The sequence below is a fragment of the Chryseobacterium sp. JM1 genome, from assembly GCF_000737715.1.
Lineage (GTDB): Bacteria > Bacteroidota > Bacteroidia > Flavobacteriales > Weeksellaceae > Chryseobacterium.
This window is the reverse complement of sequence record NZ_JPRN01000010.1, coordinates 115,343-196,468: the sequence shown is the minus strand read 5'-3', so window position 1 is coordinate 196,468 and position 81,126 is coordinate 115,343. Positions and strand designations below refer to the sequence as shown.

The 81,126-nt window shown below is 38.7% G+C and carries 82 protein-coding genes, 1 pseudogene and 1 riboswitch (1 of these 84 running past the window's edge); of the genes and pseudogenes, 26 read left to right on the top strand and 57 right to left on the bottom strand.

Annotated features, from left to right (window positions below; translation table 11 throughout):
- Positions 1–405 precede the first annotated feature (405 nt).
- The 18 genes from IW22_RS16835 to IW22_RS16750 form a co-directional block, all read right to left on the bottom strand.
- On the bottom strand, positions 406–1,353 hold the full coding sequence (locus tag IW22_RS16835; RefSeq protein ID WP_034728673.1) for a transketolase family protein: 948 nt from the start codon (positions 1,351–1,353) through the stop codon (positions 406–408).
- A gap of 84 nt (positions 1,354–1,437) precedes the next feature.
- Complete coding sequence (locus tag IW22_RS16830; RefSeq protein ID WP_262483636.1) at positions 1,438–2,292, bottom strand: transketolase; 855 nt, start codon at positions 2,290–2,292, stop codon at positions 1,438–1,440.
- Between the two features lie 262 nt (positions 2,293–2,554).
- Complete coding sequence (locus tag IW22_RS16825) at positions 2,555–3,244, bottom strand: SGNH/GDSL hydrolase family protein (protein WP_034728671.1); 690 nt, start codon at positions 3,242–3,244, stop codon at positions 2,555–2,557.
- 30 nt (positions 3,245–3,274) lie between these two features.
- Entirely contained in the window at positions 3,275–4,714 is a 1,440-nt protein-coding gene (locus tag IW22_RS16820; RefSeq protein ID WP_034728669.1) for a sodium:solute symporter, read from the bottom strand.
- A gap of 95 nt (positions 4,715–4,809) precedes the next feature.
- On the bottom strand, positions 4,810–5,172 hold the full coding sequence (locus IW22_RS16815; protein ID WP_034728666.1) for a hypothetical protein: 363 nt from the start codon (positions 5,170–5,172) through the stop codon (positions 4,810–4,812).
- Between the two features lie 171 nt (positions 5,173–5,343).
- The gene (locus IW22_RS16810) at positions 5,344–5,625 is read right to left on the bottom strand and encodes a GNAT family N-acetyltransferase (protein ID WP_185113368.1); all 282 of its coding nucleotides are present in this window, start codon (positions 5,623–5,625) and stop codon (positions 5,344–5,346) included.
- A 1-nt stretch (position 5,626) separates the two neighbouring features.
- Positions 5,627–6,022: an OsmC family protein gene (locus IW22_RS16805; RefSeq protein ID WP_034728664.1), complete on the bottom strand. Its 396-nt coding sequence runs from the start codon at positions 6,020–6,022 to the stop codon at positions 5,627–5,629.
- On the bottom strand, positions 6,022–6,240 hold the full coding sequence (locus tag IW22_RS16800; protein WP_034728662.1) for a (4Fe-4S)-binding protein: 219 nt from the start codon (positions 6,238–6,240) through the stop codon (positions 6,022–6,024). The genes IW22_RS16805 and IW22_RS16800 overlap by 1 nt, the downstream gene beginning before the upstream one ends.
- Before the next feature lies 1 nt (position 6,241).
- Complete coding sequence (locus IW22_RS16795; RefSeq protein ID WP_034728660.1) at positions 6,242–6,820, bottom strand: TMEM175 family protein; 579 nt, start codon at positions 6,818–6,820, stop codon at positions 6,242–6,244.
- A complete protein-coding gene (locus IW22_RS16790) occupies positions 6,813–7,352 on the bottom strand; it encodes an NADPH-dependent FMN reductase (RefSeq protein ID WP_034728657.1) in 540 nt (179 codons plus the stop codon). The genes IW22_RS16795 and IW22_RS16790 overlap by 8 nt, the downstream gene beginning before the upstream one ends.
- A 23-nt stretch (positions 7,353–7,375) precedes the next feature.
- On the bottom strand, positions 7,376–8,275 hold the full coding sequence (locus IW22_RS16785; RefSeq protein WP_034728656.1) for a pirin family protein: 900 nt from the start codon (positions 8,273–8,275) through the stop codon (positions 7,376–7,378).
- 60 nt (positions 8,276–8,335) lie between these two features.
- Positions 8,336–8,647, bottom strand: coding sequence for a GNAT family N-acetyltransferase (locus tag IW22_RS16780; protein WP_034728655.1), 312 nt, complete (start codon positions 8,645–8,647; stop codon positions 8,336–8,338).
- A gap of 227 nt (positions 8,648–8,874) precedes the next feature.
- Positions 8,875–9,750 (bottom strand): pirin family protein, encoded by an 876-nt coding sequence (locus IW22_RS16775; protein WP_034728653.1) that lies wholly within the window; start codon positions 9,748–9,750, stop codon positions 8,875–8,877.
- A gap of 89 nt (positions 9,751–9,839) precedes the next feature.
- Entirely contained in the window at positions 9,840–11,243 is a 1,404-nt protein-coding gene (locus IW22_RS16770) for an MFS transporter (protein ID WP_034728651.1), read from the bottom strand.
- A 139-nt stretch (positions 11,244–11,382) separates the two neighbouring features.
- The gene (locus tag IW22_RS16765) at positions 11,383–12,195 is read right to left on the bottom strand and encodes a hypothetical protein (RefSeq protein WP_034728649.1); all 813 of its coding nucleotides are present in this window, start codon (positions 12,193–12,195) and stop codon (positions 11,383–11,385) included.
- Between the two features lie 426 nt (positions 12,196–12,621).
- The gene (asnB, locus tag IW22_RS16760; protein WP_034728647.1) at positions 12,622–14,295 is read right to left on the bottom strand and encodes an asparagine synthase B; all 1,674 of its coding nucleotides are present in this window, start codon (positions 14,293–14,295) and stop codon (positions 12,622–12,624) included.
- 319 nt (positions 14,296–14,614) lie between these two features.
- Positions 14,615–16,282 (bottom strand): GLPGLI family protein, encoded by a 1,668-nt coding sequence (locus IW22_RS16755; protein WP_034728645.1) that lies wholly within the window; start codon positions 16,280–16,282, stop codon positions 14,615–14,617.
- 199 nt (positions 16,283–16,481) lie between these two features.
- Complete coding sequence (locus IW22_RS16750) at positions 16,482–17,687, bottom strand: RsmB/NOP family class I SAM-dependent RNA methyltransferase (protein ID WP_034728643.1); 1,206 nt, start codon at positions 17,685–17,687, stop codon at positions 16,482–16,484.
- A gap of 395 nt (positions 17,688–18,082) precedes the next feature.
- Here IW22_RS16750 and IW22_RS16745 point away from each other — a divergent pair, with 395 nt between their 5' ends.
- On the top strand, positions 18,083–18,427 hold the full coding sequence (locus IW22_RS16745) for a zinc ribbon domain-containing protein YjdM (RefSeq protein ID WP_034728707.1): 345 nt from the start codon (positions 18,083–18,085) through the stop codon (positions 18,425–18,427).
- Between the two features lie 304 nt (positions 18,428–18,731).
- Here IW22_RS16745 and IW22_RS16740 read toward each other — a convergent pair whose 3' ends face one another.
- Entirely contained in the window at positions 18,732–19,667 is a 936-nt protein-coding gene (locus tag IW22_RS16740) for a sulfate/molybdate ABC transporter ATP-binding protein (protein WP_034728640.1), read from the bottom strand.
- Between the two features lie 75 nt (positions 19,668–19,742).
- Here IW22_RS16740 and IW22_RS16735 point away from each other — a divergent pair, with 75 nt between their 5' ends.
- The 3 genes from IW22_RS16735 to IW22_RS16725 all read left to right on the top strand — a co-directional run bounded on the left by IW22_RS16735 (position 19,743) and on the right by IW22_RS16725 (position 22,467).
- A complete protein-coding gene (locus tag IW22_RS16735; protein WP_034728637.1) occupies positions 19,743–20,402 on the top strand; it encodes a YceI family protein in 660 nt (219 codons plus the stop codon).
- Between the two features lie 126 nt (positions 20,403–20,528).
- Complete coding sequence (gene pheS, locus IW22_RS16730; RefSeq protein ID WP_034728634.1) at positions 20,529–21,539, top strand: phenylalanine--tRNA ligase subunit alpha; 1,011 nt, start codon at positions 20,529–20,531, stop codon at positions 21,537–21,539.
- Between the two features lie 379 nt (positions 21,540–21,918).
- Complete coding sequence (locus IW22_RS16725; RefSeq protein WP_034728631.1) at positions 21,919–22,467, top strand: hypothetical protein; 549 nt, start codon at positions 21,919–21,921, stop codon at positions 22,465–22,467.
- Between the two features lie 273 nt (positions 22,468–22,740).
- On the opposite strand, the gene IW22_RS16720 is transcribed toward IW22_RS16725, so the two are convergent.
- Positions 22,741–23,511 (bottom strand): DUF3108 domain-containing protein, encoded by a 771-nt coding sequence (locus IW22_RS16720; RefSeq protein WP_034728629.1) that lies wholly within the window; start codon positions 23,509–23,511, stop codon positions 22,741–22,743.
- Between the two features lie 157 nt (positions 23,512–23,668).
- Here IW22_RS16720 and IW22_RS16715 point away from each other — a divergent pair, with 157 nt between their 5' ends.
- Positions 23,669–24,724 carry an NAD(P)/FAD-dependent oxidoreductase gene (locus tag IW22_RS16715; protein WP_034728627.1) on the top strand — a complete coding sequence of 352 codons (1,056 nt, stop codon included), beginning with the start codon at positions 23,669–23,671 and terminating at the stop codon, positions 24,722–24,724.
- Between the two features lie 12 nt (positions 24,725–24,736).
- Complete coding sequence (locus IW22_RS16710; protein ID WP_034728625.1) at positions 24,737–25,066, top strand: 2Fe-2S iron-sulfur cluster-binding protein; 330 nt, start codon at positions 24,737–24,739, stop codon at positions 25,064–25,066.
- Between the two features lie 89 nt (positions 25,067–25,155).
- Here IW22_RS16710 and IW22_RS16705 read toward each other — a convergent pair whose 3' ends face one another.
- From IW22_RS16705 to IW22_RS16690, 4 genes are all read right to left on the bottom strand, one after another.
- On the bottom strand, positions 25,156–25,737 hold the full coding sequence (locus tag IW22_RS16705; RefSeq protein WP_034728623.1) for a TIGR00730 family Rossman fold protein: 582 nt from the start codon (positions 25,735–25,737) through the stop codon (positions 25,156–25,158).
- Positions 25,738–25,945: 208 nt separating this feature from the next.
- The gene (locus IW22_RS16700; protein ID WP_034728621.1) at positions 25,946–27,388 is read right to left on the bottom strand and encodes an aminoacyl-histidine dipeptidase; all 1,443 of its coding nucleotides are present in this window, start codon (positions 27,386–27,388) and stop codon (positions 25,946–25,948) included.
- Positions 27,389–27,497: 109 nt separating this feature from the next.
- Positions 27,498–27,989 carry a hypothetical protein gene (locus IW22_RS16695; protein ID WP_034728618.1) on the bottom strand — a complete coding sequence of 164 codons (492 nt, stop codon included), beginning with the start codon at positions 27,987–27,989 and terminating at the stop codon, positions 27,498–27,500.
- Between the two features lie 21 nt (positions 27,990–28,010).
- Positions 28,011–28,616: a hypothetical protein gene (locus IW22_RS16690; protein WP_034728616.1), complete on the bottom strand. Its 606-nt coding sequence runs from the start codon at positions 28,614–28,616 to the stop codon at positions 28,011–28,013.
- A 301-nt stretch (positions 28,617–28,917) separates the two neighbouring features.
- Between IW22_RS16690 and recR the strand changes: the two genes are divergently transcribed.
- The gene (recR, locus tag IW22_RS16685; protein ID WP_034728614.1) at positions 28,918–29,529 is read left to right on the top strand and encodes a recombination mediator RecR; all 612 of its coding nucleotides are present in this window, start codon (positions 28,918–28,920) and stop codon (positions 29,527–29,529) included.
- Between the two features lie 2 nt (positions 29,530–29,531).
- A complete protein-coding gene (locus IW22_RS16680) occupies positions 29,532–30,365 on the top strand; it encodes a glycosyltransferase family 2 protein (RefSeq protein ID WP_034728612.1) in 834 nt (277 codons plus the stop codon).
- A gap of 51 nt (positions 30,366–30,416) precedes the next feature.
- On the opposite strand, the gene secG is transcribed toward IW22_RS16680, so the two are convergent.
- From secG to IW22_RS16665, 3 genes are all read right to left on the bottom strand, one after another.
- Positions 30,417–30,770 carry a preprotein translocase subunit SecG gene (gene secG, locus IW22_RS16675; protein WP_034728610.1) on the bottom strand — a complete coding sequence of 118 codons (354 nt, stop codon included), beginning with the start codon at positions 30,768–30,770 and terminating at the stop codon, positions 30,417–30,419.
- 133 nt (positions 30,771–30,903) lie between these two features.
- A complete protein-coding gene (locus IW22_RS16670; RefSeq protein ID WP_034728608.1) occupies positions 30,904–32,934 on the bottom strand; it encodes a M16 family metallopeptidase in 2,031 nt (676 codons plus the stop codon).
- Positions 32,935–32,988: 54 nt separating this feature from the next.
- Positions 32,989–34,302, bottom strand: coding sequence for a M16 family metallopeptidase (locus IW22_RS16665; RefSeq protein WP_034728606.1), 1,314 nt, complete (start codon positions 34,300–34,302; stop codon positions 32,989–32,991).
- A gap of 232 nt (positions 34,303–34,534) precedes the next feature.
- Here IW22_RS16665 and IW22_RS24655 point away from each other — a divergent pair.
- From IW22_RS24655 to IW22_RS16650, 3 genes and pseudogenes are all read left to right on the top strand, one after another.
- Positions 34,535–34,789, top strand: a pseudogene (locus IW22_RS24655) (thrombospondin type 3 repeat-containing protein); the annotation flags it as partial.
- 824 nt (positions 34,790–35,613) lie between these two features.
- A complete protein-coding gene (locus IW22_RS16655; RefSeq protein ID WP_034728602.1) occupies positions 35,614–37,944 on the top strand; it encodes an ATP-dependent helicase in 2,331 nt (776 codons plus the stop codon).
- 454 nt (positions 37,945–38,398) lie between these two features.
- A complete protein-coding gene (locus IW22_RS16650) occupies positions 38,399–41,125 on the top strand; it encodes a TonB-dependent receptor plug domain-containing protein (RefSeq protein WP_034728600.1) in 2,727 nt (908 codons plus the stop codon).
- Positions 41,126–41,483: 358 nt separating this feature from the next.
- On the opposite strand, the gene tenA is transcribed toward IW22_RS16650, so the two are convergent.
- From tenA to IW22_RS16605, 8 genes are all read right to left on the bottom strand, one after another.
- Positions 41,484–42,134, bottom strand: coding sequence for a thiaminase II (gene tenA, locus IW22_RS16645; protein ID WP_034728598.1), 651 nt, complete (start codon positions 42,132–42,134; stop codon positions 41,484–41,486).
- A complete protein-coding gene (gene thiD, locus IW22_RS16640; RefSeq protein ID WP_034728596.1) occupies positions 42,121–42,954 on the bottom strand; it encodes a bifunctional hydroxymethylpyrimidine kinase/phosphomethylpyrimidine kinase in 834 nt (277 codons plus the stop codon). The genes tenA and thiD overlap by 14 nt, the downstream gene beginning before the upstream one ends.
- Positions 42,951–43,586 (bottom strand): thiamine phosphate synthase, encoded by a 636-nt coding sequence (thiE, locus tag IW22_RS16635; RefSeq protein WP_034728595.1) that lies wholly within the window; start codon positions 43,584–43,586, stop codon positions 42,951–42,953. The genes thiD and thiE overlap by 4 nt, the downstream gene beginning before the upstream one ends.
- Complete coding sequence (gene thiM / locus IW22_RS16630; protein WP_185113583.1) at positions 43,583–44,380, bottom strand: hydroxyethylthiazole kinase; 798 nt, start codon at positions 44,378–44,380, stop codon at positions 43,583–43,585. The genes thiE and thiM overlap by 4 nt, the downstream gene beginning before the upstream one ends.
- 62 nt (positions 44,381–44,442) lie before the next feature.
- A riboswitch (TPP riboswitch) is annotated at positions 44,443–44,536 on the bottom strand.
- A gap of 54 nt (positions 44,537–44,590) precedes the next feature.
- On the bottom strand, positions 44,591–46,432 hold the full coding sequence (locus IW22_RS16625; RefSeq protein WP_034728593.1) for a carbon starvation protein A: 1,842 nt from the start codon (positions 46,430–46,432) through the stop codon (positions 44,591–44,593).
- Positions 46,433–46,988: 556 nt separating this feature from the next.
- Positions 46,989–48,011, bottom strand: a complete 1,023-nt coding sequence (locus tag IW22_RS16615; RefSeq protein ID WP_034728591.1) for an alpha/beta hydrolase — start codon at positions 48,009–48,011, stop codon at positions 46,989–46,991.
- Between the two features lie 23 nt (positions 48,012–48,034).
- Entirely contained in the window at positions 48,035–48,418 is a 384-nt protein-coding gene (locus tag IW22_RS16610) for a DUF3037 domain-containing protein (RefSeq protein WP_034728590.1), read from the bottom strand.
- Positions 48,405–49,178 carry a HipA family kinase gene (locus IW22_RS16605; RefSeq protein ID WP_034728589.1) on the bottom strand — a complete coding sequence of 258 codons (774 nt, stop codon included), beginning with the start codon at positions 49,176–49,178 and terminating at the stop codon, positions 48,405–48,407. The genes IW22_RS16610 and IW22_RS16605 overlap by 14 nt, the downstream gene beginning before the upstream one ends.
- Before the next feature lie 145 nt (positions 49,179–49,323).
- On the opposite strand from IW22_RS16605, the gene IW22_RS16600 reads away from it, so the two are divergent.
- Positions 49,324–50,166 carry an alpha/beta hydrolase family protein gene (locus tag IW22_RS16600; RefSeq protein WP_034728587.1) on the top strand — a complete coding sequence of 281 codons (843 nt, stop codon included), beginning with the start codon at positions 49,324–49,326 and terminating at the stop codon, positions 50,164–50,166.
- 64 nt (positions 50,167–50,230) lie between these two features.
- The gene (locus IW22_RS16595; protein ID WP_034728586.1) at positions 50,231–50,743 is read left to right on the top strand and encodes a hypothetical protein; all 513 of its coding nucleotides are present in this window, start codon (positions 50,231–50,233) and stop codon (positions 50,741–50,743) included.
- A gap of 274 nt (positions 50,744–51,017) precedes the next feature.
- Here the strand turns inward: IW22_RS16595 and IW22_RS16590 are convergent, their stop codons facing one another.
- The 9 genes from IW22_RS16590 to IW22_RS16555 all read right to left on the bottom strand — a co-directional run bounded on the left by IW22_RS16590 (position 51,018) and on the right by IW22_RS16555 (position 58,978).
- Complete coding sequence (locus tag IW22_RS16590) at positions 51,018–51,842, bottom strand: flavin reductase family protein (protein ID WP_034728584.1); 825 nt, start codon at positions 51,840–51,842, stop codon at positions 51,018–51,020.
- 61 nt (positions 51,843–51,903) lie between these two features.
- Positions 51,904–52,155, bottom strand: coding sequence for a GxxExxY protein (locus tag IW22_RS24735; RefSeq protein WP_262483634.1), 252 nt, complete (start codon positions 52,153–52,155; stop codon positions 51,904–51,906).
- Entirely contained in the window at positions 52,133–52,312 is a 180-nt protein-coding gene (locus IW22_RS24730) for a GxxExxY protein (RefSeq protein ID WP_262483633.1), read from the bottom strand. The genes IW22_RS24735 and IW22_RS24730 overlap by 23 nt, the downstream gene beginning before the upstream one ends.
- Before the next feature lie 32 nt (positions 52,313–52,344).
- A complete protein-coding gene (fahA, locus tag IW22_RS16580; protein ID WP_034728583.1) occupies positions 52,345–53,592 on the bottom strand; it encodes a fumarylacetoacetase in 1,248 nt (415 codons plus the stop codon).
- Positions 53,593–53,659: 67 nt separating this feature from the next.
- Positions 53,660–54,118 carry a hypothetical protein gene (locus IW22_RS16575; RefSeq protein WP_034728582.1) on the bottom strand — a complete coding sequence of 153 codons (459 nt, stop codon included), beginning with the start codon at positions 54,116–54,118 and terminating at the stop codon, positions 53,660–53,662.
- Between the two features lie 71 nt (positions 54,119–54,189).
- Positions 54,190–55,320, bottom strand: coding sequence for a 4-hydroxyphenylpyruvate dioxygenase (hppD, locus tag IW22_RS16570; RefSeq protein WP_034728580.1), 1,131 nt, complete (start codon positions 55,318–55,320; stop codon positions 54,190–54,192).
- A 234-nt stretch (positions 55,321–55,554) separates the two neighbouring features.
- On the bottom strand, positions 55,555–56,349 hold the full coding sequence (locus IW22_RS16565; protein ID WP_034728579.1) for a hypothetical protein: 795 nt from the start codon (positions 56,347–56,349) through the stop codon (positions 55,555–55,557).
- 139 nt (positions 56,350–56,488) lie between these two features.
- Positions 56,489–57,763 (bottom strand): acetyl-CoA hydrolase/transferase family protein, encoded by a 1,275-nt coding sequence (locus IW22_RS16560; protein ID WP_034728578.1) that lies wholly within the window; start codon positions 57,761–57,763, stop codon positions 56,489–56,491.
- A gap of 27 nt (positions 57,764–57,790) precedes the next feature.
- Positions 57,791–58,978 (bottom strand): homogentisate 1,2-dioxygenase, encoded by a 1,188-nt coding sequence (locus IW22_RS16555; RefSeq protein ID WP_034728577.1) that lies wholly within the window; start codon positions 58,976–58,978, stop codon positions 57,791–57,793.
- Positions 58,979–59,099: 121 nt separating this feature from the next.
- Here IW22_RS16555 and IW22_RS16550 point away from each other — a divergent pair, with 121 nt between their 5' ends.
- Together IW22_RS16550 and IW22_RS16545 are read left to right on the top strand one after the other, a co-directional pair.
- The gene (locus IW22_RS16550) at positions 59,100–61,169 is read left to right on the top strand and encodes a TonB-dependent receptor plug domain-containing protein (RefSeq protein ID WP_034728576.1); all 2,070 of its coding nucleotides are present in this window, start codon (positions 59,100–59,102) and stop codon (positions 61,167–61,169) included.
- A gap of 50 nt (positions 61,170–61,219) precedes the next feature.
- Entirely contained in the window at positions 61,220–61,627 is a 408-nt protein-coding gene (locus tag IW22_RS16545) for a thioredoxin family protein (RefSeq protein ID WP_228384058.1), read from the top strand.
- Between the two features lie 179 nt (positions 61,628–61,806).
- Here IW22_RS16545 and IW22_RS16540 read toward each other — a convergent pair whose 3' ends face one another.
- Together IW22_RS16540 and IW22_RS16535 are read right to left on the bottom strand one after the other, a co-directional pair.
- Positions 61,807–62,277: a cupin domain-containing protein gene (locus IW22_RS16540; RefSeq protein WP_034728574.1), complete on the bottom strand. Its 471-nt coding sequence runs from the start codon at positions 62,275–62,277 to the stop codon at positions 61,807–61,809.
- 3 nt (positions 62,278–62,280) lie between these two features.
- Positions 62,281–63,270 carry an NADP-dependent oxidoreductase gene (locus tag IW22_RS16535; RefSeq protein ID WP_034728573.1) on the bottom strand — a complete coding sequence of 330 codons (990 nt, stop codon included), beginning with the start codon at positions 63,268–63,270 and terminating at the stop codon, positions 62,281–62,283.
- 91 nt (positions 63,271–63,361) lie between these two features.
- Between IW22_RS16535 and IW22_RS16530 the strand changes: the two genes are divergently transcribed.
- Positions 63,362–63,739, top strand: a complete 378-nt coding sequence (locus IW22_RS16530) for a winged helix-turn-helix transcriptional regulator (RefSeq protein WP_034728572.1) — start codon at positions 63,362–63,364, stop codon at positions 63,737–63,739.
- Positions 63,740–63,953: 214 nt separating this feature from the next.
- Here IW22_RS16530 and IW22_RS16525 read toward each other — a convergent pair whose 3' ends face one another.
- Complete coding sequence (locus tag IW22_RS16525; RefSeq protein ID WP_034728570.1) at positions 63,954–64,343, bottom strand: DUF1304 domain-containing protein; 390 nt, start codon at positions 64,341–64,343, stop codon at positions 63,954–63,956.
- Between the two features lie 65 nt (positions 64,344–64,408).
- Between IW22_RS16525 and IW22_RS16520 the strand changes: the two genes are divergently transcribed.
- The 3 genes from IW22_RS16520 to IW22_RS16510 all read left to right on the top strand — a co-directional run bounded on the left by IW22_RS16520 (position 64,409) and on the right by IW22_RS16510 (position 65,927).
- The gene (locus tag IW22_RS16520; RefSeq protein ID WP_034728567.1) at positions 64,409–64,981 is read left to right on the top strand and encodes a Crp/Fnr family transcriptional regulator; all 573 of its coding nucleotides are present in this window, start codon (positions 64,409–64,411) and stop codon (positions 64,979–64,981) included.
- A gap of 63 nt (positions 64,982–65,044) precedes the next feature.
- Complete coding sequence (locus tag IW22_RS16515; RefSeq protein ID WP_034728704.1) at positions 65,045–65,479, top strand: DoxX family protein; 435 nt, start codon at positions 65,045–65,047, stop codon at positions 65,477–65,479.
- Positions 65,480–65,483: 4 nt separating this feature from the next.
- Positions 65,484–65,927, top strand: coding sequence for a carboxymuconolactone decarboxylase family protein (locus IW22_RS16510; RefSeq protein ID WP_034728565.1), 444 nt, complete (start codon positions 65,484–65,486; stop codon positions 65,925–65,927).
- An 84-nt stretch (positions 65,928–66,011) separates the two neighbouring features.
- Here the strand turns inward: IW22_RS16510 and IW22_RS16505 are convergent, their stop codons facing one another.
- The 6 genes from IW22_RS16505 to IW22_RS16480 all read right to left on the bottom strand — a co-directional run bounded on the left by IW22_RS16505 (position 66,012) and on the right by IW22_RS16480 (position 71,118).
- Positions 66,012–66,983: a cyclase family protein gene (locus tag IW22_RS16505; RefSeq protein WP_034728563.1), complete on the bottom strand. Its 972-nt coding sequence runs from the start codon at positions 66,981–66,983 to the stop codon at positions 66,012–66,014.
- Positions 66,984–67,060: 77 nt separating this feature from the next.
- Positions 67,061–68,044 (bottom strand): aldo/keto reductase, encoded by a 984-nt coding sequence (locus IW22_RS16500; protein ID WP_034728561.1) that lies wholly within the window; start codon positions 68,042–68,044, stop codon positions 67,061–67,063.
- 529 nt (positions 68,045–68,573) lie between these two features.
- Positions 68,574–69,248 carry a type 1 glutamine amidotransferase domain-containing protein gene (locus IW22_RS16495; protein ID WP_034728702.1) on the bottom strand — a complete coding sequence of 225 codons (675 nt, stop codon included), beginning with the start codon at positions 69,246–69,248 and terminating at the stop codon, positions 68,574–68,576.
- Positions 69,249–69,327: 79 nt separating this feature from the next.
- Positions 69,328–69,615: a putative quinol monooxygenase gene (locus tag IW22_RS16490; protein WP_034728559.1), complete on the bottom strand. Its 288-nt coding sequence runs from the start codon at positions 69,613–69,615 to the stop codon at positions 69,328–69,330.
- Between the two features lie 2 nt (positions 69,616–69,617).
- Positions 69,618–70,502, bottom strand: coding sequence for an NAD-dependent epimerase/dehydratase family protein (locus IW22_RS16485; RefSeq protein WP_034728557.1), 885 nt, complete (start codon positions 70,500–70,502; stop codon positions 69,618–69,620).
- Position 70,503: 1 nt separating this feature from the next.
- Entirely contained in the window at positions 70,504–71,118 is a 615-nt protein-coding gene (locus tag IW22_RS16480) for an NAD(P)H-dependent oxidoreductase (protein WP_034728555.1), read from the bottom strand.
- Between the two features lie 191 nt (positions 71,119–71,309).
- Here IW22_RS16480 and IW22_RS16475 point away from each other — a divergent pair, with 191 nt between their 5' ends.
- From IW22_RS16475 to IW22_RS16460, 4 genes are all read left to right on the top strand, one after another.
- Positions 71,310–72,056 (top strand): metallophosphoesterase family protein, encoded by a 747-nt coding sequence (locus IW22_RS16475; protein WP_034728701.1) that lies wholly within the window; start codon positions 71,310–71,312, stop codon positions 72,054–72,056.
- 178 nt (positions 72,057–72,234) lie between these two features.
- Entirely contained in the window at positions 72,235–73,167 is a 933-nt protein-coding gene (locus tag IW22_RS16470) for an alpha/beta fold hydrolase (RefSeq protein ID WP_081873969.1), read from the top strand.
- 23 nt (positions 73,168–73,190) lie between these two features.
- The gene (locus IW22_RS16465; protein ID WP_034728551.1) at positions 73,191–74,312 is read left to right on the top strand and encodes a serine hydrolase domain-containing protein; all 1,122 of its coding nucleotides are present in this window, start codon (positions 73,191–73,193) and stop codon (positions 74,310–74,312) included.
- 44 nt (positions 74,313–74,356) lie between these two features.
- Positions 74,357–75,280: a LysR family transcriptional regulator gene (locus IW22_RS16460; RefSeq protein WP_034728549.1), complete on the top strand. Its 924-nt coding sequence runs from the start codon at positions 74,357–74,359 to the stop codon at positions 75,278–75,280.
- Here the strand turns inward: IW22_RS16460 and IW22_RS16455 are convergent.
- Both IW22_RS16455 and IW22_RS16450 read right to left on the bottom strand, forming a co-directional pair.
- Positions 75,233–75,700 (bottom strand): GNAT family N-acetyltransferase, encoded by a 468-nt coding sequence (locus IW22_RS16455; RefSeq protein ID WP_034728547.1) that lies wholly within the window; start codon positions 75,698–75,700, stop codon positions 75,233–75,235. The genes IW22_RS16460 and IW22_RS16455 overlap by 48 nt on opposite strands.
- A gap of 1 nt (position 75,701) precedes the next feature.
- Complete coding sequence (locus tag IW22_RS16450) at positions 75,702–76,136, bottom strand: GNAT family N-acetyltransferase (protein ID WP_034728545.1); 435 nt, start codon at positions 76,134–76,136, stop codon at positions 75,702–75,704.
- Between the two features lie 264 nt (positions 76,137–76,400).
- Between IW22_RS16450 and IW22_RS16445 the strand changes: the two genes are divergently transcribed.
- From IW22_RS16445 to IW22_RS16435, 3 genes are all read left to right on the top strand, one after another.
- Entirely contained in the window at positions 76,401–77,276 is an 876-nt protein-coding gene (locus IW22_RS16445) for an aldo/keto reductase (RefSeq protein WP_034728544.1), read from the top strand.
- A 113-nt stretch (positions 77,277–77,389) separates the two neighbouring features.
- Complete coding sequence (locus IW22_RS16440) at positions 77,390–78,097, top strand: DNA alkylation repair protein (protein WP_034728542.1); 708 nt, start codon at positions 77,390–77,392, stop codon at positions 78,095–78,097.
- A 116-nt stretch (positions 78,098–78,213) separates the two neighbouring features.
- Positions 78,214–79,272 carry an NAD(P)H-dependent flavin oxidoreductase gene (locus IW22_RS16435; protein ID WP_034728541.1) on the top strand — a complete coding sequence of 353 codons (1,059 nt, stop codon included), beginning with the start codon at positions 78,214–78,216 and terminating at the stop codon, positions 79,270–79,272.
- 381 nt (positions 79,273–79,653) lie between these two features.
- Here the strand turns inward: IW22_RS16435 and IW22_RS16430 are convergent, their stop codons facing one another.
- A complete protein-coding gene (locus IW22_RS16430) occupies positions 79,654–80,991 on the bottom strand; it encodes a UDP-N-acetylmuramate--L-alanine ligase (protein WP_034728539.1) in 1,338 nt (445 codons plus the stop codon).
- 6 nt (positions 80,992–80,997) lie between these two features.
- A protein-coding gene (locus IW22_RS16425) for a hypothetical protein (protein ID WP_034728537.1) crosses the window boundary here: on the bottom strand, positions 80,998–81,126 show its 3' end. 309 nt of this gene lie beyond the right edge of the window; 129 of the gene's 438 nt are visible here — the last part of the coding sequence; its start codon lies beyond the right edge, outside the window; its stop codon occupies positions 80,998–81,000.

Below are 81,126 nucleotides of genomic sequence, written 5' to 3'. Positions count from 1 at the left end.
AAAATACTGTTGCTAATGGTAAAAAAATCTTTTTTTGAGTCTTCTTTTTTGCAGATGTCCAAGGTTGTTGCACTGATATCAATGCCAATTATTACTTTTTCCATAACTTTGGGTTTAGGTTAAAAAAGGGAAAAGAGATTTTCATTTTCACTCAACTCCTTATAATGGGCTTTAATCCCGTATTTCTATTTGAGTTTTAAATGAATAAAGCATTTAATTCTTTATCAGCCCATGAATCTTATTCGGAGGCACTCTTAGTTTAATTAAATGCTTTCTCTTTCTCTAAAGTTAATAACTTTTATCCTCTGCTAATCTAAAGGAGGTACTCGAAGCCACCAGCCATATAAAAAAGCTCGGGCTGTTTCGAAGAAACAGCCCGAGCCTGTATATCATAGTCTATTCAGACTAGTTAGCTAAAATTCTCTTCACAGCTTCTTTTACAGCTTCTGCATCGATTTTATATTTCTTCATAAGTTCAGCAGGCGTTGCAGACTCTCCGAATGTATCGTTTACCGCTACAAATTCCTGTCTTGTAGGTCTCTTTCTTGCAAGCATACCCGCAACAGATTCTCCTAAACCACCAAGATAGTTGTGCTCTTCAGCCGTAACAATCTTACCTGTTTTTTCAACAGATTTTAAGATGATTTCATCGTCTAGAGGTTTGATCGTGTGGATATTGATCACTTCACAAGAGATTCCTTCTTTTTCAAGCTCGTCAGCAGCTACAAGAGACTCCCATACAAGGTGTCCTGTTGCCACAATCGTTACATCAGTACCTTCCTGAAGAAGAATTCCTTTTCCAATCTCGAAAGGCATATCTTCCGGGATGAATACAGGAACCGTAGGTCTTCCGAATCTTAAATATACAGGACCTTCGAAATCAGCGATAGCAATAGTCGCTGCCTTAGTCTGGTTGTAGTCACAAGGGTTAATTACCGTCATACCCGGAAGCATTTTCATCATCCCGATATCTTCCAGAACCTGGTGAGTAGCACCGTCTTCACCTAAAGTAAGACCCGCGTGAGATGCACAGATCTTTACATTTTTTCCTGAATAAGCGATAGACTGACGGATCTGGTCATACACTCTTGAAGTAGAGAAGTTCGCGAAAGTTCCGGTAAACGGAATTTTTCCTGTGATGCTTAAACCTGCAGCAATTCCCATCATATTAGCCTCTGCGATACCTATCTGAAAGAATCTTTCCGGTGCTTTTTCAATGAATTTCTCCATTTTCAAAGAACCGATAAGGTCTGCACAAAGTGCCACTACGTTAGGGTTTTTGTCGGCAAGTTCTGCTAATCCGGCTCCGAATCCTGAACGCGTATCCTTTTTTTCTGTATATGTATATTTCATTTTTTTTTACTAAAGTTTTAATAATGGATAAATGATATTTCTAAGGATGTAAAAACATCATCACTTATCATGGATTATTGATGATTAATAATCAGCGGGAGCTTCCAGATATAATTGTTTGAATGCTGCTTCAAGCTGCTCATCATTAGGAGCTTTTCCATGCCAAGCATGAGAACCCATCATATAATCTACACCGTAACCCATTTCTGTATGAAGAATGATCACTACTGGTTTTCCTTTTCCTGTTTCAGTTTTTGCTTTCTCAAGGATTGCAATCACTGCTTCAAGATCGTTACCGTTTTTCTCTTCCAGAACAGTCCATCCGAATGCCTCAAGTTTAGCATGAAGATTTCCTAAGCTCAATACATCATCTGTATCCCCATCAATCTGACGTCCGTTGTAGTCAATCGTTGAAATAATGTTGTCAACCTTTTTGGCCGCAGCATACATCAAAGCTTCCCAAACCTGACCTTCCTGAAGCTCACCATCACCGTGAAGGGTGTAAACAAGAGAAGTATCACCATCCAGTTTTTTACCCTGAGCTACACCAAGCGCTACAGAAAGTCCCTGACCTAGAGATCCGGAAGCAATTCTGATACCCGGAAGACCTTCATGAGTAGTTGGGTGACCCTGAAGTCTTGAATCCAGCTTTCTGAAAGTTTTAAGTTCTTCTACCGGAAAAAAGCCAAATCTCGCCAATGTAGAATAGAAAACCGGCGAAATATGCCCGTTTGAAAGATAAAAATGGTCCTCATTCTTACCCTCCATTGTAAAAGGCAGCTTATAATTCATTACCTTTCCATACAGCGCTGTGAAGAATTCCGTACAACCTAAACTTCCGCCCGGGTGTCCTGAATTCACAGCGTGAACCATTCTTAAAATGTCTCTTCTGATCTGCGTAGTAAGAGATTTTAACTCTTCAATACTTTTACTCATTATATCTGATTTATTTGCACGCGAATTTACAATTTTTTAATGGCTTACGGAAATGCAAAAACCCGGACTTGTGATCCGGATTTAGAATTATTTCAGAGAAATACTGGTTTTAACAGCCTTCATTGAGGTATACCGATATTCCGTAATTAATAGTTTTAGGGTTGTAGAGTTTGTGAATGGGGAAGGGAGTTGCCGGTTGCTGGTTCAAATCTTGGAATCCCGGAACCCATTAAAATCTGATGTCTGAAATCTGATATCTAACATCTTATTTCTTTCCCAATGCTCTATCGATAGCCTTTTTAACAATAGGTTCCATAATAGCATAACCTGCCGGATCGGGATGAATGCCATCACCTGAGAGACCGTCACGCATACCGCCTTTGTCATTACGCATGGCTGTATTATAGTCGATAAAAGGAATCTTGCTGTTGTGAGAATACTGTTTTAATCTGCTGTTCAAAGCATCTACTTTTTGAGGTACGTCGGTGATTTCTTTACGCCACGGAAATGCCGCTGCGGGCAATACAGACGCAATAATTACCTTAATTCCGTTGCTTCGGGCAATATCCGTCATGGCTTTAATATTGTTGAACGTGAAATCCGGATCATACGCTCCTGAGTTTTGAGCAATATCATTAGTGCCGGCATTAATGATCACCAGTTTTGGTTTTAAAGCCACTACATCATTTTGAAACCGTAAAAGCATTTGTGAAGAAGTCTGTCCACTGATTCCTCTGCCTACATAATTATTCTCAGAAAAAAAGGTAGAATGGCTTTTTACCCATCCTTCCGTAATGGAATTGCCCATAAAGACCACATCCACTTTTTTCTTTGCATTCAACATGGCCGTATTGTCTTCTCTGTACCTTGCCAGATTAGCAAAATCAACAGCGCTTTGTGCGTGTACAAATTCGCCCACAAAAAGGGCAATGGCTATGAATAGGGATAATTTCATATCGAATGGTATCTGTTACAAAATTAAATACTATTTTTTTCTGATCAGCCAAAGTCCTATGAAAGTCAACAATCCATTGATGATCAATAGTTCAAGTCCTATTTTGAAATCCCCGAACATGTTTTCCTGGTATTTATCGATAAAGAATGAAATCACCGGTGCTGCGATACAAACGTAAGGAACCAGTTTGTCATTTACCTTGTATTTGGTGAAAATTCCAAAGGCAAAAAGTCCAAGAAGAGGTCCGTAAGTGAATCCTGCAAGCTTCAGAATAAGCCCGATCATGGAATTGTCGTTGATCATTTTAAAAATAACCACCATAATCAGGAAAGAAAGGGCCACAATTAAGTGTATATTTTTTCTGAATTTTTCTTTTTTGGAATCATCCCAGTCTTTCTTTTCTTTCATCCCAAAAATATCGATACACAAAGAAGAGGTAAGAGCGGTCATAGCACCGTCTGCACTTGGAAATAATGCCGAAATCAATGCAATAATGAAGATGATGGAAATAAAGCCGGGCATATGATTCAGGGCAACATCAGGGAAAAGTTGGTCTCCCGCACTCGTCACATGCTCCTGTGCTCCGTAAAGGTGAAGAAGTCCTCCCATATAAAGGAATAGTGAAATAACGGCAAGAAGAATAAATCCTAAAGTCACCATATTTTTCTGTGAATCCTTCAGTCTTGTTACCGATAAACTTTTCTGCATCATTTCCTGATCGATTCCCGTCATGGTAATGGTGATGAAAGCCCCGGCCAGGATCTGTTTAACAAAGAAACTTTTCTGGTTCGGATCAAAATCAAAAATTCGGGTGTAGCCTTTATCCTGCATCGCGGTAAAACTTTCACCAAAGCTTAAGCCCAGATGATTCAGCATATACACCGTACAGATGATTAATCCTAAAAGCATACATGACGTTTGTAAGGTATCTGTCCAGACAATGGTTTTTACCCCTCCTTCATACGTATACAGAATGATCATTCCTAAAATAATCAGTGTTGTTACAATGAATGGAATGCCTAAACTGTCCAGAATAGTAATCTGAAGGATATTCACGACCAGATACAGTCTTGCCGTGGCGCCTACCAGTCGGGAAACAATAAAGATCCACGCTCCTGATTTATAGGAAAGCTGGCCCATTCTCTGCTGGAGATATCCATAAATAGAAGTCAGTTTCAGACGGTAATACAACGGAAGAAGAACGTAAGCTACCACAATATATCCGATGAGATATCCCAGTGTGATCTGCAGATAGCCGAACTTATCATTTCCTACTGCTCCCGGAACACTCACAAACGTGACACCGGACAGCGAGGTGCCGATCATCCCGAAAGCGACCAGCATCCAATTGCTCTTACGGTTTCCGATAAAGAAACTCTCATTATCACTTCCTTTTCCTGTTTTGTAGGCTACCCACAACAAGAGTGCGAAATAGGCAATAATGATAATCAGCAGTAGATACGGGGACATATTTATGAATTTTTAAATTTCACAAATATAGTTTTTTTAAAGAAATTTTGAAGTTTAAAAGCAATTTCCTTTTGGGTACCGGTGATCTTGAAAAATCAAATCAATCTGCAGGGGATTTCCAGATCTTCATTCAGATAATAACTGGCACATATCCTGTGATAGCCATCTGCAATAATAAGTTTATTGCTCCCACGAACTAGCAGAATAGGAGAGAGTTTGATGCTGTCTTTGATTTTCTGTAAATCTTCCCGGACATATTTATTTTCGTGAGGTAACAAAGGAAGCTCACTTGCCCGAAGAATGTCTTTGCATTTTTTATAAATGGTTTTAGCTTCGGTAAGCTTTTTAACGAGCTCTGTGGTTTTCTGCTCATCATATAAAAGCTCTAGATAATCCGCGGCGGCCGGGAAATCGTGTTTTTCAGGATTTTTTTTAAAAATATCGTTTGTCTTTTTCATATATTCTGGATTGTAGTTTTATATTTCGGACAGCAATGTCATTATATCAATTAATGATAATAAATGAACAATTGTTTAATGGCAGGTAATGACAGTACGTACTTTAAAAGATCAAATCCTGTAAATTTAATAATTACAGGATTTGAAAATATTTTAATGTAGACTGGAATCTTACAAAACGTCTTTTAAGCTTTCATCTTTTTGAAAACTGGCTTTTGCAAAAGGACAAAGAGGAATAATCTTTTTTCCTTTATCTCTTGCGAAATTTACAGCTGTCAAAAGCATTTCTTTACCTACTCCTTTACCATTATAGGCTTCTTCAACTTCGGTGTGATCTATAATGAATCTATCTTCTCCGGCCCAGGTATAAGTCATAAGGCCTGCGTGGTTTCCATCTATGAAAGCCTCAAAACTTCCGTGTTTTTCGTCGTTGTTTTGTTTTACTTCGATCATATTATGAGAATTTTGTTAGTATTTCTATATCGTTAGTTAATATTTTGTGTACAGGGCAGGCATCAGCGATGGTATGCAGTCTTTTCAGCTGCTCATCATCCAGAACACCTTCGAAGCTGATATCTCTTTTGAAAATAGCTCTTTTCGTTAAAGGAAAATTTTCGAGTTCTACTTCTACGTTGATGTTTTCAACGTCCCATTCTTTTCTTTCGATGTACATTCGCAAAGTAGCTGCTGTACAGCTTGCCAGAGACGTGGCTAAGATTTCCATGGGGTTGAAACCTTTGTTCTGACCGCCTTTATCGATCGGCTCATCGGTAATGATCTGGTTTTCGCCGGCCGTTACCTCAGTGTAATATTTTGTTTTTCCTAAACTTGCTTTTATGGTTACCGCCATTATTGTTCTGTATTGAATTTATAACTTAATGCGCCTGAAGGGCATTGGTCTATCTGGTTTTTAAGTTCTTGTGGAGTAGCGTTTTCAGCTTTTATCCAGGGTCTGTCTTTGGGATTGTAGACTTTGGGAAGCAGTTTTACGCAGACAGCCGAGTGGATACACTTCTGGGGCTGCCAGAGGACAGTGATACTGCCGTTGGGATATTCGTGTATTTCCATATCAATTTTCTTTTAGTGATTTTTCGATTCTTCGGTCCGGAATCAGCCATATGAGAGCCACGATATAATAAAAACCTATGGCAATATAAGGATAAAAAAATGAAACGGCGATTCCGAGGACGTAAAATATAAGCGAGATATATTCTTTAAATTTTGAATGTATAGCCTCTTTCAGCAGAGAACTTTCCCCTTCACAGCGGACGATCACATGCTCCAGAATAGTGTAGGCTACAGCAGCCATAATGAGACAGATCCCATAAGCTGCCACCGGATTTTTCGCAAAATGAGTCGTTCCTATCCATTCTGTAGCGATCGGCATCAGTGAAAGCCAGAACAGCAGATGAAGATTGGCCCAGAGAATACTTCCGTTGACCTTTTTTACTGCCTGAAAGAGGTGATGATGATTGTTCCAGTAAATTCCAACATAAATAAAACTGAAAATATAAGCGAGAACTCTTGGGATGAGAGGCTTGAGACTGGCCCAGCTGCTCCCTTCCGGAACCTTCAGTTCAAGGACCATGATGGTAATGATGATGGCCAAAACCCCATCACTGAAAGCTTCCAGTCTCCCTTTAGTCATTGGTCTTAACCGCGTTTTTAAAGTTTCCTATTTTGTCCTTAAGCTCTTTAAGCATATCAGGGTTGATAACGCCGCTTTCCATGTCAAAATTTTCATAAAACTTGGGAAGGGAGAACGTATCCTTTATATCTGCTGCAAACTGAGGAAAAAACGTTTTGGCCGTATTCATCACATTCCCGCCGCCGTAACCTCCCGGAGAAGTGCTCATCAGAAGCATCGGTTTGTTTTGAAATACCTTGACGTTGATCCTTGATGACCAGTCGAAAACATTTTTAAAAGCGGAACTGTAAGATCTGTTGTGCTCTGCAAGCGAACAAATGATCACGTCACAATCTCCGATCTTCTTTAAAAAGTTGTGGGCTTCCTCCGGAAATCCTTTCTTTTCAAGGTCTACGGAGAAAACAGGCATGGTGAAATCGTTGAGGTCAATCAGATTGATTTCTTCATCCTGAAAATCTTTCAGAACAAATTTTACCAGTTCCCTGTTGATCGAAGTGGAAGACGTACTTCCCGCAAATGCTAATATTTTCATGGTTAATGAATGTGGCCTGACTGTTATTTTCTGTTTAAAATAGCCTTAGGTAGCGGGACGTATTCTTTCTCGTCACCGGGTACCAAAGGAAACGCATCGTGATTCTGATCATTCCAGTTGACTTTGGCCTGATCAAGCAATTCTTTGTCTGAATTTACAAAATTCCAGAATATAAAACGCTCCTCATCAAAAGGTTCGCCACCAAAAAGATAGACCGTACCGTTTTCACTCATATCGAATTCACACAGTTTGGTATCTTTAGCAATCATCAACTGTTTTGAACCGTAGGTGTTTCCTTCTGTGGAAACCGTTCCGTCCAGTACATACATCGCTGCTTCACCGTAAAGGTCTTTTCCGATGCTTATTTTCTTTGCTTCTTTGGTTTTGATTTCGATGAAAAATAACTTGCTGTGAACAGGAACCGCAGAAGTTCTGCCGAAAGCCTCACCGGCAATAAGTTTATACTGAATTCCATCTTCTTCCCATGTAGGAATTTCGTCCGCTTCGATGTGATGGAAACTAGGTTCCGTCTGCTCCAGATGTTTCGGAAGACCTACCCAGATCTGGAATCCGTGAAGTCTTTTATCGCTGTGTCTTAAATATTCAGGCGTTCTTTCTGAATGCACTACACCTTTTCCGGCAGTCATCCAGTTTACAGCGCCCGGTTTGATTTCAATCGCACTTCCGATGCTGTCTCTGTGAAAGATAGATCCTTCTAAAAGGTAGGTTAAAGTTGACAGGCCGATATGCGGATGCGGAGGTACATCAAGGTTCTGGTAATCCTTCAGTTCAGAAGGTCCCATATGATCGATAAAGACAAAGGGGCCCACTGTTCTTTTTTCACGGAAAGGAAGAAGTCTTCCCACCAGGAAATTTCCTATATCTGCTGCTTTTTCTTCTATGATAAGTCCGATATTTGACATAATAAAGTAAATGTTTTTGAATTCTTTTTAAGTTGATTGAATAAATTTTTGAATCCGAGATTACAGTTTGTCGTATCCTTCAAATTTTTCATCAACAATGCGTTTCCATTCCGGATGCTTTTTGATGTAGGCAAAAACATAAGGGCAGAAAGGAAAAAGTTTTTTTTCATTCTCTTCAATATAAGCCAGTGTCTTCTCTACCACAGCAACGGCTGCTCCTGTTCCGGCCAGTTCGGGATCTGTTTCTGTATGTACCAGAGCGATCTGATGACCCATTTCACGGTAATCGATAAAGGCAAAATGTCCGTCGATTTCTATTTCAAATCGTGTTGCTGCTTTTACAAGCGGTATATTTTCAAATTCTGGTTTCATAAATTTTTATAGGATAAATAGGTTGGCGGACCGCAAAGAGAAAAGATCGAATATGAGAATGCTTTTCATTATTTCACTAAACCTTATAGGTTTTTAAAACCTATAAGGTTTGATGCATTGATTAAACATCACATTTCAATTGAACTTTCGTCTTTGCGTTTCACCAAACACATTAGATAAAGTTAATAAAAAAGGAATAATGTAAGATTAAGATAAATTTAATTCTGTTAATCTTCCAGATAACCGAACTTCCCGGTATTGTAATCTTCAAAAGCCTGCATAATTTCCTCCCTTGAATTCATTACAAAAGGTCCGTGAGGATAGATAGGCTCGTTGATAGGTTCTCCGCTGATGATCAGAACTATGCTGTCTTCATGAGCTTCGATAATGAACGTTTCACCTTCATTTTTAAATAAAACAAGATGATCCGCTGCTGCTTTTTGCTCACCGTTTACGGTAATACTTCCTTCAATGATCAATGCTGCCGTATTAAAGTTGGCCGGGAAACTGAATTCAGCTTTTCCGCCTGCCTTTAATTTAGCATTCATCATATTTAAAGGAGTGAATGTTTCCGCTGGACCTTTATGTCCGCTATATTCTCCGGCGATGATTTCGACTAAACCGTTTTCACCCAGATCAACACGTTCCATTGCTGAATTTTCTATCGCCTGGTATTTCGGGCAGCTCATTTTATTTTTTGCGGGAAGATTGACCCATAGCTGGACCATCTGAAAAATACCGCCTTTTTTAGACCATTCGGTTTCGTGATATTCTTTGTGAAGAACTCCTTTTGCTGCAGTCATCCACTGTACGTCGCCTTCGCCTATGATTCCGCCGCCGCCGGCGCTGTCATGATGTTCCACTTTCCCCTGATAAGCTATCGTTACCGTTTCAAAACCTCTGTGAGGATGAACGCCCACGCCTCTTGGTCTTTCCGAACCGTTGAAGTGGAATTTTGAATTGTAATCCAGCATAATGAACGGGTCCATTCTTTTCATATCCAATCCGTGTACCCCTGGTATAAAATTATGAACCCTAAAACCGTCCCCTACAAAATGGGCTGGCTTTGGAGATACTACGATTTCTACTTTTTTCGCTGTCATAATATTGTGAATTTTATATAACAAAAATACGGTAGAGGGAAATCAGATACATTGATCTGTGTTAAGTTCGATAGAGGTGTGGCCAGTTCTTATTCTTCCTTAGATTTCATGTTTTTTCCATCCGAAATGTGAAGTCTTCTGAAAACAAAACCGGAGATAATCGTCAGAATTCCGACAGTAAGGAAAGTATAGCGGAAAGCGTTATGAATTTCACCTTCAATAAATTCAGAATTCTCAAACAGTTTCAATACAATCAGTCCGAAGGCGATTCCGAAACCGATGGCCAGCTGCTGATTAACGGATATTAATGAATTCCCGCTGCTGGTCTGGAAATTTCTGAGATCGGCAATGGAAATGGTATTCATTGAGGTGAACTGGATAGAGTTGAAAAATCCTAATATGGCAATAATGGGGACAAACCAATATAAAGAGGCATGAATATCGGGAATGGCGAGAAGACAGATCAGGGTTCCGATGATGAAGGTATTTACCATCAGTGTCTGTCGGTAGCCGTATTTATCTAAAATTTTGATGACCGATGATTTTCCGAACATAGCGGTCAGGGCCATCGGAGCAATGATCCATCCGGAAGTCACCGCCGACTGTTTGTAAGCAATCTGAATCATTAAAGGAAGCAAGAGTGGAACTGAGCTGATTCCTAATCTGGTCGCCAGGTTTCCGACAATGCCTACCCGGAAAGTTCTCACCTGAAAAAGATCCAGCGGGAAAATAGGATTTCCTCCTCTTCTTGCATGTTTGTAATAATAGTAAAGGAATAAAAAGCCCAAAATAAATACAAAAAGTACCGGACTTATATTCTGCATATCCCCGAACAGTTCCAGTGAAATAGAGAGCAGAAGCGATGCTGCCGCAAAGATTAAGAATCCTTTTAAATCAAAATCGACATCGGTGGATTTGTAATCCGGCATATATTTTAACCCCAAAACAATTCCTAAAATTCCGATGGGAATATTGATCAGAAAAATCCAGTGCCACGAAAGATAATCTACCATATAGCCACCGACCAACGGACCAAGTACAGGCCCAATCAGTGCCGGAATGATCGCAAAGTTCATGGCTTTCAGTAATTCACTTTTATCAAATGTTTTAATCAGAGCCAGTTTTCCTACAGGTGTCATCAAACTTCCCCCGACGCCTTGAATCACCCTTGAAATAACCAAATGCGTAAGATTTTGCGACATGGAGCAGAACAGTGAACCTAAGCTGAAAAGAATCAGTGAAAAAATAAATACTTTTTTGGTTCCAAACCGATCCGCGAGGAAACCGCTGGCAGGCATGAAGACAGCCAATGTCAGTACATAACTGATGATGGCATTCTGCATATTGAGCGGAGATTCATGAAGGTCCTTGGCAATGGAGGGCAGGGAAGTGTTCAGGATCGTGGAATCCAGCATCTGCATAAAGATCGCAGTGGCCAGGATGAGTGGAAGTATTTTTTTTACAGAGATCTGTTGCGGGTTTGTTTCTGTCATTCGGTGTAGACTGAAAATACAATGATTTCCAGATTTATTTTTATTGAAAAGAATGCTGTTTTAAAACAGTCTGATTCTTAGATAAAGAATTTCATATAAAATTAAAAAAGTCCTGTGAATTTTCACAGGACTTTTCAATTTATTTTCTAGGTTTTTCTACTCCTTTCCATTCGTTGCCGGCTTTTCTGTACTGGCTTAAGATGTAAGTTTTGAAATCTTTTGTTTTATACTCGATGTTATCGGTATTCTGTTCGAACGGCATGATATAGTAGTAATCGATATCTGTTTTGTCTGATTTGTTTCCTTTTTTCACAGTCGGAACATATTTGGAAAACTTATAGCCTGGAAGATACTGTTTTAGTCTTACGTAGAAATCTTTATCTTCTTTTTCGCTAGGGATGATGTCTACAATATTTAAGTCATCTTTTTTCTTGTCGATCCACAGATAATAGGTTTTTTCTTCCCCTAAGTTTCTGTTTAAAGAGTTGAACGCAAACAGTTCTTTAGGAACAAGCTCCTTGATTTTCTCAGGATCTACCCTTGTATAGAATTGTCCTTTAGACGGATCTACATACGTTTCAAGATTGTACATCAAAACCGAATTGTTCTCGAATTTTTTGTTCTTAAAATATTGATTTAAAGATAATTCAGCCGTTGCTCTAAGCTCTTTTCCTCTGTCATCCAGTTTTTTGGTAGGATTCTGTGGATTTACTTTTTTCACGAACTCATATAAAACAATTGGTTTTACATCTTTAAGGTGAGGATACGTTTTAAGCTGCTCTGCTTTTACCAGCCAGTAGAACTGCTGATAATAGTCATCCTTGTCCTGATCTTTTACAGTCTTATAAGATAAAGCAAGCTTTTTTGAATTTAAGTATTTGCCATATTTTCCCTGTCCAAAAGCAAAACTGATGGATAGTAAGGCAAATAAAACAGTAAGATTTCTTCTCATTTTTTTATAATTGATATTTTCGTTGTCCAAATATAATTATTTCTTAGATATTATTTTTGATTGTCAGTTAAATTATATTATATTATTAACGTTTATTCAAAAGAAAATCCCGTATTGCTACAGGATTGATAAAATCTGGAAATCAGAAGTTAGAGATTAGAGGTTAGAAGTTAGAAGGAGGCGCGAGATTTCAGACCAGATTGAAATGGTCAATTGTGAATTTTGCTCGCAAGTGAATGATGAATGGTGGAGTCGAGAACCAGGAGCCAAGAGCCAAGAATCAAGATTTTAGACATCAGATATTAGACATGTTTTGGGATACGGGTTCCGGGTTCCGAGATTTGAACCAGCAACTGTCACCTAGCAACCAACAACTCCCTTACTCTCAAACCCTAAAACTCTCCGACACTTAAACTCTCAAACTCATCACGAACCATAACTCGTCTCATGCACCTTCACCGCTCTTCCGCTCGGATCATTCATCTTTTTGAAAGCTTCGTCCCATTCCAAAGCAATAGGCGTGGAGCAGGCTACCGAAGGAACGGAAGGCACTGTCGCCGCTGCCGTTTCACTTGGGAAATGTTCTTCGAAGATGGTTCTGTATCGGTATTCTTCTTTGTTCTGAGGGGTGTTGAGCGGAAATCTGAATCTCGCGTTGGTCATCATTTCGTCAGTGACTTCTTTTTCTGCAACTTCTTTCAAAGTATCAATCCAGGAATAACCTACACCATCTGAAAACTGTTCTTTCTGTCTCCATACGATAGCATCGGGAAGAACGTCTTCAAAGGCTTTTCTTAATACCCATTTCTCTATTTTTCCTTCTGCCACGTTGATCATTTTGTCTTTTGGGTTCACAGCCATAGCAATGTCCATGAATTCTTTATCAAGGAAAGGAACCCTTCCTTCGATTCCCCAGCTCATCAATGCTTTGTTCGCTCTTAAACAGTCATATAAATGGAGCTTGCCCAATTTTCTTACCGTTTCATCATGGAATTCTTTTGCGTTAGGTGCTTTGTGGAAATACAGATAACCTCCGAAAAGTTCATCTGAACCTTCTCCCGAAAGAACCATTTTAATTCCCATAGATTTGATCACTCTTGCCAGAAGATACATCGGCGTGGAGGCTCTGATGGTGGTTACATCATACGTTTCAAGATGATAAATCACATCACGTACGGCATCCAGACCTTCCTGAACTGTGAAATTTACTTCATGGTGTACAGATCCGATATGGTCTGCTGCTTTTCTTGCGGCGGCCAGGTCAGGAGATCCTACCAATCCTACTGCAAAACTGTGAAGTCTCGGATACCACGCTTCCTGAGTATCACCACTTTCCACTCTCTGTCTTGCAAATTTCGCAGTAACTGCTGAAATAACGGATGAATCTAATCCTCCGGAAAGAAGGACACCATAAGGAACATCGCTCATCAGCTGTCTGTGAACAGCATCTTCAAGGCCTTTTCTTATTTTTGAAATATCGGTTTCGTTATCTTTTACGCTGTCAAAGCTTTCCCAGTCTCTTTTATACCACTGCTGAAGCTCTGTGCCGTCCGGACTATATAGAAGGTGTCCCGGCAGAAATGTTTCTATGGTTTTGCAGATGCCTTCCAATGCTTTTAATTCAGAAGCTACATAATAGTTTCCGTTTTTGTCCCATCCCTGGTAAAGAGGGCAGATTCCCATATGGTCACGGGCAATCAGATAAATACCTTTTTCTATATCGTACAGGGCAAATGCGAAGATTCCGTTCAGTTTCTCGATGAAATCTTTTCCGTATTTTCCGTACAGGGCAAGGATCACTTCACAATCTGATTGGGTCTGAAATTCAAAATCAGGAAATTCTTCTTTTAATTCTCTATGGTTGTAAATCTCTCCGTTCACGGCAAGAACGATCTTTCCGTCTTTGGTGAATAAAGGCTGCTTTCCTGAAGTAGGATCTACGATAGCCAGCCTCTCATGAGAAAATACGACTTTTTCATCCTGAAATACTCCGCTCCAGTCCGGACCACGGTGACGGATCTTTTTTGACATTTCCAAGACCTGAGGTCTCAGTATTTCGGTCTTTTGTTTGGCATCAAACAAACATACTATTCCACACATATTGTTACTTATTTGAAGCAAAATTAGCTTTGATGTTTAAAAATAACAATAAAAAATAAATAAAAATTAATATTTTTAACTTATTAGTTTGTTTAAACGAAAAATATTAACTATTTCGATCGATTATCACGTATTTAATTAATTTTTTTCGCTGAGGGAAAATAAGGTCTAAATCCTATACAAAATTAAAATGAAATAATTATTAATATATGGTAATTTATTATATGAATTTTAGCCCTTACTTTGTGGCTCGAAATAATTTTTTTTCATCATTTGTGTTTTTACCTTCTTGCAATTCTCTTTGCAAGAAGGTTTTGTTTTATTGGGACCCTAACAGAACTCCGGAGACATTCCACGAACTGAAACTTGTGCCTTCTGAAGCTCCCTGAGGGATTTTTACCTGTATCGTATGTGTTCCCGCTTTCAGATCTCCGAGTGGTATGAAATTAGGATTCGTAACGGTTCCGGGGCACCAGTTTGACCTGCTGAGGTCTGAAGACGAAAGTCCGTCCGGGAAATTTCCTGATGCAGGGTTGTAAAGACGGTAAGAACCACAATCTGATCTCCATGGAACAAACGAAAAGGTCATTTTTCCGTCTAAAAATACAGAATTGGCTTTCGGAACAAATTCATCACCGTTTTCCCAGCCTCCGTGTCCGGTAGTGATGTATCTCAATTGAGCATTTTTCAGATCTTTTTTTAAGGTAAATTCTACAAAAAGACCTTTATCCTTATCGAACATCGTTGAATAATCCTGACCGGCCATTTCCATAATATTTAAAGTGTTGAAAAGAGGAATCACCGTATTGTTTTTATACACAGTCTGATCACTTTTATGAATGGTGATGTCCAGACTTATTTTATGGCCACCTTTATCATAGTTTCCAATAAAGGCTCCCACCCAAAGTTCTTTTTCTGAAAGCGACGGTTTTAATTCCGTGATATCCTGACGGTATGGGCTCACCGTCTGCCAGTCTTTTCCTTTCAGCTGAATATGATTGAATTTCTGAATCCCGAAAGCGGTAAAAAATCTCATCATTTCTATCGCAGGGCTATAATTTTCAGTGGCTGTTACTCCGAAATATTGCTTTCCATTTCCATTGTCATATAAAGGAAGCGTTTTAGCTCCTTTTTCCAGTCCGTCAAAAAAAGAAGACGTTTTATCCTGAGGTATAAAAAATACGGTTCCCGTTCTGTCGTAGGCATCACCATTGGATTGCTGCTTAACTTCTACAAATATATTTTCACCTTCCTTGATGACAGGAAATTTTATTTTTTTAAGGATAATCGTTCCGTTGGCGAATTTCTTTACGTTTTCATTGGATTTGGATTCATCTGAAAAATTGATGGTTTCATTGTCAAAAACTTTCAGTGTGGTAAAACGGCTTTTCCAAAGCAGATCTTTATAGCCTAAAAGATCGGTAGAGTTTACAGATCCTTTTATAATAGCATCAATCTCCGTTTTCTTTACTTTCTTAATCGAGCTCGCAGTGATTAATGAATTTTTATTTCTTTCAATTTCTAATACAAAACCTAAGTTCTGCCCTAAAACAGATGGCCCACCGTTGATTTTTAAATCATTCGTGTACCAGACTTCGATGGTATTGGAATTGATTTTTGTGACTGCCTTTTTACAGGTATAGCCCAGAATTTTTTTTGTTTCATTGGTTAATTCGAAGGATTGTTTTCCGATGGATTCTGCATCTGAAGAAGAGATGATTTCTCCCGGTTTCAGGAAAGCATAGGAAACAACGGTATTGGAAGGCTTCTCGATCTTGGTAATTTCATATGGATATTCGCTTTTCTGCTCCCGGATTGTATTATTCAGAATAAAATTCTCTTTTGCATCTGCCCAGACAAGGGTAGGAGACTGCTCCGTAAGAATTTTTCCATTGTAAGAACTGGTGTACTGGATCTCATAAGTTTGTGCATATGCCAGACAGCATAAGAATAAGGCGAAGAAATTGAATAGCGTTGTTTTATACATATAAGATAGGTTTTCTGCGAAATAGTTCTAATATTTATGCTAAGTTCTGCATGGTTTTGAAACGGTTCTATAATATAATAATAAGTAGGGATTAGTGAAGCAGATGTTACATTTACTTTAAATATTACTCCAATTAAATTTTTTAACAAAAAAAGCTGCCCTGAAATAGAGCAGCTGTATATATTTAGATGGAGCCCGATTAAGAAACTCTCTCAATCAATGCCATATAGAATCCATCGTAACCCTGACTAGGCATTACTTTGTCATCTTTAACCATTTTGTATCCCGCATTGTTTTTCAAAAATTCTTCTACCTGTAAATTATTTTCAGATGGTAAGATAGAACATGTGGCATACACCATTTTCCCTCCTACTTTAAGCATTTTGGAGTAATCCTGAAGGATCTGCTGCTGCTCTTTTTTGATTCTGTCGATAAAATCCTGATCAATTTTCCATTTACTGTCCGGGTTTCTCTTTAAAACACCAAGTCCTGAACAAGGGGCATCAATAAGAAGTCGGTCTACTTTATCATGAAGACGCTTGATCACCTTGTTGTCAGAGATCATACGGGTTTCGATATTGTGGGCACCTGCTCTTTTGGCACGACGCTTCAGTTCAGCCAGTTTCCATTCGAAAATATCTAAAGCTACGATCTGACCTTTATTTCCCATCAATGCAGCTAAGTGAAGTGTTTTTCCACCTGCTCCAGCACACGCATCTACCACTCGCTGGCCTTCTTTTACATCAAGGAAATATCCTATTTTCTGCGAAGAAGCATCCTGAACTTCAAACAAACCTTCTTTGAAAGCGGTTGTAAGAAAAACATTTTTCTTTTCCTCAAGTTGTACAGCATCAGGATAATTTCTTACCGTATAAGCAACAACACCTTCGTCAGAAAGGTCAGAGATCAATTCTTTAGGAGTTGTTTTCAGACTGTTTGCTCTTAATACCGTAGCAGCCTGCTCATTTAAAGCGTGCATTTCTTTTTCCCATCCGGAACCTAATTCTTTTTCCAGAGTTTCAGCCAGCCATTCAGGAATAGAATGCTCGATAGCTTTCGTAGGAACGGTATTCTTTTTAAGTTTGGTAAGGATATCGGCGATTTTGATTCCGTCAAATTCCTCAAATTTCTTATAATTGGTCTTGCTCCAAAGCAGGTACGCAATCATCAGTTTATAGATATTGGTAGGTTTTACCCCTTCACCCATATAATATTCAAGACGTTTTTTCCAGCGGATAATATTATAGAAAATCTCAGAAACAACGGCTCTGTCCTGGCTTCCCCATTTTCTGTGGGCTTTTAATAGTCTTTCGATCACCTTATCGGCGTATTTATTTTTCTCGAAAAATGTTTCCTGTAAAGCATCGTGAATTCCGATCGCTAAGTTTCTGTGAATAAGTTCCATAAATTTGCTTCGCTGTTTGAATCTGCAAAAGTACGAATTATAGTTGAGAGTTGAGGAGCGGGTTGATGAGTTTGAGAGTGGGAGGGTTTTTAAGGGTTACGAGATATGGGGTACGGGTTTGAGAGTCGGAGAGTTTGAGAGTTGCTAGTTGCTAGTTGCTAGTTGACGGGTGCTGGTTCGAACCTCGAAACCCTGAACTCGCATCCCGAAATATGTCTGATGTCTGAAATCTGATGTCTAAAATCTAAATTCTAGCATTCACCATTCATTTGCGAAGCAAAATTCACCATTGACGTCTTCCTCTTTCAGTCTTACGTCTTGTGTCTGAAATTTGCAATCTAAAGCCTAAAATTTCTTTTTATCCCAAAAATCCTACCTTTGCAAAAATCAAAAATATGAGTGATACTGTACTTTGTCCGAAATGCGGCTCTGAATTTACCTATCCAACAGATAATATGATGACCTGTTCACAATGCTTTTATGAATGGAGTCCTGAAGAAGCGGTTGCTGAAACAGCTGGTGAAGGGAAAATTTTGGATTCGAATGGAAACGAGCTTCAGGACGGAGATTCTGTAGTAGTAATTAAAGATCTTCCTGTAAAAGGAGCTCCAAAACCAGTGAAAGCGGGGACTAAAGTGAAAAATATTCGTTTAAGACCGGACAGCGACCATAATATCGATTGTAAAATTGATGGTTTCGGGTCTATGGCTTTGAAATCTGAGTTTGTTAAGAAAGCGTAAGGCTTATTGCAAAAAATAAAAAAAGGAAAAAATTGGACAGTGTAATCTTTCAAAAAGACTTGATTGCAGGGAGGTGCTAATGTCCGTCTCAAGGCAGAAAGAGAATTAACCAAAAATTTCCTTATGCTGTGGAAATACAAATGTAAGAAAAAGTTTTAAACGGGCTTCTTACATTTGTATTTTTTTTATCCACATATTAACAATAAGTGTAAGGAAATGTAGGAGTTATGATTTTTTGAATGATGGCTTTTGAGTCCTGAGAACGGTGAAAAGACGGATGACAAAACAGGCTTCTTTCTTTGCTTTAAACAAATGAAATTTTAATATTTCCAGCTAACTTTTCATCCGTATAGACGATAAGTTCTTTACTGTGGACTTTGACTTTATTCCAGTAATGATTTCCTGCAAATCTGCTCTCCACAAGATCGGCTTCAATTCCATCTTCGGAAATTTTTATTTCTTTAGGATAATATGAAAATTTAGAAATCTGAAATGTTGCTTTTTCGTCCTCACTGAAAATATTGACTTCACCAAAAAGTTTGGCTACATAAGAATTGTAAGGATTTTTGTACGTTTCTTCCGGACTGTCGTTCTGGATCAGCCTTCCGTCTTTCAGAATAACGATCTGGTCAAGCCACGGCATGATGTCCTGAAGTTCATGGGTAGAAATAATCAGGGAAATCTGATGCTGTTTCACATATCTGAAAAGTCTTTCGCGAAGTTCTATTTTTCTTGAAAAATCCAGATTACTGAAAGGTTCGTCTAAAATAAGCAACTTTGGAAGTACAGAAAGGGCTCTGGCAATAGCAACACGCTGCTGCTGGCCACCGCTTAAATATTTAGGAAGAATATGAGCGAACTCCTGAAGACCTACCACTTCAAGAAGTTCCATGACGGTTTCTTTTTTCTGAGATAAATTAATATTGGAAATAAATTTACCCACATTTTCGGCAACGGTAGCGTAAGGCATCAGATCAAAATTCTGAGCAACCAGTTTCATTTCCGCTTCTCCGGGAACAAGGTTTCCTTTCGGTCCCAAAAGACGCTTTCCGTTAAAAACAATTTCACCGCTTTCCCAGTCCAGAAGTCCGTAAATAAGATTGAGCATTGTAGACTTTCCACATCCGCTTTCTCCTGCAAGAGCAATGATTCTGCCTTCCTCAAAACCCAGATTAAGGTTCTGAAACAGGGGATTATCTTTGGTGTGGGAAAAATATAAATTGTTTATTTCTAATAGCATAATACAAATGTAAGGTTTTTATGAAAAAATAAAATTTTTTATTATATTAGCGGAAGTAATAAAAATATATCAAAAATGAGAAAAAAACTGTTTTCTTTAGCTATTCCTGCTTTATTTGTGGCAGCTGTAGCGGTTTCTTGTAAAAAAGACAAACCGGTTACCAGCGAAAGCAATGAGGTGGCAACTACAAAAGACGGGAACCAGTACACACTGGATACATTAAACAGTAAAGTGGAGTGGAAAGGATATAAAGTATTCAAGTCTGAAAGCACAAGCCATTTCGGAACCATCAAGTTTGAAAGTGGTGATGTGACAGTAAAAGATGGAAAGCTTGAAAGCGGAAAATTTGTTGCTGATATGGCTTCTCTGACATCTGTAGATCTGAAAGATGATGCTGAACAGTTAGGCAAACTGAATGGTCATCTGAAGAGCGGAGATTTCTTCGAAGTGGAAAAATTCCCGACGGCTTCATTTGAAATTACGAAAGTGACCCCTTCTACAGAAGGAGATTACAATACGCTTCTTGATGGTAATTTAACGATCAAAGGCATTTCAAAACCGGTTCAGTTTAAGGCTAATGTCTCTGTGAAAGACGGAGAAGTAAGCGTAGCTACCGAGCCTAAGGATATTAAAAGAGAAGAGTTTGGCGTAAAGTTCCAGGCTCCTGCTGAAAACGGCGTGATCAAGGATGATGTAACTCTTCAGATCAGCGTTAAAGCTTTAGAAAAGAAATAATTTTTTTATTTAAGTGAAATAAGTGATTGAAGTCTGCCTCCCATAAAGGGGCAGATTTTTTTATCACAGATTCATTATTAAACTTAAAAAACGTATTTTTGCAAAACATTTTGAAAGGGTAAAACAATGATAGAAAAGATAGAAGAACTACTTACCGAAGTAAACAGCTTCAATGCTACGTCTAAAGAGGAAATTGAAAACTTCCGGATTAAGTATAATGGTAAAAAAGGTGTTCTGAATGATTTTTTTGAAAAATTTAAAGAAGTTCCAAACGACCAGAAAAAAGAATTCGGACAGAAGATCAATTCTTTGAAACAGGCTGTTGCAGGAAAACTGGAAGATCTTAAAGATTCTTCCCAGTCTGCTATTGTCACAGAAAAAGAAGATCTTACAAGACCTGCTTTTCCATTGGATCTTGGGTCCAGACATCCGATCAATCTGGTGAAAAACAGAATTATTGAGATTTTCAAATCAATAGGTTTCGCAGTAGCCGATGGTCCTGAGATAGAGGATGACTGGCATAACTTTACAGCGCTTAACCTTCCTGAATACCATCCGGCAAGAGATATGCAGGATACTTTCTTCATCGAACAGAATCCTGACGTCCTTTTAAGAACGCATACTTCTTCTGTACAGATCCGTTATATGGAAGAAAACCAGCCGCCGATCAGAATTCTTTCTCCGGGAAGAGTATTCAGAAATGAGGCTATTTCTTCACGTTCACACTGTATATTCCATCAGATCGAAGGTTTGTATATTGACGAGAATGTAAGTTTTGCAGATCTTAAGCAGACCATCCAGTTCTTTACGACGGAGCTTTTCGGAAAATCTAAGATCAGAATGAGACCTTCTTATTTCCCGTTCACGGAACCTAGTGCTGAGATCGATGTATATTGGGGATTAAACTCTGAAACCGATTACAGAATTACAAAAGGAACAGGCTGGCTGGAAATCATGGGTTGCGGAATGGTAGATCCTGCGGTTCTGAAAAATGTGAATATCGATGCTGAGAAATATTCGGGATACGCTTTCGGAATGGGTATTGAAAGAATCACGATGCTTCTTTACCAGATGAGCGATATCAGAATGTTCTTCGAAAATGATATCAGAACTTTAGAACAGTTTAAATCACTATAAAAAATAAACCTCCGGAATTTCCGGAGGTTTTTGTTTTTAATTACTGACCTAAGAAACAAAACGTAATTAAAAACGATTTTATTGAAAATGTACAACGTGTATTGTCTTTTTTATCAACTGACATAAAAAAACACTTTTTCTTCTTTCCAAACCACATGTACAGTGTGGTATTTTGAAGTATCCTTCATATCTGCTTCTATTAGTAAGACAATCCATATTAAAAATCTATTACAGAGTTTTGAAAAAAAAGAAAATAATTTTCTCGGTTCGGAGTATTGCTTATGAATTGTAACGATTAAATGTTAAACAGAGGTCCTTCTGTAAAACAGGCCCTGCTTTTATATAATTTTACAATATTAATTTTTATTAACAACTAAGTATGAAAAAATTATTATTGTTTCCACTTTTAATGGTGGTGAGTACTGTAAGTGCTCAAAAAATTGAAGTTTCAGCAAGCTATGGAGCGCCTTCTGTGTATGGGGCTACATATTCTTTAGGATCTGTATTAGTCAATGCTTTCGTCAACTCCAGTGAGGAGGATCCTTCCAGCAAAGGAGTTGCTTCTGTAGGTGTAATGATGTACAGCGGAAATATGAAGTGGCGTTATGGAATAGATGTTACCAATGAATTCTTCAGCAAAACAGAATCTGTTTCAAAGCAGAACATATGGGCCGTGCTTCCAAAGGTGGATTATTTCTGGTTAAATAAAGAAAAATTGGGTTTATACTCCGGTTTAAGTGCAGGCATAAGCATTGTGAATACTACATATACAGGAAAAGATAAAAAGGAGAGCAAAGATTCAGATACCGGTTTTGGGTATAATATTGTTCCTGTAGGGCTTAAATATGGAGGTGATCTGAGTGTTTTTCTGGAAACCAATATAGGGATGAAAGGAATTGTCCAAGGAGGCGTATCCTACAGGTTTTGACGATTAAAAATAAAAAAGGAACCGTTTTAAACAGTTCCTTTTTATATGGTAGATGATTTTATTTTTTTTGACATCAGATTTCAGACATCAGAAAATGTCAATGGTGAATCTTGCTTCGCAAGTGAATGGTGAATGCGGGAATAAGAAGGTAATAGCCAAGATAGCAGATTTCAGAAATCTTTCGGGTACGAGTTCCGAGTTCCGAGATGCGAACCAGCAACTCTCTTACACTGAAATTCAAAATTCAAAACCCAAAATTCTCTCAACCCCACCTTATTTAAGATACTTCAAAGGGTATTTCACATTTTTAAGATCGTCGATACTTGCTTTCAGAGATCCTACAGCCAGTTCGGCTTTCAGAAGCATCGGGATATGGTTCGCATCATTGGTCACCCACATCGTTACCCCTTCTTTTTCCTTGAAAACTCTTCCGCTTTTTACAGAAGGAATAATTTTAAGACAGTTGATAGTCCCGAATTTTGTCTTCAGATCTTCATTGCCCGTTACTTTCAGCTGAAACGGAAACATTTCATCATCAATCCAGACATTCATATTAATCACGGTTCCTACTTTCAGCTCGCCTGTCCCTTTACTTCTCAGATAATAAAAGCAGGAAAGCATATCCTGAACCCCTTTGATGGATTTCAAGACCTTTGAGCCATTGGCAGGTGTTTTTTTATCCGTTAATATCAACGTATGATTATCGTGGTTGAAAACAGTCTCAAAATGCTGGCGATAGCTGCCTTCACGTACATTTCTCACATAAAAGCTGGGAAGTCCGGTATCTGTATTGATGAAACTTTCATAGAGATCTTCTACTTTAAAGAAGGCTTTTACAGCTCCCGTAGTCTGTCCTGTACCTTTTACGTAGAGATGGGGAGCGCCCATATAAGTTGTTTTTTTGGCGGTTAGATTGGCGGTTCCTGCATTCAGAATTCCGTAGTGGATTCTAAAGGTAATAGACTCACCATCAGCAATATTATCGATCTGAGCGTAACTCAGCAGGAACGTAAATACTGCAAAAAAACTTAAAATTTTCTTCATGATATGACATTTAACAAAAACACTGCCAAATTTAAGAATCCTAATGATTTACAGAGATTTGATAAATCTCAGGTTTTTATTTAGAATCAATTAAATATGCTTCGCATTAAAATTAGTAAATTTGCAGTTACATGTATAATTAAATTATCTTATTATTATGATAACCACTGATATATTGATCATAGGTGCCGGACCTACCGGGCTTTTCGCTGTTTTTGAAGCAGGTTTATTAAAAATGAAGTGCCATATTATTGATGCGCTTCCACAGCCGGGAGGACAGCTAGCTGAGCTTTATCCTAAAAAACCTATTTTCGATATTCCGGGATATCCTTCTGTGAATGCAGGAGAATTAGTAGATAATTTGATGGAGCAGATCAAGCAGTTCCAACCGGGATTTACTTTGGGAGAAACTGCAGTTTCTTATACCAAGGTAGATGACGAATGGTTTGAAGTGATCACCAACAAAGGAACGGTTCACAGATGTAAAGCGATTGCTATTGCCGGTGGATTGGGAACTTTTGAACCTAGAAAACCTACTTTCGAGAATGTAGCTGACTATGAAGAGAAAGGTCTTGAATATTTCGTGAAAGAACCTGAACATTTCAGAAACAAAAAAGTAGTGATCGCCGGAGGTGGAGATTCTGCTTTGGACTGGAGTGTTTTCCTTTCGAATGTTGCAAGTGAAGTGACTTTGATCCACAGAAGAAATGAATTCAGAGGAGCTTTGGATTCTGTAGAAAAAGTGCAGGATCTTAAAAACCAGGGAAAAATTAAATTAATCACGCCTGCTGAAGTGACCGGTATCAAAGGTGACGGAAAAGTAGAAGCGATTACCGTTGAGATTGAAGGGCAGGACGCTTACGATATTGAAACAGATTATTTCATTCCTTTATTCGGACTGACTCCAAAATTGGGTGAGATCGGAAACTGGGGACTGAATATCGAGAAAAATGCAATTGTTGTCAACAACGCACTTGATTATCAAACGAACATCGATGGAATCTACGCAATCGGTGATATCAATACGTATCCGGGTAAGCTAAAGCTGATCCTTTGCGGTTTCCACGAAGCGACTTTGATGTGTCAGAGTGTGTATAACAGACTGAATCCAGGGAAAAAATTTGTACTTAAATATACGACAGTAAGCGGTGTAGACGGATTTGACGGTAGCCGTAAAGAAGCAGAAAAGGCAGTTGTGAAAAAAATTGACTAATTTTGCATTATTATGTCAGATATTAATATAAAGATCACCGATCGGGAGGGGATCACCCATGATGTTGTAGCACCTACAGATATGTCTATGAACCTTATGGAGATCATCCGTTCTTATGAATTGGCGGAAGAAGGAACTATCGGAGTTTGTGGCGGAATGGCGATGTGCGCCTCCTGTCAGGTATATGTGATCAATGATCCGGGCCTTGAGCCTATGGGAGATGAAGAAGATGCCATGCTGGCGGAAGCTTACCACGTAAAAGACAACAGCAGACTGGGATGCCAGCTGCATATGATGGATTCCATGGAAGGTCTTGAAGTGGCGATTGCTCCTTATCCTTAGACTATATTAAATTTAATTAATATAAAAAAACCGCCTGGAAATTTCCGGGCGGTTTTGTTATAGTTATTCATGTGAAAAATATAAAAGAGCTAAACTTCACCCTTCGAAATCCATTTCCCCACAGTAGGCGCCTCATAATTTTTCATTTTCTCCAAAAGCTCATCAATGTTTTCGCTTATCAAAAGCATATCACGATTCACCAGCTTTAAAAATCCTTTATCTACCATGGTCTGAATCAGTTTTATCAGATCATCGTAAAACCCGTCAATATTCAAAATCCCGATCGGCTTTTTATGAAGTCCGAGCTGTGCCCAGGTGATCATTTCAAAAAACTCTTCCAGGGTTCCATAGCCGCCGGGAAGAACGATGACGCCCTCGCAGAGATCATTCATCTTCGTTTTTCTTTCGTGCATGGTTTCTACGATGATCAGCTCAGTGAGGTTTTTATGGGCAATTTCTTTGGATTGCAGGAAGTGGGGGAGAATTCCCGTGACTTTTCCTCCTGCGCTTAAGGTTCCGTCTGCAACAGCTCCCATCAGACCTGTATCTGCACCGCCATAGATCAATTGTATGTGTTGTTTAGCCAGTGTTTCGCCAAGCAGGAAGGCCTGTTCTCTATAAATGTCATCTGTGCCGAAACTTGAGCCACAGAATACGGTTATACTTTTCATTGTTGTAAATCTTATTAAATAATTTCTGAACCATTAAGATCAATGAAGAAAGGAAAATTAAGTAAAATTAAGTAAAATATCAAAGATATTTTTAAGCCCGACATCCGTAATTCTTAATCATCTTAACGACTTAAAAAACTTAATGGTTTAAATTAAAAATATCCAAAATCATACGACTTTGGATATTCAATATAGTAATTTTCTCTTTTTATTTTAAAGGAATATTCGCTAAAATATCCTTGGTGAAACTCCAGAATTTCTGAGCAGAAGGGATATTCGCTTTTTCATCCGGAGAGTGTGCCCCTCTGATGGTAGGTCCAAAGCTTACCATTTCCATTTCAGGATAATTGGCTCCGATGATTCCACATTCCAGTCCTGCATGACAAGCAACTACGTGAGGTTTTTCGCCAAATTTTTCGGTGTAGATTTTCTCCATCAGCTGTACGATCTCAGACCCCGGTTTTGGTTTCCATCCAGGATAAGAACCACTGAATTCAACGTTCATTACTGCTAATTCCGCCACAGATTTTAACTGTTCTGCCACAGAATATTTAGATGAATCTACAGATGATCTGGTAAGGTTTAAAATTTTAAGCTCACCTCCTTTTAATTCAACTCTTGCAACATTGTTGGATGCTTCTACAAGATCTTTTACGTCAGGACTCATTCTGTAAACGCCATTGTGAAGAGATTTTAAAGTAAGAATGATCTTTTTTGAATCTTCCTCAGAAACAGCTAAGTCAGATGTTGTAGAGTTTTCAATATTGATATGAAGACCAGGTTCTACCGTAGCAAATTCTTCTAAGATATCTTTTTTAAGAGCGGTTGCCGCTTCAATGAATTCATGAGCATTTCTCACGGAAATAAGGGCTGCTCCTTCTCTTGGAATGGCATTTCTCAATCCACCGCCATCTACAGAGATCAGTTGGATATTCTGATTGGCTAAACCAGTGTAAAGAAGTCTTCCTAAAATAATATTGGAATTTCCGAAACCTTTGTGGATATCCATGCCTGAATGTCCTCCCTGAAGGCCTTTCACTTCAAGTCTTACAATCTGTCCCTTTGCTGCTTCCGTTCCGTAGTTTTGAGTAATCGTTACGTCTACACCACCTGCACAACCGATATCGATCTCATCGTCTTCTTCCGTATCAAGGTTTAACAGGATTTCTCCGGTTAATTGTCCCGGCTTCAAACCTAAAGCACCCGTCATTCCCGTTTCTTCGTCAATGGTAAAAAGAGCTTCCAAAGCCGGGTGAGGAATATCTGAACTTTCCAGGATAGACATGATTGTCGCTACTCCTAAACCGTTATCAGCACCTAAAGTTGTTCCTTTTGCTTTTACCCAGTCACCGTCAACTTCCATTTTAATTCCTTCCGTATCGAAATCAAAATTGGTATCGCTGTTTTTCTGACATACCATATCCAGATGCGACTGAAGCACGATAGACTTGCGGTTTTCCATACCTGCTGTAGCCGGCTTTCTGATGATCACGTTTCCTACTTCATCTACAGTAGTTTCCAACCCTAAATCTTCACCAAATCCTTTGATGAAGGCAATCACTCTTTCTTCTTTTTTAGACGGTCTTGGAACTGCATTTAATTTGGAGAAATTTTTCCAGATAATCTGCGGTTCTATATTAGATAATTCCATGAAATTTTATTTTTATCAAAATTACAAAATAAAAAATGCTTCCGTGAATCCGAAAGCATTTTTTATAAGGAGTACAAGGGTAAATTTATTTTTTAGCCCTTTCGTTTTTCTAGCATCCGCATTCGCCATAAATAGGCATGGTTTCTACAGTACCGTCCGGTTTTTCAATCGTCAGTGTACCTTCGAACAGTAAAGCCTCTTCATGCTTTATTTTTTTACCTTTTACAGAGATCTTATAGTTGTCGCTCTCAATTTCTTTGGTCAGTTCCTCATCCACTTCCATGTCGCTGGAGGAAATAAGATTCATTGCCAGTCTTTGGCCATCCAGTTTCATATAGGCTGTTTTTCCGGCATCATCAGCATAGATATACTTTTCGGCCTCAAAATCAGCTTTATTTCTTGCAAAATAGCATGAACATTCTTTGATCTCTTTCGGAAAAGGAATAATGTCTACCTGCACTTTTCCTGATGCAGCATTTGTTTTAGCAGAATCCTTAACAATGTTCAAAGAATCTGTTGAAGCACTATCCTTAACGGTTTCTTTATCTTTTTTACAGGCGGTCAAAAGGAGCGCTGAAAATAAAATGATTAGATATTTCATTGTCTGTGGGGTTTTATTGTTTTAGCCTCTTGCTCTTTCCAGAAGAACCATCATCAGTAACGACAGGATCACTAAACTTTCGTCTTCGTCATCAATATCAATCACTCTGTCAAGCTGGAATCTTCTTCCAAAGAATGAAGGCATTTTTTTTAGTTTAAAATATTCCTTTCCGTCTATGCCTCTTACCGTATAAGCCGGGTTAAGAAAGTATCCTGTAAACATTCCTATGATTGGAATCTCGCTTACCATTCCGTCAAAGAATTTTGTCCATCCATTATCCTCTGTAACGATGAATTTAGGTTGGTCGTTTGAATCCAGGATATCATAGGTAGATTTCCACAGAGAACGCATTCCTTTTCTGGCCAGTCTTCCGTAGTTTTTGTTGTCGGTAAGATCATTTAAAGAATAAGACGCATTGAAATCGATCCATTGATTGGCTTTGATTCTGAAAAGCTCCTTAGTTTTGCTTTCGTCATTGAAAACGATCACATCTTCCTTCAGTTTGAACATTTTCTGACGTACATACGCTACATAATTTCCGTTTTTGTCAGTAATATTGAAGTCACTCGATAGAGTTGAGATCTTAAATTTGAAATCCAGAGGATAATTTAGATTCTTAAGTACCATTTAGTCTATTTTTTTCATATTAGATCCCAAAGATAGAGGTTTTTTTAGAATGTTGGCGGGGCGAGAGGTCAATGGTCAATTTTGCTTCGCAAGTGAATGGTGAATGCTGGATTCAAGAATTAAGAAACGTCAGTTCGACGAAGTCAATCAAAATTTCAGGCATGTTCCGGGATACGAGTTTTGGGATTCGAACCAGCAACCGTTAACCAGCAACTTTTTTCCACTCACAAACTCTAAAACCCTCCGACTCTCCAACTCATAAACACCCTCAACTCTCAACAATATTCCTTATTTTTGTACTATGGATTACCCTAGTAAAGTTTTAGCAAAAGCCGTAGACGAAATTTCAGGGCTGCCTGGCATCGGCAGAAAAACAGCTTTGAGATTAGCGCTACATCTGTTAAAACAACCCAGTTCCAGAGCGGTAAGTCTTGGAAACTCATTAATCAACCTTGTCAACGAAATAAAATACTGCAAAGAATGTCACAATTTTTCAGATTTTGAAGTATGTGAGATTTGTAGTAATGAAAAAAGAAACAGCGAAGTGATCTGCATCGTTGAAGACGTGCGTGATGTGATTGCCATTGAAAATACAGGAAAATTTACAGGAAAATACCTGATCTTAGGTGGAAAAATATCACCGATGGAAGGAGTAGGGCCGAATCAGCTGAATATTCCAAGCATTGAAAGAAAAGTGAATGAAGGCGGAGTGAAAGAATTTATTTTCGCATTAAGTGCTACGATGGAAGGAGATACCACAGCGTATTATATTTACAAGAAATTTAAGAACTCCAATGTTAATTTTTCAAGCATTGCGAGAGGAATTTCAGTAGGAGATGAATTGGAATATGCAGATGAGGTATCTTTGGGGAGATCTATTATGAACAGATTACCCTACAACGAAAAGGATTAAATATGAAGCTGTCGATAATTATTGTCAATTATAATGTCACCAGGCTGTTGAGAAACTGCCTTTTGTCTATTCAGAAATATACGGAAGGAGAGGACTATGAAGTGATCGTTATGGATAATGCGTCTACGGATGCTTCCTGGGGTGATCTTATCCCGGAATTTCCTAAAGTACGTTTTATATCTTCAGAACATAATGATGGTTTCGCAATTGCCAACAATAAAGCGATCAATACAGCAGCAGGAGAATATGTTTTACTCCTGAATCCTGATACTGAACTGGAAGGCTATTATATGAAAGATCTTCTGGATTTTGCTGATTCTAAAGCAGATTTCGGATGTCTTGGCGTAAGGATGCATGACGCGGAAGGTGTTTTTCTTCCTGAAAGCAAACGTTCTGTGCCGGATATGTTCAATTCCTTTGAGAAGCTGTTTACGAATTTTAAAAGAAGCAATTCAAAATCTTATTACAGAAGTGATATTGAGGAAGATGACATTGCAGAAGTAGATGTCGTGACCGGAGCATTTCTACTGGTTAAAAAAGATGTTTACGAAAAGATCGGAGGATTGGATGAAGCGTATTTTATGTACGGGGAAGATATTGACCTCTGTTATACATTGTTGAGAAATGGCTACAAAAATTATTACTACGGAAAAGCTTCTCTTCTTCATCATAAAGGGGAGAGCACGATTAAAGATGAAGTGTATCTTAACCGGTTTTATGGAGCGATGCAGATCTTTATTGATAAATACTACAGAGAATCTAAACCGATGCAGTATTCGTTCTTAAAAGCTGGGCTGAAGCTTCGGCATAAGATTGAGAAAATAAAGCTAAAATAAAAAAGCAGTTCAATTTGAACTGCTTTTGTTGTATATAAGATAGGTCTGTTATTATTTAGCCGGAGCTGCAGGTGCCTGAGCCGGTGTAGTAGTTGTAGCTGCCGGAGCTGTTTGCTTAGCCGGAGCTTCTTTCTTAATAGGCTGCTGCTGTGCAGGAGCTGCTGTTGTAGGCTTCCCTGTGATCACAACGCTTATAAGAATAAGAACGATGATTACTGCGCCCAGAGTCCATGTTGCTTTTTCCATGAAATCATTGGTTCTCTGTACTCCAAACTGTGCAGGTGATGCACCTCCGAAAGTACTGGAGAGACCTCCTCCTTTAGGATTTTGAGCCATAACGATGATTACCAATAAGATGCTGGCGATCATAACAAGAACCATCAATAGTGTAAATATAGTATCCATTAATTCTGATATCTTTTTGAATGGGCAAATTTAATCTTTTTTTACCGAATGACAAAGAAGATCGCGGTAAATGTTAGTAAAAATAAAAACGGCAGTGTCGGCTGCCGTTTTTTCTATAATAAAATGACTATTCTTATTTAAAATCAGAATCTCTAGCCAGGTTCACCTCGCGGGATTTTACCGTCAGGTTGATATCCATTCCACCCATGTTCTGGATGATCGTGAATGGAAACTTTACCCCTGAAACCTCTTTGTAATCTGCAAAGCTTGTAGGGATAGAACCTCCTTCGCTGGATTTTGTTTCCCCCGTTTTAAGTCCTGTTTTTACGCTGTAATAATAGGTGTCTTTTGGTCCTTTCACTACATAAGAATCTTCGTTGTTATACTTTTCGATTCCTGTTACCTTGTAATCTGCAGATTTAGCAAAAGCAAGTTCCGGGAACAATTCCGGATCAGCCATATCAGCCTTCTGCTTATCAGTTAAAGGCATTTTTTTGCCTTGACCTTCAATATACCCCTCTTTACCGTCAAAAACGATCTTTTGTACCGTGTTGCCCATCATTTTCATATCCATCAGCATTTTTCCGCCTTTGGCCTGAACCAGTTTCATATTCATTTCCATTCCCTGAACCTTTGTAGAAGCATCAGTCGTAATGGAAGTGATTTTCTGAACCGCTGCCAAACCTCCGATGGCATTGATGTATTTATCAGCAACAGATGCCGTAGTTACAGCTGCGTCTACTTTCTGTGCAGCAGCTTTAGCTACAGGATTAGCCTGTTTGTCGAAATATTTTACAGGATATCCTAATTTCTCAAGTCCTTCAGAAATATCAGATGCTTTACCGGCGATGAAAATTCTGCTCTGGTTAGGAAGAATATTCGCTTTTACTGCATTGGAAATATCGGCAGCAGTTACTTTATCTATTGACTTTAAATAGTTCGTGTAGAAATCAGAAGGAAGATCCTGAACCTTTTGGTTTAAAGCAAATTTTGCAATCGTTTCCGGTTTCTCTAATGACATGATGAAAGAACCTTTCAGTTTAGCCTTAGCATTTGCCAGTTCTTCAGGCTTTACCGTAGAAATCGCGTTAAGTTCATTCATGAATTCCTTAACGGCTTTATCAGTAACTTCATTTCTTACGCTGGCATCCGCTGAGAATTCAGAAGAATACTTATCAGCACTCATACTGGAGTACGCTCCGTAAGTGAATCCGTTTTTCTCACGAAGGTTCATGAAAAGTCTCGCTTCACCACCACCCCCTAAGATGTAGTTAGCCATAGTAGCCGCGAAATAATTAGGATCCTTCATTTTAAGATTGTTCAGGTTGCTTACAGAAACTACAGACTGTACCGCTGAAGGGACGTCTACAATATTAATTTCCGTTTTACCAACATTGGCTGTCGGCTCCAAAGGAACGATAGGCGTATTCGCCTTTTTCCATCCGCTGAATGCTTTTTCCACCAAAGGTTTGATCTGGTCAAATTTCACATCTCCTACAATCACTAAATAAGCATTGTCCGGAGCGTAGTATTTTTTATAAACGTTTTGTACGTCAGCAAGCTGAATTTTGTTGATAGATTCTTCAGTTTCAAACTCACCTCTTGCTGTATTTTTACCATACATTAAAGCATTGGAAACTTTTGAAGCGATCGCTGAAGCATTTTTCTCTCCGGATTTCAGGCCTTCTAAAGCTCTTTCTTTTGAACTTTGAATTTCTTCAGCCGAGAATTTAGGATTAATGATCGCATCAGCCATTAAACTTAATACCTCAGGGAAATATTTGGAAAGAGAATTCGAAGCGGCACCGTTGGACGAAAAGTTCAGGGTAGCGCCCAGATAATCTACTTTTTTGTTGAAATCGTCTTTGCTTAAATTAGTCGTTCCGTTTTCGAACTGTTCAGCCATGATAGAGCTTACTCCCGTTACGCTTCCTTCGTTGAACGGAGGTCTGTCCATAGAAAGCGTTGTGTTTACTCTTGGTAGTTTGTTGTTTTCCACAACCATTACCGTAAGACCGTTGCTCAGTTGGAAAGTTTTTGGTTTTGCAATGTTGATCGCAGGAGTAGGTCCCGGTTTCGGCATTGCGTTAAGATCAATTTTTTGTGCTGAAATCGTTCCTGCGATAAAAAACGCTGCAGCTATATATGTTAATTGCTTTTTCATTTGTAAAAATTTAATTTTTAATAATCATTTTTTAAACCTGAAAGTTTTAAATGATTACTTTTTTTCAGGAACATAATTAATGATTACTCTTTGATTGGAATTCAAATACTTCTTAGCCGCGTTCTGCAGATCCTGTCTTGTGATTGATCTGTAGATGTCGATTTCCTTATTGATCAGATTGGTATTCCCCATCAGTACGTGGTTGGTTGCCAATGAAGCAGCAATCCCCTGAATACTTGAATTGGCGTTCACAAACTGATTCTCATACTGGTTCTGAAGTTTCTGATAATCTTCCTCAGAGATCAGACCTGTCTGCAGCTTTTTGATTTCAGCATCAATGTCAGCCTGTAAAGTCTGTTTTGTAGTCTGTCCCATCGGGATCGCGAAGAATGCGAAAATACTGTAATCTTCAAGCCCTTGGTTGAAAGCCTGTACAGCAAGCGCTTTTTTATCCTGGTCAACTAATTTTTTATATAAAACTGAAGATTTACCGTTGCTCAGATAAGACGAAAGCATATCTAGTACGTAAGCGTCTTTCTCTTTGTTAGCCGGAGTTCTGTACGCGAAAATATACGCAGGAAGCTGAATGTTCGGGTCTGTAGCCGTTACCTCTTTTTCCTGAGTGATAGGAGCGTCTTTCGGGAAGTCTTTTGGATAAAGAGTTCCTTTCTGAATACCTCCGTAATATTCCTGAATCCACTTCTTAGTCTGCTCAGGTTTGATATCTCCTGCAACTACCAATGTAGCATTGTTCGGAACGTAGTATTTTTTATAGAAAGCCTGGAATTCTTCAAGCTTTGCAGAGTTAAGATCTTCCATAGAACCGATGGTAGGCCAGTTGTACGGGTGATTGGTAAATAAATTTTTCTGAATGGTAGGGAAAAGGTTTCCATAAGGCTGGTTGTCCATTCTTAATCTTTTCTCTTCTTTTACAACTTCTCTCTGAGTATCTACTCCCACCTGATTAATCTCGGCGTGACGCATTCTTTCAGATTCCATCCAAAGCCCAAGCTGCTCGTTATTCGAAGGGAACGTTTCAAAATAATACGTTCTGTCATTCGTGGTGTTAGCGTTATTTTGTCCTCCGTTTGAAGAAACGATTTTGAACCATTCACCTCTTTTGATGTTAGGTGTTCCTTCAAATAAAAGATGTTCGAAGAAGTGGGCAAAACCTGTTCTTCCTTTTACTTCATCCTTCGCACCTACATGGTACATTACCCCTGTAGTAACTACCGGCGCAGAATTATCCTGGTGAAGAATTACGTGAAGGCCGTTTGGCAGGTCATACTCTTCGAATTTAATTTGCTGTGCATTCAGTACCATTCCGAAGAAAGATGCTGCTGCAACAGAAAGAAGTCGCTTTTTCATAAAGTAGAAATTGTTTTGTACCAATTAGTAGGGCAAATACGGTATTTGTTACATAATTACTCTACTTTTTTTTAAAATTTTGTTTATTTGTAAACTCTTTAACTCCACTATGAGAATTTATTTTACTTTACTTTTTCTTTTCTCCTTTTTTCTGATGCAGGCGCAGGCAACTGTAGATCAGGAAAGATTAAAAAAATGCAGAAAAGAATGGAATAAAAAGACTTGTCTTTCCGATGAAGACGGGGACGAAATTCCTTTTTATATGGATCAGTGCCCTAAAGAACAGGGATCACCTGAGAATAATGGCTGTCCATGGCCGGATGAAGATAAAGATGGAGCTTTGGATAAGGATGATCAATGTCGGGATGTAGCAGGACCCCTTGAAAATAATGGCTGTCCGTGGCTTGATACGGACGGAGACGGAATTCTGGATAAAGATGATGCATGTCCTACGTTGCCGGGAATGGTAGAAAATCAGGGGTGTCCTCCACGTAAAAGAGACTGCGGAAAACTATATGAAGAAGAAAAAATGCGCTACGAAAAAAACGTTGAACAGCTTGGTGAAATGAATTTCGACAGTCTTTTTGATTTGATATGTGGAGATCCGGATTTTAAAAGATTCTTTTTAAAACCTAAAAAAGTGCTTTTTTTGAGAAAAACCATCATTGGTGGCGGACCTGAATGTGGAAATGATCGTTACTACGACTGTAAACATTATGAAAAACTAATCGGCACGGATATTTTTGATAAACTTTGGAACAGGAATAATTTCGCCAAATTCAGGAAGAAAACAGGAAACGGGATTATTATTCCTGTCTCAACTTTGTTTGGTGGTGGAGAGCTTTTTTTCGGCTGGGAAAATGAGGAAAGTAATTTTTTTGTTACTACAGGAAATACTCCTTTTTATAAAGGAAAAATCACTGATGACGGAAAGAAAAGCAATTTTTATTATGCATCACCTCAAAAGCCGGTCAAAGAATTATCAATCGTCAGAAAAGATAATAAATTTGTTGATCTGCAGGAAATAAGTTTCGGAGTTTCTATAGCGGCACAATATGATAAGGATTTAAAATTAGGTTTGCTTATTATGCTTAGTTTCTCGGATCCCAAATCCGGATATTTTTCACGACCCGTAAAATATTATCAATACGAAAACGGAAAATGGACAGTCACGAAAAACTTTAATGATTAAACCTCTTCTGATCCGGCAGAATGCTCATCTTAATTTTTTTACTTTCTATAAATTAAACTCATAATTTGAATTGTCCTTTGAATACATTAATTTTGTGTTCCCAAAATTTTTTTTGCAGTATGGATTATCTGAAAGGACTCAATGAATCACAATATGAAGCCGTTACCTCTCTACAGGGACCTTTAATGGTACTTGCAGGAGCCGGTTCCGGAAAAACGCGTGTGCTGACCATGCGTATTGCCCACCTGATCCACAACGGTGTGGACCCTTTCAACATCCTGGCCCTGACGTTTACCAATAAAGCCGCCCGCGAAATGAAAGACCGTATCGCCAAAGTGGTAGGAGACAGCAATGCAAGAAGCTTATGGATGGGAACTTTTCACTCGGTGTTTGCAAGAATCCTGAGAATTGAAGGTCATTACCTGGGTTATCCATCCAATTTTACAATCTATGATATGCAGGATGCCCTGAATGTCATCAGAAAAGTATTAAAAGACATGAATATCGATGCTGATCTTTATAAACCTAAAAAAGTTCAGGCAAGAATTTCAACCTATAAAAACAACCTGATCACGGTAAAAGCTTATTTTAACAATCCTGAATTGATGGAAGCTGATGAAAAGGCAAATATGAAATTCATCGGGCAGATCTACCAGAGATATGTGGATGCATGCTTCAAAAACGGAGCGATGGATTTTGATGATTTATTGTTAAAGACCAACGAATTACTAACCCGTTTTCCGGAAGTACTGGCCAAATATCAGGACAGATTCAGATACATCATGGTAGATGAGTACCAGGATACCAACCACTCCCAGTACCTTATTGTAAAAGCACTGGCTTCAAAATTTGAAAATATCTGCGTGGTAGGGGATGATGCACAATCTATTTACTCCTTCCGTGGTGCCAATATTTATAACATCTTAAACTTTAAGAAAGATTATCCTGACGCAATCACGGTTTCTTTGGAACAGAATTACCGTTCCACCCAGAATATTGTGAATGCAGCTAACGTTGTCATTTCAAAAAACCTTCAGCAGTTCAAGAAGAATGTTTTCAGTGATAACGAAGAAGGGGATAAGATCAAAATATACCGTTCTCTTTCCGATGCCGATGAAGCGAATTTCGTGGCCGGAAATATCTGGGAGCTCAGAAATACGGACCAGAGAAAGTACAGTGATTTTGCGATTTTATACAGAACGAACTCACAGACCAGAGCATTTGAAGATGCGCTGAGACGTAAAAATATTCCGTACAAGGTTTACGGTGGACTTTCTTTCTATCAGAGAAAAGAAGTAAAAGACCTTATCGCTTACTTGCGTCTTCTGATCAATGAAAATGATTCGGAAGCCCTGATGAGAATTATCAATTATCCTACAAGAGGAATCGGGGAAACGACCCAGAATAAGCTGATCGTTTTTGCAGATTCCCATAATGTGACCATTTCACAGGTATTGAGTAATTTACCCATGTATGCGCCTCAATTAGGCCTGAACAATGGTGTTTTAACCAAACTGAATGACTTCTGGTCCATGATCAAAGCATTCCAGGTATTGCTGAAAACCGATACAGCTTACAGCGTTGCAATGGAAGTGGCCAAACGAAGCGGTCTGATCAAGTTTTTAAAAGACGACCAGACTCCGGAAGGAATTTCCCGTGTAGAAAACGTTCAGGAATTGATGAATTCCATGCAGGGATTCATTGAAGAGCAGATCCAGCTTGAAGATGGTGATCCTAGTCTTCCGAATTTCCTTGAGAATATTGCCCTTTCTGCAGATACTCAGGATAAAAATTTAGAGGAGGATATGGTTTCGTTAATGACGATTCACCTGTCGAAAGGTCTGGAATTCCCGGTGGTTCACCTTGTGGGTCTTGAAGAAAACCTTTTCCCGAGCTTTATGAGTTCCGCAACCAGAGAAGATCTGGAGGAAGAAAGACGTCTGTTTTATGTAGCGTTGACAAGAGCCGAAAAGCAGGTCTTTTTCTCTTATGCGGTTTCCCGTTTTCAATGGGGAAAAATTACAGATGCGGAGCCTTCAAGATTCTTGAGTGAAATTGATGATCAGTATATTGAGTTCTTAAACCCGGCTCTGGAAAAGAGATTTATCAATAATACCGGAATCAAGTCAAATATCTTTGATGAACATCCTTCCGAACAGAAAGCGTTCAGAAGAGTTGAAAAGAAAACGATTGATAAAGGTGACAATTCAAAACCTGCCCCGGAAGTCAGAAAACTAAAACCGGTCAGTACCGCGAAAATTATCAATCCAAGCGGAGCTTCTTCACAGGATATTGAGGTAGGAGATAAAGTGAGACACGACCGTTTCGGAATCGGGGAAGTTTCTTTCCTGGATGGTACGGATCCTCAGAATATCAAAGCCAAAGTAGTTTTCATTCATGAAGGAGAGAAAAACCTTATCCTGAAGTATGCGAAGCTTACGAAAATATAAAAGCAAGTTTTTCAGTTGTAAAAACTGGAAATAATAAAATTGAGAACGGATTCTATTTAGGGTCCGTTTTTTTTATTTAAACACAAATTGCACGAATGTTTTTCACGGATAACACGAATATCTTTGGCGGCATTAGTGCCATTTGTGAAAGTATTTGTGTCCTTCGTGTTTAAAAAAACGCTCTCAAAACACAAATTGCACGAATGTTTTTCAGTAATAACACAAATAGCTTCGGCGGCTTAGTGGCATTTGTGAAAGTATTTGTGTCATTCGTGTTTAAAAAAAATGCTTTCAAAAGACCAATATATTTGAGTTTTAATCAGTCGTGTTTAAAATAATAGACTGAAACTATCTTAAATTTTCACAAAATTAAAGTCTATTAATTTTGTAGACTAATGAATTAACTTTACATTTGCCACTCAAAAAAACATAAACTATAAATTGATGTAAGGGTATGAAAAATAAAACGACTATCGTATCAGCTTCTGTTCTTTTTTTCCTCGGAACGTATGCTTTCGGACAGGAAAAAGAAAAAGACAGTGTGAAAACCAATAATGTAGAAGAAGTAGTGGTGCTGGGCTCAAGAGCCGGTGCCCGATCTAAAACAGACAGCCCGGTTCCTGTGGATGTCTTCAATATAAAAGAATCTTCAGTAGTTCTTCCGCAGTCCAGTATAGGACAGATTTTAAATGCGGTAGCACCTTCTTTCACTTCTACCATCCAGACGAATTCAGACGGAACGGACCATTTGGATCCTGCTCAGTTGAGAGGATTGGGACCGGATCAGGTATTGGTTTTGGTTAACGGAAAAAGAAGACATACCTCAGCATTGGTCAATGTGAACGGAACTCCGGGAAGAGGAACGGTAGGAACGGATCTAAATTCAATTCCTTCCTTTGCCTTAAACAGAATTGAAGTCCTGCGTGACGGTGCTTCAGCCCAATATGGATCTGATGCGATTGCCGGAGTGATCAACCTTGAACTGAAAAAAGACATCGGAAAACTAACCGGACAGGTAAGTTACGGAGGAAATTTAACGCCAACTGCCAATGACCATACCGGAAATTTCGACGGACAGAATATTCAGGTTGACCTTAATTACGGAAATAAAATCGGAAATAAAGGAGGTTTCTATAACATCACCTGGTCATCACAGTTCAGAAACCCGACTTCGAGAGCCGGTGCTGAAAGTGGCTCAATCTACAATGCTTACAATGCGATTGAAAGACGTGCACAAAACGATGGAGTGAATTTATCTTCCCTTTTTTCAAATATCAATAACGTGCCAAATTCCCAGCAGCTTGTCAATTACATCCATCAATATGCTCAGGGCGTAAGTTATTTTTCTCAGGATCTGCAGAACCAGATTCAGGGAGCCAACAGCATCGGAGTTTTACAGGGACTTTTGAAGGGAGATTTTACAGATCAGGAACTCGCTTACAGAGGGCAGGAAAGAAAAGATTTCAATATGCAGGTGGGACAGTCGAAACTGAACAACAATCAGCTTTTTGCTAATATCGAGGTTCCTATTAATGATAACTGGAAAGTATATTCTTTCGGAGGTTATAGCTTCAGACACGGAACTTCAGGAGGATTTTACAGAAAGCCGAACCAGAGCAGAACGTTTACAGGGCTGTATTCAGACGGTTATTTACCACAGATCGGAACTGATATTCAGGACCTGTCGCTTTCCGCAGGAATCAAAGGAAACTGGGACGGCTGGAATATTGATTTAAGCAATACATTCGGACAGAATTCATTCAGTTATAATATTCAGAACACAGGAAATACATCTTTACGTTTTGCATCCCCGAAAGAATTTGATGCAGGAGGTTTAAGATTTTCCCAGAATACCATCAATTTAGATTTCTCTAAAAAATATGATGTCTGGAGTGGAATCAATGTCGCTTTTGGAGCCGAACACCGTTACGAAAATTTTAAAATAACGCAGGGTGACGAAGCTTCCTACACGACCTATGATGCTGCAGGAAATGTGTGGAATAATACAAGCCCGAGAGCTACGGATTTCTTTGGAAATGCACTTCCAGGAGGATCACAGGTTTTCGGAGGATTTAAGCCGGTGAATGCGATCGATAAAAACAGGCAGGCAGTAGCAGCTTACGCAGATGTTGAATTTAATTTCACCAACTGGTTATTAGTGGATGCCGCAGCGAGGTATGAAAATTATTCAGATTTTGGTTCTACCTTTAACTATAAATTAGCGTCAAGAATCAAAGTCGCTCCCAATTTTAATGTAAGATTAGCAGGTTCTACCGGATTCAGAGCACCTTCTATCCACCAGATCTATTATAATGTGACCTCAACTTTGTTTACCAACAGCCAGCTTCTGGAAGTGGGAACCTTCAGTAATGATTCACAGATTGCAGGACTGCTGGAAATGCCAAAACTGAAGCAGGAAACTTCTAAATCTGCCAGCGTAGGATTTACCTACAGAATTCCTTCTGCGAGCCTGACTTTTACCGCAGATGGATATTTTACCAGAATCAACAACAGGATTATCCTTACCGATCAGTTCTTAAGAGCTGATGTACCAGTCGCTGCACAGGCCGCTTTTGATGCACAGGGAGTTAATGGAGCTCAGTTCTTCACCAATGCCATTGATACGGAAACAAAAGGTATAGACGTTGTGATTTCTCACAATGCAAGATTTTCAGGAATAAAACTGGACAATAATTTTGCGATCAATGTAAGTGAGACCAGAAAAGTAGGGGATACGCACTCTTCAGGACTTTTGCAGTCTCCAAATCTTGAGAAAATTTATTTTTCAGAAAAGTCAAGAGTGTATCTGGAAGAAGCGGTTCCAAGGGTAAAAGCAAGTTTATCCCACACGCTTTCATGGAAAAAGGCAAGTGTGTATCTTAGAAATACCTATTTCGGAAAAGTAACGGGGGCAGATGTGATTGATGCCAACGGTGACGGAATTATCGGATTCAATGAGCATCAGCAGATCGGAGACAAGATCATTACTGATCTTTCATTAGCTTACCAGTTTACAAAAAATGTAGGATTAACCATCGGGGTTAACAATCTGTTTGATATTTATCCTGATAAAAACCTTCCGGCATCTACCAATAATGACCAGTTCGTGTATTCGCGTTCTACGTCTCAGTTTGGGCAGAATGGAAGATATGTATTCTCACGACTTAATTTTAATTTTTAAATCATAAGCCAGTTTAAAAATCACATTTTCTGGTTGGAAAAACGCAAAGGCGCAAGATATTTGAATGCATTACGTTTTAAGGCGCAAGGATTTTATCTCCGATAAAATTGAGTATCGCTGTCATTGCGAGGAGCAGAGCGACGAAGCAATCTCAAAAAAAGGTATTGTTAAATAATTTGAGATTGCTTCACCTAAAGGTTCGCAATGACAGAGGCATAAAAATAGCTGAAAATCTATGATTTTCTTGCGCCTTAAAAACAGTTTCATATTAAAAAAACTTGCGCCTTTGCGTTTACCAACAAAAAAAAATCCATATCAAAAAGCGGATTAAATTTTTGAATCCGCTTTTATTTTTAATCTATTTCCATGTTTTCAGCTCATAAGCGCCTTCCCAGAAATGGAATTCCATTCTCGTGGACATGATAAAAGCTTCGGTCATTTTCTCTCTTGTTTCCTCTGTACTGTTCTCAGCCAGTCGGTCACAAATCGCAATAGCCTGATCTACGGCAACAGAAAATTCCTCACCTCCATAAGTGTCAATCCACTTTTGATAAGGGTTGTTGATCGCGTTTTGATTGCTGTAAATATAATCTCCGACCTCTCTGTAAATCCAGAAACAGGGAAGAACTGCCGCCACTGCAATTTCTACAGACTCCAAAGCTGCGGTACTTCTTAGAAAGTGAATATAATGATGACATGCAGGTTCCGCTACCCCTTTATCTGTAACTCCAAAATCTACAAAATAAGATTCATGTAGAGCATTTTCCACGACAATGGCATTTTCTGCAAATCGCATAAACGCAAGTACATCCTGAAGATCCTGAATTTTAGCAGCAATCAGCGAGAGCGTTCTCCCAAAATGTTCAAGATATAAAGAATCCTGAGCCATATAAAACCTAAATTTCTCCTGCGGTAAAGTTCCATCTGATAATTCTTTGATAAACGCCATGTCCAGAATAGATTCATAACGTTGTTCTATAGCTTGCCAGGTGTGTTCAGACCATTTCATTTTTGATAAGTTTTTGAGGATTAAAAAAGTGATTAAGCGGACCGTTTCCATGTCCTGTTTGTACGTCTTTTCCGTGTTCTATGGCTTGATAAACGTACTCCTGTCCCAAAGAAACGGCATCGTATAAAGTTTTGCCCTGAGCCAGATAGGACGCAATGGTAGAAGAAAGCGTGCAGCCTGAGCCGTGGGTGTTGTTGGTGTTAAATTTCACCGTCTCGAAAGAATGAAATTTCTCATGTTCATCATAAAATAATGATGTGATTGTTGAGGTTTCCTGATGTCCGCCTTTCAAAAGAATGCTTCGGCAGCCCAGCTTTTTTATTTCTTTTCCGGCAGTATACAGATCTTCAAGGGTCTCGACTTTCATCTTTGCTAAAATGGAAGCTTCGTCCATATTGGGGGTAATCACGTCAGCTATCGGGAAAATTTTCTCTGTAATGGCTGCTATCGTATCCTCTTCGATCAGGCGGTGACCACTTGTGGCAACCATGACGGGATCAAATACAAGCGGTATTTTTTTATACTTTCCTAAAGTTGAAACAATCGTTTCGACCAGTTGTGGAGTATGAACCATCCCGATTTTTATGGCATCCGGAAAAATATCATCCAGAATAGCTTCGATCTGATCCGCCACAGCTTCTACCGGAATAGGATATATTGTTCTTACACCCTGCGTATTCTGTACCGGTAAAGCCGTTAATACGGATGTTGAGAAACATCCTAAAGCAGAAGCCGTTTTAATATCTGCCTGAATGCCAGCGCCGCCGCTTCCGTCAAATCCGGCAATCGTTAATACCGATGGATAAGTGTATTTTTTCATTTTAAGATTTCGTTTTTTAATTGATAGGCTGCTTTTTGAGGATCAGGAGCACCACAAATCGCGGAAACGGCAGCAAGACAATCTGCTCCTGCATTCATCACCTCCTTTGCATTTCCTAAATGAATATGGCCAATGGCGACTAAAGGTTTGTCCGTAAGCTGTCTGATCGTTTTAATTCCTTCAAGTCCCCATTCTGTTATCGTATCCGTTTTTGTATCCGTTCTGAAAACGGGGCTGATTCCGAGATAATCGGAAACGGCGGTCTGTTCATTGTCAAGCTGGGAAAGATATTCAATCGAATAACCAATGATTTTATGATGGAGAAGAGGCTGTTGTCTTAAATAAACCGGTGAAGCATCGCTGTTTCCCACATGAATACCTGCTGCATTCACCTTTTCTGCAACCTCTATGTTATCGTTAATAATGAGTGGAACAGAATATTTATCTGTCAATTCAATAAGCTGTTGGGCTTTTGTAAGAAAGGAATCTGTACTGCTGTTTTTTTCTCTCAGTTGAATCACATCAACTCCTCCGAGGATAGCCTGCTCGGCCACCTGTAGGAAATTTCGACCAGCACAGTCAGCCTCAGAAATGACCAGATAAAGCTGATAGGGAAAAGGATTTAAACTCATCTTCGCTCTATCTTTAAACGGTTGGAAAATTCCTGTTCAGTGATTGTATACAGCTTATCGATGAGGTTCACCTGAAGACTTCCGGGACCTTTGCTTTCCTCAGCAGCCAGTTCCCCTGCAATCCCGATGAATGCCATAGCAGCAGCTACGGCTATTACTTTATCCTCTGTAATTCCTATAAATGCACCGATTAAAGCTGTGGCAGAACACCCCAAACCGGTTACTTTCGTCATAAGCGGATGCCCGTTTTTAATGAATATTTCCTGTTGTTTATTCAGAATAATGTCGGTCTCACCGGAGATACAGACTATTGTGCCGTATTGGTCAACGAGACTGCGGGCAGCATTTATAGCTTCATTACTCTGTGCAGTGCTATCTACTCCTTTGGTAGCGGTGGTATTGGCTTTGGCCAGCGCAATAATTTCAGAAGCATTTCCTCTGATAACGGTAGGTTGATGTTGTAATAATTGATGTAAAACTTCATCCCTAAAAGAAGTGGCTCCGGCACCTACAGGATCTAAAACCCAAGGCTTTCCGGTTGAATGTGCCGTTTTAGCGGCCAGGATCATAGATTCCGACCAATATTCATCAAGAGTACCAATATTGATCACCACCGAATGTGCGATACCGATCATTTCCTGAATTTCGGATTTTGCATGTGCCATGATAGGAGAGGCTCCTGCAGCCAAAAGGGCATTGGCGGTATTGTTCATCACCACATAATTGGTGATATTATGAACCAAAGGAGACTGTTGTCTGACGAGCTGTACCTGTTCCCAAAGAATTTTTTCCATGATTATCATTTAAAATAAAAATAGCTTCAGGAAAAAATCCAAAACAAAAAGTACACTGTCAACAATGTCATTTTGCTTTTCCCTACGTCGGTGTCAGCCGTATCAGGTTCAAAGGGACTCTCTCAATTCTTTTTCAGAATACCCCTAAAGCAAAACAAATGTATAAAAATTATCAGAGCAGGCAAAAACTCAGAAAGGATTTATGACTTCCTATCTTTCTACAAGCTCTTTCACAGGTTCTCCATAATAATCCGTCACGGTGGTTTTAATCTGCAGAAGCTGGTACCATTTGATAAATGCGCCAATGAATACAATCAGCATCAGAACCATGGCTGTTACCGCTAAAGCTGCCAACAAGTATTGTTCTTTAGGAAGATAGATCGCGGTAACCTGGATATAACCGGCCCAGAAAGTAATTCCAGCCATAAAAACCCCCGGAATGGCTGAACATAAGGCATATTTCCCCCTGTTCATCCGGATCAGCATCGTTGTACAGACAATGAGTCCGCAGGCTGCCAATAGCTGGTTACTGATTCCAAAGAGCGGCCAGATACTGCTGACATTTCCCGTAAATACCAGATAACCCCAGGCAAAAGTAAATAAGAGGCTGCTGATAATAATTCCCGGAATCCAGTTCTTATCATTGAATTTGGGAATTACAGAACCCAGCATTTCCTGTAAAAAGAAACGGCCGACTCTTGTTCCTGCATCAATGGCGGTAAGGATAAACACCGCTTCAAACATGATGGCAAAATTATACCAGTAAGCCGTCAGCTGATCCATGTACGGGATTTTATTGAAAATATGAGCCATTCCAACGGCTAAAGACACCGCTCCACCCGTTCTTCCGTGAAGCTCAATGCCTATTTTCTGTGAATAATAATCAATATCTACGCCGTGCAGGGAAGGATGTGCTGCCAGGAAAGCATCATAAGATTCCTTCGGAGTATTGATAGCAAAATAATCACCCGGCATCAGTGTACATGCTGCGATTAAAGCCATTAAAGCGACAAAACCTTCTACCAGCATCGCTCCGTAGCCCACAAAAAGAATTTCTTTTTCTTTGTTAAGCATCTTCGGGGTTGTTCCTGTTGCAATCACAGCATGGAAACCTGAAATGGCTCCACAGGCGATCACAATAAAAATAAAAGGAAGTACAGGACCGCCAATGACAGGACCGCCACCGTTTATAAATTCTGTAAGGGCAGGCATCTGAATCGTAGGGTGAATCACAATCACACCGACAGCAAGCATAATGATGGTTCCTATTTTTAAATAAGTTGAAAGGTAATCTCTAGGTACAAGAAGCAACCAAACCGGAAGCACAGAAGCCAGAAAACCATACAGCGGAATAGCAATCGAAATGGTTTTTATATCCCATGTAAATAGGTTATTCATCGTTTCGTTCTGCATTAAGCTGTGGCCACCGATAATCCCTGCCACTAAAAGAATACCTCCTAAAATACTGGCAAAAAGAACACTGTTTTTTCTGTATCTCATGATCAATCCCATGATCACCGCAATAGGCATGGTAATTACAACCGTAAAGAGTGACCACGAAGCTTCATGCATCGCATTGATGCAGGCTAATGATAAACCAGCCAGCGTAAGAATCAGTATGAATAAAATAGCAAAACCAGCCACTGTTCCAGTAGTCTTTCCAATTTCTTTGGAAGCAATAGTAGCAAGACTTTGTCCTTTATGTCGTACGGAAGCGAATAAAACCACCATATCATGCACACCACCACCCAATACGCATCCGATCAGGATCCATAATGCACCGGGAAGGTATCCAAATTGCGCAGCCAAAACAGGTCCCACCAAAGGTCCCGCTGCAGCAATCGCCGCAAAATGATGTCCGAAAAGAACATTTTTATTGGTGGCCACATAATCTTTACCGTCTGCAAATTCTACAGCAGGCGTTGTATTTTTATCATTAAGCCTAAGTACTTTATTGGCAATGAAAATACCATAAAAACGATAGGCGATCGCAAAAATAAGGACTGATACGAAGATCAGGGTAAGTGCATTGGTGTTATTCAGAAAATCCATACCATTTGTTTTTTTAAGAGTGAATAATTAAAAATATTGGATATTTTGTTAAGAATAATTTAAACAAAAGCCAAGTTAATTATTTTAGACGTAAAAAATGATGATATGTATACTAATCTAGCAAATTTGTAATTTAAATTTGTTTTTTTGAATATTAAAACATTGAATTTTAATATTTTAATTTATTATGTGTTTGGAACTGTATATATGGTGTTATTTTTCAAATCATGTGATTTTAAAAATTTTTCGCAGATGAGTCAGATGATGCAGATTTTTACTTTTGATTATCTGCTTATCCATATAATCGGGATAAAAATTTTAAACCATTAAGGCTAATTAAGATTGTAAGAATATTAATTTTTAGCTTTGCTTTAAAACGTACAGCTTAAAAAATCATTTGATTTTTTCTTAACTAACCTTACCTTACCTCCTTCATTGATCTTAATGTTTTAAAAAAAGTATATTTTTATATAACGAAACCTTATAGGTTTTTAAAACCTATAAGGTTTGATAGTATTCATTTATTTATTTTACTCTCAAGTTTTAATACTAAACCTTATTTTCTCTGAGACTCAATAAATTCAACCATCTGATCCGTCAGTTGATCCATATAAGCTTTATCCGTGGTTCCGAAACCATGAGTACCGTCTTTCACAATGATCAGGCTGTTTTGAATATTTTCTCTCTTCAGTTTTCTGTGCAGCTTTTTGGACTGTTGCATCGGAACTACTTTGTCTTTATTTCCCTGCATAATCAAAGTAGGGACGCCGCTTGAAACATAGGTCAGCGGAGAAATCGTCTTGAAATAGTCAATTGTTTTTCTTTTTTCCTTTTTAATGTCATATCCGGACAGTCCTCTAACAAGGTTCGTTCTGAGGTCGACAATTTTTTGAGCCGCCAGACCGAAAAAGAATACCGGGACTTTTCCTAGGCGTGTATGCAAAAGTTTGTTGAGGTCTGAAGGTCCATAATGATCCACCACATAATTGACCTTTGCAGAATAGGAAGAAAGTTCTGGACTTCCCGGAAATTCGGTATCCGGAGTATAGGCTGCAAGCATTGAAAGGTGAGCTCCGGATGAAGCTCCGAAAAACCCGATATTATCAGGATCGAAGTGATAGGCAGCAGCATTTTTTCGCACCCATCTCACCACATCTTTGGTATCCTGCAAAGGAAGCGGAAAGTGAATACTGTCATTCAGAAGCGTATAATCGATGCTGATGACTGTATATTTTTTATCAAGAAGCTTTGAAATGAAGGTTTCTATATAACTTCCGTCTCTTACCGTTTTATCTCCTTTTACCCACGCACCTCCATGCACATAGATGACCACAGGTGTTTTTTCAGAGGAAACATTTTTCGGGCTGTAAACGTCCAGTAAAAGAGGATTTCCCTTTTCATTGGTTTTGTAGACTACATTTTCTTTGACTGCTGATAAGGTCGGAAGTAGGGTGCTTTTCCCGGTTTTGGGTTCGAGTTGATTTTGTGAATAACCTAAACTAAATAAGCTTAAAGAAAAAACAAAAAACAGGTTTGTGAAAAACCTGTAGATTGATATGTTGTTCGTTAATGATTTCATAGGATACTTTTTGTAGTGGCGTGTTATTTTACTAACTCCTCAAAAAGTTTACCAAAAGTCTTTTCCAGGTCTTTAGATTTTCCCGGATGAGGTCTTGATGTCTGAACGACAGAGCTTCTTACAGCCGTTAGCCAGCGGAATCGTTCAGGAATATCCATCAGTGCAATTGGGCCTCCTTTTTTGTCACCGTTTGCAATTTTTTGGAAGCTTTCCAGATTTTGAATGATGTCGTCGTAATCAATTTTATTGTGCATCAGCTTAAATTTATCCGGACACAGATGAAATTCTACGCGGATAAACTTCTCTTTTTTAGAAAACATCACGAGTCCTATGTTGAAAAATTCTTCTCTTTCAACCTTCGGTACCAGGCGGATGACGGCGTATTCGTATATTTTATCCTCTTGCATTTTTCGCTTCGTTTACAAAGATTTGAGAATTTTCTAACCTGGTTTTCATGAACTGGAAATAGATCTCACGAATCTCCTCCGGTGTTTCATCGGCGTCATTCCACTGGAGCCAGTCTTCAGGAATTAAATTGACGATATCCCTGAATAACGTGTCATTCAATACCTCGTGGGCGAATTGATCGGCCTCATCCAGCCTGTTGGCTTTCGGAAGCAAGACGTGATCTTTCACATATTTGAAAGGTGTTTTGGCTGCTGCATCAAAATTCTGCCACGAATGATGGAAATAAAACGATGCTCCGTTGTCGATGACCCAAAGCTCTTTATGCCACATCAGAAGATTCGTGTTCCTGAAAGTACGGTCGATATTCGTGATGAATGCATCCAGCCAAACGATTTTTGAGGCCAGAAGCGGATCCACTTTTACACCCGGATCATACGTGATAGAACCTGAAAGATAGTGAAGCCCCAGATTCAGGCCTTCTGAAAATTTCAGCAGTTCCTGAATTTCCTCATCGGCTTCCGTTCTTCCGAAGTCAACATCAAGGTTTACAAATACTAGCTCAGGAATCTGCAGTCCCAAAGCTTCTGTGATCTTACCGCCCAAAAGTTCGGAGATCAGCATTTTTACTCCGTGGCCAGCGCCGCGAAATTTCAGTACATATTTAAAATCATCATCAGCTTCTGCCAAAGCAGGAAGAGATCCGCCTTCCCTCAGGGGCAGGATGTAACGCATGACGGTTACCGTTCTTAAATCCAGCATACTGCAAAATTAAGGTTATTTTTTGATAAGTTGTGATCTGTACGGATGAGAACGAAAATAAGATGAAAACAAAAGCGCTAAAGTTTTTTTCATTAATTTAGAGTGGTGCGAAATACCACAAAGACTAAATAAAAGTTTTAATTGTATGAAATTGATAAAAGAAATTAATATAAAGCTTGGAAACCCCGAAACCAGAGATTTTCTGGCAGATGCATTGTATCCCGAAACGGATGAAAAATTACCGTTGGTGATTTTTGTTCATGGCTACAAAGGCTATAAAGACTGGGGTGCATGGAATCTGATGGCGGAGAAGTTCGCTGAAGCCGGTCTTTTCTTTGTGAAATTCAATGCTTCCCATAATGGAACTACAGTGGAAGATCCCCATAATTTTGCTGATTTAGAGGCGTTCGGGAATAATAATTATTCAAAAGAACTTTCAGATTTGGGGGTGGTGATTGATCATTTTGTAAAATATCCTAATGTGGATGATCAGAGGATTGTTCTGATCGGTCACAGCAGAGGAGGAGGGATTTCCATCATCAAGACTTTTGAAGACGAAAGAATCAACGGACTGATCACACTGGCTAGTGTAGATACCCTGGAACGTTTTCCAAAGAATGAAGCACTTGAAAACTGGAAAAAAGATGGCGTATACTATGTGCTGAACGGTCGTACAAAACAGGAAATGCCACATTATTACCAGTTTTATGAAGATTTTGAAAATAATGTACACCGTTTTGATGTAGAAAGAGCAACAGAAATGGCCAAAGCGTATGTGCTGATTATTCATGGAACGAATGATGAAAGTGTAAGCGTAAAAAATGCGGAACATCTTCATATCCTGAATCCCAATTCAGAATTGTTCTTAGTTGAAAATGCAGATCATACCTTCGGATCAAAGGAACCGTGGACTGAAAAAGAGCTTCCAGAAAACTTAAAAATCGTGACTGACAAGTGTATTGATTTTATTAATAAAAATATGAAATAAGGTTAATAGTGGAATAAAATTTGAATACTGACGTTCTAATTATTAATCACCATATTAAATTATTATGAAAAAATTGATTGTAAGCGTCTGTGCGTTTTCATTATTCGCCGTAATCTCATGTAAAAAAGAAGCCAAAACAGATGTACCCGCCACCGGAGATTCTGTAACGACCGTCATGCCGAAAGATTCTGCAACGGCACCTAAAACAGACTCAGCAGCTTCTACACCTGCTGTAACGGCTTCCGCAGATAATATCATTACTAAAAATACGGGTAAATACCCTCATGATATTAAGCTATTTGAAGATAAAAGTTTTGCAGACCGGGTTAAAAAACTTACCGGAGCGCAATATGATGAAATGCTTAAGAATTTCAACGTAGAATCTCCAATTATATCTGAGAACGGAATTTATAAAGTAACAGGTTGTAAGCAGCATGACTGCCCGGGATATTCAACGTCTATCTTCTATGATTCCAAGAACGATAATCTGAATGTGTCTATTGATAAAAATGGAAAAGTAACCGATTTTGCTGAGAAAGGGAAAATTACGGTTACTGATGCATTGAAGTCTAAATAAAATCTAGACTGTAAAAATCTATCTGTCATTGCGAACCTTTAGGTGAAGTAATCTAAAGCGTTTTTTTTGAGATTGCTTCGTCGCTGCGCTCCTCGCAATGACCATCGGGATTCAGTTTTACCTGAGATAAAATCATTACGCCTTAAAGCATTTGAAGAGGAAATCAACAGGTAGATTTGATGAAGCGGAATGTATGAAAATTTAGATTTTATAGCTAAGAAATAAATAAAAACCAGCCTGTAATAAGGCTGGTTTTGTTTTGTATAAGCTTATGTTATGCTATTGTTAAAAGCGTCCAGGCTTCTTCAATTTTACTTTCCAAGAGTAATTTCTGAACGTTTGTATGAACATTTTCATCCGCATGGAATTCTCCTGCAGGAAGTATTTCTACATTGGCGAGCATTCCCAGATCGTTTCCTGTAAATATCTTACTGTATTTAATGGAATCTGGAAGCAGATCAAACCCAATTCCTTTTGTGACCAAAGGTTTAGGTACTTCAAAAATACTGTTCTCATTGCTTCTGGAGTAAAAGTTTCCTCCTAAACGGGCCACCATATCCAGTTTTTGCTGATCTAAATTCCCGGCTTCATTCAGATACTCTTCTCTGATATGAATTTTCTGAACCTCACAGATTACCAGATTTCCTGCGCCTCCCTGATCTCCCAGAGATTTAACTTCTAAAACTTTACATTCAAAGTTAACCGGGCATTCTTCAATCAGTTTAGGCTGCACCAGGTCTGCATCTTTCATGGTCAGTCCGGATTTGATGAATTCATTGATTCCGGTTTCATATTCTGTAGATGCTAAAGAAATCTGCTGTACGATTGGAAAATTTACCGTTCCGATTACTACTTCCGGAACTTCCAGAACATTTTCAAGTGTATGTTTAGTTGTATTGTCGCGTACTCTCCTCGATGGTGAAAAAATCAATATCGGAGGAACTGTACTGAACATATTAAAAAAACTGAATGGAGATAAATTGATCGTTCCGTTTTTATCTACCGTAGAAGCCAAAGCAATCGGACGCGGAGACACTGCGGTCTGCATGATGGTCTGAAGCTGGACGGGGGATAATTCGGATGGGATAACTGTTTTCATTTTTTATTTTTAACCACAAAAGTCACAAAAGCTTTAAGATAAAATAAGCTGTTTTTTAAGTTCAAAAAAGCATATTGTAATATTTATTTACAAAAGTTTCCTGTCCTTCATGATACAGATTTTTTACATTAAAATTGACTAAGATTCCTTTGGGTTTCTTCATTAAATTAATATAATTTAAAATTTGAGATCGGTGAATATCATTGAACTCAACGACTGATTTTAATTCGACAACAATTAAATCTTCAACAAGAAAGTCACAAAAAAAGTCACATTTGATTTCTTTTCCTTTATAGATTAAAGGGACCTTCATCTCTGGATTTAAAGCTAATGTTTCTAAGTGTAAATTCTTCTTCCAGACATTTATGATACACACTTTCTAATAAACCGGCGCCTAAAATTTTGTGAACTTCTATGCAGGCGCCGTTTATCTTATACGTCAGATCAGTTAAATATGACTGTGTAATCATAAAATCTTTTGTGACTTTTGTGGTTAAGAATATTAAACCGTTGGAATAATTTTACCGGAAACATCACCGAAACCTACTCTCACTCCGTCTTTTTCAGCCCATGCTTTCATCGTAACGGTATCGTTATCTTCGATGAATTTTCTTTCCTGGCCGTCTTTTAACTGTAAAGGATTTTGTCCTCTCCATGTTAGTTCCAGCATAGATCCGAAAGATTTTGGATCGCTTCCTGAAATAGTTCCGCTGGCGTATAGGTCTCCAACTTCTACATTACATCCGTTTATCGTATGGTGAGCCAGTTGCTGAGTCATATTCCAGTACATGAATTTATAATTACTTTCTGAAATCAGGTTTTCTTCACCGTTTTCAGGTTGTAAATAGACTTCAAGATTGATGTCGTAATTTTTATCGCCTTCAAATTTTAGATAGTCTAAAACTTCAGGTTCCTGCTTTGGAGAAGCTGTTCTGAAAGGTTCCAGTGCTTCAAGGGTAACCACCCAAGGAGAAATAGATGATCCAAAGTTTTTACCAAGGAATGGTCCCAGTGGAACATATTCCCAAGCCTGAATATCTCTTGCTGACCAGTCGTTGAATACCACCATACCGAAGATGGCTTCTTCAGCTTCTTTTGTGGAAATGCTTTCACCCATTTCTGAGTTTCTGTTCAGGATAAAGGCCATTTCCAGTTCAAAATCCAGCTGCTTGCTTGGTCCGAAAAGTGGTTTTTCTGCATCTGCAGGTTTCGTCTGACCTTTAGGACGGTTGATTTCTGTTCCTGAAACCACGATAGAAGAAGCTCTTCCGTGATAACCTACAGGAAGGTGTTTCCAGTTGGGAAGCAATGCGTTTTCCGGATCACGGAACATTTTTCCAACGTTAGTGGCGTGCTCGATGCTGCTGTAGAAATCCGTGTAATTCGGGATGTGTACCGGCATCATCATTTTTACCTGATCCAGGTCATAGAATGCGTCTGCAATTGTTTTTTCGTCTTTTGACAATGTTGAACCTTCCTGCAGAAGTTCCTGGATTCTCACACGTACCGCATTGGTGATGGGTTTTCCCAGCTCGATAAACTCGTTGATGGTATAGGCTTCAAAGATATTGTCGTCTAATCCCTGAATACCCTCAAAATACCCAAGATCGTAAAGGGTCGCAAGATCTACTACCTGATCTCCGATCCTTGTACAGCATCCGATATATTCTTTATTAAAAACTGCTACTCCGAAAGGAATATTATGTATAGAAAAGTCTGAATCCGAAGAATACTCTACAAATGATTTCATAATTTTTTTGGAATTAAATTAAGGTGTAAGATAACAAATCCCTCATGATTTGCTGTCTGAAAAGAATTTATTTCTTTTTGGAATAAGAGGCTTCATCGATCCATCTGTCTTTTGTATTGACATCAATAAGATACAGAATGTCTTTCTGCTTGGTGAGCAGCAAAGTTTTGGTCACAGGAAGCGGCACTTTTTTATTCTCAAGCTTGTCTGCACGCAGGGAAACGATGTTTTTTCTTCTGACGATATCACCCGTAAAAACGTTTGAACTGCTTTCGCCGGTAGCTTTGTCATCAAAAACTTCTACGTAGGTCGCTTCATTTCCTTTGATAATGATAAAATCTCTTTCCGTGTGGTCTTCCGCATCTTTAATGAAGACAAACTTCTTGTTGTCGATATTGACACTTTCAAGATTTTGGTTAATGCCTTTTCTTTCTTCCAGTCGGTTAAGGATTTCATTCAGGGTTCCATATTGAGCTTTAAGCCCTAATGCTCCGAAAAATAAAATCCCAATAAAAATTTTTTTCATACGTTGTGTTTTTATAAAAAAGTTTTGTCAAGACTTTTCATCCTGACAAAACTTATTATTCTATTGTAAAATTAAAGATTTCCTCTTCTGTCCTGCTCTCTTTCAAGGGCTTCGAACAATGCCTTGAAGTTTCCGGCACCAAAACTCTGTGCACCGTGTCTTTCAATGATTTCGAAGAACAGGGTAGGACGGTCTTCTACAGGCTTCGTAAAGATCTGAAGCAGATATCCTTCTTCATCATGATCAATAAGGATGCCTAAGTCCTGTAATTTTTTAAGATCTTCGTCAATATGACCCACTCTTTCAGGAACCATGTCGTAATATGCTTCCGGCGGAGCAGATAAGAACTCTACACCACGCTTCTTCAATTCAGTGACAGTGTGGATAATATCTCTTGTGGCTACTGCGATGTGCTGTACACCTTCTCCTTCGTAGAAATCAAGGTATTCTTCTACCTGAGATTTCTTTTTACCTTCTGCAGGCTCATTGATAGGGAATTTTGCAAATCCGTTTCCGTTGGACATTACTTTAGACATCAATGCAGAATATTCTGTATTGATCTGCTTGTCGTCAAAAGAAAGGATGTTCACAAAGCCCATTACTTTTTCGTACCATTCTACAGTAGGAATCATTCTGTTCCAGTCTACGTTTCCTACACAGTGGTCTACGTATAATAAACCTGCATCTTCAGGATTGTAAGCACTTTCCCATTTTTCGTAGCCAGGCATGAAAGCACCTTTGTAATTTTTTCTCTCGATGAACATGTGGATGGTTTCTCCGTAAGTATAAATTCCGGACATTCTTACCTCACCCTGATCATCAGTTAAAGTTACCGGCTCTAAATAAGGTTTTCCACCTCTTTTAGTAGTTTCCTCGAAAGCCTGATAAGCGTCATCTACCCAAAGTGCCAAAATTTTCACTCCATCACCGTGTTTTTTTACGTGTTCGCTGATAGGTGAATCGGATTTAAGCCCTGTTGTTAATACCAATCTTATCTTCCCCTGTTGAAGAACATAAGAAGCACGGTCTCTTACTCCTGTTTCAGGACCCGCGTATGCTACAGACTGAAAACCGAATGCGGTTTTGTAATAATGGGCAGCCTGTTTAGCATTTCCTACATAAAACTCAATGTAATCTGTACCGTTGATCGGTAAAAAATTCTCAGCTTGAGCAATTTTTTCGGCAAATGTAAGTGTTGACATATTTCTATTTTTACTTTTTTTAATGGTATGCAAATTACAAAAATCTTATAAATAGCGAAAACATTCAAATGGATTCCTTGAATATACTTAACATAAAATTAAAGAAGTGTTCATTTAAGTATATTTAAGTTTATTTATAATGAAAAGGGATGTCTACATTTGTTATTACAAAGAACAAGTGAAAAAGAAAAATATTTTCGAAACAGGAAAGCCGTAGAACTTCTACGGCTTTCTTTATTTTTCTATATCGACTTTCCTGTTCAGTCTTCCTGCATCAGGATTATAATTGTCCCAGATCTTCCATACATTATCTATTTTACGGATAAAATAGATCTGTGTATTAAGCTGATTGACAAAATGTTCCTCTCCGGTTTCTCCTACTTTGAATAACAGATTCCAGAATTCCTGGGTTTCCAATATCTTTTTATCAGGTTCATCCGTAACGAGATGAATATCAAAAACTTCATAGTTGGAACGGTTGTTTTTGGTCACCAGCTGGAAATCTCGTTCGCACAATTCTCTGCTGAACTGTGAGGTTCTTTCCAGAAATGGGGAACCGTCAAAGACCAGTTCTTTAAAAATATCCGTTTTGTGTTCCGGAAAATGTTTGTAAAATTCAAATGCTGTAGCACAATAATCATAGACCATTTTCGTCAGAAATTCAAGGCCATCTCCTAATTCCTTCTCGGTGTTTTTTACTTTTACAGACTGTATGTAGTCGTTTAAATCTTTGTAACCGAGGAAAATACAGATCTTATCCAGTGTTTTCAGGAACCTGAGATCATTATGGGTTTTATCCTGATAATCATTTTCGAAAAAACGCTGCAAAGTAACATGCGATATCGTATTTCCTATTTCAAATTTTTTTCCGCCTTTCAGTTCTTCAGCGTCAGATAATTCATCTTTTATAATTTCGGAAAGAATAATATAATGGCTTCTTTTCCATTCACTCACATTCCCCAAAACAGAATTCCGTACTTTAGAATGTTTTTCAACTTCTTCCCGTATCGAATTATATATCGTTTTCAATTTCCCTTGGTTTTAAATGAGTTTATCAAAAACACTGCCAAAATGTTAAAGCTTTTTTAAGATTTGTCTTGTTTTTGTTGATAATATCTACGTTTTTCCCACGAAGATGATGCATGGGAAAAACGCAGTATTTCTATTTTTATTGTTTAAACCGTTCATAGGCAGCTCTTTCCAGCATTTCCCTGTCATCCGGGTGTGCGATGCTTATCAGCTCCTGAGCTCTCTGACGGAGATTTTTACCATATAAATAAGCAGTACCATATTCTGTCACCACATAGTGAATGTGTCCTCTTGTTGTCACGACTCCGGCACCCTGTTTAAGAAAAGGAACTATTCTTGAGATGCCTTTTTTAGTCCTTGATGTGATCGCAATGATCGGTTTTCCGTCTTCACTCAATGCAGCGCCTCTCATAAAGTCCATCTGACCACCGATTCCGCTGTACTGCAAGGTTCCGATAGAATCTGCACAAACCTGTCCTGTAAGGTCAATTTCAATGGCAGAATTGATGGCAACCATCTTTTTGTTCCTCATGATATTAATCGGGAAGTTCACATCGCTTACATCTTTAAAGTCAAAAACAGTATTATCATCTACATAATCATAGAGTTTTCTGGTTCCGAAACAGAAACTTGTGATCGTTTTGTTATCGTGGTAGCCTTTGTACTTATTGTTAATAACATCGCTTTGAATCAGATCAATCACTCCATCACTCAACATTTCGGTGTGTACACCGAGGTCCTTGTGATTCGTTAAGCATTTCAAAACAGCATCAGGAATCGTTCCGATGCCCATCTGAAGTGTAGATCTGTCATCGATCAGTTCAGCTACATTTTTACCAACAAGCATTTCTACTTCACCTACTTTTGAGCCATAGTCTACTGTAGGAAGTTCCTCTTCATGCCAGACCAGTTTATGGATTCTGCTGATGTGGATCATTCCGTCTCCATGGGTTCTCGGCATCAGAGGATTGACAATAGCTACAATAAGTTTTGCGGTATCTACGGCTGCTCTTGCGATGTCTACAGAGGTTCCCAACGTACAGAAACCGTGTTTGTCCGGTGGTGAAACCGTTACCAATGCCACATCTAACGGCAGTATGTTTTTTCTGAATAGAATAGGGATCTCGCTTAAGAAAACGGGAACAAAATCTCCACGTTCAGAATTCACAGCATCCCTCACAGGAGTGGATACGAACAGAGAATTGACAAAGAAACTATTCTTGTATTCAGGTTTGGCAATTTCCACATTTCCCTGCTGGGTAATGGAAACCATTTCTACGTTTTCCAGACGGTGAGACTGTCTTGCCAGCTCGTCAATAAGATGATTCGGAGTACATGCACTCCCGTGAAAAAATACGCGGTTTCCGCTTTTTACAGTGTATATAGCTTCTTCTGCACTAATATAATTGTACATAATGAAATTTTTTTATGAATGATTTTTTTATTCCTGGGAACGGTCTTCCATGGTTTTGTCTGATTCTTCCAGCCACGAAGTTTTGTAAGAAGGATCTTCTACTTTCAAAGCTTCTTCCGTGATTTTCAACGGACGGAAAGGGTCTACCATTACCGCATATTCTTCAGTGAATTTTTTACCGATACTTCTTTCCATAGCGCCCGGGTGAGGTCCGTGAACGATTCCTCCTGGGTGTAAAGTAAAGTCCATAAGGTCGATGTGATTACGGCTCATGAAATCTCCTTCCGTGTAGAACAGAACCTCATCAGAATCAATGTTGGAGTGGTTGTAAGGAGCCGGAATAGCCATTGGGTGGTAGTCGTACATTCTTGCACAGAACGAGCACACTACGAAATTATGACCTTCAAAATTCTGATGTACCGGTGGCGGTTGGTGAATTCTTCCGGTGATGGGTTCAAAGTTTTTGATATTAAATTTATAAGGATAAAAATATCCATCCCATCCTACGACATCAAACGGATGTGTCGCGTAGATGAAATCTGTGATCTGGTTTTCTTTTTTTACTTTAATTAAAAATTCTCCTTTTTCATCTTTAGGCTCTTTGAAAACCGGTGCGATCATGTCTCTTTCGCAGAACGGAGAATGTTCAAGAAGCTGTCCGAACTCGTTTCTGTAACGTTTCGGAGTATAGATAGGCGAGTGGCTTTCAAGGACAAAAAATACAGTGTCTTCTGAGTTCACTTCCACTTGGTAAATGGTTCCTCTCGGAATAATAAGATAATCACCTGTGACAAATTCAAGGTCTCCTACAAAAGTTTTCAGAATTCCGGTTCCGTTGTGAACATATAAAAGTTCGTCACATTCAGCATTTTTGTAGAAATAATCCATCGACTTTCTGGGTTTCGCCAATCCCATTTTCAGGTCATTGTTCATCAGAAGGATCTTTCTGCTGTCCATGAAATCATCTTCCGGCGTTACATTCATTCCCTTAAACATTCTCGGAGCAATATTCTTTTCTACCGCAATTTTTGGCGTCACATCTTTCGGTTCCCCGATAGATTTGATCTGTGTAGGGCGGTGAGTATGATAAAGCAGTGATGAAATTCCGTGAAAACCTTCCGTTCCGAAAAGCTGTTCATAGTAAAATTTATCTTCCGGTGATTTGAAAATCGTATGTCTTTTTTGTGGGATGTTTCCCGCCTGATGATATCTCATAGTACTTTTATATCTAGTTTCTCAAATTTAATCATTTTTCGTGAATTGATTCTAACAACATTTGTCATGGTGTTTTGTAATTCAAAAATAATTGTTAGATTTGTCTAACAATTTTAATTTCATGAAGCGAATACTATTTTCTATTACTCTTTTATCCTCTTATTGTTTTTCTCAGGAGACCGACAGTCTGAGTTTACAATCCCAAATAAAACAGGACTCATCTGTCATTTCAAAACCGAAAATCAAGATGAGCACCATTGATGATGTGGTTCTTACCGGAACGATAAAACCTTTCAGCAGATCAAAAAGTCCTGTAGCCGTAGAGGTTTACAGCCAGAAATTTTTTCAAAAAAATCCTACACCGAGCATTTTTGAAGCAATCGCCATGGTAAATGGCGTAAAACCTCAGCTGAACTGTTCAGTATGTAACACGGGAGATATTCATATCAACGGCCTGGAAGGTCCTTATACGATGATCCTGATCGATGGAATGCCTATTGTAAGCTCACTTTCTACGGTGTACGGACTGAGTGGAATTCCTAACAGTCTTGTCGACAGAATTGAAGTGGTAAAAGGTCCGGCTTCTTCTATTTACGGCTCAGAAGCGATGGGTGGAGTGATCAATATTATCACCAAAAATGCCCTGACCGCACCAAAACTGAGCGTTGACATGATGACCAGCACCTGGAGTGAAAATAATCTTGATGTTTCAACGAAATTTAATATTGGGAAGAATGCAGCGTCTTTGTTAAGCTTAAATTACTTCAGTTTTAAGGAAAAGATAGACCAGAATAAAGATAATTTCACAGATTCAGCTTTGCAGAGCAGAGTTTCAGTTTTTAATAAGTGGAATTTTCAGCGAAAAGAAAACCGTCAGGCAAGCTTTGCTTTGAGGTATTTATATGAGGACCGTTTTGGCGGAGAAATGCAGTGGGACAGATCTCACCGTGGAAGCAGTGATGTGTACGGTGAAAGTATTTATACCAACAGGGCGGAAGTTTTCGGGCTGTATCAATGGCCTTTAAAAGAATATATCGTTACTCAGTTCTCCTATAATTACCATGATCAGAATTCTTTTTATGGGAGCAATCCGTACGATGCCCTTCAGAAAGTAGCGTTTGCACAGACCTATTGGAGCAAAAAACTAGGAAAACATGATCTGACGGGAGGTGTGACTTTCAAAAGAACATTCTATGATGACAATACACCGGGAACTTTATCTGGCGACGGAATCACCAATGCACCGATGAAATCGCCGATCTGGGGAGCATTTGTTCAGGATCAGTGGGAAATAAGTGATCAGCATACTTTACTGGTAGGTTACCGTTTTGATTATGATAAAATCCATCATGAAGTGCACTCACCGAGGTTTGCATGGAAATTCTCCCCGAACCCTTATCATACATTAAGGTTCAATTTCGGAACAGGATTCAGAGTGGTGAACCTATTTACGGAAGATCATGCAGCATTGACCGGTTCCAGAGAAGTTTTAATTAAATCGGATTTAAAACCTGAAAAATCTGTCAACGGAAATTTAAACTACATCTGGAAAATTCCGGTGGGAAGCCGGATGATTCAGTTGGATGCTTCAGCCTTTTATACGTATTTCAGCAATAAAATTGTGGGAGATTTTGATACCGATCCGGATAAAATTATTTACGATAACCTTCACGGATATGGAATTTCCAGAGGAGCTTCGATGAATGTGGATTTCAGTTTCAGCTTTCCTTTGAGTGTCAATTTGGGGGTAACTTATCTCGACGTTTATCAGAAATTTGATGATAACAATAAAAAATCCCAGCAGCTACACGCCCCGAAATGGAGTGGGACCTACAATCTTTCGTACAAATTTACCAATGATCTGACCTTAGATTTCACAGGACAATTCTACGGACCCATGAGGCTTCCGGTGCTTCCGAATGACTACCGCCCGGAATATTCGCCATTCTATTCTTTAGCCAATATTCAGGTTTCAAAAAGTTTCAAATCCGGCTTCGAAGTGTATTGCGGAATTAAAAACCTGTTCAATTTTACACCGAAAGATCCTTTGATGAGACCGTTTGACCCGTTTGATAAATATGCAGACGATCCGATAAGCAACCCGAACCATTATACTTTTGACACCGCTTACGGCTACGCGCCGATGCAGAGAATCAGAGGTTTTCTGGGGGTAAAATATACTTTGAAATGAAAACTTTTATTTTATTTTTAATGTTAGTGCCCTGTTTTTATCTGTCTCAGATGAAGACAAGCACTTTTTCTGATCTTGAAATATCGATGAAAAAAGATCCGAAACCTGTTATTATCCATCTGTACACAGACTGGTGCTCGGTCTGTAAAATGGAAAAGCATGCCTTAAACAAAGATCAGGCAATGGTTGATCTGATCAATGAGCATTTTTATATGGTCAATTTTGAAGCTGAAAAAACAAAAGAAAAGATCAAATTCCAGGGCCGTGAATTTGGGTATCTCTCCAATGGAAGTGCCGGGATTCATGAGCTGGCGCTGGCTTTGTCTAAAAATAAAAATCAGCCTGTTTATCCTTTGTGGATTGTTCTTGATAAGAATCAGAAGCTGGTGTATTATCATGAAGGGCTATTGACCCCTGAAACCATGAAGCAGAAACTTCTGGAAATTTCTGCTTTGTAATGGTTTTACGGTCAATGCGAGGACCGAAGGGACGAAGCAATCTAGGAAAAAAGATAGATTTGAGATTGCTTCACCTAAAGGTTCGCAATGACAGACGGTTTTACACAGATTTTGCTCTCTTGTGAAATATTTAAACTGCCGAAAAATCTTTAAATCTTTAAATTCTTCAATTTTTAAATCTAAATTCCCGCATCAATAAGTACAGCGAGCTGAATACAAGGCTCATCCGATCTGTTGCTCCACGCATGATTGGTTCCTCTCTGGATAACAATGTCTCCTGGTCTAAGAAGCGTTTCGCCTTCATCCATGATCAGATAAAGTTCTCCTGAAAGGATAATAATATAATCCAGCGTTGGAGTCTGATGCATCATCGGATGGGGTTCTCCTGCTTTAAATTCAACGCAGAGGTCTTTATCCGGTGGAATAACTACGTAACGGAAATAGGTTCCGTTTTTGGGAGTTTGTGGAAATCCGGTGTTGGGGATCCGGGTTTCAAGATCCAATCCTGCGGGCATTTTCTGAGTGTTCCAGATATCTGAAATAATAAGGCCCGGAAGATGTTCCAGGGCATTTTCTGTCTGCTGATCTTCTATAATGACAGATTTTCCGTCTTTGATTCCTGTTACAACGCGTCTGGGTATTGTGTTCATATATTAATGTTTCATGATCAGTTTATGACCTTGGGTCTGATTGTTTTTAAGAAGGGAATGGGCTTTTAAAACCGTATCCAGAGAAAGATCTCCTACCGTTTTATAATTGGGAGCACTGATTTTTCCGTTTTCAATAAGTGTTGAAATCTTCTCTAAATTTCCTTTGTAATACTGATAGTCTTTGTTCATGCTGTAGGAGTAGTTGGAGATATTCATGATCACGGTTCCTTTATTGAAAAGGGTTTCATGAGCATCTTTCGAGATTAATGCGGTTACATCTACATAAGTACCGTTGATTTTCAAAACATCCGCCGTGATTTCAGACATATAGTTTCCCACAAGATCAATCCCGAAATCGAAAAGCTGACCATTATTGGCTTTTAAAAGACTGGCGGCAAGGTTTTCATCTTTATAATTGATGATCTGATGATTTTTAAGGCCCAATCCGAGGAGAATCTGTTTGTTTTCTTCACTTCCGACTGTCGCTGTAACTTTATTAAATTGATTCGCGATTAAAAATTTAATAACAAAAGAACCGACTCCACCTGTCGCACCTGTCACTAAGACCGTGTCATTTTCGTTGAGTTTTAAACGGTTGACGGTCTGTAAACCTGTAAGTCCAGCTGAAGGAATCGCAGCGGCCTGTTCGAAAGAAATGCTTTTAGTTTTAAATGCAACAATAGCTTCAGGAACGGCAATATATTCAGCGTAAGAACCGTTACTTCCCATCGAGCCGCTTCCGCAGAATACTTCGTCTCCAATGTTGAACTGATGGGCATCTGTACCTTTTTCAACAACAATTCCCGACATTTCCCGACCTAAAATTGGTGACTTGAGCAGTTTCCGTTCCAGCTCGTTTTCAATCATCTGATAATCGATAGGATTAAAACCGCTGGCTTTGATCTGGATTAAAACTTCATGACTTTTCGGTGTAGGTTTTTCTATCTCAGCTTCTCCGAGCTGGAAATTTTCATTTAATATAATGGCTTTCATATGAGTAATTTGACAGACAAATGTAAAAAGAGAATAGTTTATATTTGCTACCAGTTAACTATTGGTAACTAGTTACCTTAATGAAACTATTATGGCAAAAATCATAGAAAATGGAATAGAAAGAGAAGCCAACTGCACCGAAGAATTATTTGCAATGCGTGACAGTCTGGATGTTTTAGGAGGAAAATGGAAACTGATGATTATCCGGTATCTGACCAACAGAACCGATCAGCAGATTCATTTCAAAAAGCTGCAGCGGGGTATTACAGGAATATCTGCTAAAATGCTCAGCAAAGAATTGAAAGAATTGGAAGTAAATCTTCTCATCACAAGAACCATTCAGGACACAAAACCTATCACGGTGGCTTATGCGGTTACAGAATATGGAAAATCAGTTTTCCCGGTGACGGAAACGCTGGTGAATTGGGGAATTATCCATCGGGAGAAGATCAAAGAGTCGATGAGTTAGTTGATTTAAGGATTTAAGTATTGAAGAATTTAAAGATTTGGGGTCAAAGACTATTCTTCAAAGAAGAGATCTGTGTTATCTGTGCGATCTGCGCGGAATTATTTGTCATTGCGAACCTTTAGGTGAAGCAATCTCAAATCTATCTTTTTTCTGAGATTGCTTCGTCGCTACGCTCCTCGCAATGACTGTAAGTATTCAATTTTATCGTTAAAAATTATCTCTGTATAAGCTGAAAACAATGATTCACAACTACTGCAATGATCGCCAATATTGCCGGCAATGCCTGTACGAAAAATATTCTTTTTGTCGCTGTAACAGCTCCATAAATTCCGGCAATCGCCACACAGCTCAGGAAAAATAGTGAAACATTGGTTTGCCATTTCAAATCTTCAATCAATAATGACCAGATCAGTCCTGCAGCAAGAAAACCATTATACAGCCCTTGGTTGGCAGCCAGCCCTTTTGTCGGTTTAAACATTTCAGCCGGCAGTGCCGCTTTAAATACTTCCTTTCCTTTGGTTTCCCAGGCGAACATTTCCATCCACAGGATATAAATATGTTCCAGCGCAACAATGGCGATGAGAATTTTAGCAACGAGTTCCATGATTTACGATTTTGTAATTGTAAAACTAAAAAAATAAAGTTAAGTTTGGGTATTCAATTGCAAAGATGGATACTTTCAAAGCGCATTTAAATAAATTTGTTACAGTCACCGATGAAGAATATGCTTCTATATTTTCTTTTTTTCAGGAAATAGAAGTGAAAAAAAAGCAGAGTCTGATGCTTAGTGGCGAGATCTGCAGATCGATGTATTTTGTGTCTGTGGGCTGTTTGAGAAAGTTTTTTGTGAATGAGAAAGGGGCAGAACAAACCACCGAATTTGCTATAGAAAACTGGTGGATCACGGATACTTTCGCGTATGAAAGACAGATGAAATCAGACTTCTGTATTCAGGCGGTAGAGCGTTCTACGGTTCTGGTGATTGACCTTCAGCAGCAGGAACTTTTGCTGCAGAAACATCCGATCATGGAAAGGTATTTCAGAATGATTTATCAAAGGGCTTATGCTGCTTCGGAGAGAAGAATCCGCTATCTGTATGAAATGTCAAGAGAAGAACTGTATGTGCATTTCAGTACTTTGTATCCATGGTTTATTCAGAGGATTCCTCAATATCTGATCGCTTCTTTTTTAAATCTTACCCCGGAATATCTCAGTGAAATCAGGGCAAAATTACGTTCTTAAACCAGTTTAAGATTTTTACCGATAATAAGTCGGAGATTTGTCATGTTATTAAAAGCCAATATCATGACAGACAAAAACGTTCAGTTTCCGCAATTATTTTTAAGACTTGCCATTTCTGTGACCATGCTTTCCGCAGTGGCAGACCGGTTCGGTTTCTGGGGCAAAAATTCAGCCTGGGGAAACTGGGAGAATTTTGAAACATACACCCGAAAACTTACTTTTTTTCTTCCCGAAGGTTTAAGTACGTTTTCAGCTTATACCGCGACTTTTTTTGAAATACTTTTTCCACTGATGCTTCTTATAGGCTGGAAAACCAGGATTGGAGCTTACGGAGCGGGATTTCTTCTGCTGGTCTTTGCTTTGTCCATGACCATGGCATTAGGCGTTAAAGCTCCTTTGGATTACTCGGTCTGGGTAGGAAGTGCCGGAGCATTTTTACTGGCCGTTCAGCCAAAGTATTCTTTTAGTATAGATCATTTAACCAACAAAAATAAATAATATTATGAGCGCAAGATTAAATATTGCCACAGTAGATTCAGCTGCTTACAAAGCAATGATGGGATTGGAAGGATATCTTCAGACGATTTCATTAAATCACATTCAAAAGGAATTAATTAAAATCAGAGCTTCACAGATCAACAAATGTGCTTTCTGCCTTGATATGCACACGAAAGATGCTCTTAAATACGGAGAAACCACGCAGAGAATTTTCATTCTTGAAGGATGGAGAGAAGCCAAAGAATTTTTCACGGAAGAAGAGCAGGTGCTTTTAGCGATGACGGAAGAAATTACCCTGATCAGCCAGAACGGACTTTCAGAAGAAACTTTCCAAAAGGCAAAACAGTATTTTGATGATGCACAGATTGCACAAATCATTATGGCGATTGTTACCATCAATGCATGGAACAGAATTGCTATAAGTACACACTTACCTGTTGCCAAATAATTTTCCGTTTAACGTTATTTACGACAAAGAGCTCTTCATTTGGTGAAGAGCTCTTTTCTGTTATAAAAATTAGAAGAAATAAGTTTAATAAATAGCGACAGGATTGATATTGACCTGGGTAGATCCTACATATAAAGGCTGTCCCAGAACGAATAAAAACTCCCAGACTTTATCTTTCACCAATGGACGGCTGTCGATCAGTTCCAGATTGTAAATTCCTTTTTTTGCCAGCATAAACTGGTTGATTGGGAATTCCTCTTTAGATTTTGGGTTGGGGTACACTTCTGATGCCCATGTATCGCCTCCGAAAGCGACGATTCCCTGCTCGGCAAGCCACTGCGCAGCCTCCATACCGATTCCCGGTTCTGTTTCTAAAAACTTTTGGTTGTCTTTACCAATCAGTTCCAGCCATCCGGTATTGAACAGTACAATATCTCCTTTTCTGAGGGTAATGTTTTGTTTCTTTAAAACGGCTTTAATATCTGCTGTTGTAAATTCCGTACCACCCGGAACGATGTCTTTTCCGTAATGAGCGGTCATATCTAAAACTACACCGCGGGTCACAAAAGGAGGGACTTTTTCAATGCCTAATTTCTTGACACCTTCCACTGTTACAAAATCAACGGCTTTATTTCCGTTGTAGTAGATGTTATCAATTCCGATGTGTCCGATGCCGTTAAGCTGAGTTCCAACGCCTGTCCATCCGTTCACAAGTTCATCATTGAAGGTGAATTTATTGGGACCGATGCTCTTTCCGCCCTGTTCACCGGGTTGGATATTGTACAGATTAAAACTTCTGTGTCTGAAAGCCGGCAGATTTTTGTCAATAGGAACAGCTAACGGAAGTGTTTTGCCTTGTTTTACCAGTCCTACAGCTTGATTGACAACTTCTGCAGTTAATAGATTGGCGGCTCCTATTTCATCTTTAGCTCCGTAAACAGATGGATACCAGGATTTATCATCAGGGTTAACGCTGAGGTTTTGAGCTTTTATGTCGATGTTGCTGATGGCCAATAGAATGACCAACCCGAACATTCTGATCAGATTCTTTTTCATTTTTTTTATTGTATAGGGTGTAAAAGAGAGAAGATCAGTAAACCGTCCCAAAGAGAAAGTTTACTGATGATACAAGATTAAATTTCGCTTAGCGCTGTATTGATAAAATTCAATTCATCCTGAGAAAGATTTATTTCCATTGCCTTGGCATTATCAATGGCTTGCTGTGCATTTCTGGCTCCTGCCAAAACTACGGTAATAGCCGGCTGCAAGGTGGTCCATCTTAATACCAATTGTGAAAGGGAAGCCCCTTTTTCCTGAGCAATAGGTTCTATTTTGTCTAAGAATTTTTTTACTTTACTTAAATCAAACTGTGAAAAATAACCGTTTCTGTGGTCATTGTCCTTTAATTTATCCTCTTTGAAATATTTACCGGTCAAAAGACCTCTTTCCATAGGACTGTAGACGATGATTCCTGAATTGTGTTCCAAAGCATACGGGACAAGATCGCTTTCAATAGCTCGGTTCAGCATGCTGTATGAAACCTGATTGCTCGCCAAATGCAGTGTTCTGTTGGCTTCCTGCATTTGTGGAACAGTATAATTGCTGACACCTGCTGCAAGCACTTTTCCCTGCTGGATCAGAAGTTCCATGGTTTCCATGGTTTCGCAGATAGGGGTTGTGCCGTCCGGCCAGTGAAGCTGTAAAAGATCGATATAATCTGTTCCCAGCCTTTTTAAGCTTTCTTCCACTTCTTTGATAATATTGGCCTTTGAAGCATATTTGTAAACCGGAAGTGTTTTGCCTTCGTCTTCTGCATCGAAGAAAAATTCACCTTTCCCATTATTGCTGCCGTCCCATACCAAACCGAATTTGGTTAATAACTGAATTTTTGACCGGTCTTTTCCTTTAATCGCTTCCCCGATCATTTCCTCACTGAGTCCGAAACCGTAAAAAGGTGCCGTATCAATGGAAGTTACGCCGTGATCCAAAGAAGCATGAATTGAATTGATGGAATCCTGTTTTTCATTGCCGCCCCACATATTTCCTCCGATAGCAAAGGCTCCGTGAGTAATTGCAGACAGTTCCAGTTCCGTATTTCCTAATTTTCTGTATTCCATTTTTTTGATTATTTATTTAAATTTTAAAGTGCAAAGTATTTTGTTGGTGATCGCGAAGGCGCAATTTTTTTTCTAATTCGAATGCTTTAAGGCGCTAGGATTTTACCTACGATAAAATTGAATACTGTTTATTTCACACCAAACATCTTGCTGAAAATCTTTGATTTTTTTTAAACTTATGTGATCTTCTTATTCACAAAGTATTTCAATTTCAAACAACTTAAGTGTTAAAATACTTTTGTGACTTTTGTGGTTATTTTTTCACCACGGATTTCACAGATTTTCACAGATGTTAATGCATATTGTTGGTAAGCGCAAACACGCAATTTTTTTTCTAATTCGAATGCTTTAAGGCGCTAAGATTTTATCTGCGATAAAATTGAATACCGTTTATTCCACACCAAACACGTTGCTGAAAATCTTTGATTTTTTTTAAACTTATGTGATCTTCTAGTTCGCAAAGCATTTCAACTTCAAATAACTTAAGTGTTAAAATATTTTTGTGACTTTTGTGGTTTTAAAAAAAAGATTATTGATTAAGTTCCTTTAAGATCGCCTCACCTACACTTTTTGCAGATTGAGGATTCTGTCCTGTGATTACTCTCTGGTCACTCACCACATGGTTCTGCCAAAGTCCTGATTTTTCAAATTTTGCGCCCCTTTCTTTCAGTTTATCTTCCAGAAGGAAAGGAACCACATTGGTTAATTTTACTTCAGCTTCTTCTTCATTGGTGAAGGCATTGATCTTTTTGCCGTCTACCAGATACTTTCCGTTGTTCAGTTTGATATTGACCAAACCGGAAGGACCATGACATACCGCTGCTACAATACCGCCATTCTCATAAATTTTTGAAGCGATATCTGCTAATTCCGTATTGTCCGCAAAATCCCACATCGCACCGTGACCTCCTGCGTAGAAGACAGCACTGTAATTGTCCGGTTTCACCTGAGAAGGCTGTAAAGAATGATCGATTTTATTTTTATATTCTTTGTTTTCCCAGAATTCTTTGTTGACAGGATCTTTTAAATCAAATCCGTCTACCGGTGGAGTTCCGCCTTTTGGGCTTACAAAATCAATTTCATATCCTGCTTTGTGCAGAACTTCCCATGGATGAGAAACTTCACCCAGATAATATCCGGTATCTTCTCCCGTGTCTCCTTTTTTATCATGACTGGTCACGACGAATAAAATTTTCTTTTTCATACGTTGAGTTTTTTGGTGTTGTGCCTGAACAAATCCTATCGTCAATAGGGTTACCAATAAAAATGCTAATTTTTTCATATTAAAGAATATGGGTAGTGTAAATTTGTGGTTTTTCCTGTAGCTTTTCGTCAACGATAGCTCCGAAAGCCTGAATGTATGGCTGCTGGTTATGCTGTGCCAGTCCTTCATCGCTTTTCCAGATTTCGTAGAATATAAACTGGTTTTTGTCTTCGATTCCCTGGTGAAGGCTGTACAGTTCGCACGCATCTTCTTTTCGGGTTTCTTTGACCATATTCTGAAGAACGTCCAGAACTTCAGTACGGTGTTCTTCTTTTGCTTTGATTATTGCTGTAAGATAAATTTTCATAACTAAATAAATTTTTCAATGGATTGATATTGCGGTTTCCAGCCCAGTTCTGTTCTTGCTTTGTCTGAATTACACTGGCTGTTGGATGCAAATCCAAAATATCCGCCTGCCGGACCAAAAGTATTCACGGCTTCCTGTATACTCACAGATTGCGCGGGTTGTAAATGATACTGTCTGCTGATATTTTCTGCCAGATTTCTGATCGTTGAAGATCCGTTTTCTGCATAATAAAGAGCGCCTGATTTTGCCTTTTCCAATGCGAGTACATACAGATCTGCCAGGTCTTCAATATGGAGATTGGACCATATGTTTTCACCTTTTCCAAAATAGGTTCCAAACCCTTTTTCTTTAGAAAAACTGATCAAAGCCGGAAGCTGAATGCTGTCCTTTTTCAGTCCCAGACCCTCTCCGTAAACCATTGTGGGTACAATAACAATACTTCTTATATCTTTTTTAGCAGACTGAAGAACATAATTGTTGATCAATACCCTTGAAGCCATTTCCAGTCTTGGATCCAGAGGAATATCTTCTGTATAAACAAAATCACTTTTTTCCCCATTTTCTTTTCCTCCGAAAATAGCAGAACCTGAGGTGAAAATAAACGTCTTGCCTGTCCCTTCCAGTGCATTGATAATGCTGTCTGCTGCATAGGCGTCATCAGCAGAATCTGCGGTGTGGATAATGGCATCAGCCTGGGAAATCGCAGCCTTCAAAATGGCTTCATCGTGGATATTCCCTATAATGGGTTCAATTCCCAATTGTTGTAGCTTTTCTGCCGAATCTTCATTACGGACAAGTCCTGCCACACTGTAGTTTTTGTCTAATAACTTTTTGGCAACAGTACCACCGATATAACCGGTAATTCCTGTAATAAATACTCTTTTCATGTTAAGCTAACTGTGGTTTTAATTCCTGTGCAAAAACCTGTTCAAGGTGCTCTCTGTAAAGCTTCATGTCACGTTCTATATTGGCATTTTTCTCTACATCATGGAAGTGAAAACTTTCCATTTTTTCTAAGGAAACGAAGGCATTCATTCTATGGAAACCAAATAAAGGTCCATTATCTACACTTGTTTCATTGAAGAATTCTCCGGGAAGCGTAAAAGCTGTTTCAGGAGCATTCCAGCTGGTTGTTATCATATATTTTCTTCCACCAAGCATTCCTCCTGTTCCGTAATTGATTTCCGGATTTTCTGCATTTCTTCCGTCACTCATGTAAATTCCTTTGGCATGGCCGGCTGTGAAAACATCATCGAAATATTTTTTTAGACCGTTGGGAAGCTGGAACCACCAGATTGGAGTATGGTAGATGATAAAATCTGCCCATACAAATTTCTTAACCTCTTCATCTTTGTCAAAACCTTCTGAAACCTGAGTGGTCTTAACTTCTATATTTCCGAATTTCTCTAGTACTTCCAAAGTATTCTGAGCAATGGTATCGTTATATTTTCCTCCGGAATGTCCGAAATTCTGTCCTCCGTTAATGATCAATACTTTTTTCATTTTTTTATGATTGTTTAAATTTTATGATGCAAAGTTAGTTCGGGCTGTTGTATAATAAAAATAGCATGAATTATATCTAAGTATTAGAATACTGATAGTTTAAATTTTGTCATTCATGTGAAATGTCATACAGCTTATTGGTTATATTGTCCTACGTCTCCAGTAAATTTGTTAGGAATAATAGAATGGATATGATACAGATTGCGGTTTTTAGTGATGTGCATGGAAATCTTCCTGCGCTGAATGCGGTGTTGCAGGATATGGAGAAAAGAGGGATACAGCAGAAATTCTGTCTGGGAGATCTGGTAGATTTTGCTCCGTGGGGAAATGAAGTCACTGAAAAGATAAAACATCTCAACATTCCCTGCCTGATGGGGAATCACGATGAAAGAATTGCTTTTGATATCCCGGTAGTTCCTTTATCAAAACATTCTCAGGAAGAAACAGAGGCCAGATTCATTGCGATTGACTATTCCAAACAGCATATTACGAAAGAGAACAAAAAGTTTTTATCCGCACTTCCTTTTCATTTAAAATTAAACTATAAAGTAGGGAAAAAGCAGTGGAATATTCAGCTTGTGCATTCAAGTCTGTCCAGCAATGATACTTATTTGTATGAATCGGAGAATGATGAGGTTTTTGCAGCTATGCTCAAGGAATCTCAATCCGATATTGTTGTTATGGGGCATACTCATTTGTCGTTCAGGAAATCTTTTGAAAATAATAAATGGGCCATAAACTGTGGTTCTGTAGGCCGTTCCAAAGAAGAGAACCGTTTAGCTTCTTACTTGGTTTTAACGATGGGCGAAGAACAGATTATTCCGGAAATCGTACAGATCGCTTACCCGCTTGAAGAAACCGTTCATGCCATAGAAGAGAGCGGAATTCCGAATTATTATGCTGATTTTTTAAGAAATGAAAAAGCTTTGATGCTCTGAAATATTTCCTAAAATAAATTCAAATGATTGATTTTTAGTATTTTGTAAATAGTCGAACGTTGTTTTACAGAAGGTCGAACTCATTTTATCCGTTAAAATCAGTTCGACTTTTTTTATCCGGACTTTTCTAAAAATTTTCTGATTCATCTTTGCATCAGATTATTAAAATTTAGAAATCATGAAAAAAACAGCCCTGTTTATTCTTTTACTATTATCAGTATTTTGTTTAGCACAAGCCGTAAAAGTTGACACTATTCTCACCCCCGAAATTGGCGGAATAAAACAAGCCATCGAAATTAAAACAGATGATTCCACTAAGCCGATACTTCTCTTTTTATCAGGAGGCCCCGGAAGCTCAATGATGAAAAATGCAGATTCTTTTACTCATATTTTAAAAAATAAATTCACCATTGTTCAGTGGGATCAGAGAGATGCCGGAAAAACACTGGCATTAAATCCTTCTCCGGTGCAGCCATCCGTTGAGCTGATGGGTAAAGATACCTATGAAGTGATTAATTTTCTTAGAAAGCAGCTTAAGCAGGAAAAGGTATACTTGCTTGGAAGCTCTTGGGGAAATGCTTTAGGGTTTTACATTGTTAGAAATCATCCTGAGCTTCTGCATGCTTATTTTGCAGTAAATCCTGTGATCAGTCAGCTGGCCAGTGAAAAGGAACTGCTTACGATTCTGAAAAATCATTTTAAAGAAGATCCTGTTGCAAGCAAAGAATTGGCGAGCGTGCATATTCCGTTTACAATAGATGAAGACTTGTTTTATCTTAGAAAATGGCTTTTTTATAAAGACGGTAAAAAAAATGTCACCAGTGATGATTTCAAAAAAGGCTTTCTTCAGTGGTCCAAAACATGGTCACCAGCTTGGAATGAAGTCATGAAAATAGATTTACCGAAGACTTTAAAGAAAGTGAACTGTCCGATCTATTTTTTCGTAGGGAAAAACGATATCCAAACTTCTACCGCCATTACAAAAAAATATTTTGAGCAGGTAAAAGCACCTAAGAAAGACCTGTTTTTATTTGAAAATTCAGGGCATCAGATCCATAAAGATGAGCCGGAACTATTTCAAAATAGAATCATGAAAACATTAGCGTATTAAATTCAAATTAAAGCTTAGAAACCATGAAAAAAACAATTCTTTTTACTGTATCATTTCTCTCAGTATTTTGTTTAGGACAACAGCCAATCAAAGAAACCGTTAATCTGAAATCAATAGTTGATCATGCCGTGAATAAGATGGTTGAAAAACCAGTAATCAATGCTGTGTCGATCGGAATTGTTTACCAGGGGCAGGAATACATAGGACATTATGGTGAATTGGAAAAAGGAAAATCCAACCCGCCGAATAATGAAACCATCTATGAGATCGGTTCCCTGAGTAAAACTTTAACCGGAACATTAGTGGCGAAAGCTGTTTTGGATAAAAAATTAAAGCTTGAAGACCCTGTTCAGAAATATTTATCTGAAGATTATCCTAACCTGGTTTTCAATGGTCATCCCGTTCTTATAAAGGATTTGGTGACTCACACAAGTGGCTTGCCTAAAATGCTGCCTTTGGAAGTGAATGCGGTACTGAATGATTTCACGAATGAAAAAGCACCTGAGAATACCAATAACATCTTGAAAAACTATAAACAAAAAGATTTTTTAAGAGACCTGCACACCGTAAAATTGGATGCGGTACCGGGACATAAATTTTCATATTCAAATGCCGGTATTGAACTTTTAAGTGCTGTTTTAGAAAAAGCTTATCATAAAAATTTTGAAGTTTTATTAAAAGAATATTTTGCTGATAACCTTCAAATGAAGCATACGAAGATTAATTTATCAAAAAAAGAAGCAGCCCATCTTGCCGTGGGATATCATTGTGATTATAATGCCATAGCTCCTCAATTAGTGCCATCACTTTGGGGGTCATCAGGTAACGTAAAAACAACGCTTCCGGATATGATGGAATACATAAAGTATCAATTAAAAAATACTCCTGAAATAGCAGAATCGCATAAGCCTTTGGTTAAAATTGATGATACGTTCAGTTCAGGATATGCGTGGAGAGTCATTACGGATGAAAAATTGGGAATAGTGTATAAGCATCATGGCGGTGTTTTTCGCGCACAATGCTTTATCTACATCATACCAAAATATAATCTTGGCGTTTTTATTATAACCAATCAAAGTGGCGTAAATACAGCAAAAGATATGCAGAGTGTACTCGATGAAATATTGACAAGTATATCATTATAATAATTATTCCGTAACTTTGTATCAGAATATTAATAATTAAAGTTATGGTCAATCTAGAATGGTACCGCACTTTTAAAGCGATATACAAAACCGGAACACTCACGGGTGCTGCAGATTCCCTGTTTATTTCGCAGCCCGGAGTAAGTCTTCACTTAAGCTCACTGGAAGCTTATGTCGGCTATAAATTATTTGACAGAACCGGAAGAAAAATGATTCCTACCGAAAGAGGAAAAGTTTTATTCAATGCCGTTTCTGAGCCTATTGGCAGGCTGGAAGATGTGGAGAAGAATTTTCAGAAATCCACGGAAAAACTGACGCCTACGATCAGTGTGGGAATGTGTTTTGAAACATTTCAGACCACTTTGGAACAGTATGTATCTACGTTACCTTTTAATCTGATTATCAGTTTCGGGCAGTATCCTGAAATGCTGGACCAGCTCGATAAGGGGATTTTAGATCTTATTATTACCCCTAAAAAAGGAGTTTCTCCCAATATTGAGCATGAAGCATTTTCTTCCGAACAGATCATTCTGGTAGGTGGAAAAAATGTAGATACGGAAAGCTTTCAGGAAGTCGTCGTACACACCAAAGGAACCGAACATATCGAAGAATGGCTGAAGCAGGAAAAATGGTATGGAACAACGGGAGATATGGAACATCTTTTTCAGTTCTGGATTATGAATTTTGGTCATAAACCCAACTTTCGTCCGAATTATATTGTTCCGAATTTAAACTCAATTATCCGTTGTCTGAAAGGCGGAACCGGACTGGCTGTGGTTCCCGATTTTCTATGTAAAAATGAAATAGAAAACGGAGATCTTAAACTGATCTGGGAAGGTGAGAAAAAACTGGAAAACACACTGTATTTCGGCTGTAGAAAGAAAACCAACTATCAATCAGAGATTGATCATATCAAAGGATTATTCAGGAAGGTCATGAGCAAGAAGGATCATGTCGCGCAGCTGTAATCCGTTTTCATAAATAGGGAGTGGGTAATTTTCAATAAAAAAATTTTTACGCACTCCCTTTTTTATAAAACCGTTCTTTTCATAGAATTTAATCTGCTGAAATCCCGTATCTGAGGTACCTACGACTAAAGTGGTATAGCCGCTTTCTTTCGCAATTACTTTAGCCCGATCCATAAGAATACCGCCGATTCCCTGGCTTCTGTGGCTTTCAATAACGGCCATGTTTTTAATTTCCAGCTCTGTGCTGCTATTTTGATACAAGGCCATCACAGCAACATTCTGAACACCATCATCTAAAAGATAAATGTCAGAATCAAAAATATACTGATCAATAGCATCAACTGTTTCATCCGCAAGCAGCAAAAGCTCATACGGAATACCTGAAGCTGCATCTATTTTTCTAAGTGTCAATTTTTCCATTCTAAAGACTCATATGAATAATAGGATAGTCTTTTCCTGAACCATCTTTTTCTGATCTCCCGATCTGCGTGAAACCCATTTTCTCATAAAATCCTATGGCTTGTGGATTCTGTTCATTGACGTCAACTTTAGTCAAACCCGTTGTCTCTTTCATAAACTCGTACAGCTTTCTGCCGTATCCTTTTCCCCGTACTTCATTGTGGATGAAAAGCATTTCCAGATTGCCTTCTGCTACGGAAGCAAAACCTTCTGCCTGATCATTTTCTACCAGTAAATAAACTTCCAGATGAGGAAGGTAATCTCTCGGAATAACTTCTTTAAAATAATTGAAATCCTCTTTAGCAAGGAAATCGTGGGTCGCCAGTACAGCAGATTCCCAGATCTCCATAATTCTTGGATAATCTTCTGCCTGTGCTAATCTGATTGAATGTGACATTGTTGTGGATTTGCTGCAAAAATAGGGAAAATTAGAAGTTAGAGGTTAGAAATTAGAAGTTAGATTTTGGAGGTTAGAAATTGGGAACTTCGTTGAGAAGGGTTGATTTTGAGGAACAAGAATACAGAACAGTTAAAAACAAAAAATATCTGTTAACAGTCTCCCAATACTTTAAAAACAGTAAAAATGGTAAGTAAGAATCCCGATTTTTTGTCGCAAATTTGTTAGGCTATACATTAATATTAAAATTGAAATTTAAAAATTATGCAAAACAAAACATATACAGGGCAGCCTGTAGTGACCTTAAATAACGGGGTGGATATTCCGGCCTTAGGCTTTGGAGTTTGGCAGATGGAGAATCTGGAAGAATGTGAAAGAGCGGTGGTAAAAGCTATTCAGGCAGGATACAGAATGATCGACACGGCAGCAATTTACCAGAATGAAACGGCAGTAGGAAAGGCGGTGAAAGACAGCGGTGTCAGCAGAGATGAGCTATTTATCACTTCAAAAGTTTGGGTGCAGGATCATGGCTACGAGCAGGCAAAAAAAGCATTTCAGAGAACACTGGACAGACTTCAGATGGATTATCTGGACCTGTATCTGATCCACTGGCCTTATGGAGATTTCATCGGAACATGGAAAGCTTTGGAGGAATTATATAGTGAAGGGAAAATCAAAGCTATTGGGGTATGTAATTTTACGGTTGAAAAATTAGAGGAATTAAAAGCCAATTCAACAGTTTCTCCGGTGATCAACCAAATTGAACTTCACCCGGTTTTCCAGCAGAAAGAACTTCAGGTGTACAACAGAGAAAACAACATTATCACACAGCCGTGGAGCCCGCTTGGAAACGGAAATGCAGATCTTCTGAACAACGCTGAATTAAAAGCTATTGCTGAGAAATACAATAAAACAGTGGCTCAGGTGATTTTAAGATGGCACCTTCAGGAAGGATTTGTGGTGATTCCAAAATCGGTGACACCTTCCAGAATTGAAGAAAATTTTAATGTTTTTGATTTCGAACTGAGTGCAGACGAAATGAATACGGTTCGTTCTTTAGATACCGGAAAAAGACTGTTCTTTGATCCGAAAGATCCTGAATGGGAAGAAAAAATGTTGAATGTTGTAGTAGATATTTAACCATATCACTGAATAATCATTGTCCCGCATATGAAACGGATAACCTGGATTTTAATAGAATCATGTGGAGTCAGTTTAATCTGCGGGATATTTTTTAATTTTAAATAAAAACCATGACGGCAGCTCAATTCATAGAAAAACTCTCGACATTCAGAAATGAGAAAGAAATTGATAAGGTTGAAAAGTTTTTCAAAGGAAATGATGGCGTTACAAAACATTTCGGAGTAAAATTTGGGGATGTTTTCACAACGGCTAAAGAATTTTCTTCGATGTCACTAGAGGAAATCAATATACTTTTGGATAATGATTTTTATGAAGTGAGAATGGGTGCAGTGAGCATCATGGATTTCCAGGCCAGAAATAAAAAAATGTCTGAAGAAAGGAAAAAAGAGCTTTTTGATCTGTATTTAAATCGCCACGACCGCTTGAATAACTGGGATTTCGTAGACCGGGCAGCACGGAATATCATCGGTGAATATCTGATGGACAAACCAAGAACTATTCTCTACAAGCTGGCTGAATCTGAAAATCCTTGGGAAAGAAGAACAGCAATAGTAAGCACTCACGCCTTTATCAGGAAAAATGATACAGAAGATACCTTTAAAATCGCTGAAATTCTTGTTCACGATCCGCACGAACTGGTCAACAAAGCAGTCGGAAGCTGGATCAGGGAAGCCGGAAAGAAAAATCCCAAAAGATTATTAAGTTTCCTCAACCAATATGCGGAAACAATGCCCGCTGCTACATTTTCTTATGCTATAGAAAAGCTTGATCCGGAAATGAAGAAGCATTATAAAGAGCTCCGGAAGATGTTAAGATAAGCTTTCCATTTTTGTATTCATTTTTCGTCAAAGAAGTGAAGATACTTGACTGATATCATGCTCATTTAAAGAAGGGTTTCATGAGTTTTTCGTAAATTTTAAATAAAATAATTCTTATGTTTTGGCCAGACACCATCAGTAAAAGATTCAATATAAAATATCCTGTCATTCAGGCTCCGATGTTTGGAGTCAGTACACCACAGATGACCGCAGCAGCTGCAAAAGCCGGAGCTCTTGGATCGCTGGCATTGGCTGATCTTCCCCCTGAGAAATCTATTGAACTCATCAGGGAAACAAAAAAGCTGACTGATCAACCTTTTGCTACCAATATTTTTGTGCACAACATTCCAGAAATTACGGAAAGCCTGAAGGAAAGGTTTATTAAAGCTAAACAATTCATTACACAGCTGGCGAAGGAAAATAACATCGAGGTTACACTTCCGGATCTTGAAGATATTAAAGTAAAAAGCTATCATGAACAGGTAGATGCCATTATTGAGGAAGGCTGTAAAATAATAAGTTTTACTTTCGGAAATCTGGATGACCAAAGCATACAGAAGCTGAAAGAAAATGGAGTGGTTCTTATCGGAACCTGTACTTCGTTGGAAGAAGCCTTAATTCTGGAGAAATCGGGCATTGATATGATCTGCGTCCAGGGAATTGAGGCCGGAGGACACAGAGGAACTTTCGATGCTGAGCATATCCCGATGATTGGAGGAATGTCCCTGTTTTCTGAGGTTTATGATCATGTAAAAGTCCCACTGATCTATGCCGGAGGAATTTACAACGGAAAGACTTTAAGAGCTGCCAGAGAGCTCGGAGCACAGGGATTTCAGGTAGGAAGCCTGTTGTTGGCTTCGGAGGAAAGCGGATTACAGCTGTTTGAAAAAGAAAGACTCAAAAATGCCACAGAAAAAGAGATTATACTGACGAGAAGTTTTTCAGGGCGGTATGCAAGAGGAATTAAAAACAAGTTCATTGAAACACTGGAAAATTCAGATTACATTATGCCTTATCCTTATCAGAATAAACTGACGAATGAGTTGCGCAGGGTTTCAAAAACTTTATATAATTCGGATTTTGTAAGCATCTGGGCGGGGCAGTCTATCCATGATTACAGCGGTCTCTCTACTGAAGAAATTTTGAAAGTGTTGATTCAAAGTGCTGAAATATAAAGAGTAATGATTTTAATGAAAGAAAATGGCTATTGTATTCATGCTTTACTCAAACATTAAGATTAGTGAAGGATGTAAGGTTAGTTAAGAGAAAATCAAAAGATTTTTTTTAGCTGTACGTCCTAAAGCGAAGCTAAAACTTAATATTCTTAAAAGCTTAACAGGAATCTTAATGGTTTTATTTTTTCTCTCGCAGATGATACAGATAGAAGAGATTGATAAAAGTAAAAATCTGCATCATCCAAATTAATTTGCGAAAAATTTGTAAACATACACATTGTAAAAAAAATCCCTTCATCTGCATGAAAGGATTTTCTATTTATATAGAAATTCAATAATATCTATTCATTATCAAATTATCATATCAACTCATCGTCACATTTACTTACTCAGATCCAGACCTCCGAAGTTACCCGAACTCATCATCAGGAAAACACCGTCTGTTTTATCCAAAGTTTCCCAATAGGCATGAAGATCTTCAGCATTGGTGAATACTCTCAGTTTGTCATTTTTGAATTTTTCCTTAATGAATTCCGGAGAAATAGGTTCCATTCTTTTGATCTTTAAAGCATCTTCGGAATAGAAAACTATGGCTTCATCCAAACCATCCATTGCGTGGTCGTACTGCTCAAGAAAAACAGGATTCAAGCTGGAATACGTATGCAGTTCAAGGAAACCGTATTTCTTTTCCTTTTTAAACTGCTCCTGGAATGCCTTTACCGTTGCTTTTACTTTGCTCGGTGCATGGGCAAAATCTTTATATAAAGTTCCTTTGTCTTCTCTTTCTACTTTTTCAAGACGTTTTGAAGCTCCTTTAAAGCTCATGATTGCTTCGTAGAAATCTTCATCCATGATTCCCAGCTGACGGCAGATATGTCTTGCTCCTTCCATATTCAGGAGGTTGTGGGCTCCAAAAACAGAAAGAGGCACATCGCCCATTTCAGTTTTTAAATAAACTTTTCCGTTGCTGATCTCATATTCAGGTGTTTTGTAAGGAATTTTTCTGAAATAGTTTTCAGCAGCTTCCACTACTTTCACAACTTCTGCATCTTCTTCATTGTACACCAAAACTCCGCCAGCAGTAATGCTCGCTACGAATTTTCTGAACTGTTCAATATAATCGTCAAACGTTTTGAATACATTGATGTGATCCCATGCAATACCACTCATTAAAGCAATATTCGGCTGGTATAGAAGGAATTTTGAACGCAGATCGATAGGAGAGGAAAGGTATTCATCCCCTTCCAGTACCATAAAGTCATTGTCCTGTGTCAGTTTTACCATACAGTCGAAACCTTCCAGCTGCGCGCCCACCATAAAATCTACGTCTTTCTGGTGGAAATTCAGAACGTGAAGAATCATCGACGTAATCGTTGTTTTTCCGTGTGATCCGGCGATTACGACTCTTGTTTTGTTTTTAGACTGTTCGTAAAGAAATTCAGGATAGGAGTAAATTTTTAAACCCAGTTCTTTCGCTCTTGCCAATTCAGGATTGTCCTGATGGGCATGCATTCCAAGGATAACTGCATCTATGTCTGCAGTGATCTTTTCCGGGAACCAGCCCATTTCCGTAGGCAAAATTCCTTTATGATCAAGTCTGGATTTTGAAGGCTCAAAAATAGCATCATCCGAACCTGTCACCTGGTATCCTTTGTCTTTTAACGCAATAGCAAGATTATGCATGGCGCTTCCGCCGATGGCAATGAAGTGGGTTTTCAATTGTATTTACTGTTTTTTTACGTTGTTATTAATGATCTCCTGGAAAGCGTTCAGAATATTGTTCCAGTTTGTCGTAAAGTTCGGCATGATCATGCTTGCATCCGTTTTGCTGCCTTCATTCGGGCCCTTCTTTAT

What these genes read in the sequence shown, in the direction of transcription:
- IW22_RS16835 (WP_034728673.1), bottom strand. Translation starts at nt 1,353, where the DNA reads ATGAAATATACATATACAGAAAAAAAGGATACGCGTTCAGGATTCGGA.
- IW22_RS16825 (WP_034728671.1), bottom strand. Translation starts at nt 3,244, where the DNA reads ATGAAATTATCCCTATTCATAGCCATTGCCCTTTTTGTGGGCGAATTT.
- IW22_RS16820 (WP_034728669.1), bottom strand. Translation starts at nt 4,714, where the DNA reads ATGTCCCCGTATCTACTGCTGATTATCATTATTGCCTATTTCGCACTC.
- IW22_RS16815 (WP_034728666.1), bottom strand. Translation starts at nt 5,172, where the DNA reads ATGAAAAAGACAAACGATATTTTTAAAAAAAATCCTGAAAAACACGAT.
- IW22_RS16810 (WP_185113368.1), bottom strand. Translation starts at nt 5,625, where the DNA reads ATGATCGAAGTAAAACAAAACAACGACGAAAAACACGGAAGTTTTGAG.
- IW22_RS16805 (WP_034728664.1), bottom strand. Translation starts at nt 6,022, where the DNA reads ATGGCGGTAACCATAAAAGCAAGTTTAGGAAAAACAAAATATTACACT.
- IW22_RS16800 (WP_034728662.1), bottom strand. Translation starts at nt 6,240, where the DNA reads ATGGAAATACACGAATATCCCAACGGCAGTATCACTGTCCTCTGGCAG.
- IW22_RS16795 (WP_034728660.1), bottom strand. Translation starts at nt 6,820, where the DNA reads ATGACTAAAGGGAGACTGGAAGCTTTCAGTGATGGGGTTTTGGCCATC.
- IW22_RS16790 (WP_034728657.1), bottom strand. Translation starts at nt 7,352, where the DNA reads ATGAAAATATTAGCATTTGCGGGAAGTACGTCTTCCACTTCGATCAAC.
- IW22_RS16785 (WP_034728656.1), bottom strand. Translation starts at nt 8,275, where the DNA reads ATGTCAAATATCGGACTTATCATAGAAGAAAAAGCAGCAGATATAGGA.
- IW22_RS16780 (WP_034728655.1), bottom strand. Translation starts at nt 8,647, where the DNA reads ATGAAACCAGAATTTGAAAATATACCGCTTGTAAAAGCAGCAACACGA.
- IW22_RS16775 (WP_034728653.1), bottom strand. Translation starts at nt 9,750, where the DNA reads ATGACAGCGAAAAAAGTAGAAATCGTAGTATCTCCAAAGCCAGCCCAT.
- IW22_RS16770 (WP_034728651.1), bottom strand. Translation starts at nt 11,243, where the DNA reads ATGACAGAAACAAACCCGCAACAGATCTCTGTAAAAAAAATACTTCCA.
- IW22_RS16765 (WP_034728649.1), bottom strand. Translation starts at nt 12,195, where the DNA reads ATGAGAAGAAATCTTACTGTTTTATTTGCCTTACTATCCATCAGTTTT.
- asnB (WP_034728647.1), bottom strand. Translation starts at nt 14,295, where the DNA reads ATGTGTGGAATAGTATGTTTGTTTGATGCCAAACAAAAGACCGAAATA.
- IW22_RS16755 (WP_034728645.1), bottom strand. Translation starts at nt 16,282, where the DNA reads ATGTATAAAACAACGCTATTCAATTTCTTCGCCTTATTCTTATGCTGT.
- IW22_RS16750 (WP_034728643.1), bottom strand. Translation starts at nt 17,687, where the DNA reads ATGGAACTTATTCACAGAAACTTAGCGATCGGAATTCACGATGCTTTA.
- IW22_RS16745 (WP_034728707.1), top strand. Translation starts at nt 18,083, where the DNA reads ATGAGTGATACTGTACTTTGTCCGAAATGCGGCTCTGAATTTACCTAT.
- IW22_RS16740 (WP_034728640.1), bottom strand. Translation starts at nt 19,667, where the DNA reads ATGCTATTAGAAATAAACAATTTATATTTTTCCCACACCAAAGATAAT.
- IW22_RS16735 (WP_034728637.1), top strand. Translation starts at nt 19,743, where the DNA reads ATGAGAAAAAAACTGTTTTCTTTAGCTATTCCTGCTTTATTTGTGGCA.
- pheS (WP_034728634.1), top strand. Translation starts at nt 20,529, where the DNA reads ATGATAGAAAAGATAGAAGAACTACTTACCGAAGTAAACAGCTTCAAT.
- IW22_RS16725 (WP_034728631.1), top strand. Translation starts at nt 21,919, where the DNA reads ATGAAAAAATTATTATTGTTTCCACTTTTAATGGTGGTGAGTACTGTA.
- IW22_RS16720 (WP_034728629.1), bottom strand. Translation starts at nt 23,511, where the DNA reads ATGAAGAAAATTTTAAGTTTTTTTGCAGTATTTACGTTCCTGCTGAGT.
- IW22_RS16715 (WP_034728627.1), top strand. Translation starts at nt 23,669, where the DNA reads ATGATAACCACTGATATATTGATCATAGGTGCCGGACCTACCGGGCTT.
- IW22_RS16710 (WP_034728625.1), top strand. Translation starts at nt 24,737, where the DNA reads ATGTCAGATATTAATATAAAGATCACCGATCGGGAGGGGATCACCCAT.
- IW22_RS16705 (WP_034728623.1), bottom strand. Translation starts at nt 25,737, where the DNA reads ATGAAAAGTATAACCGTATTCTGTGGCTCAAGTTTCGGCACAGATGAC.
- IW22_RS16700 (WP_034728621.1), bottom strand. Translation starts at nt 27,388, where the DNA reads ATGGAATTATCTAATATAGAACCGCAGATTATCTGGAAAAATTTCTCC.
- IW22_RS16695 (WP_034728618.1), bottom strand. Translation starts at nt 27,989, where the DNA reads ATGAAATATCTAATCATTTTATTTTCAGCGCTCCTTTTGACCGCCTGT.
- IW22_RS16690 (WP_034728616.1), bottom strand. Translation starts at nt 28,616, where the DNA reads ATGGTACTTAAGAATCTAAATTATCCTCTGGATTTCAAATTTAAGATC.
- recR (WP_034728614.1), top strand. Translation starts at nt 28,918, where the DNA reads ATGGATTACCCTAGTAAAGTTTTAGCAAAAGCCGTAGACGAAATTTCA.
- IW22_RS16680 (WP_034728612.1), top strand. Translation starts at nt 29,532, where the DNA reads ATGAAGCTGTCGATAATTATTGTCAATTATAATGTCACCAGGCTGTTG.
- secG (WP_034728610.1), bottom strand. Translation starts at nt 30,770, where the DNA reads ATGGATACTATATTTACACTATTGATGGTTCTTGTTATGATCGCCAGC.
- IW22_RS16670 (WP_034728608.1), bottom strand. Translation starts at nt 32,934, where the DNA reads ATGAAAAAGCAATTAACATATATAGCTGCAGCGTTTTTTATCGCAGGA.
- IW22_RS16665 (WP_034728606.1), bottom strand. Translation starts at nt 34,302, where the DNA reads ATGAAAAAGCGACTTCTTTCTGTTGCAGCAGCATCTTTCTTCGGAATG.
- IW22_RS16655 (WP_034728602.1), top strand. Translation starts at nt 35,614, where the DNA reads ATGGATTATCTGAAAGGACTCAATGAATCACAATATGAAGCCGTTACC.
- IW22_RS16650 (WP_034728600.1), top strand. Translation starts at nt 38,399, where the DNA reads ATGAAAAATAAAACGACTATCGTATCAGCTTCTGTTCTTTTTTTCCTC.
- tenA (WP_034728598.1), bottom strand. Translation starts at nt 42,134, where the DNA reads ATGAAATGGTCTGAACACACCTGGCAAGCTATAGAACAACGTTATGAA.
- thiD (WP_034728596.1), bottom strand. Translation starts at nt 42,954, where the DNA reads ATGAAAAAATACACTTATCCATCGGTATTAACGATTGCCGGATTTGAC.
- thiE (WP_034728595.1), bottom strand. Translation starts at nt 43,586, where the DNA reads ATGAGTTTAAATCCTTTTCCCTATCAGCTTTATCTGGTCATTTCTGAG.
- thiM (WP_185113583.1), bottom strand. Translation starts at nt 44,380, where the DNA reads ATGGAAAAAATTCTTTGGGAACAGGTACAGCTCGTCAGACAACAGTCT.
- IW22_RS16625 (WP_034728593.1), bottom strand. Translation starts at nt 46,432, where the DNA reads ATGGATTTTCTGAATAACACCAATGCACTTACCCTGATCTTCGTATCA.
- IW22_RS16615 (WP_034728591.1), bottom strand. Translation starts at nt 48,011, where the DNA reads ATGAAATCATTAACGAACAACATATCAATCTACAGGTTTTTCACAAAC.
- IW22_RS16610 (WP_034728590.1), bottom strand. Translation starts at nt 48,418, where the DNA reads ATGCAAGAGGATAAAATATACGAATACGCCGTCATCCGCCTGGTACCG.
- IW22_RS16605 (WP_034728589.1), bottom strand. Translation starts at nt 49,178, where the DNA reads ATGCTGGATTTAAGAACGGTAACCGTCATGCGTTACATCCTGCCCCTG.
- IW22_RS16600 (WP_034728587.1), top strand. Translation starts at nt 49,324, where the DNA reads ATGAAATTGATAAAAGAAATTAATATAAAGCTTGGAAACCCCGAAACC.
- IW22_RS16595 (WP_034728586.1), top strand. Translation starts at nt 50,231, where the DNA reads ATGAAAAAATTGATTGTAAGCGTCTGTGCGTTTTCATTATTCGCCGTA.
- IW22_RS16590 (WP_034728584.1), bottom strand. Translation starts at nt 51,842, where the DNA reads ATGAAAACAGTTATCCCATCCGAATTATCCCCCGTCCAGCTTCAGACC.
- IW22_RS24735 (WP_262483634.1), bottom strand. Translation starts at nt 52,155, where the DNA reads ATGAAGGTCCCTTTAATCTATAAAGGAAAAGAAATCAAATGTGACTTT.
- IW22_RS24730 (WP_262483633.1), bottom strand. Translation starts at nt 52,312, where the DNA reads ATGATTACACAGTCATATTTAACTGATCTGACGTATAAGATAAACGGC.
- fahA (WP_034728583.1), bottom strand. Translation starts at nt 53,592, where the DNA reads ATGAAATCATTTGTAGAGTATTCTTCGGATTCAGACTTTTCTATACAT.
- IW22_RS16575 (WP_034728582.1), bottom strand. Translation starts at nt 54,118, where the DNA reads ATGAAAAAAATTTTTATTGGGATTTTATTTTTCGGAGCATTAGGGCTT.
- hppD (WP_034728580.1), bottom strand. Translation starts at nt 55,320, where the DNA reads ATGTCAACACTTACATTTGCCGAAAAAATTGCTCAAGCTGAGAATTTT.
- IW22_RS16560 (WP_034728578.1), bottom strand. Translation starts at nt 57,763, where the DNA reads ATGTACAATTATATTAGTGCAGAAGAAGCTATATACACTGTAAAAAGC.
- IW22_RS16555 (WP_034728577.1), bottom strand. Translation starts at nt 58,978, where the DNA reads ATGAGATATCATCAGGCGGGAAACATCCCACAAAAAAGACATACGATT.
- IW22_RS16550 (WP_034728576.1), top strand. Translation starts at nt 59,100, where the DNA reads ATGAAGCGAATACTATTTTCTATTACTCTTTTATCCTCTTATTGTTTT.
- IW22_RS16545 (WP_228384058.1), top strand. Translation starts at nt 61,220, where the DNA reads ATGAAGACAAGCACTTTTTCTGATCTTGAAATATCGATGAAAAAAGAT.
- IW22_RS16540 (WP_034728574.1), bottom strand. Translation starts at nt 62,277, where the DNA reads ATGAACACAATACCCAGACGCGTTGTAACAGGAATCAAAGACGGAAAA.
- IW22_RS16535 (WP_034728573.1), bottom strand. Translation starts at nt 63,270, where the DNA reads ATGAAAGCCATTATATTAAATGAAAATTTCCAGCTCGGAGAAGCTGAG.
- IW22_RS16530 (WP_034728572.1), top strand. Translation starts at nt 63,362, where the DNA reads ATGGCAAAAATCATAGAAAATGGAATAGAAAGAGAAGCCAACTGCACC.
- IW22_RS16525 (WP_034728570.1), bottom strand. Translation starts at nt 64,343, where the DNA reads ATGGAACTCGTTGCTAAAATTCTCATCGCCATTGTTGCGCTGGAACAT.
- IW22_RS16520 (WP_034728567.1), top strand. Translation starts at nt 64,409, where the DNA reads ATGGATACTTTCAAAGCGCATTTAAATAAATTTGTTACAGTCACCGAT.
- IW22_RS16515 (WP_034728704.1), top strand. Translation starts at nt 65,045, where the DNA reads ATGACAGACAAAAACGTTCAGTTTCCGCAATTATTTTTAAGACTTGCC.
- IW22_RS16510 (WP_034728565.1), top strand. Translation starts at nt 65,484, where the DNA reads ATGAGCGCAAGATTAAATATTGCCACAGTAGATTCAGCTGCTTACAAA.
- IW22_RS16505 (WP_034728563.1), bottom strand. Translation starts at nt 66,983, where the DNA reads ATGAAAAAGAATCTGATCAGAATGTTCGGGTTGGTCATTCTATTGGCC.
- IW22_RS16500 (WP_034728561.1), bottom strand. Translation starts at nt 68,044, where the DNA reads ATGGAATACAGAAAATTAGGAAATACGGAACTGGAACTGTCTGCAATT.
- IW22_RS16495 (WP_034728702.1), bottom strand. Translation starts at nt 69,248, where the DNA reads ATGAAAAAGAAAATTTTATTCGTCGTGACCAGTCATGATAAAAAAGGA.
- IW22_RS16490 (WP_034728559.1), bottom strand. Translation starts at nt 69,615, where the DNA reads ATGAAAATTTATCTTACAGCAATAATCAAAGCAAAAGAAGAACACCGT.
- IW22_RS16485 (WP_034728557.1), bottom strand. Translation starts at nt 70,502, where the DNA reads ATGAAAAGAGTATTTATTACAGGAATTACCGGTTATATCGGTGGTACT.
- IW22_RS16480 (WP_034728555.1), bottom strand. Translation starts at nt 71,118, where the DNA reads ATGAAAAAAGTATTGATCATTAACGGAGGACAGAATTTCGGACATTCC.
- IW22_RS16475 (WP_034728701.1), top strand. Translation starts at nt 71,310, where the DNA reads ATGATACAGATTGCGGTTTTTAGTGATGTGCATGGAAATCTTCCTGCG.
- IW22_RS16470 (WP_081873969.1), top strand. Translation starts at nt 72,235, where the DNA reads ATGAAAAAAACAGCCCTGTTTATTCTTTTACTATTATCAGTATTTTGT.
- IW22_RS16465 (WP_034728551.1), top strand. Translation starts at nt 73,191, where the DNA reads ATGAAAAAAACAATTCTTTTTACTGTATCATTTCTCTCAGTATTTTGT.
- IW22_RS16460 (WP_034728549.1), top strand. Translation starts at nt 74,357, where the DNA reads ATGGTCAATCTAGAATGGTACCGCACTTTTAAAGCGATATACAAAACC.
- IW22_RS16455 (WP_034728547.1), bottom strand. Translation starts at nt 75,700, where the DNA reads ATGGAAAAATTGACACTTAGAAAAATAGATGCAGCTTCAGGTATTCCG.
- IW22_RS16450 (WP_034728545.1), bottom strand. Translation starts at nt 76,136, where the DNA reads ATGTCACATTCAATCAGATTAGCACAGGCAGAAGATTATCCAAGAATT.
- IW22_RS16445 (WP_034728544.1), top strand. Translation starts at nt 76,401, where the DNA reads ATGCAAAACAAAACATATACAGGGCAGCCTGTAGTGACCTTAAATAAC.
- IW22_RS16440 (WP_034728542.1), top strand. Translation starts at nt 77,390, where the DNA reads ATGACGGCAGCTCAATTCATAGAAAAACTCTCGACATTCAGAAATGAG.
- IW22_RS16435 (WP_034728541.1), top strand. Translation starts at nt 78,214, where the DNA reads ATGTTTTGGCCAGACACCATCAGTAAAAGATTCAATATAAAATATCCT.